The sequence below is a fragment of the Bradyrhizobium sp. Pha-3 genome, from assembly GCF_042258615.1.
Classification (GTDB): domain Bacteria; phylum Pseudomonadota; class Alphaproteobacteria; order Rhizobiales; family Xanthobacteraceae; genus Bradyrhizobium.
On record NZ_CP170152.1, the window covers coordinates 4261230 to 4372468 of the forward strand.

The following is a 111239-nucleotide window of genomic DNA, read 5'->3' on the forward strand; positions in this document are numbered from 1 at the left end:
CACGTTGCGCGCCAAGGGCGTAATCCCGGAAGACCATCGCCTGTCGCTGGGCGTGTTTGGCTATGGCGGGACTCGCCATTCGACACTGGCTTTGACGCCGGACGACGACACCGGCCCCAACCCGCCGCCGGCGGCCGACGTGAAGGCCGACGTGCTGTTGATCCTGGGCTCGGGCCTGAGCCAGCGCGACACCATGTCGTGGAGTCCGAACCTGCCGGCGGTCACCGTGCAGGTCGACATCGACGCTTGCGAGTTCGGTCGCGACTATGCGGTGACCGGGTCCGTGGTGGGCGACGCGCGCGAGTTTGTGCGCTGGATGTTGGACGACGAGCCCGTGCGCAGCGCTCTCGCCGGCACCCGGGCGGCGCGCGACGCGTGGACCGCGCGCATACGCGCCATGCCGCGCCTGTACGATGTGGCCAACACCCGCAGCAATGCGGTGCCCATACACCCGGCGCGCGCCGTTGCCGACCTGCGTCAGGTGGCCCCGCGCGACTGCGTGCTGCTGGTCGACTCCGGCGCGCATCGGGTCTTTGGCGGGCATTACTGGCAAAGCCATGGGCCCAGCGCCTATCTCACCGCCACCGCGATGGCGCCGATGGGCTGGGCCATTCCCGCGGCAATCGGCGCCAAGCTGGCACGGCCGGAACTGCCGTGTGCGGTTATCACCGGCGATGGCTGCATGCTGATGCACGGCATCGAGATCCAGACCGCGGCGCGTCACGGTCTCGCGATCGTTTACGTCGTCATCAACAACGGCGCCTTGGGGAATGTCTACCTGCGCGCCAAGCAGATGAGCCCGGCCGCAGCCGAGCTGTCCCTGCTTCGCACCCACGACTGGGTGCAATTTGCGCGCTCGCTCGGTGCCGACGGCGTGATGGTGGAGCAGCCCGGCGACCTGGTCGGCGCCTTCGAGCACGCCTTTCGTTCGGGCGGCACGTTCATCGTCGATGTGCGCTGCGACCGTGACGCCACCACGCCCGTGGGCCCCTGGAACCGCGCCAAAGGCGCGTCGCTGGACTGAAGCCATGGCACAATTGCCCGACCCGACGCCGTATCTGGACGATGAGGGCCGCGCCATCTACCGGCGCCTGGCCGGCCCGCGCGGCGGGCTTCATGGGATGTATTTGGCGCTGATGAATAATCCCGTGCTGGCTGAGCATATCGGCAATCTCGGGAGCTATCTGCGCTTTCATGGCCTGCTCAGCGCCGACGTGCGCGAACTCGCCATCCTGGCGACGGCGCGCGGCCTCGGCGTGGCCTATGAATGGGAGCAGCATGCGCCGATCGCTCTCGCTGCGGGCGTGCCCCAGGCGGTGGTGGACGCCTTGCAGGCAGGTGACTTCGCGGCTCCCCCCATGAGCGGTCTCTACGTCGACATTTGCAGCGCGGCCCGCCATGTCGTGGCGCAAGAGTCTCTGCCCGACCTCCTGCAGCAGCGCTTGCAGCAGGCGTTGGGCTTGAAGGGCGTGGTCGAACTGGTGGCGCTGTGCGGCTTCTACCGCTGCATCGCCACCGTCGTCACTGCCTTCGACGTAGCCCTGCCCAATCCCGGACCGCCGCCGTTCTGAGACGGTCCCGTAGAGCCGTAAATGTCGAACCTTGCGAGCTCTTGATGGACTCCCTGTAGCGCGATGACGACCTCATTGCGCTCTAGCAGCCGCGGCAGATGCTCTTCAGCTTGCTGTTGAGCAGGCGGTCCTCTTCGTCGGAGGCCGCCTTGGTGTAGGGGTCGTCGGCGTGGCGCTTGTCGGCGGCAAATCCGCCGCCGCGACTGGTGCCGCCGGCATGCATGCCGTGCAAGCCGCCGCCATGGCCGTGGCCGCCGCGCGCATCCGCCGGCGGCATTGCGGCCGCAAGCAGGGTGAGCAGCAGTCCGGCCATCGTGAATGTCCGCATGGTGTCCTCCTCGTCGCGGCAAGATACCGCTGACGCTGAGGCAAATCGGTGTCGGCCAACTTCACAATTTCGCGTGGCGGCAATCAGCCCGATACGCGGCCGGTTCCCGAAGGACCGCCGCCGCTGCGCCACACAGGGATGGCTTCATGCCGACAATGCAGTGCTCGCGGCAGCAAAATGGTGTATCGGCAAGCTCTGGCGCGCCCAGGAGACGGGCAGGACACGGGCAAGATACGGTCCGGCGCCGGATAATCAAGATTTAGCAAGATTTCGGAGGAACGTTCATGTCGGCTCTGCCACTTTCGGGCATCAAGATTCTCGACCTGACGCGGGTGCTCGCGGGCCCGCTGTCGGCCCAGATGCTGGCGGATCTCGGCGCGGAGGTGATCAAGATCGAGCGGCCCGGCGGCGGCGACGACGCCCGCGCCTTTGGCCCGCCCTATCTCAAGGATCCCGAAGGCAAGGCGAACAACAACAACTCGTTCTACCTCTGCGCCAACCGCAACAAGAAGTCCGTCACCGTCAACATCGCCAAGCCCGAAGGGCAGGCGATCATCCGCGAGCTCGCCAAGTCGGTCGACGTGATGATGGAGAACTACAAGGTCGGCGATCTCAAGCGCTACGGCCTCGATTACGACACCATCAAGCAGCTCAACCCCGGCATCATCTATTGCTCGGTGACCGGCTTCGGCCAGACCGGCCCGTACGCCACGCGCGCCGGCTATGACGCGATCCTGCAGGCGATGGGCGGCCTGATGAGCGTCACCGGCCATATCGACGGCGAGCCCGGCGCGGGCCCGATGAAGGTCGGCCCCTCGATCGTCGACTACATGACCGGCATGAACACCTCGATCGGAATTCTGTCGGCGCTGTACCATCGCGACGCCAACAATGGCGAAGGGCAGCATGTCGACGTCTGCCTGTTCGACACGGTGATCGCCTCGCTGTCGCACTGGCTGCAAATCTACCTCGTCAACGGCAACATGCCGCCGCGCCGCGGCACCTGGGGCAATGGCGGCATGCCGGCCGGCGTGTTCCGCTGCACCGACGGCGAGCTGATGCTGGTGGTCGGCAATGACGGCCAGTTCCAGCGCACCTGCGCCGTGCTCGGCGAACCCGAGCTCGCCAACGACAAGCGCTTCGTCAAGAACAACGACCGCGTCGTGCACGGCAAGGAGATCATGGCGATCTTCGCCGGCCTGTTCCTGAAGCACCCGGTGGCCTACTGGCTGGAGAAGCTCGAGGAGGCCGGCGTGCCGTCCGGCCCGATCAACAATTTCGAGCAGGTGTTCAGCGATCCGCATGTGCAGTCGCGCGGCATGCGGGTCAAGGTCGATCACCCCTTCGAGCCCAACCTGTCGCTGATCCGCAACGCGCTGACCTTCTCGGGCACGCCGATCACCGACTACCGCGCCCCGCCGCTGCTCGGTGCCGACACCAAGGACGTGCTGGCGACCATCGGCTATGACGACGCCAAGGTCGAAGGGCTGAAGGCACAGGGGATTCTGTAGGCCTGCACGGCTTCGGTCCACCGTTCCGTCATCCTGAGGAGCGGCCACTTGGCCGCGTCTCGAAGGATGTACGGCCCGGCCGGTGGCCGTTGATCCTTCGAGACGGCCGCTGCGCGGCCTCCTCAGGATGACGGTTCGACAGTGGCGTCGCGCCTGCAACACTTCGACCTGTATCGAAGCATCATTGACGCGGCCCTGCTAGATTGGCGGTCATCGATCCCTTATCGAAGGTGCCAATCATGAAACGGGAAGTGGTCCGCGTCGAACCGATCTCGAGCTGGCTGGAGCGCTGGAAGGCGCCGGCGTCGGCGGTCACGCGCGCCGGCAACATGGTCTTCGTGTCTGGCCTGCCGCCGTTCGATCCAGCAACCGGCGAGATCGCCGCCGGCGCCTCGATCGAGCGGCAGAGCGAGCTGGTGATGGAGCAGCTCAAGCAATGTCTCGCGGCCGCCGGCGCGTCCTTCGACAACGTGATGAAGTGCAACATCTTCTGCACCTCGGCAAAACACTTCGCGACCTTCAACGCGATCTACCGGCGATATTTTGCGGACGATCTGCCGGCGCGGATCTTCGTCTGCATCCCGGAATGGACCGGTCCGTTCGACGTCGAGATCGACTGCGTCGCGATGGTGTAGGGCAGGGCCCCTTACAGATCCTGGCGCGTCAGCCGGCCGTGCACCACGACCGGCCGCAGCGCCGGCTTGCTCGGCACGTCGGCCATCGTGAGCGCCATCACCGAGACGGTGACCACGCGATCGATGATGGCGCGGACGTCGTCGAGGTCGCATTTGCCTTCCGACAGCCGCAGCAGGCGTTCCTTCTCGCGGATGGTGTGATGCGCCATCGCGAGCGCGAAGTGCAGGCCCCAGTACAGTTCGGTGTCGTCGCGGCCCGGCATCGCGCGGCGCATCGCTGCGGCGAATTTGCGCAAATGATCGACTTCGCGATTCTTGATGCGGCGGATCGGCGGCACGGATTCGATCGAGGCGCGGATCATGAAACGCGCTGCGGTCGAGCCCTCGCGATCGGGCCCGAGGCAGCCGCGCAAAGTGGGGCCGACGAGGGCGCGCATGATGTCCTCGATCGAGGCGCGGCCGCCGCCATTTTCCTCGGCCGCCTTCAATTCATTGAGACGTTCGCGGTTGGTCTGGATGCTGCGGGTGACGAACAGCTCCGCGATCAATTCGTCCTTGGAGCCGAAATGATAGTTCACCGCCGCGAGGTTGACATTCGCTTCCGCGACGATGTCGCGCAGCGTGACGTCGCCGAAGCCGCGGTCGGCATAGAGCCGCTCGGCGGCGGCGAGAATGGCGGATCGGGTTTGGTCGCTGGCCATGGCTGAGAGCCTTTCCGTTATTCCGCGGTGTGCCGGGGAATGACGAAGACGACAGGGAGTTGCATTTCAAACATTTGTATGAAACTATCGTTTGAAGAGCCGGAAATGTCAATCCGCTGATCGCGGGGCGACTTTCTGGCACACCACCGCCGCCGTTTTCGCGAACGCCCTTGCGGGCCGCGGAGGCGGGGTCAACAATGTTGCCCAAAAGGCCAAGACCCAAGTCAAGGCCCGAGTTCACGGCCCAAGTCCGCCGCCCAAGTCCGCGGCCCAAGTCTAGGAAACGAGGAGCGTCCCATGGATTTCACGATGTCGGCCAGGCAGAAGGAATGGCTTGAGCGCGTTCAGGCCTTCATGAAAACGCATGTCCGTCCCGCCGTGCCGATCTACGACCAGCAGGACGCCGAAGGCCCGCGCTGGAAGGTGATCCCGATCCTCGAGGATCTGAAGAAGAAGGCGAAGGCCGAAGGCCTCTGGAACATGTTCATGCCGCCGTCCTCGCACGAGGATGACGAATTCCACGGCGCGGGATTGAGCAACCTCGAATACGCGCTGCTGTCGGAAGAGATGGGCCACATCTCCTGGGCGTCCGAGGTCTTCAATTGCTCCGCTCCCGATACCGGTAACATGGAAGTGTTCATCCGCTACGGCACCAAGGAGCAGAAGCGCAAATGGCTGCGCCCGCTGATGGACGGCGAGATCCGCTCCGCCTTCCTGATGACCGAGCCGGCGGTTGCGTCCTCCGACGCCACCAACATCGAGACCCGGATCGAGAAGGACGGCGATCACTACGTCATCAACGGCCGCAAATGGTGGTCGTCGGGCGTCGGCGATCCCCGTTGCAAGGTCGCGATCCTGATGGGCAAGACCGATTTCAACGCCGCCAAGCATCAGCAGCAGTCGCAGATCCTGGTGCCGCTCGACACTCCCGGCATCAAGGTCGAGAAGATGCTGCCGGTGTTCGGCTTCGACGATGCGCCGCACGGCCACGCCCAGGTGCTGCTCGAAAACGTCCGCGTGCCGAAGGAAAACATCCTGCTCGGCGAAGGCCGCGGCTTCGAGATCGCGCAGGGCCGTCTCGGTCCGGGCCGCATCCATCACTGCATGCGCACCATCGGCAAGGCCGAGGAGGCGCTGGAGAAGATGGTGAAGCGGCTCGCCTCGCGCACTGCGTTCGGCAAGAAGATCATCGAGCATTCGGTCTGGGAGCAGCGCATCGGCGAGGCCCGCACCGATATCGAGATGAACCGCTTGCTGTGCCTCAAGGCCGCCGACATGATGGACAAGGTCGGCAACAAGACCGCGCAGGCCGAGATCGCGATGATCAAGGTCGCAGCGCCGAACATGGCGCTGAAGATCATCGACCAGGCGATCCAGGCCTATGGCGGCGGCGGCGTCTCCGACGAGGCCGGGCTTGCCAAGGACTACGCCCACATCCGTACGCTGCGACTGGCGGACGGTCCGGACGAGGTGCACAATCGCGCCATTGCCAGACTTGAACTTCGGAAGTATGCAAACACGTCGCACTGAGCATGACGCGGAACGCATGGCGTTCGTGCTGACATCGTGCTCAGAATGAAAAAGAGAAATCAGGCTGGCGTGCCAGCCTGATTGAAGGAGCGTCCGACGGCGCTCCCCAAAAACTGAATTGAGGGAGCGTCATCGTGGCGGACGGCGTCAGGAAAGACGAAGAATTTTCCGGCACAAGGGAAGTCGAGGAACGCCATCGTATCAACGAGGCGAACCTCGCGGCCTGGATGCAGGAACACGTCGAGGGCTATCAGGGCCCGCTCAAGGTCCTGCAGTTCAAGGGTGGCCAGTCCAACCCGACCTACAAGCTCGAGACCCCCGGCCGCAATTACGTGATGCGCCGCCGTCCGTTCGGTAAATTGTTGCCGTCGGCCCATGCGGTGGATCGCGAGTTCCGCGTCATCGCGGCGCTCGGCAAGCAGAATTTCCCGGTCGCGAAAGCCTACGCGCTGTGCACCGACGATGCGGTGATCGGCTCGGCCTTCTACATCATGTCGATGGAGGAGGGCCGGGTGTTCTGGGATCCGACGCTGCCGAGCCAAGAGCCCGACGCGCGCCGCAAGATCTTCACCAGCAAGATCGAAACGCTGGCGAAGCTGCACATGCTCGATCCCGAAAAGATCGGCCTCGGCGATTTCGGCAAGCCCGGCAATTATTTTGCGCGCCAGGTCGACCGCTGGACCAAGCAATACCGTGCATCCGAGACGCAGCATATTCCCGAATTCGAGAAGCTCGCGGAGTGGCTGCCGAAGACGGTGCCGGAGCAGAAGCGCGTCTCGGTCGTGCATGGCGACTATCGCCTCGACAACATGATCTTCCACGCCACCGAGCCGCGGGTGCAGGCGGTGCTTGACTGGGAATTGTCGACGCTCGGCGATCCCATGGCCGACTTCACCTATCTGTTGATGCAGTGGACCATGCCGGGCCTCGCCAACGCCGACCTCAAGGCGTTGAACATTCCGAGCCAGGACGAGGCTGCGCAGATCTACTGCGACGTCACCGGCATGGCTGTGCCGGATCTGAACTGGTACTTCTCCTACAACCTGTTCCGCCTCGCCGGCATCACGCAGGGCATTGCGGGCCGGGTCCGCGACGGCACCGCCGCGAATGCCAAGGCCCTCGAGTCGGCCAAGCGCACCGTGCCGCTGTCACAGGCGTCATGGGAATACGCGCAGAAGGCCGGCGCCACCTGATCGAAAACGCGGCGCGATCCCCCCGGGTTCGCGCCGCTTCCGCGAGCTGCGGCATGTTTCCGCATTGTAGCCATCTGTGACTTGAGTTCGCTGCGTCGCTTTGGCAAGTCAGTCCGGTCAACGCCCGCCCTGGTCCTGATCGGACATTTTCACTTTGCCTCTTTCCCCGAATCTTCGCGGCAGCCTGTTCATGGCGGCGGCCATGGCCAGCTTCACGGCCAACGACACCATCACCAAGGCGGTGTCGGCGGAGCTCAACATCGGGGAGATCCTGCTGGTCCGCGGCCTGGTCGCGATGGTGCTGGTCGCAGCCCTCGCCTGGTACCGCGACGCACTGCGCAGTTTTGGTGCGCTGCTGATCTGGCCGGTCGGACTGCGCGTCATGGGCGAGATCGGCGGCACGCTGACCTATCTCTCGGCGATCGCACAGATCCCGCTCGCCAACGCGTCGGCGATCTTCCAGGCGTTGCCGCTGGTCATCACACTCGGCGCGGCGCTGGTGTTCGGCGAACCGGTCGGCTGGCGGCGCTGGCTTGCGATCGCCGCCGGCTTCATCGGCGTGCTGGTCATCGTGCGGCCGGGGGCGCAGGGCTTTAGCCAGGCTTCGCTTCTGGCGCTGGCGTCGGTCGGCTTCTGCGCGGTGCGCGATCTCGCCACCCGCCGCATCCCGAAGCAGCTGCCGACCGTGTTCATCACGCTGCTCACCACCGTGACGGTGACGACCGCCGGCGCTGCCGTTCTTGTCCCGTTGGGCGGCTGGCGGCCGCCGTCGGGCCACGCGCTGGGCTTGCTCGTGCTGGCCGCGGTGCTGATCCTGATCGGCTATCAATGCATCATCGTGTCGCTGCGCATCGGCGACATCTCGGCGGTGGCGCCGTTCCGCTACTCGGCGTTGCTGTGGGCGATGCTGCTTGGCTATCTCGCCTTCGGCCACCAGCCCGATGTTCAGATGCTCGCGGGCGCCGCGATCATCGTCGCCTCCGGCCTCTATGCCTTCTACCGCGAGCGCAAGCGCGACAAGCTCCGTCCCGCCGCGACGGGGCCGGGCCTGCCGCCGGACGGGTTATAATCCATCCTACGAATCTCAACGACCGGTACGATAAGCCATAGGCGGACTCCGAAGGGCGCGGTGTCCCACGCGTTCGAGGACCGAATGACGAGATCGCCGATTGTCGATTCTCGCTACAACTGCACATCGGGGAGAGGTGCAATGGTTGATGAGAGGCGCACGCTACAGGAACTTGATGGGCAGGATTGGGGGGAACCGGAGACCGCTCCAACAGGCATGGTGGCACGCTGCCTGCGCTTGAGGCGTACACCTTTGAAGAACCTGAGCGCTGGCGACGTACGTCTGCTGATCGGCCAAAAGATTGGCCTCCCGGTGCTGATTCCAATGGCGTTTCGGTACCTGCGTGCCGATCCGCTTGTTGAATCCGAGTATTTTCCCGGCGATCTGCTGAGGTCGCTCCTGTCCGTCGAGCGGGCTTACTGGTCCGATAACCCTGTCGAATTTGAGCAACTGATAGCCATAGCTAGGTCGGTCGCAGCCGCAGACGGAAAGGTTGCCAATGAGTGCCGAACATTCTTGGCTGCGAGTGATTGTCCGTAGTTCATTGCCTGGGGCGAACGACGTAGCCCGGGGAACCGTCTCCGCATATCGCTTCCGCCGTCGTTCTTCGAGCTATGGCGGACAAGTCGCTCATGCGGGCTACGCAATCGGCAAAACGGGTAGGGCGGATGCGCGCAGCGCCATCCGCCCTACGGCTATCGCAGGTTCAAGACCCGATACCCGGGCATGAAGAACAATCGCCTCAGCGAAGACCGCCCGTCACGTGCAACGTTTCGCCGGTGACATAGGAGGCATCGTTCGAGGCGAAGAAGGCCACGGCGGCCGCGATCTCCTCGACCTTGCCGATCCGCGCCAGCGGCGTGACGGACTCGATCCAATTGCGCATGTCACCCTCGGAAAGGCCGGCGGAAACGACACCTTCGGTCGCGATCATGCCGGGGTTGACGGTGTTGACGCGGATCTTGCGCGGCGCCAGTTCCTTTGAGAGCACCGAGGAGATCGCGTCCACCGAGGCTTTGGTCGCGGTATAGACGGCGGTGTTCGGCGGCGCGATCGTCGATACGCCGGAGCTGATATTGATGATGCTGCCGCCTGCCGTATTGAAGTGCCGCGCGGCTTCCTGCGAAACCAGCAGCAGGCCCAGCACATTGAGATCGAAATGCTTATGGAAGTGCTCGGCAGTGATGCCATCCAGCGGCGCGAACTCGTAGATGCCGGCATTGTTGACCAGGATATCGATCGGACCAAACGCCTTGACGGTCTCGGCCACCACCGACTTCACCTGGCCGGCGTCGGTGAGATTGCCATGCACAGCGACGGCTTTGCCGCCCTTGCTGGTGATCGCGTCCACAACACGCTCGGCTGCCTGTTTGCTGGCGCTGTAGTTGACAGCAACCGCGGCACCCTCCGCGGCGAGGCGGAGCGCGATCTCGGCGCCGATGCCCTTTGACGCGCCGGTTACCAGCGCCACTTTGCCCTCGAGTCTTTTGCTCATCTTGTTCTCCATTGCCCGCGCGGATGCGCAATTTGTTCAGTAGTTCAGTAATAATGAACTATTGAAGCTGTTCAAGGGCAGCGCTATATATTTCGTGATGGTGCAGTTCGTTCACCCGTCGCGTGAGGACATCACATTGGCCGGAGTGCTGGCAGCACTCGCGGATCCGATGCGGTTGAAGATTGTCAGGGGCCTGCTCGAGCAGGGCGATTGCATGTCATGCACGGCAGCGGCGCCGTGCCCTGGCATGGCCAAATCGACGCTGTCGAACCACTTCCGCGTCCTGCGAGAAGCCGGCTTGATTCAAACCTGGAAAAAGGGCGTCGAGCATCGCAATGTAGTGCGCGAAGCCGATATCAATGCGCGCTTTCCCAAATTGCTCAAGACGATCCTGGGGTATCCGGAATAGCGCACAGGGCGGATCAACGACGCCCGCCGTTGGTTCAGCGCAGTTGCAATGGCGGATTGCCTTTCTCGCATATCGCTTCGATCATGCGCGCTCCGTCTTGATCCGCGTCGCACTTACCATGTTCGATCCGTCGGTGGCCGACTCGCTCATCAGTGAATGCCGGTGAACAGCCGGCTCCAGCGCACCGAGGACGGCCAGCGCCACACTTGCCATGCGGGCGCTTCATTGCCGATCGAGAAGAAGATCATCTTGGCTTGCCCGATCAGGTTCTCGAACGGCACGTAGCCGACGCCGCCTCGCGCCGGCGGCACGCGGCTGTCGGCCGAGTTGTCGCGGTTGTCGCCCATCGCGAAGAAATGCCCGGGCGGCACGACATAAACCTGTGTGTTGTCGTATTCGGAACGCTCGATGCGATCGAGCGTGTCATAACTGACCCCGTTCGGCAGGGTCTCGCGCCAGCGCTTGACGCGGACCGGGCGCGGTCCATCGTCGCGATCGACATAGTCGTCGACGCGCTCGCGTTTGACCGCGGTGCCGTTGATGTACAGCTGCCCGTCGATCATTTGAATGCGGTCGCCCGGCAGGCCGATCACCCGCTTGATGAAGTCGACGGAGTCGTCGCTCGGCAGCCGGAACACCACGACGTCACCGGGCCTGGGTTCGGAGCCGAAGATACGGCCAGAGAACAGCGGCGGCGAGAAGGGCAGGGAGTAGTGCGTGTATCCATAGCTGTATTTCGAGAGAAACAGGTAGTCGCCGACCAGCAGCGTCGTTTCCATCGACTCGGACGGAATGTTGAAGGACTGGAACAGGAAGGTCCGGATCACCAGCGCGATGATCAACGCCTGTACGGCCACGCGGAAGGTTTCCGCCACTCCACCTTGCTGACGTTCTTTCTCGGTCGACATGGTCCCGGGTTCCTGTTTCACCGGCTGGTTTGCACGCCCAACGGGGTCAACATCAATTCGCGCAATGCGCAATCAGCCGAGCGACGAATTCTCCGCAAGCCTCGAGCTGCGACATCTCGACGAACTCATCCGGCGTGTGCGCCTGCGCGATTCCGCCGGGGCCGACCACCACCGACGGCACATCGGCCATGCTGACGAACAGGCCGGCCTCGGTGCCGAATGCGACCTTGGCGTGGTCGTTGCGGCCGGCGAGCTGCTTGGCGAGCGTGACGATGGGCGCGTCCGCCTGGGTGTCGAGCGCGGGGTAGTCGAGGATCTCCTCGAAATCGATGCCGCACTCCGGGTGCCGCTTGCGCATGTCAGGCTCGATCTCGGCCTTGGCCCAGGCGATGATCGCGTCCGTCACCTGCCGGGACTCGGTGATGCCGATGCCGCGGCATTCGAATTCCACCACGCAATGGTCGGGCACGATGTTCAGCGCGGCGCCGCCATGCACGATGCTGGTGAGCAGGGTCGAATGCGGGACGTCGTAGAGGCTGTTCTGTTCGGCATCCGCGGCCAGCAGCGCGGCGCGGCGGCGGATTTCGGTGATCAGGTCGGCCGCATATTCGATGGCGTTGACGCCATCAGGCGCGATCGAGGAGTGGCGGGCGAGCCCGCGGAACGTGGCGCGCACGCCGTGCTTGCCCTTGTGGCCGATGATCACCTGCATCCGGGTCGGCTCGCCGACGAAGCAGCCGAGCGGCTTGACCGGCTTGCGAGCGACCTCGCGCAGCATCGGGCGCACGCCGACGCAGCCGATCTCCTCGTCATAGGAGATCGCAAGATTGATCGGCGTCTTCAGACCGGCCGCGAGCATTTCCGGAACCATCGCGAGACAGACCGCGACAAAGCCCTTCATGTCGGTGGTGCCGCGGCCGTACAGCCGCCCGTCACGCTCGACGAGCTCGAACGGATTGTGGCTCCAGTCCTGTCCGGCGACCGGCACGACATCGGTATGCCCCGACAGCACCAGCCCGGGTTTGTCTTCCGGGCCGACCGTGACCCACAGCGAGGACTTCTTTCCGGTGTCATCGACGATGCGCTGCCCGCTGACGCCAAGCGAGCCGAGATAGCGCTCGATGTAGTCGATCAGCGGCAGGTTGCTGCGGTCGCTGACGGTGTCGAACGCGACGAGGTCGGCCAACAGCTTGCGGATACGGTCGGGGCGTTGATTTTGCATTGCCTGTTCGTGTGCGAGGAATTGCTGATGTGCCGGCGATCCTGCCAGCAAAGTATAACAGCTGGTTTGCCTGCCGGGGCCAAGCAATATTCGGACCGTTGCCTGCCGATCAAAAATGCATCCGCGCCGTGAGATGATGGGTTTAGCTTCGCTCTACCCATCCTGCGGCTCTCGATGCGCAGCACATTCGATGTCGTCCTGGCGTAAGCCAGGACCCATTACCCCAAATGAGAATTGTTGCGTGATGCTGGGGCCGCGTTCCCGTTCACAATCAAGTTTGGTGGTTGGGTCCTGGCGTAAGCCAGGACGACGGTGGTGGATGTGGCGCCGCTATCGCGCCATTCGGGCTTGCGCCGCGAACGGAGAATGCCGTGCTAAATCGGCTTGCCCGTATACGGCATCGACGCGGTAAGGCCGCCGTCGACCGGGATGGCCTGGCCGTTGACATAGGACGCCTCGTCGCTTGCCAGGAACAATCCCATCGCGGCGAGCTCGTGCGGCTGGCCGGGACGCTTCAGCGGATTGAGCTGGCCGATCTTGTCCTGGGTGCCGCGCTCCTTGGCGCGATCGAATACCGGCTTGGTCATGCCGGTCTCGATCAGGCCGGGGCAGACCGCGTTGATGCGCACGCCGGTGCCGGAGAGCGAGTAGGCGGTGGTCTGCACCAGGCTGATCACGCCGGCCTTGCTCGCGCCATAGGGATGTCCGCTGGCGCCGGCCTTCAGGCCTGCGACCGAGGCGGTGCAGATGATCGAGCCGGAACCCTGCTTGGTCATGTGCGGGATCGAATGCTTGATCGCGAGGAAGGGCCCGATCAGATTGATGCGCAACACTTCCTGCCAGTGCTCCACGGTCTGGTCGGCGAGCGGCACGAGGCCGCCGCTGACGCCGGCATTGGCCCAGATCGCATCGAGCTTGCCGTACTTGGACAGCGCCTTGTCGATGAAGGCTTTCACGTCGCTCTCCGAGCCGGCATCGGCGGTGACGGCTTCGACGGTGCCGCCGGCATCGCGCACCAGCTTGGCGGTCTCGTTGACGCCATCGCTGCGATCGACCGCGATCAGCTTGGCGCCTTCTTTGGTGAACAGCAGCGAGGCGGCGCGGCCGATGCCGCTTCCAGCGCCGGTGATGATGACGGATTTGCCTTCGAGGCGGCCCATGGCTTTTCTCCCTGTTCACATGGTCCGTGGCGCGTCTGCCGCGCGACGGAATTCAAACAAAATTTCAAACGTCCGAAGCACTTGAGACGATGTGCGGCGTGACGTACAGCGACGGGGGACAGTATTGAAGGGCTCATCCGATGTCCAATCCAGACAAGCCTAACGTGACGGTGACGCGGTGGTGGTGGGTTCGTCACGCGCCGGTGCGCAGCGATGGCGGCAACATCTACGGGCAAGAGGATATCGACTGCGACACCAGCGATGTCGAGGTGTTCGAGGCGGTCGCCAAGATGCTGCCGCGTGACGCGGTGTGGTATTCGAGCAATCTCAAACGAACGCACAAGACCGCGGAGGCGATCTGGGCCGCCGGGTTTCCGAAGCCGGCCAACATGACGCAGGAACGCGACTTCGCCGAGCTGCATCTCGGCCAGTGGCAGGGCATGAACCGTGCCGCATTTCTTGCCAGCCGTCCGCCGGGCAATCTCTGGTTCGCCGACGTCAACGAGCCTGCACCCGGCGGCGAGAGTTTCATGGATCTCTACACCCGCGTCTGCCGCACCATCGTGCGGATCACCGCCGAAGAAGCGGGCAAGAACATCATCGCGGTCGGCCACGGCGGCGTGATCAGGGCCGCGGTCGGTCTTGCACTCGGCGGCCAGCCGGACCGGGGGCTGTCGTTTGATATCGACAATGTCTCGGTGACGCGGCTCGATCACATTGCTGCGCCCAACGTGTCGATGTGGCGGTTGCCGATGGTGAACCAGCAGCCCTGGATCGCCGATCCGCGCCACGCCGCGATGCATCAGCCGTCCGGACCTGAAGTCCGGCCGGCGAGCAAGCTTGCGTGATTGCCGCTATCGCAACTCCGGAACGCTGCCTAAGCTCAACCGCAGAATTCAAACGCCTTACATCAGGGAGAGAAACATGACCTTGTTCGACATGAAGGGAAAAGTCGCCGTCATCACCGGCTCGACGCGCGGCATCGGGCTCGCCATTGCCGAGCGCATGGCCGAGCACGGCGCCAAGGTCGTGATCTCCTCGCGCAAGGCCGACGTCTGCGAGCAGGTCGCGGGCGATATCAACGGCAAGTTCGGCAAGGACACCGCGGTCGCGATCGCCGCCAACATCTCGTCGAAGGAAAACCTGCAAAATCTGGTCGACGAGAGCAACCGCGCCTTCGGCAGGATCGACGTGCTGGTCTGCAACGCGGCGTCGAACCCGTATTACGGTCCGCTTGCCGGCATCTCCGACGATCAGTTCCGCAAGATCCTCGACAACAACATCGTTGCCAACAACTGGCTGATCTCGATGGTGGTGCCGCAGATGATCGAGCGCAAGGACGGCTCGATCATCATCGTGTCCTCGATCGGCGGCCTCAAGGGCTCGACCGTGCTCGGCGCCTACGCGATCTCCAAGGCCGCCGACATGCAGCTCGCGCGCAACCTCGCCTGCGAATATGGCAAGCACAACATCCGCGTGAACTGCATCGCGCCGGGCCTGATCAAGACTGACTTCGCCAAGGCGCTGTGGGACAATCCGGACACGCTAAAGGCCTCGACCGCGCGCTCGCCGCTGCTGCGGATCGGCGTGCCCGACGAGATCGCCGGCGCTGCCGTGTTCATGGGCTCGCGCGCCGGCGACTTCATGACCGGCCAGACCATCGTGATCGACGGCGGCGCGACGATCAGCTGACGCCGATCTCGCCTCCCGGACGCGGTGCGGCGCGAAGTGCCGCTCCGCAGCCCCGGGACCCATGAAGACGTGCACGATTGGATCGAGGTAGGCCCCGGCTTAGCAACGCACCGCTCGCGCGCTGCGTTGCATCCGGGGCACGAGACTTATTCAACCGCCGCATACACGCCGTTGCGCACCAGCGAGCGGGTATATTCGCGCTGGCCCGGGCCCTGCATCATGAAGACCGCGATCAGGTCTTCGCGCGGATCGATCCAGAAGAACGTGCCGGCCATGCCGCTCCAGAAGTACTGGCCGACCGAGCCGGAGAACGGCGCGATACCCTGCTGCATGCGCACGGCGAAGCCGAGGCCGAAGCTGTGGCCGGGCGACACCAGCGTGCCCTGGACCTTGACGCCGGCGCCGAGGTGATCGGACGCCATGAACTCCAGCGTCTTGCGGCCGATGATCCTGGTGCCGTCGAGCGAGCCGCCGCCCAGCAGCATCTGCGCGAAGCGCGCATAGTCCATCGTGGTCGAGACCAGTCCGCCGCCGCCGGATTCCATCGCCGGCTTCTCCAGCATGTTGAACAGCTGCACCTTCTCGTTGGTCCAGGGATCGTTGGCAAACGCCTCGGCGAGCCGGCCGGCATTGGCTTCCGGAGTGTGGAAGGCGGTCTCGTTCATTTGCAGCGGCGAGAGGATGCGGTCAGCGAGGAATTCGCCGAGCGGCTTGCCGCTGACGACTTCGATGATGCGGCCGAGGATATCGGTGGAGCGGCTGTAGTTCCACTCGGCGCCGGGCTGGCAGATCAGCGGCATGCCGGCGAGCATGGTGGCGTGCTCGGCATTGGTGATCTTGCGGCTGCGCAGCCGCGACTGCTGGTAGAGCTGCTGTACCGGGCCGTTGCCGGTGTGGTCGTAGGTCAAGCCCGAGGTGTGGCGCAGCAGGTCCTGGATCGTCATCTGCCGCTGCATGGGGACCAGCTCGAGCTTGCCGTTGTGCTCGACGCCGACCTTGGTCTCGGCGAATTCGGGGATGAATTTCGCGACGGGGTCGCTGAGCAGGAAGTGGCCGTCCTCCAGCAGCATCATGATGCCGACCGAGACGATCGGCTTGGTCATCGAGAAGATGCGGAAGATCGTGTCATGCGTCATCGGCGCAGACGCGGTCGGGCTTTGCCGCCCGATCGCGTCGAACCAGCCGATCTGGCCGCGCCGCGCCACCAGCACCGTAAAGCCGGGCGCGGTTCCCTTGTCGACCTCACGCTTGAAGGTGTCGGACAGGGCCTGCAGCCGCGCGCTCGACAGCCCGATCGATTCGGGTTTGGCGAGCGGGAGGGGCGGGGTGTTTGGGCCGGCGGCGTGCTTGGTGGCGGTCTGGGCGTTCATGGTCTCTCCCGGGTTCTTGATTCTTGCGGCGGAGCGCCGACGTGGAGTGATGGCCGAACTCTGACGCAGAAGTTTTGCAATGAACAGAAGCTTCACCGCTTCGCCCTTGCAAACCGGCCATGCCCTGTGCTTGAAACGGCGCGAACCGGCGGCGACGCGGGTTCCCTGAAGGAGTGTAGCTCAATTGGTAGAGCACCGGTCTCCAAAACCGGGGGTCGCAGGTTCGAGCCCTGCCACTCCTGCCAGCTTTTACCCAACAATTTGAAGGTGTTGGCCGAGGTCCTGGACCCCGGCCATGATTCTATTCACTCACTTGATGAGCGGGCAGCCGCCGTCCTTCAGCGGCCGGAACGCCTGGTCGCCGGGCACCTCGGCGAGCACCTTGTAGTAATCCCACGGCGCCTTCGATTCCTCGGGCTTCTTGACCTCGAACAGGAACATCGAGTGCACCATGCGGCCGTCCTCGCGCACCACGCCGTTGTCGGTGAAGGCGTCGCGCACCGGGGTCGCGCGCATTTTCGCCAGCACCGGCTTGGTCTCCTTGGTGCCGGCGGCCTTCACCGCGTTGAGGTAGTGCAGGGTGGCGCTGTAGGTCGCGGCCTGGTTCATGGTCGGCATCCGCTTCATGCGCTCGAAGAAGCGCTTGCCGAAGGCGCGGGTGCGGTCGTTGAGATCCCAATAGTAGGCCTCGGTGATGATCAGGCCCTGCGCGAGCTTCAGCCCGAGGCTGTGGATGTCCGAGATGAACATCACGATACCAGCCAGATTCTGCCCGCCCGCGACGATGCCGAATTCGGCGGCCTGCTTGATTGCGTTGATGGTGTCACCGCCGCCATTGGCGAGGCCGACGATCTTCGCCTTCGACGATTGCGCCTGCAGCAGGAAGGACGAGAAGTCCGGCGTGTTGAGCGGATGCCGCGCGCTGCCGAGCACCTTGCCGCCGGCGGCGCGGACGACGTCGCCGGTGTCGCGCTCGATCGAATGGCCGAACACGTAATCGGCGGTGATGAAGAACCAGCTGTCGCCGCCGTTCTTGACGATCGCGCTGCCGACGGTGTGGGCGTTGGCGTAGGTGTCGTAGGTCCAGTGCAGCGTGTAGGGCGAGCAGGACTTGCCCGTGATGTCGGAGCTCGCCGCGTCCGTCACGATCATGATCTTCTCGAACTGCTTCGACATCTCCATGCCGGCGAGTGCGGTCGCCGAGGTCGGCATGTCGATGATCATGTCGACATTCTCGGCCTCGTACCATTTGCGGGTGATGGTGGCGGCGACGTCGGCCTTGTTGAGGGGATCGGCGGTGACGAGCTCGATCGGCTTGCCGAACATCGAGCCGCCGAACTCCTCGATCGCCATCTTGGTGGCCTCGACATTCCCGGCGCCGCCGATGTCGGAATAGACCGACTGGAAATCGGTCAGCACGCCGATCTTGAGCGGCGTCTGTTGTGCGAGCGCGGGCCCCGCCAGCGCGGCTGCGAGCAGGCCGGCGGCGGACAGACTCGTGACGATGGGTTTCATGGTGATGCGCCTCCCAGGGTGTTCTTATCGGTTTGTCCGACAAAGCTAGATTTGCTCGGTTCCAGTGTCAATTCCGACCGGCCGGGTGCGACAATCCGGCCGAGGATTGCTTATTTGACGCTCCAGAGGCCTTCGCCTATTATTTGTCCGACAAAGAACAATGGGAGCCCAGGGTGCCCGCCACGCCGCTGTTCCGGCGCATCGACGTCGCGCCGGCCTATCAGAAGGTCGCGGACGCGATCGAACGCGAGATCATCAACGGCCGGATCAAACCGGGCGAGCCGATCGGCACCGAGCAGCAGCTCGTCGCGCAGTTCGGCGTCAACCGCTCGACGGTGCGCGAAGGCATTCGCGTGCTCGAGGAGGGCGGGCTGATCCGCCGCGATTCCAGCCGCCGCCTGCAGGCCTGCCTGCCGCGCTACAACAAGCTCGCCACGCGGCTGTCGCGTGCGCTGATCCTGCACGAGGTGACGTTCCGAGAATTGTTCGAGGCCTCGATGACACTGGAGGTCGCGAGTGTCGAGGGCGCGGTCGAACGCGCGACCGATGACAACATCGGAGAGCTTGCCGGCAATCTCGAGCGCAGCGCGGCGGTGGTCGGCAATCCCGCCGATCTCGCCGAGCTCGATGCGGAATTCCACGTCCTGATGGCCAAGGCCTCGCAGAACCGCGTGCTGCAGCTCGCCCGCGAGCCCGCCGCGCAGCTGTTCTTTCCGACCACCGAGATGATCGTCGGCCGCGTGGCGGAGGGCGGCGCCCGCCTTGTCGAGGCGCATCGCCACATCCTCGATGCGATCAAGCGGCGCGACAAGGAGGCCGGCGTGCTGTGGACGCGGCGGCATTTGCAGGACTGGCGGCGCGGCTTCGAGAAGATCGCCTCGCTCGATCGTTCGGTCGAGCACACCTACATGGAACACGCCTACGCCGCCCGGCAATAGGGACGGCAAGGCCAAGAGCGACAAAGACAAGACAACGACAAAAAGCACATTCGGGAGGGACAAATGAACGGAGACATCGCAGCAACCATCCAGCGCGCCCGCGAGCACAGCATCGGCGACCTGTTGCGCCGGTCCGCCAAGCGCTACCCCAACAAGACTGCGCTGATCTGCGGCGAGGTGAGCTGGACCTTCGCGGAGATGGACGCGATCTGCAATCGGCTCGGGCGCGGCTTGCTCGCGCTTGGCATTGCGAAGGGCGATCGTGTTGCGGTGCTGTCGCGCAACTCGCATGGCTTTGCCGCGCTGCGCTTCGCAGTGGCGCGGATCGGCGCGATCCTGGTGCCGATCAACTTCATGCTCAATCCGGACGAGATCAATTTCATCCTCGCCAATTCCGGCGCGAAGCTGCTCGCGGTCGGCCCCGATTTCGTGGAGACCGGGCACGCCGCGGCCGCCAAGGGCTCGGCGGTCGAAACCCTGATCTGGCTGCCCGGCGAGGATCCGGCCGCCGCGCCTGACGGCATCACGACGTTCGACAGCCTGCTGCACAGCGACGCCTCGGCGCCGGATGCCTCGGTCGACAGCCGCGATCCCGCCCAGATCATCTACACCAGCGGTACGGAGTCGCTGCCGAAGGGCGCGATCCTCACCCATGAAGCCGTGATGTGGCAGTATGTCAGCTGCATCATCGACGGCGGCATGGCGACCGACGACACCGTGCTGCACGCGCTGCCGCTGTATCACTGCGCGCAGCTCGACGTCTTCCTGGGGCCCGCGATCTATCTCGGCGCGACCAGTCTGATTACCGGCAAGCCGGTGCCCGACAATGTCCTGGCGCTGATCGCGGCCCACAAGATCAACGCGTTCTTCGCGCCGCCGACGATCTGGATCGCGATGCTGCGCTCGGGCGCGTTCGATCGCACCGATCTCTCGACCCTGCGCAAGGGCTATTACGGCGCCTCGATCATGCCGGTCGAAGTGCTGCTCGAATTGCAGCGGCGTCTGCCCGACGTAAAATTCTGGAATTTCTACGGCCAGACCGAGATCGCGCCGCTCGCGACCGTACTGGCGCCGGCGGACCAGCTGCCGAAGGCGGGGTCGGCCGGCAAGCCCGCGATCAATGTCGAGACGCGGGTGGTCAAGCCGGACATGACTGACGTCGGGGTCGGGGAGGTCGGCGAGATCGTGCATCGCTCGCCGCACCTGCTGTCCGGTTATTACAACGATCCGGTCAAGACCGCGGCGGCGTTCGCCGGCGGCTGGTTTCATTCCGGCGATCTCGCGACCGTCGATGCCGACGGCTACATCACCGTCGTCGATCGCGTGAAGGACATGATCAAGAGCGGCGGCGAGAATGTCGCAAGCCGCGAGGTCGAGGAGATGATCTACCGGCTGCCTGCGGTGTCGGAGGTTGCGGTGGTCGGGCTGCCCGATCCGCGCTGGATCGAGGCGGTGACGGCCATCGTCGTCGTCAAGGTCGGTGAGAGCCTCGATGCCGACGCCGTCATCAAGCACTGCGCGGCGTCGATGGCCCATTTCAAGGTGCCGAAGCAGGTCATCTTCGTCGACAGCCTGCCGAAGAACCCGAGCGGCAAGCTGCTGAAGCGCGAGTTGCGACAGCGCTATGTCGGCGGCGCCACGCTGGATCAGGCGGTCCAGAAGAGCTTTGCCGGGTGATCCACCCGGCCTCCGCGGTGGACGCCCGGGGCTATGGACCTCGTATCATCAGCCTAAGTGCTTGATTCGAGAGGCCCCGTTCCGGCCTGCCGCGGCCCCGGGCGCGGCGGGGCGCGACCCCGCCGACCTTGACCTTTGGCCGGTCTCGCAGTAGATACCCGACACTCGCAGCCGGCCCGCTTTGATCGCGGATATCCGGCGCGGCCTAATTCCCCGAACATTCGAGCTCGTTTATCGGCTCAACCTTCCAAACGAGGGCTGGGTCCGCAAGGTCGGCTGTTCGGATTCCTTGAAACGTTGCAAATCGTCCGGAGACGGACGCGGATCTCACGATGGCTTTCAGCCCGTTCAAATTCCTGCAGGAAGTGCGCTCGGAGACCGCCAAGGTCACCTGGCCGACGCGCCGCGAGACGACCATCACCACCATCATGGTGTTCGTGATGGTGGCGCTGGCCTCGATCTTCTTCTTCGCCGCAGATCAGATCATCCGCTATCTGATTACCCTGATACTGGGCATCCACTGATGAGCATGGGAACTCAATTGATGGACAAGCGCTGGTACATCGTTCACGCCTATTCGAACTTCGAGAAGAAGGTTCAGGAATCGATCCGCGAGCAGGCCAAACAGCGCGGGCTGGAAGAGCTGTTCGAACAGATCCTGGTGCCGACCGAGAAGGTCACCGAGGTGCGCCGCGGCCGCAAGATCGACGCCGAGCGCAAGTTCTTCCCGGGCTATGTGCTGGTGAAGATGAAGCTGACCGACGAGGCGTTCCATCTGATCAAGAACACCCCGAAGGTGACCGGCTTCCTCGGCGCGGAAAACAAGCCGATGCCGATCTCCGAGGCCGAGGCGATGCGCATCCTGCACCAGGTGCAGGAGGGCGTGGAGCGTCCGAAGGCGTCGGTGTCGTTCGAAATCGGCGAGAACGTGCGCGTGGCCGACGGCCCGTTCGCCTCGTTCTCCGGCGTGGTGGAAGAAATCGACGAGGCGCGCTCGCGCGTGAAGGTCGCGGTGTCGATCTTCGGCCGCGCGACCCCCGTGGAACTGGAATTCGGTCAGGTCGAAAAGGTGGTCTGACCGGACGGCGTGGGGTATATGCGCCCCGCGTCAAGTGAGAGGCCGTGGGAGGGAGGAGGCGGTCGCCAGCCCCTTCAACCGAACCACGGAACCTGAAACCGCCGGCACCGTCCGGCACAACAGGAGTGATAAATGGCAAAGAAAGTGACCGGATACCTGAAGCTTCAGGTCCCGGCCGGTGCGGCGAATCCTTCGCCCCCGATCGGTCCCGCGCTTGGTCAGCGCGGTCTCAACATCATGGAGTTCTGCAAGGCGTTCAACGCGCAGACCCAGAAGGAAGAGAAGAATACCCCAATCCCGGTGGTGATCACGATCTACGCCGATCGTTCGTTCACCTTCGAGATGAAGACGCCCCCGATGTCGTTCTTCCTCAAGCAGGCTGCCAAGATCCAGTCCGGCTCGAAGGCGCCGGGCCGTGACAAGGCCGGCAAGGTGACCAAGGCGCAGGTGCGCGAGATCGCCGAGAAAAAGATGAAGGACTTGAATTGCGACACCATCGAATCGGCCATGAAGATGGTCGAGGGCTCTGCCCGTTCGATGGGTCTGGAAGTTGCGGGGTAACGGGCCATGACAATCGGAAAGCGTTTGAAGAAGGCCCGCGAGGGTGTCGATCGCGAGAAGCTCTACCCGCTCGCGGACGCCATCAAGATGGTCAAGGAGCGCGCCAAGTCGAAGTTCGACGAGACGATCGAGATCGCGATCAATCTCGGCGTCGACCCGCGCCACGCCGACCAGATGGTCCGCGGCGTCGTCAACCTGCCGAACGGTACCGGCCGTACGCTGCGCGTCGGCGTGTTCGCGCGCGGCGCCAAGGCTGAGGAAGCCAAGGCCGCCGGTGCCGACGTCGTCGGTGCCGAAGACCTGGTCGAGAAGGTGCAGGGCGGCGCGATCGACTTCGATCGTTGTATCGCCACGCCCGACATGATGCCGCTGGTCGGCCGCCTCGGTAAGGTGCTCGGTCCGCGCGGCATGATGCCGAACCCGAAGATCGGCACCGTGACCATGGACGTCACCAACGCCGTGAAGGGCGCCAAGGGCGGCTCGGTCGAGTTCCGCGTCGAGAAGGCCGGCATCGTGCAGGCCGGCATCGGCAAGGCCTCGTTCTCCGAGGACAAGCTGGTCGAGAACGTCAAGGCGCTTGCCGACGCGGTCTCCAAGGCGAAGCCGGCGGGTTCCAAGGGCACCTACATCCAGCGCGTGGCGGTTTCCTCCACCATGGGCCCGGGCGTGAAGGTCGAGCCGGGCACGATCCTCGGCTGAGGTTTTTCGTCGTGACGAGATAAAGAGGGGCGGGATCGGGCAACCGGTTCCGCCCTTTGTTTTGCCGGAGCGTTTCGCGCGAAGCGGCTGCCGGCTCGCATGAAGAAAACAAGAATCCAAAGCCTCGTTCCGGTTCAACCGGAATGGAAAAGGCTCCAGGCGAAGCCGCTCGCAGGAAACAACAACAATGCCCGATAAGGTGCTGGTCTATTCGCGCTTTCCGAGAAACGAGCTGGTGCGCTTCGGCGAGCGCTACGAGCTGCTGAATGCCGCGGGCAAGCCGCCGACCGAGCTGTTTCCGGCGGCGGAGCTCGGCGCGATCCGGGCGATGATCACATCGGGTGGGACGACACTTGGCGGCGAGGCGATGGACATGCTGCCGAAGCTTGGCGCGATCATCTGCTACGGCACCGGCTATGAGGGGATCGATCTTGCCGCCGCGGCGAAGCGCGGCATTGCGGTCGGCCACAGCCCCGGCGCCAACGCCGCATCGGTTGCCGACATCGCGGTGACGCTGATGCTGGCGGCCACCCGCCGCCTGCCGGTCGCCGATAATTACGTCCGCAGCGGCGACTGGATCGCCGCCAAGCCGTCGCCGATGATGCGGCCGCAGGCTGGCATGCGCGGCCGCAGGGTTGGCGTGTACGGTCTCGGCGAGATCGGCCGCAAGATCGCGGCGCGGGTCGCCGCGTTCGAAACCGAGGTCGGCTATTTCAGCCGGTCACGGCAGGACGTGCCGTATCAGCACTTTCCGAGCCTCGAGGCGCTCGCCGACTGGTGCAGCGTGCTGATGATCGCGGTGCGCGCCGGTGCGGACACGGTTCACGCCGTCAATGCCGATATCCTGCGCCGGCTCGGCAGCAACGGCATCGTCGTGAATATCTCGCGCGGCTCCGTCCTCGACCAGAAGGCGCTGGTTGCGGCACTGACCGATGGCGCAATCGCCGGCGCCGGCCTCGACGTGTTCGCCAGGGAGCCGCACGCGCCGGACGAGCTGACGGCGCTGCCGAACGTCGTGCTGTCGCCGCATATCGGCGGCCACACCCTGGAATCGCATGTGGCCATGCAGGACTGCGTGCTCGCCAATCTCGACGCATTCTTCGCCGGCAAGCCACTGCCATATGAGGTGAGGGGCGCCTGAGCGGCTGCCGGTTCCTGTCTCGGAACCGGTTCCCCGATCGCAATATGAAACTGGTCTGAAATTTGCTCTTGGCAAGCAGGGCGGGACCGGTTACATAGCGGCTTCCGGGCGTGCTGGCACTTGCTGGCATGTCCGTGCTCGCATTCCGAAAACCTGAGACGATAGGAGATCATTCCTTTCCGCGTGCCCGCAAGGATGCTCGAAAGGAAGGAAACCCGTCGCCTCCAACGGAATGAGGGCAGGGCGTTCGGCTTCGGCCGATAGCCCGATCCTGTCCGAGACTGCAGGCGCCCGCGAGAACTTCGTGTTTTCAACGGCTTAATCGCATGGCCTGCATAGACGGGTGAAGACCGGATTTTGTGCTCCATGTCGCGGCTTGTTCGCGGCTCGGAGGCTGGTTTGGTTCGAACCTCGACAGCCCATGGCCGCAAGGCTCTGGGAGGGCAGGCTTCTAGATGTCGTCTTGCCCGGCATGTCCGAAGGGTCTTTGCGCCCAGCGGATCAGGTTTAGGGCGGGACGATGGGTGCAACCCGGCGGTCCTGCCTTCGCGGAAAGGCCGCCAACCGGAAAGAGCTTGCTGTGGAACGAGCGGCAAAAAAAGAGGCGGTCGGACAGCTCAACGAGGCCTTCAAGGCCACGAGCGTTGCGATCGTCGCTCACTATTCCGGCCTCACCGTGGCCCAGATGCAGAAGCTGCGCATGCAGATGAAGCAGGCGGGTGCGTCGGTGAAGGTCTCGAAGAACCGTCTCGCCAAAATTGCTCTTGAAGGCACTGACGTCGCTGCCATCGGCTCCCTGCTGAAGGGGCCGACTGTGATCGCTACTTCGAACGATCCGGTTGCGGCGCCAAAGGTTGCCGTCGAATTCGCCAAGGCGAACGAAAAGTTCGTCATCCTTGGCGGCTCGATGGGTAAAACCGTCCTGAATGTCGACAGCGTGAAGGCGCTTGCCTCACTGCCGTCGCTCGACGAACTGCGCGGCAAGATCGTGGGCCTCATCGTGGCACCGGCGACCAAGCTCGCTCAGCTGTCGAACGCGCCTGCGGCCAAGCTCGCACGCGTCATTCAGGCTCATGCCTCAAAGAGCGAAGCGGCCTGACCCTTCGCTAATCTCAAAACCTGGTTCGAACCAAACGTTTAAGGAAACAGATCAATGGCTGACTTGCAGAAAATCGTCGACGACCTCTCGAGCCTCACCGTGCTCGAAGCGGCTGAACTGGCCAAGCTCCTGGAAGAAAAGTGGGGCGTCTCCGCCGCTGCCGCCGTTGCGGTTGCCGGCCCGGCTGGTGGCGGCGCTGCCGCTGCTCCGGCTGAAGAGAAGACCGACTTCACCGTGGTGCTGGCTGCCGCCGGCGACAAGAAGATCGAAGTCATCAAGGAAGTCCGCGCCATCACCGGCCTGGGCCTGAAGGAAGCCAAGGACCTCGTCGAAGGCGCTCCGAAGCCCGTCAAGGAAGGCGTCAACAAGGACGAAGCCGAGAAGATCAAGGCCCAGCTCGAGAAGGCTGGCGCCAAGGTCGAGCTCAAGTAATGCGCGATCCGGGAGCGCCGCAGGGCGCTCCCGGGCCTGCAAACGGCGTGCGGCAGGGTGTCGCGTGGCGCGCCGGACACAAAAAAGTGTGGGGATCCGTGGACTTAACCCTCGAATCTCCTTTATTGCCATCCCATATCGGGTTGGCAGCAGAAAAACACGGTAGGCGGCGGGGGCGGCAGGGCACCCGGCGGAAGCCGTTGGGAGACAGTCAGATTTCGGGCTTTTTCAGTCCGTAAAGCGGAGCGTTTGGACGAGCGGGTGCAGTGATGTGCCTCGCGCGTCGTTTTGCGTTTTGGAGGCGATGGGGCCTGGGCCGGGGATTTAATTCCTGACTTCGCGCTTCGTTCCTTCGGGACGATTCGAAATTCAACCCGGGGTCGATGGCAGTCGCTCCCGGAAGGTTCGCCCCACAAAGGCGACGAAAATGAGAGGCCACGATGGCGCAGCAGACATTCACCGGTCGCAAACGCGTACGCAAGTTTTTCGGTCACATCAAGGAAGTCGCCGAGATGCCGAACCTCATCGAGGTTCAGAAGGCGTCCTATGACCAGTTCCTTATGGTTGACGAGCCGGCCGGCGGTCGCCTCGACGAGGGCCTGCAGGCGGTGTTCCGCTCGGTATTCCCGATCTCGGACTTCTCGGGCACATCGATGCTCGAATTCGTCCGTTACGAGTTCGAACAGCCGAAATATGACGTCGACGAGTGCCGCCAGCGCGGCATGACCTTCGCTGCGCCGCTCAAGGTGACGCTGCGCCTCATCGTGTTCGATATCGACGAGGAAACCGGCGCCAAGTCGGTGAAGGACATCAAGGAGCAGGACGTCTACATGGGCGACATCCCGCTCATGACGATGAACGGCACCTTCGTCGTCAACGGCACCGAGCGCGTCATCGTCTCGCAGATGCACCGTTCGCCCGGCGTGTTCTTCGACCACGACAAGGGCAAGACCCATTCGTCCGGCAAGCTGCTGTTTGCCGCGCGTGTGATTCCGTATCGCGGTTCCTGGCTCGACATCGAGTTCGACGCCAAGGACATCGTGTTCGCGCGCATCGACCGCCGCCGCAAGCTGCCCGTGACCTCGCTGATGTACGCGCTCGGTCTCGACGGCGAGCAGATCCTGTCGACCTTCTACAAGAAGATCACCTACAAGCGGACCAAGGACGGATGGCGCGTGCCGTTCGATGCCAACCGCTTCCGCGGCTACAGCACCATCAACGACCTGATCGACGCCGACACCGGCAAGGTGGTGCTCGAGGCCGGCAAGAAGCTGACCGTGCGCAGCGCGCGCCAGATGCAGGAAAAGGGCCTCAAGGCGCTGCGGATGTCGGACGAGGAACTCGTCGGCAACTATCTCGCCGAGGATCTCGTCAACCCGAAGACCGGTGAAATCTACGCCGAAGCCGGCGAGGAGATCACCGAGAAGTCGCTCAAGGTGCTGAACGAGCAGGGCTACAAGGACCTGCCGCTGCTCGACATCGACCACGTCAATGTCGGCGCCTACATCCGCAACACGCTGTCGGCCGACAAGAACATGACGCGTGAGGACGCGCTGTTCGACATCTACCGCGTGATGCGTCCGGGCGAGCCGCCGACGCTGGATTCGGCGCAGGCGATGTTCCAGTCGCTGTTCTTCGATGCCGAGCGCTACGACCTCTCCGCGGTCGGCCGCGTCAAGATGAACATGCGCCTCGAGCTCGATGCGCCCGACACCCATCGCACGCTGCGCAAGGAAGACATCCTGGCGGTCATCAAGACGCTGGTCGACCTGCGTGACGGCAAGGGCGAGATCGACGACATCGACCACCTCGGCAATCGCCGGGTGCGCTCGGTCGGCGAGCTCATGGAGAACCAGTACCGGATCGGCCTGCTCCGCATGGAGCGCGCCATCAAGGAGCGCATGTCGAGCGTCGATATCGACACCGTGATGCCGCAGGACCTGATCAACGCCAAGCCCGCGGCCGCCGCGGTGCGCGAGTTCTTCGGTTCCTCGCAGCTGTCGCAGTTCATGGACCAGACCAACCCGCTGTCGGAGATCACCCACAAGCGGCGCCTGTCGGCGCTTGGCCCGGGCGGTCTGACCCGCGAGCGTGCCGGCTTCGAAGTCCGCGACGTGCATCCGACGCATTACGGCCGTATCTGCCCGATCGAAACGCCGGAAGGTCCGAACATCGGTCTGATCAACTCGCTGGCGACGTTCGCGCGCGTCAACAAGTACGGCTTCGTCGAGACGCCCTATCGCAAGATCAAGGACGGCCGGGTCACCGACGAGGTGGTCTATCTGTCGGCGATGGAAGAGGGTCGCTACCGCGTCGCGCAGGCCAACGTGCCGCTCGATGCCAAGGGCCGCTTCACCGACGACCTGGTGGTCTGCCGTCATGCCGGCGAAGTGCTGCCGGTGACGCCGGACAAGGTCGACTACATGGACGTGTCGCCGAAGCAGCTGGTTTCGGTGGCCGCGGCGCTGATCCCGTTCCTCGAGAACGACGACGCCAACCGCGCGCTGATGGGCTCGAACATGCAGCGCCAGGCGGTGCCGCTGGTTCGCGCCGAGGCGCCGTTCGTCGGCACCGGCATGGAAGGCGTGGTCGCCCGTGACTCGGGCGCGGCGATTGCCGCGCGCCGTTCGGGCGTGATCGACCAGATCGACGCCACCCGCGTCGTGATCCGCGCCACCGAAGATCTCGATCCGACCAAGTCGGGCGTCGATATCTACCGGCTGATGAAGTACCAGCGCTCCAACCAGTCGACCTGCATCAACCAGCGTCCGCTGGTGAAGGTCGGCGACATCGTCAAGAAGGGCGACATCATCGCTGACGGTCCGTCGACCGATCTCGGCGAGCTCGCGCTCGGCCGCAACGTGCTGGTCGCGTTCATGCCGTGGAACGGCTACAACTTCGAAGACTCGATCCTGCTCTCCGAGCGGATCGTGAAGGACGACGTCTTCACTTCGATCCATATCGAAGAATTCGAAGTGATGGCCCGCGACACCAAGCTCGGGCCTGAGGAAATCACCCGCGACATTCCGAACGTTTCGGAAGAAGCGCTGAAGAACCTCGACGAAGCCGGTATCGTCTACATCGGTGCGGAAGTTCGCGCCGGCGACATCCTGGTCGGCAAGATCACGCCGAAGGGCGAGAGCCCGATGACGCCGGAAGAGAAGCTGCTCCGCGCCATCTTCGGCGAGAAGGCCTCCGACGTCCGCGATACCTCGCTGCGCGTGCCTCCGGGCGTGCAGGGCACCATCGTGGAAGTCCGCGTGTTCAACCGCCACGGCGTCGACAAGGACGAGCGTGCGCTGGCGATCGAGCGGGAAGAGATCGAGCGTCTGGCCAAGGACCGCGACGACGAGCAGGCGATTCTGGACCGCAACGTCTACAACCGCCTCGCCGAGCTGCTGGAGAACCGCCAGGGCATCGCCGGTCCGAAGGGCTTCAAGAAGGATACCAAGATCACCCGTGCGGTGCTCGACGAGTATCCGAAGTCGCAGTGGTGGCTGTTCGCCTCGCCGAACGACAAGCTGATGGCCGAGATCGAGGCCATGCGGAAGCAGTACGACGAGTCGAAGAAGGGCCTCGAACAGCGCTTCCTCGACAAGGTCGAGAAGCTGCAGCGTGGCGACGAACTGCCGCCCGGCGTGATGAAGATGGTCAAGGTCTTCGTCGCGGTGAAGCGCAAGATCCAGCCCGGCGACAAGATGGCCGGCCGTCACGGCAACAAGGGCGTGGTGTCCAAGATCGTGCCGATCGAGGACATGCCGTTCCTCGAGGACGGTACCCACGCCGACATCGTGCTCAATCCGCTCGGCGTGCCTTCGCGCATGAACGTCGGTCAGATCCTTGAGACCCATCTCGGTTGGGCCTGCGCCGGCCTCGGCAAGCGCATCGGCCAGACCATCGACGCCTACTATCAGAAGCAGGATCTCAAGCCGCTGCGCGAGACCCTGAAGAAGATCTATGGCGAGGATGAAACCATCAAGTCGCTGAACGACAACGAGCTGGTCGAACTCGGCCGCAATCTGAGCCACGGCGTGCCGATCGCAACGCCGGTGTTCGACGGCGCCAAGGAAGCCGACATCGAGGAGATGCTGAAGCTCGCGGGCTTCGACGCCTCCGGCCAGTCGACCGTCTATGACGGCCGCACCGGCGACCAGTTCGATCGCAAGGTGACGATGGGCTACATCTACATGCTCAAGCTGCACCATCTCGTGGACGACAAGATCCACGCGCGTTCGATCGGTCCGTACTCGCTCGTCACCCAGCAGCCGTTGGGCGGCAAGGCGCAGTTCGGCGGCCAGCGCTTCGGCGAAATGGAGGTCTGGGCGCTGGAAGCCTACGGCGCCGCCTACACGCTGCAGGAAATGCTGACCGTGAAGTCGGACGACGTCGCCGGCCGTACCAAGGTGTACGAGGCGATCGTGCGCGGCGACGACACCTTCGAGGCCGGTATTCCGGAATCGTTCAACGTGCTGGTCAAGGAAATGCGCTCGCTCGGCCTCAACGTCGACCTGCACAATTCCAAGGTGGGACCGGCGTCGACGTCGGAAGCGGCCGAGTAACGCTGAGATTTACGCCCGGCGCGAAAGCGCCGGGCCTTCGCGCTCTGCTCGGACGTTGAGTGGGGCGCGCGTTGAATAAAACTTTCGAATTTGCTGCCGGTGACGATCGGCACGCGAGGAGAAGACCATGAATCAAGAGATTATGAATCTTTTCAATCCGACGACGCCGGCCCAGGTCTTCGACCAGATCCGGATTTCGATCGCGTCTCCGGAGAAGATTCTGTCCTGGTCCTACGGCGAGATCAAGAAGCCGGAGACCATCAACTACCGTACCTTCAAGCCGGAGCGTGACGGCCTGTTCTGCGCGCGCATCTTCGGGCCGATCAAGGACTACGAGTGCCTGTGCGGCAAGTACAAGCGGATGAAGTACAAGGGCATCATCTGCGAGAAGTGCTCGGTCGAGGTGACGCTGTCGCGCGTCCGGCGCGAGCGCATGGGCCATATCGAGCTGGCGGCGCCGGTCGCCCACATCTGGTTCCTGAAGTCGCTGCCGTCGCGCATCGGCCTTCTGCTCGACATGACGCTGAAGGATCTCGAGCGGATCCTGTACTTCGAATACTACGTCGTTCTCGAGCCCGGCCTGACCGCGCTGAAGGACCGTCAGCTGCTGTCGGAAGACGAGTATCTGAAGGCGCAGGACGAATACGGCCAGGATTCCTTCACCGCCATGATCGGCGCGGAAGCGATCCGCGAGTTGCTGAAGGGGCTCGAGCTCGAAAAGCTCGAGGCGACGCTGCGTGCCGACATGGCGGAGACCGACTCCGACATCAAGCACAAGAAGCTCGCCAAGCGTCTGAAGATCGTCGAGGCCTTCCGCGTCTCCGGCAACAAGCCGGAATGGATGATCATGACGGTCGTGCCGGTGATCCCGCCGGACCTGCGTCCGCTGGTGCCGCTCGACGGCGGCCGGTTCGCGACCTCGGACCTCAACGACCTGTATCGCCGCGTCATCAACCGCAACAACCGCTTGAAGCGGCTGATGGAGCTGCGTGCGCCCGACATCATCATCCGCAACGAAAAGCGCATGCTGCAGGAGGCCGTCGACGCGCTGTTCGACAACGGCCGCCGCGGCCGCGTCATCACCGGCGCCAACAAGCGTCCGTTGAAGTCGCTCGCCGACATGCTGAAGGGCAAGCAGGGCCGGTTCCGTCAGAACCTGCTCGGCAAGCGCGTCGACTATTCGGGCCGTTCGGTGATCGTGGTCGGTCCCGAGCTGCGCCTGCATCAGTGCGGCCTGCCGAAGAAGATGGCGCTCGAACTGTTCAAGCCGTTCATCTACTCGCGGCTCGACGCCAAGGGCCTGTCCACCACGGTGAAGCAGGCCAAGAAGCTGGTCGAGAAGGAGCGTCCGGAGGTCTGGGATATCCTCGATGAGGTGATCCGCGAGCATCCGGTGCTGCTCAACCGCGCGCCGACGCTGCATCGCCTGGGCATCCAGGCGTTCGAGCCGGTGCTGATCGAAGGCAAGGCGATCCAGCTGCATCCGCTGGTTTGCGCCGCCTTCAACGCCGACTTCGACGGCGACCAGATGGCCGTGCACGTCCCGCTGTCGCTGGAAGCGCAGCTGGAAGCGCGCGTCCTGATGATGTCGACCAACAACATCCTGCATCCCGCGAACGGCCAGCCGATCATCGTGCCGTCGCAGGACATCGTGCTCGGCCTCTACTACGTCTCGATCATGCGCGAAGGCCTGCCCGGCGAGGGCAAGATCTTCGGCGACATGGCCGAGCTCGAGCACGCGCTGCATTCGAAGGTCATCCACCTCCACACCAAGATCAAGTACCGGTGGGAAGGCCTCGACGAGGAAGGCAAGATGTCCAAGCGGTGGATCGAAACCACCGCGGGCCGCGTCATGCTCGGCAACCTGCTGCCGAAGAGCACCAAGATTTCGTACGACATCATCAACAAGCTGATGACCAAGCGCGAGATCTCCGGCGTGATCGACCAGGTCTACCGTCACTGCGGTCAGAAGGAGACGGTGATCTTCTGCGACCGCATCATGGCGCTCGGCTTCTACAACGCCTTCAAGGCGGGCATCTCGTTCGGCAAGGACGACATGGTCGTGCCGGCGTCGAAGTGGAAGATCGTGGACCAGACCCGTACGCTGGCGAAGGATTTCGAGCAGCAGTACAATGACGGCCTGATCACCCATGGCGAGAAGTACAACAAGGTCGTCGACGCCTGGTCGAAGGCTGGTGAAGAAGTCGCCAAGGCGATGATGAAGGAGATCTCGTCCACCAAGAAGACGGCGGCGGGCGCGGATGCCGACATCAACTCGATCTACATGATGGCGCACTCCGGTGCGCGTGGTTCGCCGGCCCAGATGCGCCAGCTCGCCGGCATGCGCGGCCTGATGGCCAAGCCGTCGGGCGAGATCATCGAGACGCCGATCATTTCCAACTTCAAGGAAGGTCTGTCGGTGCTCGAATACTTCAACTCGACCCACGGCGCCCGCAAGGGCCTCGCGGACACCGCGTTGAAGACCGCGAACTCCGGTTACCTGACCCGCCGTCTGGTCGACGTCGCGCAGGACTGCATCATCACGCAGACCGATTGCGGCACCAAGCTCGGCATCAAGATGCGCGCCATCGTCGATGCCGGCACGGTCGTTGCCTCGCTTGGCTCGCGCATCCTGGGCCGTACGGCCTGCGATGACGTGCGCGATCCCGCCACCAACGAGATTGTCGTCAAGCGCGACACGTTGATGGAGGAGACCCATGTCGACGCGATCCAGCAGGCCGGCATCCAGGAAGTGAAGATCCGCTCGGCGCTGACCTGCGAGCTGATCAACGGCATCTGCGCCAAGTGCTACGGCCGCGATCTGGCCCGTGGCACCCCGGTCAACCACGGTGAGGCCGTCGGCGTCATCGCGGCGCAGTCGATCGGTGAGCCCGGCACGCAGCTGACGATGCGCACGTTCCACATCGGCGGCGCCGCCCAGCTCAACGAGCAGTCGTTCGTCGAATCGAACTTCGACGGCAAGATCGTGATCCGGAACAAGGCCATCGCCCGCAACAGCGAAGGCAATCTGGTCGCGATGGTGCGCAACATGGTCGTTGCGATCGTCGATGCCGACGGTACCGAGCGTGCAACCCACCGTATTCAGTACGGTTCGAAGATGCACGTCGACGAAGGCGACATGGTCAAGCGCGGCCAGCGCATCGCGGAGTGGGATCCCTACACCCGCCCGGTGCTCACCGAAGTCGAGGGCACGATCGGTTTCGAGGATCTGGTCGAAGGCCAGTCGATCTCGGAAACGCTCGACGAGTCGACCGGTATCGCCAAGCGCGTGGTCATCGACTGGCGCACGACGCGCGGCGGTTCGGACCTGCGTCCGGCCATCGTGGTCAAGGGCAAGGACGGCAAGGTGATGAAGCTCGCGCGTGGCGGCGATGCCCGCTACATGCTGTCGGTCGACGCCATTCTGTCGGTCGACATCGGCGCGAAGGTGATGCCCGGCGACATCCTGGCGCGTATCTCGACCGAGAGCGCCAAGACGCGTGACATCACCGGCGGTTTGCCGCGGGTGGCGGAACTGTTCGAGGCTCGCAAGCCGAAGGATGCGGCGATCATCGCGGAGACCGCGGGAACGATCCGCTTCGGCCGCGACTACAAGAACAAGCGCCGCATCTCGATCGAGCCGATGGACAAGACCGAGGAGCCGCGCGAGTACCTGATCCCGAAGGGCAAGCACATCCACCTTCAGGACGGCGACATCGTCGAAAAGGGCGATTTCATCGTCGAAGGCAACCCGGCGCCGCACGACATCCTGGCGATCAAGGGCATCGAGGAACTCGCTGCCTATCTGGTCAACGAAATCCAGGAGGTCTACCGGTTGCAGGGCGTGCTCATCAACGACAAGCACATCGAGGTGATTGTCCGTCAGATGCTGCAGAAGGTCGAAGTCACCGACCAGGGCGACACCGACATGATCTCGGGCGAGCAGGTCGACAAGATCGAGTTCGACGCGCTCAACACCAAGGCCAAGGAGGAGGGCAAGAAGCCCGCCACGGGGACGCCGGTTCTGCTCGGCATCACCAAGGCGAGCTTGCAGACCCGCTCCTTCTTCTCGGCGGCGTCGTTCCAGGAGACCACGCGCGTGCTCACCGAAGCTGCCGTCAACGGCAAGGTGGACCCGCTCGAAGGCCTCAAGGAGAACGTCATTGTCGGCCGCCTGATCCCGGCCGGCACCGGCGCCTCGATGGCGCGGATTCGTGAAGTCGCGGTCAAGCGCGACAAGCTGATCCTCGACGAGCGCGAGAAGCAGCAGGCGGCGATCGTGCCGACGGCTCCGGAAGCGGAGCCGCTGGCGCTACCGCCCGCGGAATAGGCATCCGCAAGACTACGGGTGCGACGAGAAGGCCGGCGTTCTGCCGGCCTTTTTGCTGCTTTCTTGCCTTGCTGCGGTGCGGGGACGCAGTTTGTTCATCTTCCCTTCAGGCAAAAAAGTGCCTTTGCTAGGGTGACTTAGACCGGCTGTTTGGCTCGTGCCGGAGACGACGGAATCGATATGCTCGACTTGGCGATTGTAGGCGGCGGCCCCGGGGGGCTGATGAGCGCCTGGTACCTGAAGCGCAAACTCGGCGACCTCTGCCGCATCACCATCTTCGAGGCGTCGAACCGCCTCGGGGGCAAGATCGTCACGCGCAAATTCGACAGCGCGCCTGCGATGTACGAGGCCGGCGTCGCCGAGATCTACGATTACTCGATGACGGGACCCGACCCGCTGCGCGAGCTGATCCAGCATTTCGGCCTGCAGACGATCCCGATGGATGCCGAGCAGGTGCAGCTCGACGGCGAACTGCTGGCCGACGTTCCCGGCATGCGCCGCAAATACGGCGCCAAGACCGCGGCCGCGATCGAGGCGTTCCGCAAGCGCTGCAGCGAGCTGGTGTCGCCGATCGAGTATTACGAGGGCGTCGGCGCCCACGACAACGAGCATCCGTGGGCCTACAAGACCGCCGAGCAGATCCTCGACGAAGAGGTCGAGGACGTGACCGCCAAGCGGTTCTTCAAGGTGATGGCGCGCTCCGACCTCGCGACCGAGAGCCACAACACCAACGGCCTCAACGCGCTGAAGAACTACGTGATGGATGTCGACGGCTATATCGGCCTGTATTCGATCCAGAACGGCAACGAGCAGCTGATCGATTGCCTGCGCTCGGAAGTCAGCGCCGACATCCAGCTCAACCATCGCGTGCTCAAGGTCGGCAAGACCGCTGCCGGCCGCTACCAGCTCAACATGATGAACGGCAAGGGGCCGGAGACGCGCGACTTCGACCTCGTGCTGGTCTGCCTGCCGCACTCCTGGCTCGCGACCATGCGCTGGGACGGCGAACAGCTGCGCAAGTCGATGGTCAAGCACGTCGCCTATTTCGATCGTCCGGCGCACTATCTGCGCGTCTCGATCCTGTTCGACGAGCCGTTCTGGGGCGAGAAGATCCCGGGCGCCTGGTTCATGTCGGAAGCGTTCGGCGGCTGCTGCGTCTACAATGAGGGCGCACGCCACGACGTCGGCAAGCACGGCGTGCTGAACTGGCTGATCGCCGGCTCCGACGCGCTCGCCTTCGCCAATCTCAGCGACGAGGAACTGATCGACGCCGCGCTGAAGTCGCTGCCGGCCTCGCTCGGCGATGCGCGTGCGCATTTCCTCGAGGGCAAGACCCATCGCTGGCTGTCGTCGGTCAACGCGTTGCCGGGCGGCCTGCCGGTGCGCGACGTCATGACCAACCATCGTCCCGATCCGAAGGAGCACCCCGGCATCGTGGTGGTCGGCGACTATCTGTTCGATTCGACCCTGAACGGGCTGCTCGATTCCTCCGATGCCGCGACCGACATCATCGTCACCGAGATGATGCGGCTGCGCCGCGCCCGCGCGCAGGACGAAGGCGCGCTGTCCGACAAGATCGACCGCAACTATTTCGAGAACTATCGCGGCGCCGGTCCCTACAGCGAAGCCTGGCGGAACTTCACCGACCCGGCCTATCTGACCGACCTGATCAAGACGGTGTGGGGCAGGGCGAAGGGCTACAAGCTCCTGATCGCCGGCTCCGCCAGCGGCGAGCTGGTCGGCGCGCTGCGCGAACGCGGCATCGATGCCTGGGGCATCGAGAACAACCGCTACATCCACGGCAAGACGCCGAAGGCGCTCAAGAAGTACAACAAGCTCGGCTCGATCGCCGACATGCCGTTCAAGGACAATGAGTTCGACTTCGTGTTCGAGACCTCGCTGTGCCATCTCGGCGAGAAGCAGGTGGTGCGCGGGGTGCGCGAGCTCAACCGCGTGGTCAAGACCGGCGTCGTGTTCGCGTCGGTGACCTCGGACATGGCGCCGGCGGTGATCGATCGGTACGACCTGCTGCGCGGCGTGAAGAAGCTCGGCACCTGGTGGGAATGGTCGGAATTGTTCTTCGGCAACGGCTTCGACCTGTCGATGCACCGCCGCGACTGTACCGATGCGCTGTGGACGTTGACGCTTGCCGCCAACAAGGGGCCGGGGCACTGGTACGCCGACTCCGACAGCCTGCGCTATTCCTTCTTCGACAAGGTCGAGGCGGATCACGACGACTAGCGGCACCGGCGCGAGGTTTTTCTTGCGCAAGGCGAGCGGCCCCGCGCCAACCAACGTCAAATGGCGACCGTGCCGTGATCCCGAATCCACGGGGCCGCGCACCGCGCCGTTGCAAACGCTTTGCCGAATTCATTGTGATCGCATAGGATTGTACCAGCAGCATTCGCCGCTGCGGTTTCGATTTGCGGTCATGCCGGCCGTGGAGCATCGGTTGGTTTCATGGCGCCAAGACCTCCTGCATCAGACGATCCGAAACGATCGGCAGCCGACGATCCCGAGCTGAAGAAAAAGTCTGCGGCCGCGGCCGGTCCGCCTGCGGCAACCGCCCCCGCCAAGCCGGCCTCCGCCAAGCCGGCCGCTGCGCCGGCCGACGACGAAGATGATGAGGACGAGGACGACGAGTTCGAGCTCGACGACGATGATGACGAGGACCTCGTCGTCTTCACCGCCAAGGAAGCCGCCGGCGCGCTCTCGACGATCTTCGGCTTCGTCAAACCGATCCTGACCAACTACAAGAAGCCGCTCGCTTTCGTCGCCGTCGGCGTGCTGGTCGAGACGTTGTTCAACGTCATCATGCCGCTCAGCCTGAAATTCCTGATCGACGACGCGCTCGGCGAGGAGGATTTCCAGGCCCTTTACAAGATCCTTGGCGTGCTCGCGGTTGCCGGCATCGTCACCTCGATCATCGCGGTCTGGTACGAGCGCTGGGATGCGCGGCTTGGCGCGGGCATCATCGCCGACGTCCGGACCCGCATCTTCGACCACGTCCAGAACCTGCCGTCGGCCTATTTCGCGCGCACCAAGCGCGGCGAGATCCTGTCGCGCTTCTCGATCGATCTGTCGGCCTTCGAGGGCTCGATCAAGACCTTCGCCAACAGTGCGGCGCTGCCTGGCTTCGAGCTGATCGCCGGCATCATCCTGATGCTGTTCCTGAACTGGCAGCTGGCCGTGGTCGCCCTGCTGGTGTTTCCGATCACCCTGATCGGGCCGCGCATCCTGACGCCGAAGGCGGTGCAGGCCAATTACGAGCAGAAGCAGAACGAGGCGGCGCTGCTCGGAATGGTGCAGGAGAACGTCGCCGCCCAGGCGGTGGTGAAGGCGTTCAACCTGCAGCGCCGCGCGCTCGGCTGGTTCACGATGCGCAACCGCGACGTCCGGGCCAGGGCCGCGTCAGCGATGTTCCTGTCGACCATGGTGGAGCGCACCGTCACCATCTCGGTGCTGCTGCTCCACCTCGTGGTGCTGGCGATCGGCGCCTATCTCGCCACCAAGGGGCAGATCACGGTCGGCACCTTCGTGACCTTCGAGAGCGCATTCTGGGAGGTGTCGTACAACATCGCCCATCTCATGCATTTCATTCCGGTGTCGATCCAGTCGGCGGCGGCGGTGCGGCACATCCAGGAACTGCTCGACGAGCCGACCCGCGGCGCCGACCGTCCCGGTGCGCCGGATCTGCCGCGCATCACCAACGACATCTCGTTCGACCGCGTCACCTTCCAGTATGAGGGGGCGCAGACGCCGGTGCTCGACAATCTCAGCCTCAAGCTCAATGCCGGCAAGAGCATTGCGATCGTCGGTCCCAGCGGCTCCGGCAAGAGCACGTTGATCAACCTGATCCTGCGGCTCTACGTGCCTGACGAGGGCCGCGTCGCCATCGACGGCGTCGACATCCGCCGGGTGACGCGCGAGTCGCTGCGGGCCAACATGGCGGTCGTGTTCCAGGAGAACATGCTGTTCAACATGTCGATCCGGGAGAACATCCGGCTCGGCAAGGAAGGGGCCAGCGACGCCGAGGTCGAGGACGCCGCGAAGAAGGCCGAGATCCATCGCTACATCATGAGCCTGCCGCAGCGCTACGACACGCCGGTCGGCGAGCGCGGCGACACCCTGTCGGGCGGCCAGCGCCAGCGCATCGCGATCGCGCGCGCGATCATCCGCAACCCGTCGGTGCTGCTGCTCGACGAGGCGACCTCGGCGCTCGACCAGACCACGGAAGCGGCGATCAACCGTACGCTGCTCAAGGTCGCCGAGGGCCGCACCATGATCTGGTCGACCCACCGCCTGACCTCGGTGGTCGAGATGGACGAGATCATCGTGATCGCCGGCGGCAGGGCGATCGAACGCGGCTCGCACGAGGAGCTGCTGGCCAAGAACGGCGTCTACCGCAAGCTGTGGGACGACCAGGGGCATGTCCATCACGACGCGGACGATGATGAAGATGACGAGGATGAAGACGACGAGGATGAGGACGAAGACGATGAAGACGAGGCGTGAGTCCCGCGCCGCGTCGCGGGCGATGGCCGGGCGCTAGATTCTTTCTTGGCGCGTCTTCTTCACGCGACCCGGTATTCACTTCGCTCGAAAACGTTGCTGCTGATCACGCCTTCACGCCCTGTCGGCTGCGTGCGGACGTTGCCGGAAGCGATTGGCCGGCCGTGCCGCTGAGGCCGCCTGCGGGCGATGCAGCCGGCGCAGCGAGCCCCGGCCGAGATGGCCGAGGAAGCGCGCCCAGCGCTGGGCCTGCCAGTAGGGCCCGCTGCCGATCGACACCTCGCGGAAGTTGAATGCCTTGGCGTTCGACCAGGCGTCGCATTCCGTCTTGACCGGATCGTCGTAGAACGCCGCGATCTTTTCCTCGCCCATGCCGTCGGTCGCAAGCCAGGCCGGGATGTGGACATTGCAGAGCTGGGACACGTCGGTGAACACCTTGTCGGTGCCGGTGCCGGTGACGGGGCAGGTGCTGGCGAAGGCGTCGCCGACCAGCACGACGCCGGCCTGCCGATAGCCGGTGCTGACATAGATGTCGGCGGGCCTGATCTTGATGTCACCGGCGACGTCGAATTCGCCGGTGAGCCGGCGCAGCCGCGGCAGCGCGGCATTCAGCGTCTCGACCGGATTGCGCCGCATCGCGCGCAGCCACGGATCGTCGGCCTGGCGGTAGGTGAAGAGGTTGGCGCGCATCCGGTTTCCGATCGGAAACAGCGTGATGTAGGGGATGCGGTCGCTCGGCCGCTCCGAGAAATAGGTCATGGCCGCGAACGGGAAGGCGGGGCGGCCAACGGGGACGAAATCGAAGCCGATCGAGATCGAATGGCAGAAGCTGGTCACCAGCCGCTCGATGCCGAGCATCCGGCGCAGCCCCACATTCAGGCCATTGGCGAGCACCACGAGGCGCGCCGAGATCTCCTCGCCGCCCGAGAGCACCAGCCGCTGCCGCTCGGAGCTGGTCGCGACATTGACGACCTTGTCGCGGATGAATTCCGCCGGCCCGGCGATCTCGGCCCGAATCGCGGTGATCAGCGCGTCGTACATGATGCCGTATTGCCGGCTTGGCTGCCGGTCGAGCAGGTGGCCGAATCGCGCGATCCAGTTCTCGCCGTCCAGCGTCGCCGAGCGCAGCACGGATTCGGCAAGGCCGGTCTTGGCGAATCGCGCGAGCTGGAGGTCGCCGCCGATCTTTTCGACGCGGAAGTCGAACGGATAGACCTGATGGGGGTCGATCAGGACGGTCGGTATCCCGGTACGGCCGAGCATGGCGGCCGCGGTCGAGCCCGCAAGACCTCCGCCGATGATCGCAATGTCGGTGTACCGCATGACGTTTTCCGTGGCCGTAGACCGCAATTTTTGCGCTGCGAATGGCAAATAAAGGCTTAGTTTCGAATTTCGACTTCAGGTCCAAGTTGGGGAGAATTGTTTCTAATCATATTTTACCCGGACATAATGTGATTCCGCTGGCGGGCCCGAGATTCGGATTGGGGGCGAGCGGAGGCGTGCAGGCTGTCACATTTCGTCGCCCGACCAGCGCCGCGAAATGCGAAATATGCAAGCGCCAGAGGCGTTTCTTTGCTTGTCGTTTTGCTTGACTTCACTATCTCTCGCTTATACAACGCGCTCACTTAACGACAGGCGGTGAGCTACGCCAGCGTCGGAACGGAACACCCGAAGGCCCTTTTTCAGGCGCCGGACGGGCACCAACCTCGACGAATGCCGCTCAAACGCTGTCGATGATAGCTAGGCAATGCCAGGACGATTTTGGTTCTCTTGAGCACGTCCTCTTGAGAGTGAATTCGGATGCATGACCTCGGTGGCGGACCGAACAGCGAACGCTGAACGGTTCGGGATCGCGGTCCTCTGTGGCGTCGATGCGCTTTCCGCTCAGTGATGAGTGGTTGGCGCGATTTCGCTTTGCGCGGTTGTTTGTTCCGTGTCGAGCGGGCCGTACGGGACGGCTAGTCCTGAGAAGAAATTTGCGGAGCCATTCAAGGCTTTCGCGCGAACTAAAGGGTGAAGGCTGCATGCCGACGATCAACCAGCTGATCGCAAAACCACGTGAAGTGCAGAAGTCGCGCAAGAAGGTGCCGGCGCTGCAGCAGTCGCCGCAGAAGCGCGGCGTGTGCACGCGCGTCTACACCACGACCCCGAAGAAGCCGAACTCGGCGCTTCGTAAGGTCGCCAAGGTGCGCCTGACCAATGGCTTCGAGGTGATCGGCTACATCCCGGGTGAAGGCCATAACCTGCAGGAGCACTCGGTGGTCATGATCCGCGGCGGCCGCGTCAAGGACTTGCCCGGCGTGCGCTACCACATCCTCCGTGGCGTGCTGGATACCCAGGGCGTCAAGAACCGTAAGCAGCGTCGTTCGAAGTACGGCGCGAAGCGTCCGAAGTAAGCGGGAAACGATCAGATGTCGCGTCGCCATTCTGCTGAGAAGCGTGAAGTTCTTCCGGATCCGAAGTTCGGGAACATCATCATTACGAAGTTCATGAACTCGGTGATGTACGCCGGGAAGAAGTCGGTCGCCGAAAACATCGTCTACGGTGCGCTCGGCATGATCGAGGCCAAGACCAAGCAGCCCCCGCTCGGCGTGTTCGAGCAGGCGCTTGAGAACGTGATGCCGACCATCGAGGTTCGCTCCCGCCGCGTCGGCGGTGCGACCTACCAGGTGCCGGTGGAGGTCCGCTCGGTGCGCCGTCAGGCGCTCGGTATCCGCTGGCTGATCTCGGCCGCCCGTGAGCGCAACGAGAAGACCATGACCGAGCGTCTCTCGGCCGAGCTGCTCGACGCCTCGAACAATCGCGGCAACGCCGTCAAGAAGCGTGAAGACGTGCATCGGATGGCGGAAGCCAACCGTGCCTTCTCGCACTATCGCTGGTAACGGCGAAACACGGAATTTAAGGAACAGCCTATGCCTCGCGTTCATGCCATAGAGAACTACCGCAACTTCGGTATCATGGCGCATATCGATGCCGGCAAGACCACGACCACCGAGCGCATCCTCTATTACACCGGCAAGAGCCACAAGATCGGCGAAGTGCACGAAGGTGCCGCGACGATGGACTGGATGGAGCAGGAGCAGGAGCGTGGCATCACGATCACCTCGGCTGCGACCACCGCGTTCTGGAACGGCAAGCGCCTGAACATCATCGACACCCCCGGCCACGTCGACTTCACCATTGAAGTCGAGCGTTCGCTGCGCGTGCTCGACGGCGCCGTTTGCGTTCTCGACTCCAACCAGGGCGTCGAGCCGCAGACCGAGACCGTCTGGCGCCAGGGCGACAAGTACAAGGTTCCGCGCATCGTCTTCGCCAACAAGATGGACAAGACCGGCGCCGACTTCTTCAAGTGCCTGTCCGACATCGTCGACCGCCTCGGCGCCAAGCCGATCGCGATCCAGCTTCCGATCGGTGCCGAGAACAACTTCAAGGGTCTCGTCGACCTGGTTGTCATGAAGGGCATCGTCTGGAACGACGAATCGCTCGGCGCCAAGTTCGACTATGTCGACATCCCGGAAGACATGGTCGAGCAGGCCAAGGAATATCGCGAGAAGATGGTGGAAGCCGCCGTCGAACTCGATGACGATGCCCTGGCTGCCTTCCTCGATGGCAAGGAGCCGGACGAGGCGACCCTGAAGCGTCTGATCCGCAAGGCCGTGCTGACCGGTGCGTTCTATCCGGTGCTGTGTGGCTCGGCGTTCAAGAACAAGGGTGTGCAGCCGCTGCTCGACGCCGTCGTCGACTACCTGCCGTCGCCGATCGACGTGCCCGCGATCAAGGGCGTCGATGATGACGGCAACGAAGTCGTGCGCAAGGCGGACGACAAGGAGCCGCTGGCGCTGCTCGCGTTCAAGATCATGGACGATCCTTTCGTCGGCACCATCACGTTCTGCCGCATCTATTCCGGCGTCCTGCAGTCGGGCACCGGCGTGGTGAACTCGACCCGCGAGAAGAAAGAGCGTATCGGCCGCATGCTGCTGATGCATGCGAACAACCGCGAAGACATCAAGGAAGCCTATGCCGGCGACATCGTCGCGCTGGCTGGCCTGAAGGAAGCGCGCACCGGTGACACGCTGTGCGATCCCGACAAGCCGGTGATCCTCGAGAAGATGGAATTCCCGGAGCCGGTGATCGAGATCGCGATCGAGCCGAAGTCGAAGGCCGACCAGGAAAAGCTCGGCGTGGCGCTTGCCAAGCTCGCCGCGGAAGATCCGTCGTTCCGCGTGTCGACCGACCAGGAGTCCGGCCAGACCATTCTGAAGGGCATGGGCGAACTCCATCTCGACATCAAGGTCGACATTCTCAAGCGCACCTACAAGGTCGATGCCAACATCGGCGCGCCGCAGGTGGCGTTCCGCGAGCGTGTCACCAAGAAGGCCGAAGTCAAGTACACGCACAAGAAGCAGACCGGCGGTACCGGTCAGTTCGCCGAAGTGTCGATCGTCGTCGAGCCGAACGAGCCCGGCAAGGGCTACGAGTTCGAATCGAAGATCGTCGGCGGCGCGGTGCCGAAGGAATACATCCCCGGCGTCGAAAAGGGCCTCAACAGCGTGATGGGCTCCGGCGTCGTCGCCGGCTTCCCGGTGGTGGACGTCAAGGTGCAGCTGGTCGACGGCAAGTATCACGACGTCGACTCGTCGGCACTGGCGTTCGAAATTGCGTCGCGGGCCGCGTTCCGCGAGGCGCTGACGAAGGGCAAGTCCGTTCTGCTCGAGCCGATCATGAAGGTCGAGGTGGTGACCCCGGAAGACTACACCGGTTCGGTCATCGGCGACCTGAATTCCCGGCGCGGCCAGATCCAGGGCCAAGACATGCGCGGCAACGCCAACGTCATCAACGCGATGGTGCCGCTCATGAACATGTTCGGTTACGTGAACAACCTGCGCTCGATGAGCCAGGGGCGCGCGACCTTCACAATGCAGTTCGATCACTACGCCGAAGCTCCGGCGAACGTGTCGGCTGAAGTCCAGAAAAAGTTTGCTTGATTGTCGTTGGTTAGCAACTGACGACTGAACGGAGAGTCAAATGGCCAAAGCAAAATTCGAGCGTAACAAGCCCCACTGCAACATCGGCACCATCGGTCACGTCGACCATGGCAAGACCTCGCTGACCGCAGCGATCACCAAGGTGCTTGCAGAGACCGGCGGCGCGACGTTCACCGCCTACGACCAGATCGACAAGGCGCCGGAAGAGAAGGCGCGCGGCATCACGATCTCGACCGCTCACGTCGAGTACGAGACGAAGAACCGTCACTATGCCCACGTCGATTGTCCCGGCCACGCCGACTACGTCAAGAACATGATCACCGGTGCCGCCCAGATGGACGGCGCGATCCTGGTCGTGTCGGCTGCTGACGGCCCGATGCCGCAGACCCGCGAGCACATCCTGCTCGCCCGCCAGGTCGGCGTGCCCGCGCTCGTCGTGTTCCTCAACAAGTGCGACATGGTCGACGATCCGGAGCTGCTCGAGCTCGTCGAACTCGAGGTCCGCGAGCTGCTCTCGAAGTACGAATTCCCGGGCGACAAGATCCCGATCATCAAGGGCTCGGCGCTCGCCGCCCTCGAAGACAAGGACAAGACGCTCGGCCACGATGCCATCCTCGAGCTGATGCGCAATGTCGACGAGTACATCCCGCAGCCGGAGCGCCCGATCGACCAGCCGTTCCTGATGCCGGTTGAAGACGTGTTCTCGATCTCGGGCCGTGGCACCGTCGTCACCGGCCGTGTCGAGCGCGGCATCATCAAGGTCGGCGAGGAAATCGAGATCGTCGGTATCCGCGACACCCAGAAGACCATCGTCACCGGCGTCGAAATGTTCCGCAAGCTGCTCGATCAGGGCCAGGCCGGCGACAACATCGGTGCGCTGCTCCGCGGCACCAAGCGCGAGGAAGTCGAGCGTGGCCAGGTGCTGTGCAAGCCCGGTTCGGTCAAGCCGCACACCAAGTTCAAGGCTGAGGCGTACATCCTCACCAAGGAAGAGGGCGGTCGTCACACCCCGTTCTTCACCAACTACCGTCCGCAGTTCTACTTCCGCACCACCGACGTGACCGGCGTTGTGCACCTGCCCGAAGGCACCGAGATGGTGATGCCGGGCGACAACATCGCGATGGAAGTGCACCTGATCGTGCCGATCGCGATGGAAGAGAAGCTGCGCTTCGCGATCCGCGAAGGTGGCCGCACCGTCGGCGCCGGCGTCGTCGCCGCCATCATCGAGTAAGGGTGGATCAGTCAGTTTGCAGCGGGTGGGTTCGCCCACCCGCCGCTCACCACTCGTTATTCGCTAATTGAGCGACGAAGAAAGAGATACGGCAATGAACGGCCAAAACATTCGCATCCGTCTCAAGGCGTTCGACCATCGAATCCTCGATACGTCGACCCGTGAGATCGTGAACACGGCGAAGCGCACCGGTGCGCAGGTTCGCGGACCGATTCCGCTGCCGACCCGCATCGAGAAGTTCACCGTCAACCGTTCGCCGCACGTTGACAAGAAGAGCCGCGAGCAATTCGAGATGCGCACTCACAAGCGCCTCCTCGACATTGTCGACCCGACCCCGCAAACCGTCGATGCGCTGATGAAGCTCGACCTGGCCGCCGGTGTCGACGTCGAGATCAAGCTCTAAGGTTTTGGATTTTTACGTCCGCCGCTTGCGGACAGAAAGACAGGAAGCACGCCGATGCGCTCCGGAGTGATCGCACAGAAGGTCGGGATGACGCGGGTCTTTACGGAGACCGGCGAGCACATCCCTGTGACCGTGCTGAAGTTGGGCAACTGCCAGGTGCTGGGCCACCGCACGACCGAGAAGAACGGCTATGTCGCTCTTCAGCTCGGCTCGGGCGCCCGCAAGACGGTGTACATGCCGAAGGCCGAACGCGGCCAGTTCGCGGTCGCCAAGGTCGAGCCGAAGCGCAAGGTTGCTGAGTTCCGCGTGTCCGAGGACGCGCTGATCCCGGTCGGCGCGGAAATCCAGGCGGACCATTTCGTGGTCGGCCAGTTTGTCGACGTGACCGGCACCTCGATCGGTAAGGGTTTCGCCGGCGGCATGAAGCGCTGGAATTTCGGCGGTCTGCGCGCCACCCACGGCGTGTCGGTCTCGCACCGTTCGATCGGTTCGACCGGTGGCCGTCAGGACCCCGGCAAGACCTTCAAGAACAAGAAGATGCCCGGTCACATGGGCGTCGACCGCATCACCACGCTCAACCTGCGCGTGGTTTCGACCGACGTCGAGCGCGGCCTGATCCTCGTCGAAGGCGCCGTTCCCGGCTCCAAGGGCGGCTGGATCTCGGTGCGCGACGCGGTCAAGAAGCCGCTGCCGAAGGAAGCCCCGAAGCCCGGCAAGTTCAAGGTCGCCGGCGGTGAAGCAGCCGAGGCTGTGGCCGAGAAGGAGGGTGTGTGAGATGGAACTGAAAGTCACCACCCTTGAAGGCAAGGAAGCTGGTTCGGTCCAGCTGTCGGACGAGATCTTCGGTCTCGAGCCGCGCAAGGATATCATCCAGCGCTGCGTGCAGTGGCAGCTCAACAAGCGCCAGGCCGGCACCCACAAGGCGAAAGGTCGCGCCGAGATCTGGCGCACCGGCAAGAAGATGTACAAGCAGAAGGGCACCGGCGGCGCCCGTCACGGCTCGGCTCGCGTGCCGCAGTTCCGCGGCGGTGGCCGTGCCTTCGGTCCGGTGGTTCGCTCCCATGCGACCGACCTGCCGAAGAAGGTGCGCGCGCTCGCGCTGAAGCATGCGCTGTCGGCCAAGGCCAAGGACGGCGGGCTGATCGTGATCGACAATGCGCAGCTCGAGGCTGCCAAGACCAAGGCGCTGCTCGGTCACTTCTCGGGCCTCGGCCTGACCAACGCGCTGATCATCGACGGCGCCGAGCTGAACAACGGTTTCGCGACCGCGGCCCGCAACATCCCGAACATCGACGTGCTGCCGATCCAGGGCATCAACGTCTACGACATTCTCCGCCGCCACAAGCTGGTGCTGACCAAGGCTGCGGTTGATGCGCTGGAGGCGCGCTTCAAATGAAGAACATCGATCCGCGCCACTACGACGTCATCATCTCGCCGGTCGTGACGGAAAAGGCGACGCTCGCCTCCGAGCACAACAAGGTGCTGTTCAAGGTCGCCGGCAAGGCGACCAAGCCGCAGATCAAGGAAGCGGTCGAGAAGCTGTTCGACGTCAAGGTGAAGAGCGTCAACACCCTCGTCCGCAAGGGCAAGACCAAGGTGTTCCGCGGCAATCTCGGCTCGCAGTCGGACACCAAGCGCGCGATCGTGACCCTTGAAGAGGGCCACCGCATCGACGTGACTACCGGACTATAAGGCGCAACGACGATGGCATTGAAAACCTACAATCCCACGACGCCGGGCCAGCGCCAGCTGGTCATGGTCGATCGTTCGGCGCTCTACAAGGGCAAGCCGGTGAAGACCCTGACCGAGGGCAAGCTCGGCAATGGCGGTCGCAACAACACCGGTCGCATCACCGTGCGCTTCCGCGGCGGCGGCCACAAGAAGGCCTACCGCACCGTCGACTTCCGCCGCGACAAGGTGGACATGCCGGCGGTCGTGGAGCGGCTGGAGTACGATCCGAACCGCACCGCGTTCATCGCGCTGATCAAGTATCAGGACGGCGAGCTGGCCTACATCCTGGCGCCGCAGCGCCTGGCGGCGGGCGACACCGTCGTCGCCGGCAACTATGTCGACGTGAAGCCGGGCAACGTCATGCCGCTCGGCAACATGCCGGTCGGCACGATCGTGCACAACATCGAGCTGAAGATCGGCAAGGGCGGCCAGCTGGCGCGCTCGGCCGGTACCTATGCCCAGATCGTCGGCCGCGACCAGGACTACGTGATCGTCCGCCTGAACTCGGGCGAGCAGCGTCTCGTGCACGGCCGTTGCCGCGGCACGATCGGCGCGGTCTCGAACCCGGATCACATGAACATCTCGATCGGCAAGGCCGGTCGTACCCGCTGGCTCGGCTGGCGTCCGCATAACCGCGGCGTCGTCATGAACCCGATCGACCATCCGCACGGCGGTGGTGAAGGTCGTACCTCGGGCGGTCGTCACCCGGTTACTCCGTGGGGCAAGCCGACCAAGGGCAAGAAGACCCGCACCAACAAGTCGACCAACAAATTCATTCTCCTCAGCCGCCACAAGCGGAAGAAGTAAGGAACGCCGGACATGGTTCGTTCAGTCTGGAAAGGCCCGTTCGTCGAGGGTTCTCTGCTCAAGAAGGCAGATGCCGCGCGCGCGTCCGGCCGTCACGACGTCATCAAGATCTGGAGCCGTCGCTCCACCATCCTGCCGCAGTTCGTCGGCCTGACCTTCGGTGTCTACAACGGCCAGAAGCATGTGCCGGTGGCGATCAACGAGGAAATGGTGGGTCACAAGTTCGGCGAGTTCTCGCCGACCCGGACCTTCCACGGCCACTCGGGCGACAAGAAAGCCAAGAAGGCTTGAGGAATAGACGATGAGCAAACCAAAGCGCGAACGTAGCCTCGCGGACAATGAGGCCAAGGCCGTCGCTCGCATGCTGCGCGTCAGCCCGCAGAAGCTCAACCTGGTGGCGCAGCTGATCCGCGGCCGCAAGGCTTCGGCTGCGCTCGCCGACCTGCAGTTCTCGCGCAAGCGGATCGCGGTCGACGTCAAGAAGTGCCTGGAATCGGCGATCGCGAACGCCGAGAACAACCATGACCTCGATGTCGACGATCTCGTCGTTGCCGAGGCGCATGTCGGCAACGGTATCGTGATGAAGCGTTTTGCTCCGCGCGGCCGTGGCCGTTCGGGCCGTGTGTTCAAACCGTTCTCGCACCTGACCATCGTGGTTCGTCAGGTCGAGGCCGAGGCAAGCGCCTAAGAAGGGCGCAGGAGAAGACGATGGGTCAAAAGATCAATCCAATCGGGCTGCGTCTCGGCATCAACCGGACCTGGGACTCCCGTTGGTTCGCCGGCAAGCAGGAATACGGCAAGCTGCTGCACGAGGACGTCAAGATCCGCGAGATCCTGCACAAGGAGCTCAAGCAGGCGGCCGTCGCCCGCATCGTGATCGAGCGCCCGCACAAGAAGTGCCGCGTGACGATCCACTCGGCCCGTCCGGGCGTCGTGATCGGGAAGAAGGGCGCCGACATCGACAAGCTGCGCAAGAAGGTTGCCGACATCACCTCGTCGGACGTCGTGATCAACATCGTCGAAATCCGCAAGCCGGAGCTCGACGCGACCCTGGTCGCTGAATCGATCGCCCAGCAGCTCGAGCGCCGCGTGGCGTTCCGCCGCGCCATGAAGCGCGCCGTGCAGTCGGCGATGCGTCTCGGTGCCGAGGGCATCCGCATCAACTGCTCGGGCCGTCTCGGCGGCGCCGAAATCGCGCGCATGGAGTGGTATCGCGAAGGTCGCGTGCCGCTGCACACGCTGCGCGCCGACGTCGACTACGGCGTTGCCACCGCGTTCACGACCTTCGGCACCTGCGGCGTCAAGGTCTGGATCTTCAAGGGCGAGATCCTCGAGCACGATCCGATGGCCCAGGACAAGAAGATGGCCGAGGGCGACAACACGCCGCGTTCGCGCCGCGACGCCGCTTGAGGCAAAGCAGGAATTTGAGGGCTTAAAGCCATGATGCAACCTAAGAAGACGAAGTTCCGGAAGGCGCATAAGGGCCGTATCCACGGCGTTGCGACCTCTGGCGCGACGTTGGCGTTCGGCCAGTTCGGCCTGAAGGCGATGGAGCCTGAGCGCGTCACCGCCCGTCAGATCGAAGCCGCCCGCCGCGCGCTGACCCGTCACATGAAGCGCGCCGGCCGCGTCTGGATCCGGGTGTTCCCGGACGTGCCGGTGTCGAAGAAGCCCGCCGAAGTCCGCATGGGCTCCGGCAAGGGTGCGCCGGAATTGTGGGTGGTCCGGATCAAGCCGGGCCGTGTGATGTTCGAGATCGACGGCGTGCCGGTGCAGACCGCCAAGGAGGCGCTGTCGCTCGCCGCCGCCAAGCTGCCGATCAAGACGCGCTTCGTTGCGCGCATTGCGGAGTAATCGCCATGGCCGAGATGAAAGTTGAAGACATTCGCGCGATGAGCGACGACCAGCGGGAAGACGCGGTCCTTAACCTGAAGAAGGAACGCTTCAACCTGCGTTTCCAGCGCGCCACCGGGCAGCTGGAGAACACGTCGCGGATGCGGGAAGCCCGCCGCGATATCGCTCGTATCAAGACCATCGCCGCGCAGCTGCGCGCGAAGAAGAAGTAAGGGGCCAGCTATGCCGAAACGTACTCTGCAGGGCGTGGTCGTGAGCGACAAGCAAGCCAAGACCGTGGTGGTGCGCGTCGATCGCCGCTTCACCCACCCGATCTACAAGAAGACGATCCGCCGTTCCAAGAACTACCACGCGCACGACGAGGACAATCAGTTCAAGCCGGGCGACATGGTCTGGATCGAGGAATCGAAGCCGATCTCGAAGCTGAAGCGCTGGACCGTGGTCCGGGGCGAACACAAGAAAACGGCCTGATTACTTCGGCCTGGCCGAAGACATTCAGGGAAATTTTGGGCGCGCTAAAGCGCAGAAAGAGGACGAGGTGCATCAATGATTCAGATGCAGACCAACCTCGACGTGGCCGATAATTCAGGCGCACGCCGTGTCATGTGCATCAAGGTTCTTGGAGGTTCCAAGCGCCGCTATGCCACCGTGGGCGACGTTATCGTTGTGTCGATCAAGGAAGCCATTCCGCGTGGCAAGGTGAAGAAGGGCGACGTGATGAAGGCCGTCGTGGTCCGGGTCCGCAAGGACATCCGCCGCGCCGACGGTTCGGTCATCCGTTTCGACCGCAACGCCGCCGTGCTGATCAACAATCAGTCCGAGCCGGTCGGCACCCGTATCTTCGGGCCGGTGCCGCGCGAGCTGCGCGCCAAGAACCACATGAAGATCATTTCGCTCGCGCCGGAGGTGCTGTGATGGCTGCCAAGATCCGCAAGGGCGACAAGGTGATGGTGCTCACCGGGCGCGACAAGGGTCGCACCGGTGAGGTGTTCGAGGTGCGTCCGGACGAGCACAAGGCTCTCGTTCGCGGCATCAACATGGTGAAGCGTCACCAGAAGCAGAGCCAGACCCAGGAAGGCGGCATCATCTCCAAGGAGATGCCGATCGACCTGTCCAACATTGCGTATGTCGGCAAGGACGGAAAGCCGACCCGCATTGGGTTCAAGATTCAGGCCGATGGCAAGAAGGTTCGTGTTGCCAAGAGCTCGGGAGCAGAGATCGATGGCTGAGACAGCTTACACGCCGCGCCTGCGCGCGGAGTATGACAAGAAGATCCGCGGCATGATGACCGAGAAGTTCGGTTATGCCAACGTGATGCAGGTGCCGCGTCTCGACAAGGTCGTGCTCAACATGGGCGTCGGCGATTCCGTCAACGACCGCAAGAAGGCCGAGACCGCCGCTGCCGAGCTGAGCCAGATCGCCGGCCAGAAGGCGATCGTGACCTATTCGCGAATCGCGATCGCGACCTTCAAGCTGCGTGAGAACCAGCCGATCGGCTGCAAGGTCACGCTGCGCAAGACCCATATGTACGAGTTCATCGACCGCCTGGTGAACGTGGCGCTGCCCCGCGTCCGCGACTTCCGCGGCCTGAACCCGAAGAGCTTCGACGGCCGCGGCAACTATTCGCTCGGCATCAAGGAGCACATCATTTTCCCCGAGATCGACTTCGACAAGGTCTCGGAAGCGCGTGGCATGGACATCACGGTGTGCACCACCGCGAAGACCGACGACGAGGCGCGTGCCTTGTTGGCCGCTTTCAATTTCCCGTTCCGGCAGTGAGTAGCTGAGGCAAAGCCACTCAAACGCGGATACCCAGGAGCCAAGCATGGCAAAGAAGAGTTCGATCGAGAAGAATAACCGGCGCAAGCGGATGGCGAAGAACGCCGCCCCTCAGCGTGAGAAGCTGAAGGCGATCATCGCCGACAAGACCAAGCCGATGGAAGAGCGCTTCGCGGCGACGCTGAAGCTCGCCGAGATGCCGCGCAACTCGTCGCCGACGCGCATCCGCAACCGTTGCGAGCTGACCGGGCGTCCGCGCTCGAACTATCGCAAGAACAAGCTCTCGCGCATCGCGCTGCGTGAACTCGGCTCCAAGGGCCTGGTTCCCGGCCTCGTGAAGTCGAGCTGGTAAGGGAGGGTCGGAACAATGTCTACGCACGATCCGATCAGCGATCTCATCACCCGCATCCGCAACGCGCAGATGCGTTCGAAGTCCAAGGTTTCGACCCCGGGCTCGAAGATGCGCGCCAACGTGCTCGAGGTGCTGAAGTCCGAGGGCTACATCCGCGGCTACGCCAGCGTCGAGCATGCGTCGGGCCGCAGCGAGCTCGAGATCGAGCTGAAGTATTTCGACGGCGAGCCCGTCATCCGCGAGATCGAGCGGGTGTCGAAGCCGGGCCGCCGCGTTTACGCCTCGGTGAAGAATCTGCCGCGCGTGAACAACGGTCTCGGCATTTCGGTGTTGTCGACGCCGAAGGGAATCATGGCTGACCACGAGGCGCGCGACGCCAACGTGGGCGGCGAAGTTCTCTTCACGGTGTTCTGAGGAAGGATTTTACGATGTCACGTATCGGCAAAAGGCCGGTGGCGATCCCGTCGGGTGTGACGGCAAGCGTCGAGGGCCAGACGGTGAAGGTGAAGGGGCCGAAGGGCCAGCTTCAGTTCGTCGTGCATGACGACGTCGAGGTGAAGTTCGAGAACGGCCAGGTCAAGGTCGCTCCGCGCGTCAAGACCAACCGCGCGCAGGCGATGTACGGCACCGCGCGCGCGCAGGTCGCCAACCTCGTCGAGGGCGTCACCAAGGGCTTCGAGAAGAAGCTCGAGATCACCGGCGTCGGCTACCGCGCCGCGATGCAGGGCAAGAACCTGCAGCTCGCGCTCGGCTACAGCCACGACGTGGTCTACGCGATCCCGGAAGGCATCACCATCGCGGTGCCGAAGCCGACCGAGATCACGATCACCGGCAACGATCCGCAGCGCGTCGGCCAGGTCGCCGCCGAGATCCGCGCCTACCGTCCGCCGGAGCCCTACAAGGGCAAGGGCGTGAAGTACGCCAACGAATTCATCTTCCGCAAGGAAGGCAAGAAGAAGTAACGGAGCCGGTCATGTCACTCAAGGTTACGAATGCCCGGCGCAAGCAGCGCGTCCGCCTTGCGCTTCGCCGCTCGGCAGGCGGCCGTCCGCGGCTGTCGGTGTTCCGCTCGTCCAAGCACATCTACGCCCAGGTCATCGACGACCAGAAGGGCGAGACGCTCGCGTCCGCCTCGTCGCTGGAGAAGAACCTGCGCGACGCCGGCAAGACCGGCGCCGACATCGATGCGGCGAAGGCCGTCGGCAAGCTGCTGGCGGAACGCGCGGCGCAGAAGGGTGTCAAGGAAGTTGTGTTCGATCGCGGCGCCTACATCTATCACGGGCGCGTCAAGGCGCTCGCGGATGCGGCGCGCGAAGGCGGATTGAGCTTCTAAACTTTACGATTACCAGGATAGAGGCGTAAGGCCTCCTAGAGATTGGAAAACACCATGGCAGGTGAACGCGAACGCGGCGGACGCGAACGGAGCAGGGATCGCGAGGAGCGCGACAGCGAGTTCGTCGACAAGCTCGTCCACATCAATCGCGTGGCGAAGGTCGTCAAGGGCGGCAAGCGCTTCGGCTTTGCGGCGCTGGTCGTGATCGGCGATCAGAAGGGCCGGGTCGGTTTCGGCCACGGCAAGGCGCGCGAAGTTCCGGAAGCGATCCGCAAGGCGACCGAATCGGCGAAGCGCAACCTGACGCGGGTCGCGCTGCGCGAAGGCCGCACGCTGCATCACGACATCGCCGGCCGTCACGGCGCCGGCCGCGTCTATCTGCGCGCCGCTCCGGCCGGTACCGGCATCATCGCCGGCGGCCCGATGCGCGCGGTGTTCGAGACGCTCGGCATCCAGGACGTGGTGGCGAAGTCGATCGGCTCGTCGAATCCCTACAACATGGTTCGCGCAACCTTCGACGCGCTGAAGCATCAGGATTCGCCGCGCTCGGTGGCTGCGCGCCGCAACATCAAGGTCTCCACCCTGCAGTCGCGCCGCGTCGGCGGCGACGCCGAAGTGGTGGCGGAATAACCCGCGCGACCAGCGCTTTCTGGAGTTCAAGACGATGGCCAAGGCCAGCAAGACGATCAAGGTCGAGCAGACCGGCAGCGCAATCCGCCGCCATCACTCGCAGCGTTCGACGCTGATCGGCCTCAAGCTCAACAAGATCGGCCGGGTTGCCGAGCTGCAGGACACCCCTGAAGTTCGCGGCATGATCAGCAAGGTTCAGCATCTCGTCCGCGTCGTCGGCGAGTAAGCAGAGATAAGGAGAAGGGCGATGAAGCTCAGCGATATCGCCGACAACGCCGGCTCGCGCAAGAAGCGCATGCGTGTCGGCCGTGGCATCGGTTCCGGCAAGGGCAAGACCTCGGGCCGCGGCGGCAAGGGCCAGACCGCGCGTTCGGGCGTCCGCATCAAGGGTTTCGAAGGCGGCCAGATGCCGATGCATCGCCGTCTGCCGAAGCGCGGCTTCAACAACATCTTCCGGCTCGACTTCGCCGAGATCAATCTCGACCGTCTGCAGGAAGCGATCGACAACAAGCTGGTCGATGCGAGCGCGACGGTGAACGTCGAGTCGCTGGTGAAAGCCGGCGTGCTGCGCCGCGCCAAGGACGGCCTGCGGCTGCTCGGCCGCGGCGAGATCAAGACCAAGCTGACCATCGAGGCGCACGGCGCCTCCAAGTCGGCCATTGCCGCGGTCGAGAAGGCCGGCGGCTCGGTCAAGATCCTGGCCCCCGCCAAGGACGAAGGCGAGGCGGCGTAACATCTGCGTCATTGCCCGCGGCCTGCGCGGGCAATCCGCAGATCGAATGATGGACTTATCGAGGCCGAGCACCAGATAATGTCCGGTGTCTGCCGACGGCCCCGGGGGAACGAGTTTCTTGGGGGGCGTCGGCGAAGCGGGCTCCGGGAGAAAGCCGAACATGGTCTCAGCAGCCGAACAACTTGCCGCAAACCTCAATTTCGGACAGCTGGCGAAAGCCGACGAGCTGAAGAAGCGCATCTGGTTCACCCTGGGTGCGCTGCTTGTTTATCGGCTGGGCACCTACATCCCGCTGCCGGGCATCGATCCCAACATCTGGGAGCAGGTGTTCCGCAGCCAGTCCGGCGGCATCCTCGGCATGTTCAACATGTTCGCCGGCGGCGGCATCCACCGCATGGCGATCTTCGCGCTGAACATCATGCCGTACATTTCGGCATCGATCATCGTCCAGCTGCTGACCACCGTGTCGCCGCAGCTCGAGGCGCTCAAGAAGGAAGGCGAGGCGGGCCGCAAGACGCTAAACCAGTACACCCGCTATCTGACGGTGATCCTGGCGTTGTTCCAGTCCTACGGTATCGCGATCGGCCTCGAAGGCGCCGGCAATGTCGTCAGCGACCCCGGCATGTTCTTCCGGATCTCGACCGCGATCACGCTGACCGGCGGCACCATGTTCCTGATGTGGCTCGGCGAGCAGATCACCTCGCGCGGCATCGGCAACGGTATCTCGCTGATCATCCTGTCCGGCATCGTCGCCGAGCTGCCGTCGGCGCTCGCCAACATGCTGGAACTCGGCCGCCAGGGCGCGATGTCGACCGGCCTGATCCTGATCGTCATCGTGATGGCGGTCGCCGTGATCGCCTTCATCGTGTTCATGGAGCGTGCGCAGCGCCGGCTGCTGATCCAGTATCCGAAGCGCCAGGTCGGCAACAAGATGTTCGAGGGCCAGTCCTCGCATCTGCCGCTCAAGCTCAACACCTCGGGCGTGATTCCGCCGATCTTTGCCTCGTCGCTGCTGCTGCTGCCGACCACGGTTGCGAACTTCAACGCCGGCAAGGGGCCGGAGTGGTTCCAGTGGCTCACCACCCAGCTCAGCCACGGCCGTCCGCTGTTCCTGCTGATGTATCTCGCGCTGATCGTGTTCTTCGCCTTCTTCTACACCGCGATCGTGTTCAACCCGACCGAGACCGCGGACAATCTGAAGAAGCATGGCGGCTTCATCCCGGGCATCCGGCCCGGTGAGCGCACCGCCGAGTACATCGACTACGTGCTGTCGCGTATCACGGTGCTCGGCGCGATCTATCTCGCGATCGTCTGCCTGATTCCTGAAATTCTGATTTCCTACGCCTCGGTCCCGTTCTACTTTGGTGGCACTTCACTCCTGATCGTCGTCAGTGTGACGATGGATACGGTGTCGCAGGTGCAGGGCTATCTGCTCGCGCATCAGTATGAAGGGCTGATCAGGAAGTCGAAGCTCAGGGGAGGCCGCCGCCGCTGATCGCGGCGCGGCTTCAAACTCAAAACACAGGTGTGCGGACGTCGCCACCTAGCCGGGGGGCGAAACAGATATGAGATTGATCCTTTTGGGGCCGCCGGGCTCGGGCAAGGGAACCCAGGCGCAGCGGCTGGTGCACCGGCATGGCATCGTTCAGCTCTCGACTGGCGAGATGTTGCGCGCTGCCGCTGCCGCGGGCACTCCGGTCGGCTTGCAGGCCAAGGAGATCATGTCCAATGGCGGGCTGGTTCCCGACGAGGTCGTGGTGGGAATCATCGCCGACCGGATCGAGGAGCCCGACGCCAAGAAGGGCTTCATTCTCGACGGCTTCCCGCGCACCGTGCCGCAGGCGGAGGCCCTCGATGAGCTGCTCCGGAAAAAGCATCTCAAGCTCGACGCCGTCGTCGAACTGCGCGTCAACGAGAGCGCGCTGCTTGCCCGCGTCGAGAAGCGTGCCGAGGAAACCCGCGCGCGCGGCGAGGAAGTTCGCCTCGACGATACGCCGGAAGTGCTGACCAAGCGCCTGGCGCAGTACCGGTCGCTGACGGAACCGCTGATTCACTATTATTCGGAGCGGCGGAAGCTTCTGACGGTCGATGGCATGATGACCATCGAGCACGTCACCCGCGAGATCAACCGGATCCTGACCGCGCTCGGCGCGCTGGAACCGAAGGAGCACGAGGAGCCCAAGAGCGCCTCGAAGGCCTCCAGGACGGCCAAGAAGACCGCGAAAACGGCGACCAAGAAGGCTGCCGAATCGGTCAAAAAGGGCGCCAAACCGGCCCGGAAGGCCACCAAGACAGCATCAAAGCCGGTCTCCAAGGCCAAAGCTGCCAAGAGGGCAGCCAAGAAAACTGCAAAGCAGCCGGCCAAGAAGACCGTAAAGAAGGCCGCAAAGCAGGCCGCCCGTGCCGCGAATGCCCGGAAGGGGGCAAAAGCCGGCAAAAAGGCAACAAAAAAGCTCACGAAAAAGCGAGCTAAACGCTAGGAGCGGTTGACGAAACCGACATGAATCCTTTAATAAGCCCCGCATCCAAGTTGGATAGTTTTATGACGATGCCGGGCCCCGAAGGACATGAGGGGAAGGGCGTCGTGTTCGCGTTTGTGGACACAAGCCCGCAGAGAGCAAGAACTTGAGAAGCCCGTATCCGTGATGGATCGGCGACAGGAGAGAAGTCCGTGGCCCGTATTGCCGGCGTCAACATTCCTACCAACAAGCGCGTGCTGATCGCGCTTCAGTACATCCATGGTATCGGCCAGAAGAACGCGGCCGACATCGTCGAGAAGGTCAAGATCCCGCTGGACCGTCGCGTCAATCAGTTGACCGACCAGGAAGTCCTGCAGATCCGCGAAGTCATCGACCGCGACTATCTGGTCGAGGGCGACCTCCGTCGTGAGGTCGGCATCAACATCAAGCGGCTGATGGACCTCGGCTGCTATCGCGGCCTGCGTCATCGCCGTGGTCTGCCGGTGCGCGGCCAGCGCACCCACACCAATGCGCGCACGCGCAAGGGTCCGGCCAAGGCGATCGCCGGCAAGAAGAAGTAAGTTTTACGAATTGCAGGTGGGGGGTAGCGAATCGAAATTCGCTACTCGCCATTTGCGTTTTGAGGTGTAGCCGCTGGCACTACGGCGGCGCTTGAGATCACAGGAAAGGTTTGAAATGGGCAAGGAAGCCACCCGCGTACGTCGCCGCGAACGCAAGAACATCGCCTCCGGCATCGCGCACGTGAATTCGTCGTTCAACAACACGACCATCACCATCACCGACGCGCAGGGCAACACCATCGCCTGGTCGTCGGCTGGCACGATGGGCTTCAAGGGCTCGCGCAAGTCGACCCCCTATGCCGCGCAGGTCGCGGCCGAAGACGTCTCCAAGAAGGCGCAGGAACACGGCATGCGCACGCTGGAGGTTGAAGTGGCCGGCCCGGGTTCGGGCCGTGAGTCGGCGCTCCGTGCGCTGCAGGCTGCGGGCTTCACCGTCACCTCGATCCGCGACGTGACCACGATCCCGCACAATGGCTGCCGTCCGCGCAAGCGTCGGCGCGTTTGATCTGTAAATCGCGGGCGGCTTCGAGCCGCCCTGCGATCGTTTTTGGAATTGACCGCGCGGACTGTTCCGCGATCTCCAACGCCAGGTTCGGCCATTCGACGGGCCCGACGACTGGCACATGGGTGAACAAGTGACGATCCAGAAAAATTGGCAAGAACTCATTCGACCGAACAAGCTGCAGGTGACGCCGGGCTCGGACGCGAGCCGGTTCGCCACCGTGGTCGCCGAGCCGCTCGAGCGCGGCTTCGGCCAGACGCTCGGCAACGCGCTGCGCCGCATCCTGCTGTCCTCGCTGCAGGGCGCGGCGGTGCAGTCGGTGCATATCGACGGCGTGCTGCACGAGTTCTCCTCGATCGCCGGTGTCCGTGAAGACGTCACCGACATCGTCCTCAACATCAAGGACATCTCGATCAAGATGCAGGGCGAAGGCCCGAAGCGCATGGTCGTGAAGAAGCAGGGGCCGGGCGCCGTCACCGCGGGCGACATCCAGACCGTCGGCGACGTCACCGTGCTCAATCCCGACCTGCAGCTCTGCACGCTGGACGATGGCGCCGAGATCCGCATGGAATTCACGGTCACGACCGGCAAGGGCTATGTCGCCGCCGAGCGCAACCGGCCTGAGGATGCGCCGATCGGCCTGATCCCGGTCGACAGCCTGTTCTCGCCGGTCCGCAAGGTCTCCTACAAGGTCGAGAACACCCGTGAGGGCCAGATCCTCGACTACGACAAGCTGACCATGACGATCGAGACCAACGGCGCGATCACGCCGGAGGACGCGGTGGCCTATGCCGCGCGCATCCTGCAGGACCAGCTCAACGTGTTCGTCAACTTCGAAGAGCCGCGCAAGGAAGTCACGCAGGAGATCATCCCCGATCTCGCGTTCAACCCGGCGTTCCTCAAGAAGGTCGACGAGCTCGAGCTGTCGGTGCGTTCGGCAAACTGCCTGAAGAACGACAACATCGTCTACATCGGCGACCTCGTGCAGAAGTCGGAAGCGGAAATGCTCCGCACCCCGAACTTCGGCCGCAAGTCGCTGAACGAGATCAAGGAAGTGCTGGCCCAGATGGGTCTGCACCTCGGCATGGAAGTGCCGGGCTGGCCGCCGGAGAACATCGACGAGCTCGCCAAGCGCTTCGAGGATCACTACTGATCCGAATTCACCGTCGTGGCCGGAGAATCTCCGGCCACGATTTTTTGCGGCGCGATCCCGGAAAAGTGCGCAGCGGTTTTCCGACAGGGATCACGCCCAAACTGAATAGCAAAAGCGCGACGTTGCGCTTTTGCGGGCGAACGCAGGATGCCCACCTGCAAAACTTGTCGCTGAACCACCGCGGCAGAATTGAAGAAGGAAGAAGCCAATGCGTCACGGCAAGGTTCATCGGAAGCTCAACCGCACCGCCGAGCACCGGCGTGCGATGTTCGCCAACATGGCGGCCGCGCTGATCAAGCACGAGCAGATCGTCACCACGCTGCCGAAGGCCAAGGAGCTGCGGCCGATCGTCGAGAAGCTCGTCACCCTCGGCAAGAAGGGCGGTCTGGCCCTGCGCCGCCAGGCGATCTCGGAGCTGCGTGACCTCGACCAGGTCAAGAAGCTGTTCGACACGCTGGCGACCCGCTACAAGGACCGTCAGGGCGGCTACACCCGCATCATCAAGGCCGGCTTCCGCTACGGCGACAACGCGGCGATGGCCGTGATCGAGTTCGTCGATCGCGACGTCGATGCCAAGGGCCAGGACTCCGGTCCGACCCAGGACGAGGATGCCGAGGCGGCGTAAGCCCGGTTACCGAGCCAGATTTCGAGAACGGCGCCTTCGGGCGCCGTTTTTTTGTTTTGCGCGACGCTCGATCCGAGTCGTCGTCCTGGCGAAAGCCAGGACCCATAATCCGAGGCGGACATTGTTGCGACGGCTGGGGCCACGGCATCGTGCAATAGCGCAGGCTGGTGGTAATGGGTCCTGGCTTTCGCCAGGACGACGTCGTTCTGTGTACTGTCTTCGTCACGCATCGGTGAGACACAATTGCGGTGCATCGTGCCGCGCCCGATATCTCGGTCGGCATCAATGGAGATGAAGCCATGAAAATCGACCTTTCCGGAAAGACTGCACTGGTGACCGGCTCGACCGCGGGCATCGGCAACGCCATCGCAAAGGGGCTGGCCGAGACCGGCGCCGAAATCGTCATCAACGGCCGCGGCCAGGCCAAGGTCGATGCGGCGGTTGCCGCGATCACCAACGCGGTGCCGGGCGCCAGGGTCCGCGGCATCGCCGCCGACGTCTCGACATCGGCCGGGTGCAAGGCGCTGCTCGCAGCGCTGCCGGACGTCGACATCCTCGTCAACAATGCCGGCATCTTCGAGCCGAAGCCGTTCTTCGACATTCCGGACGAGGACTGGAGTCGCTTCTACGAGGTCAACGTGATGTCGGGCGTGCGGCTGTCGCGCGGCTACATGCAGGGCATGCTGAAGCGCAACTGGGGCCGCATCGTCTTCATCTCATCGGAATCCGGTCTCAACATCCCGACCGAGATGATCCACTACGGCATGACCAAGACCGCGCAGCTTGCGATCGCGCGCGGGCTCGCGGAGCTGACCAAGGGCACCGCCGTGACCGTCAACTCCGTTCTGCCCGGACCGACCATGTCCGAGGGCGTCGAGACCTTCGTCAAGGAAGTCGCCAGGCAGAACGGCCAGTCGGTCGAGGAGGCGGCCGCCAACTTCGTCAAGCAGCACCGGCCGACCTCGCTGTTGCAGCGCTTTGCCAGCACCGAGGAGATCGCCAACCTCGTCGTCTATGTCTGCTCGAAGCAGGCCTCCGCGACCAATGGCGCCGCGCTGCGCGCCGAGGGCGGCATCGTCAACACCATTGCCTGAGGTGCCGCCATGTCAGCCTATGTGATTTCCGAGGTCGACGTGAGGGATGCCGCGGGCTTCGAGGCCTATCGCACGATCGCCGCCAAGGCGATCGCGCAGTATGGCGGGCGCTATCTCGTGCGCGGCGGCGCCGCTGAAGCGGTCGAAGGCGGACCACCGCCAAAGAACATCATCGTCGTCGAATTTCCGTCGATGGCGCGGCTGCGCGAGTGGTACGCCTCGCCGGAATACGCCGAAGCGCTCAGGCATCGGCGGACCGCGCTGGACCGCCGGCTGCTCTTCGTCGAGGGCGTTCTGCCGAACTAACCCTTGGCGCCGTCAAGGAACTCGCTGAAGCCTGACGGGTGATAGGGGCCGAAGCACAATTGCTCCAGCACGCCGATTCCCGTCCGGTCGCCCTGGCGGGCGCGCACCACCTGTTGTACGTGCACGTTCTCGCGGGCCAGCGGATCGAGCGTTGCAGGATCGAACGACTCGCCGCCGATCTCGAGCTCGCCCTTCCACATGCCCTGGCCCCATTGCGGATGACCGTAGCCGAGGCCCTTCATCTGGAATTTGAGGATCGGGTCGAGCGCGATGGTCGAGGTGTGGCCGTCGATGTCGACCAGGTCGATTTCAGCCGACTGCGCCAGCCGCGTGTTCGGCACGTATTTGACGCGGTGCCGCGCGGTCGCCATGCGGCGGTCGAGCCCATCGACGACGCCGGGGATCTCGGTCTCGCTCCGGTAGAGCGGCGCGGTAATGCCCTCGCGGACCAACGCCTCGCCATGCGTCCCGTCGAAAAAGATCGCGTGCGAGATGTGGTCGTCCCAGACCAGCGGGGCCCAGAGGAAGAACACGCTTGGCGGCGGCACCGGTGCGCCCCCGATGTCGCGTTCGCCGACATTGCGAACGCCCCAGGAGCGATCCTTGGTGCCGTAGCACGTCTGATCGTCGACCTTGATCTCACCGTCGGGGTGACGAACGACGCCGCTCCAGCGGCCGAACTGGTCGAACCGGGTCGAATCCATGGCGCGGCGGTCGCCCGACCAAAGCGTCTGCCGCGCTTCCTGGATCGCAGCGGTGCGCGCGGAGAAGGTCAGGTCGCAGGAAAGGCCCGTCGCATTGTCGTCGAGCACGATTCGGGTCCGCAACATGGGTTCGATGACCTGGAGCCTGAAGGGACCGACCTGCATTTCGGTGCGCTCGAGCGGCGCCCGCCGCGAACCGTAGAAGCAGTGCTGCCGTCCGCCGCGCTCGACGACGCTGAAGGCGCAATCGAGAATCTTGCGGTGCGGATAGATCGCGATACCGATGCCGAAATAATGCGCGCCGTCGGCGGTGTAGCCGTTGAACCAGGTCCGGTCATAGACATTGCGGTCGCTGGTCGAGGGAACCGCGATCGGCTCCGGCGTCTGGTGAATGGGGAAGTCGTCCAGTTTGTTGAGCACGCCGATCCCTTTCGATGTCTTGACGCGTTGACTTCACGCGGACGATTTCGCCCGATGGCGCTTCAGTCCTGCCAGTATGAGAAACTGTCGTGGTCCAGCGCTTGCGCGCAGGCGCCGCGGGTCATTTTCAGGAACAGCGCGTCTCCGCGCTCGGAGCGCTGGACGCTGAGCGCGGAGACGACGCCCATCATGATGCCGTGCAGCGTGTAGCGCCGGTAATCCCGCCAGCAATCATCCCAGCCATAGTCCCGCACGCCGCGCCGAATCAGCTCCGAATGATAGAACCGCACCAGATCGGCTTCATGAAGCCGCCGTTCGGACGGATCGATGCCGGCCGACAGGAAATAGGCGACGTCGACGATGCCTGGCCCCACCGTCAGCGTCTGCCAATCCAGCGTCGCCATCGGACGGGTGTTGCCGCGGACCTCGAACAGCATGTTGTCGAGCCGGAAGTCCGCGTGCTGCAGCGTTCGCGGCACCGATCGATCGGACTGGTAGCGCAGTATCGCGTCCGGAAGCCGGTCGACCAGATCGAGGAATTCCGGCTCGATCACGCCGTGATAGCGTTCCTTGTAGTGATTGATGATGCCGGGCAGCACCGCGCGAAGATCCCTGCGCCGGCTTGCGGCGACCACGAAGCATTGCACCGCATCGAGCGTCGGATCGTTCCATCGCGGCGCATGCAGTGCGGCGGCCTCGCGCATCGCCGTCAGGCTGTCGGCGATCGAGCATCCCGTCAGTTGGTCGCCCGGGCGCGCGGGCGCCAGATCTTCCAGGATCAGCGTGAAGTCGTCGGTCGCCGGATCGATTTCGGCGAGGATCGGCCGCGGGGTGTGAATGTCGACGGTGGCCGCCAGCTCGCGATAGAACGCGACCTCGCGGACATAGAGCGTGTGCGCGGAACCGGAGCGGCGGCTGTCGGGATCTGCTGCGGGGAATTTGCCGACGACGCTCGCGGGCGCGTTCGGTTCATCGCCGTCATAGGTCAGATGAAATCGATAGCTGTCGCCGACAAGGCCATTGCCGACCGGCTTGCAGACGAGATCGACGACCTTCACATGGTCGATCACACCGGCTTCGCGCAGCGCCCGCGTCATCCACTCCGGATCGATCCGCGACGGATCGGCCGTGAGTAAATTCATCGGTTTCCTCCCATCCCCGTGGGCGTCACCACCGTTCCGGCCGCGTCTCGCGCGGCCGAATTGAGGACGGGGTGATCGTTGCGCAAATCATACAGGCGATGTCATGGCTTTGGCAAAAGCCACGCAGCGCCCATGGGGATATCTCGCGAGTTGCGTAGGTGCGTAGGGCGGGTTAGCGTCAGCGTAACCCGCCGCTCTTGCGCGTGGCGTGGTGGATTGCGCCTTCCGCCTTCGAGCTACGGTGGACGTAGTCGGCTGATCCACCCTACGCAGCGATTCCTACCAGCCTTCGAGCACGATCTTGCCGCGCGATTTGCCGCTTTCCAGCAGCGCATGGGCGCGCTTGAGGTTGGCGGCGTTGATGGTGCCGAAGGTCTGGTCGAGCGTGGTGCGCAGCACGCCCTTGTCGATCAGGTCGGCAACGTCGTTGAGCAGATGATGCTGCGCGATCATGTCGGGCGTCTGGAACGAGGAGCGCGTGAACATCGATTCCCAGTGCACCGACACCGCCTTGCCCTTGAACGCGGCGACGTTGAATTCGGCGGGATCGTCGATCAGGCCGAACTTGCCCTGCGGCGCGATGAAGTCGGCGATCGACTTGTAGTGCTGGTCGGTGAAAGTGAGGCTGGCGACGAGGCCGACCGGCGGCAGCTTCAAGCTCTCGATCTGCTCCTTCATCGGCTGCGAGTGGTCGATCACCGCATGCGCGCCGAGATCGCGGCACCACTTCTGCGACTCCGGCCGCGTTGCGGTCGCAACCACCGTCAGCCCGGTGAGGCGGCGCGCCAGCTGGATCAGGATCGAGCCGACGCCACCGGCGCCGCCGGTGATCAGCAGCGTGCGTGGATCGAGGCTCTTGCCCGGCACCGCGCCGAGGCGATCGAACAGCAGCTCCCAGGCGGTGATCGAGGTCAGGGGCAGGGCGGCGGCCTGCGCGAATGACAGCGAGGTGGGCTTGTTGCCGACGATGCGCTCGTCGACCAGATGAAATTCCGAATTGGTGCCCTGGCGCTGGATCGAGCCCGCGTAGAACACCTCATCGCCGGGCTTGAAGAGCGACACATCGGGCCCGACGGCGTCGACCACGCCGGCCGCATCGAAGCCGAGGATCTTGTAGCTGCCGTCGGTCGGCGCCGCGCGTTTGCGCACCTTGTAGTCGACCGGGTTGGCCGAGATGGCCTTCACCGCGACCCTGACGTCGCGTCCCTTCGGTTCGGGCTTGGCGATCTCGAAATCGACGAGCGAATCCGCCGCCTCGATCGGCAGCGATTTTTGGTATCCGACGGCCTTCATGCCTGGTCTCCGTGATGGGCGGTTGCCTGCAATGTTACCTGTCGCGCTGGCGTCCTTTTGGCAAGTACTGTAAATTCAGGGAACTAGTCCCTGTTTGTATACTATTGGGAAATATCCGATGAAACGGAAGAATTTTGCGCGCCGGCCGGGCTGCGCGGTCGAGGCGGCGCTCGACCTGATCGACGGCAAATGGAAGGGCGTGATCCTGTATCATTTGCAGGCCGGCACCCAGCGCTTCGGTGAGTTGCGGCGGCGGATGCCCGGCATCACCCAGCGCATGCTGACCAAGCAGCTGCGGGCGCTCGAGGACGACGGCCTCGTGACCCGCAAGGTCTACGCCGAGGTGCCGCCGCGGGTCGAATACACGCTCTCCGAACTCGGCGAGAGCCTGCGCCCGGTGATCGATATCTTGAAAGCCTGGGGCGAGGGCCATCAGGAGCGGCTGTCCTGCGCGCCGGCGCCGGAAGTCGTGGTGAAGAAAGCGAAGCGCGCGGCCTGAAGGGAATCGAGCGGCGGGCTCCGCTTCACCTCGCCCCGCGTGCGGGGAGAGGCATAGGCCGCCTTTGGCGGCCGTTCCCAAGAACGCCGAAGCAGAGCTTCGGCTATAACGCATCGTTAGATGCGTTCCGGGTGAGGGGGAGTCTCCGCGAGCGCAGCTATCTCCGAATACGCGGAGAGGGCCCCTCACCCCAACCCTCTCCCCGTAAGAACGGGGAGAGGGAGCGCAGTGCGGTCGTGGTCGCTATTCGGCCGATCTCATCACGCGCAGAGGCGTCTCGAGCGAAGTGGGTGCCGGTTCGCGTGAAGACGCCGCGTCAAGCAAACGCTCAATAATAACGGCCGGAGCGATGCCCCGGCCGTCTGTGAGTTGGTCTCAGTTCAGGTCGCGTCAGAACGCAACCTGCGTGCGCAGCGCGACCGCGTCGAACTTCGAGCCCGCATCCACAGGCGAGGTCGCCGAGGCCTGCTTGGCGATGTCGCCGTGCAGGTAGTTCAGCATGAAGCGGACGTTGTTGTTGACGTACCAGTTCAGCGCGGCGGTGTAGACGGTCTGCCGTCCGCCCGCGACGCCGACGGCCTGGCCGACCTGGTCGTTGAGGTTCATCGTGCTGACGCGGCCGGCGATTTCCCACGCGCCCAGGCCGCCGCCGGCGAGCGAGAACGGATCGTGCGGCTTGATCCCGCCGTAGGAGGCCGTTGACGCGTTGTAGGCGTGGTTCTCGCCGGTCAGCACGTAGCCGACCTGCGCGTAACCGCCGTCGAATTTCAGGCTCGGCGCGCCGAACGGCGGCAGCCCGGTATTCGCAGAGCGATCGACATTGAACCAATAGTACTCGCCCTGCGCGATGAACGGGCCGTAGGTCGCTGCCGCCTCGACGCCGTAGACCTGCGCGCCCGAGACGTTGGCGATCGCACCGGTCGAGATCAGCGTCGTCGGGTCGATGCGCAGCTCGGGCCGGTCGTTCAGCGTGAGCGTCTGCGCCTGCGTCAGCTGGTTGCGCGGCGGCTGGACCAGCCATTCCGCATCGGCGCCGATATGCACCGAGTAGTTCTTGCCGCTGATCGGATTGCCGGCGACGCGGATGACGCCGCCATACTGCTCGGAGGTGCCGGCCGGCGTGACTGAGGACGCGGAGTGAATCGCGCCCGTGGTCGGTCCGGTGACATAGCCGCCGATCCAGAGCTGGTCGTTCCACCAGCGGGTGCCGGCGCCCGAACGGAAGTCACCGGCCGCGATGTTCTGGGCGATGATGCCGACCGAGGCGCGCTCCATGAACAGGATGTCGTTGGAGCTGGTCGATTCGTCCAGCGTCCACGGGATGTCCATGATGCCGCCTTCGATGGCCATCTTGCCGCCGAACGGCCTGAAGCCGGTGTAGCTCAGATAGGCATTCTCGACACCGGAGGTGCCGCCGCCGGGGAGCGATCCCGCTGCTGCGCCGCCGAAGCCGTCGGCCGAGCCGCCGAAGTCGTAGATCAGCGCGTAATTCCAGTCGCCGAAGAATTTGCCGACGATGCCGATGCGGGCGCGGCGCAGGTTCTCGCCGCTGTCGAGCTTCTGCGGCGAGGTGCTCGCGGTGTTCGGACGATAGTCGTAACCGCCGACATCCCAGTGCACGCGGCTCGTGATCGCAACGCAGTTCTGTTCATCCGCAGTGCAGATCGTCGGCCGGTTGTTCGGCAACGTCACCACGACGCCCGACGGCGCGACCGGGCCCTTGACCGGGATCGCGGCGTTGGCGCTTGCGACCCGCGCGGCCTTGGCATCCGCCGCCTTCGCGTTGGCGTTTGCGCTGGCTGCGGTCGCGGTGTTGGCATTTGTCTGCTTCTGCAGCTTGTCGAGCTTCTGCTCGAGCATCTTCAACTGCTGCTTCAGCAGCGCGATCTCCGCGTCGCTGCCGCCTCCGGCCGATTGCGAATAGGCCGGCGAGGCGGCGAGCGCCCCCGCAAGTCCTATCGCGATTGCACCAACTCTTGTCGCACCCATCGTGCACCCCTGTTGTGTTTGAATTCCCCACTCACTCACTGAAACGTCCTAGGAGTTGATCGTGACTGACGCACGACAGCGCTTCGAGGCATCGCAGTTCCGCTTGTTGTCCGCAGGCAACAGGCGGAGCGGCGCAGTGAGATGACAGGCATCATAGAAGTTTGGCGGCGCGCTTCAACGCGGCTGCCGCCGGTTTTGCACCGGTCCGGTGGGGCCAGTTATCCGGCCGGGCGCCCTTCAATTGCCCGGCGAACACGCCTATATTCCGGCGTTTCCACGAGAGGTGAGAATGCTCCGACCCGTCCGCTTCGCTGCCATATCCGCTCTGTGCACATTGGCCTTGATGGGGAATCTGTCCCCGGCCGCGGCCCAGGATCGTCGCGTGCCGTCCTCGCAGGCCGAGCTCCAATTGTCCTATGCGCCGATCGTGCAGCGGGTGCAGCCGGCGGTGGTCAACGTCTACGCCGCCAAGACGGTGCAGACCCGCAATCCGTTCCTGGACGACCCGATCTTCCGCCGCTTCTTCGGCGTCCCGGGGCAGCAGCCCGAGCAGATGCAGCGCTCGCTCGGCTCCGGCGTGATGGTCGATGCTTCCGGCCTCGTGGTCACAAACAATCACGTGATCGAGGGCGCCGACCAGGTGAAGGTCTCGCTCGCCGACAAGCGCGAATACGAGGCCGAGATCGTGCTGAAGGACAGCCGCACCGACCTTGCCGTGCTGCGGCTGAAGGAGACCAACAGGGAGAAATTCGCGACCCTCGACTTCGCCAATTCCGACCAGCTGCAGGTCGGTGACGTCGTGCTGGCGATCGGCAACCCGTTCGGCGTCGGCCAGACCGTGACGCACGGCATCATCTCGGCGCTGGCGCGCACTCAAGTCGGGATCACGGATTATCAATTCTTCATTCAGACCGACGCCGCGATCAATCCCGGCAATTCGGGCGGCGCGCTGGTCGACATGACCGGCCGGCTCGCCGGCATCAACACCGCGATCTTCTCGCGCTCCGGTGGCTCGCAGGGCATCGGCTTCGCGATCCCCGCCAACATGGTGCGCGTGGTGGTGGCTTCCGCCAAGAGCGGCGGCAAGGCGGTGAAGCGGCCATGGCTCGGCGCGCGGCTGCAGGCGGTCACGCCGGAGATCGCCGAGACGCTCGGGCTGAAGCTGCCGACCGGCGCGCTGGTCGCCAATGTCGCGCCCAACAGCCCGGCGGCGAAGGCCGGGCTCAAGCTGTCCGATCTGATCGTCGGGATCGACGGCACGCCGATCGACGATCCCAACGCGTTCGACTACCGCTTCGCGACCCGTCCGCTCGGTGGCAGCGCGGAGATCGAGGTGCAGCGCGCCGGCAAGCCGGTGAAGCTCACCGTGACGCTGGAGACCGCGCCCGATACCAACCGCGACGAGATCGTGCTGACCGCGCGTTCGCCATTCCAGGGCGCCAGGGTCGCCAACATCTCGCCGGCGCTGGCCGATGAGCTGCATCTCGACGCCGGCGCCGAGGGCGTCGTCGTCACCGAGCTCGCCGACGACGGCACGGCGGCCAATGTCGGCTTCCAGAAGGGCGATATCATCCTGGCGGTCAACAATGAGAAGATCGTGCGGACCAGCGACCTCGACAAAGTATCGAAGGCGGGGTCGCGGGTCTGGCGCATCACGCTGGTGCGCGGTGGCCAGCAGATCAACGTGACGCTCGGCGGATGAGCCCCAAGGTGAACCGCAAGTGAGCCCGAAGCAACCGCGTGAGGTCGGCAACCTGTTCGCAGCGGCGGGGATGGAGCAGGACGCGCCACACCCGCTGCCGGACCGGCTGCGCCCGCGCACGCTGGCCGACGTCGTCGGCCAGGACCACATCCTCGGCCCCGACGGCGCGCTGACCCGCATGCTGGAGACGCGCACGCTGGGCTCGCTGGTGTTCTGGGGACCGCCCGGCACCGGCAAGACCACCGTGGCGCGGCTTTTGGCCGACGCCACCGAGCTGCATTTCGAGCAGATCTCCGCGGTGTTCTCCGGCGTCGCTGACCTGAAGAAGGCGTTCGATGCCGCGCGTGCCCGCCGCGAGACCGGCAAGGGCACGCTGTTGTTCGTCGACGAGGTGCACAGGTTCAACCGCGCGCAGCAGGATTCCTTCCTGCCGGTGATGGAGGACGGCACCGTGGTGCTGGTCGGCGCCACCACCGAGAACCCGTCGTTCGAGCTCAACGCGGCGCTGCTGTCGCGGGCCCGCGTGCTGGTGTTTCACTCGCTCGATACCGCTGCGATCGAACAGCTGTTTGCCAATGCCGAGAGGATCGAGGGCAAGAGCCTGCCGCTCGATGCGGAAGCGCGCGCCGTGCTGGTGCGGATGGCCGACGGTGACGGCCGCGCCTCGCTGACATTAGCCGAAGAGGTCTGGCGCGCCGCGCGCAAGGGCGAGGTGTTCAACGCCGAGCAGTTGCAGGCCATCCTGCAACGCCGCGCGCCGATCTACGACAAATCGGCCGATGGTCACTACAATCTGATCTCGGCGCTGCACAAGTCGGTGCGCGGCTCCGATCCGGACGCGGCCTTGTATTATCTCGCGCGTATGCTCGATGCCGGCGAGGATCCGCTGTTCCTGGCGCGACGCGTGGTACGCATGGCCGTCGAGGACATTGGTCTCGCCGATCCGCAGGCGCTGGCGGTCTGTAACGCCGCCAAGGATGCCTATGACTTTCTGGGCTCGCCGGAGGGCGAGCTCGCGATCGCGCAGGCCGTGGTCTATCTCGCCACCGCGCCGAAATCGAACGCGGTGTACACGGCGTTCGGCGCCGCGATGCAGACCGCCAAGCAGGGCGGCTCGCTGCTGCCGCCGAAGCACATCCTGAATTCGCCGACCAAGCTGATGAAGTCGGAGGGCTACGGCTCCGGCTATCAATATGATCACGACGCGCCCGACGCGTTCTCCGGCCAGGATTATTTCCCGGAAGCACTCGGCCGCCAGACCTTCTACGATCCGCCCGATCGCGGCTTCGAGCGCGAGATCCGCAAGCGGCTGGACTATTGGGCGCGGCTGCGCAAGGAGCGCGGCGGGAGCTAGCGCAAGACGAGATTGGGCTGCGGCCGCGAATAACGCGCGCGTTCTCGTTCCCGCCTGCGGCGTGGGAGCGTCAGTTGCAGAAGCCCGCAAATGGCATATGCAACTTGCGCGACTTCGGAATACTAGAAATATATCTCTGAGTTGCCCGACGTGTCAAGTTGCTTGGTCGCACGCCGGCCGCCGCCGGCTACTTTGCATGGGGTTGTTTTCGATATTTTGACAGCGCCCGCTGCGACGGCTCATAACTTCATATTGCTCCAGCGCGTCACTTGACGCTCTTCACGAACTCCAAGATCTCGTCGGTCAGCCGCGTGTCCGGTGTGTTGATCGAATAGACCTCCGACATGTGGCTGTGCTGCGGCAGCATGAAGCTGCGGACGCACCCGCTCGGCCGCTTGCAGCTGGCCTGCTTCAACAGCTCGAACTGCTCGACGAAGCGCGGCGGATCGAGCTCGGCGGCGGTGATCAGGAACGGGATCGGGCTTGCGACCAGCCCTTGCAGCGAGGAGCGTTCGGCGTAGCGCGAGGGGTCGGAGCCGTAATAGGCGAGCTCGGCGTCGCCGGCGGGCGAGGCCGTCAGATCGTAGATGCCCGACACCATGATCGCGCCGGCGAGACCGCCGCCCTTCACCTTGTGGAATTCGTCATGCGAGACATAGCTCGCGACATGGACCGCGCCGGCCGACTGGCCCATCAGGAAGATGCGTCCGGGGTCGCCGCCGCGGGAGCCGATGTTCTCCGTGACCCATTGCACGATCGCGCCCATGTCTTCGGCGCCTGCCGGCCAGGGAAAGGCCGGCGCCAGGCGGTAGGTGGCATTGACGCCGACAAAGCCGCTCCTGGCGGCCCACAGCATGACGTTGTCGTAGAATGGGCTGCCGGGGTTGCGCTTGCTGCCGGCAATGAAGCCGCCGCCATGGATGTAGATCAGCACCGGCCGTGGCGCCGCCGCCGGGTCGGGCGTGAAGACGTCGAGCAAATGGCGGTCGGCAGGGCCGTAGTGGAGGTCGCGCTCGACCTTGACGGCCTGGTACGGCTCCTTCTGCTGCAGCGGTGCGTAGAGCGCGGCCGTCTTGGGCGGGTCGATGACACGGCCGAGTTCCAGCAGCTTCCAGGCCAGATCTTCCGGCATAGCGGCTTGCGGCATCGGGCTTTGCTGGGCCAGCGCCGGGCCTGACATCATCAGGGCCGCCGCCAAAACCGATACCACCAGTCTCATTCCAAAGCCCCCTTGCTTGCCGCGTGCGGCCGAACATGGCCGATGTTGCGCCGGATTTGTACCGATTTCGCCGTGACGATTCGCGGCATTTGCGCTACCCACGGGCTTAACTTCGGAGTTGCAACCCCATGAGCCGCCGCGTCAAGAGACCTCTCCGCCCAGCGGGCGACCGCGCCAAAGGCGCGCGTCCCCATCGCGGCCCGGCCGCCGAGCGGGGGCCGGCGCATCGCTCAGGCGGTAAGTCAGCAGCGGTGCGCCTTGGCGACAAGCAGCGGGCGCCCAAGCCATTCGTGCCCGAGCCGGAGAAGAGCGTCGCCGAGCCGCCGCCGCTGCCGACCAAGGTGCAGACCGTGGTCGTGACGGCGGACGAGGACAACATGCGCGTCGACCGCTTTCTCGAGGCGCGTTTCCCCGGCCTGTCGTTTTCTCACATCCAGCGCATCGTTCGGAAGGGCGAGTTGCGCGTCAACGGCAAGCGTGCGGACAGCAAGGACCGGTTGGAAGAAGGGCAGAGCGTCCGCATTCCGCCGCTGCGGCTCGATACGCCGAAGGCGGCCGCGAGCCTGTCTGAAGCGGCCAGGAAGACCCTCCAGGACCTCAAGGACATGACCTTGTTCGAGGACGCCGACGTGATGGTGCTGAACAAGCCCGCGGGTCTGGCGGTTCAGGGCGGTTCCGGCATCACGCGCAATGTCGACGACATGCTGGAGGTGATGCGCGACGCCAAGGGCCAGAAGCCGCGGCTGGTGCATCGGCTCGACCGCGAGACCTCGGGCTGCCTGCTGATCGCCAAGACGCGTTTCGCCGCGACCGCTCTGACCGGCTCGTTCCGGCATCGTTCCGCGCGCAAGATCTACTGGGCGCTGGTCGCCGGCGTGCCGAAGCCGAAGCAGGGCCGGATCTCGACCTATCTCGCCAAGGAGGAGAGCGAGGAGGACAGCATCATGCGGATTGCCGCGCATGGCGACGAGGGCGCCAGCCACGCCGTGACCTATTACGCCGTGGTCGAGACCTCGGCGACGAAGCTTGCCTGGGTGTCGCTCAAGCCGGTGACCGGCCGTACCCATCAATTGCGCGCCCACATGGCGCATATCGATCACGCGATCGTGGGCGACCCAAAATACTTCAACAAGGAAAACTGGCAGCTGCCGGGCGGCCTGCAGAACCGGCTGCATCTGCTCGCCCGCCGCATCGTGATTCCGCATCCGCGCGGCGGTGTGATCGATGCGACGGCGCCGCTGCCGCCACACATGCTGCAATCCTGGAATCTGCTGGGGCTCGAGGCCGATCGCTTCGACCCGATCGAGAACGCGCCCGAGGAGTGACGGCGGACGCCGCCTCCCGATATCCGTCGCGGACAGCAAGAACGATCAAAGCGGCCCAGAGCGCCGCGGCTATGTTGCCGCGCGCCGGGCATCGCCGGCATGCAACCATCAAAGAGGCTGTCCGTGACCGGGACCTGGTTACGCATCGCGCTCTTACTCATCGGCTCGGCTGTCGGCTGTGTGGCGGCACATGCCGAGACCGTGGTGCTCCGCGGCGGCACGCTCTACGCATCGGCCGATGCGGCTGCGCTGCCGGATGCGGCGATCGTGATTACTGACGGCGTGATCAGCGCGGTCGGCAAGTCCGGCGACGTCAAGCTGCCCTCGGATGCGCGCCTGATCGACTGCAGCGGCAAGACTGTCGTTGCCGGGTTCTGGAACAGCCACGTGCATTTCACGGAACGTGTCTGGCACAACGCCGGCGAGGCGTCGGCCGCAGCGCTGACGCAGCACATGCAGGAGATGCTGACGCGATGGGGTTTTACCACGGTCTGGGATCTCGGCTCCGATCCACGCAACACGCTGCCGCTGCGCAAGCGCATCGCAGCAGGCGAGGTCGCCGGCCCCACCATCCTGCTCGCCGGCAATGTGTTTCCCAAAGGCGGGCATCCCGTCTACCTGCCGCCCGAGATTCAGCTTCCCGAAGCCGCGACGCCTGAGGAGGCGGCGAAGTGGGCGCGCGACTGGCTCGCGATGGGCGAGGACGGCATCAAGCTGTTCACCGGCGCATTCATGGGCGACAAGCCCGTCATCAACATGGACCCGGCGATCGCCAAGGCGGCCGTTGATGTCGCGCATGCGCAGGGCAGGCCGGTGTTCGCGCACCCGCAGAACAAGATCGGCGTCGAGACGGTGATCGCAGCAGACGTCGACGTGCTCGCGCACACGACGCCCAGCGAGCGGGGCTACACGGATGACGAGCTGGCGCGGTTCAAGGCACAGGGCACTGCGCTGATTCCGACGCTGGCGCTGTTCACGACGGTGGTGCTCGACCCCAACGTCACCAACCGTCTGGTGGCCGCGACCGTCAACCAGCTCAAGCAGTTCTCGGAGAACGGCGGCACGGTGCTGTTCGGCACCGATGTCGGTTTCACCACGCTCTACGACACCACGCAGGAAGTCCAGCTGATGCACCGCGCGCTGTCGGAGCGCCAGGTGCTGGCCTCGCTGACCACCAATCCAGCGCGGTTCTTCAAGGCCGCGAAGAAGGGCAAGGTCGAGCAGGGTTTTGACGCCGATCTCGTGGTGCTCGACGGCGATCCGCTCAGCGACGTCGCCAATCTTGCGAAAGTGAGCACCACCATCCGTGCGGGTCGCGTGATCTTTCAGAGGCCGTGATAGCCGGCCAGGAATTTCAAGAGCGGCGTTGACGCGTTCAACGCACGACAGATCTTTAACCGGCCGATCGCGCTACCTACTCGCGATCCTGCACCAATCGGCCAGGGCTGATGAACGTCAAAGCATCAGCTTGTAGCCGATGTGGCTGGCGACGAATCCCAATCGCTCATAGAAGCGGTGCGCGTCGGGGCGCGCCTTGTCGGTGGTCAGCTGCACGAGATCGCAGCCTCTCGCTCTGCATTGCTCGATCGCCCATTCGAACATCTGTTGCCCGACGCCGGAGCTGCGGTGCGCCTCGGCAATTCGGACCGCCTCGATCTGCCCGCGCCATGCTCCGAGCCGCGCCAGTCCCGGCATGAAGGTGAGTTGCAGCGTGCCGATCACCTCGTTGTCCAGGGTCGCCACGACCAGCAATTGGTTGCGATCGGCGAGGATGGCATCGAATGCGTCGACGTATCGTGGGTTCGGCGGCGAGCTCGCATCCTCGCGCTGCTGCCCCAGCACGTCGTTGGCGAGCAGCGCGATGATCGCCAGAAGGTCGGCCGCTTGGGCCTGGCGGAAAACGATTGACGTCATCGAACAGGATTTCCATGGAGGCGGGGTCTGTCACAAGACACGTTACAGGCTCGCGCTGGCCATGGACATCCGCTGGGCGCAAATGAAATCCGCCGGCCTTTCAGGCCGGCGGATCGTTGTGCCGCGAGGTGCGGCGATCAGTGGTTCCAGTTGCCGCCTTGATCGTTGCCATCACCATGGTGATGGCCGCCGCCGTCGAAGTCGAAGAAGTCGAACAGATCGCTGAGCGCCGGGCTGTTGACAGGAACATAGGGATTGCCGGGCGCCGCAACCGGGTTCGGGAAGTTATCGCGGCTGCGGTTCGTGATCGGCTCCAGGCGCCAATTCCGCTCGATGAACTTGATGATCGAGACGTGATCGGCATATTCATGCGAGATGTGGCCTTGCCGCGCGAACGGCGACACCACGATCAGCGGAATACGGGTGCCGTCACCGAAATAGTCGAGCGGCTGCACATAGCCGGAGTCGAAGTAGCCGCCGCCTTCGTCGAAGGTGATGAAGATCGCGGTGTCCTTGGCATAGTCCGAGGCCTGGACCTGGTCGACGATCTTCTTGGCGAAGCCTTCGAACAGGTTCAGCTTGGAGGACGACGGGTGACCGTCGGTAAAGCCGCTCGGCTTGACGATGGAGACCGCCGGCAGCGAATGCTTGGAGAGGTCGGAGTAGAGATCAACCGAGTCCTTGATATGGGCTGCGACCTGGTCCGGGTGCGACATGATCGAGGTGTCGTACTGGAACGGATTGCAGATGTTGCAGTATTCGTCGGCGTTCGGACCGGCCACGCCCCAGTTGAGCTGGTAGGGATCGTTGACGTAGTTATTCCACTGGTCGCCGTAGTACTTCCAGGAGATGTTCCGCTCGTTCAGGCTGTCGCCGATGCTCTTGCGGGTCGACGGCGGGATCGTGAACGGGGTGTTGGACGGGTTGGTGTCGGTGTAGGCGTTCTTGCCGTTGCCGAAGTAGCCGGGATTGTAGTTGTTCAAGAGATAGTAATGGCCCGGCTCGCAGTTCGCGTTGATGTGGATCCCCTTCAGATAGTCCAGGATCGGCTTGACGCCGGGCTGGCCCGGATCCGAGCAGTCGCTGTAAGAGCCGCCGCCCGACACCGGGCTGGTCTGGAAGGGCGGCGGGAAGCCGCCATTGCCGCCGGCGCCGTAGCCGTCCTCGGTGTACCAGTTGTTGGTGCCGGAAGCCGGGTTCGGATTCTCGATTTCATGCACGATGCCGGCGTCGGGCGTGCCGCCGAACACCTGCGTGCCGTTCGGCGGCACCGCGGCGTTGCCGTAGGTGTCGCTGAAGTAGAGCATGTCGGCATGACCGAACATGATGTGGTTGGCGCCGGTGCCGCCATTGACGGACTGGTGGAAGTTGTCGCTCATCGCATATTTCTGCGCGAGCGAGGTGAAGTAGGGCACGTCACCCTTCTGCACGTTGTAGAAGCCGAGCGCCGTCGAGCCTTCGCCCGTGGTGGTCGCCGTCGGCGAATAGTCCGTGGAGAAGTTGGTGGGCTGTGCCGCACCGTTGGCGCCGGCGCCGACGGTGACTTCGACCCAGGCGAACAGATTGGCGCCGCAGCCCGACGGATTGTCGCGGCTGGCGGCCGAGTGGTTGCAGTTCAGCTGCTGCCACATCTGATAGAAGCGATGCACCGGGCTTGCCGAATAGGAATCGTAGGGCATCGCATCGGTGTTGGTGAGCTGGAACGGTCCGGCCGGCAGCGCGCTGACATTGGTGATGCGCTGGTCGGGGGTCTGCGAGGTCTGACCGGTGCCGCCGCTCAGGAGGAACTGGTAGTACTCGGACGGCAGGCCGGATTCCGACTGCTGCGCCAGCGCGAGCGAGGCCTCGCAGGTGGTGATCGGCGAGCTACCGCATTTGTTCGGGATGTAGGAGACCTTGGGGCCGCCGACCAGCGGTGCCGGCAACTGATCCTTGGGGAAGTTCTGCTTCGGCGGGCTCAGCAGGAACGCATCGTTCAGGCCGGTATCGGTCGCTGCCTGCTGATGCGCCTTTTCGAAGTTGGGCCCGGGGATCGCATTCTTGTTTTGATCGAGCTTGACGATGCCCTGCGAGAGCAGGTTGAACACGCTCTCCTCGCGCCGCTCAGGCACGTAGGTCGCGAACACGTGGTCGAAGCTGCGGTTCTCGCCGATGATGACGATCACGTGCTTGATCGGCGACCGGGTCTCGTGTCCACCGTGATGATTCCAGTCCTCCGCAAGCACCGGGCCGGCGGTGAACTGACCGAGCGCAAGTGCGCTGAGGGTAAGGCGGCAACCTTGCAGCCAACGGGACCTGTGCTTGTCGCGCATTAAAGCTCTCCTTTTTGCTGGTTGAGCGGCTTGGTGGAACTTGCGGTGTCGCGCGGCACGACCCTGATCCGTCCCATCATGCCGCCGTCCTCATGCTCGAGGACGTGGCAGTGGTAGACGAAGGTGCCGACGATGTTGGGATCGCGAAAATCCATGCGCAGGCGCACGCTCGGATATTTCAGCATCCGGCTGTTGTAGTAGGGGACGTTGACGGTATCGCGCAGGAACGGCTCGTTGACTGCGACGCCGGACCAGTCGAGCAGCTGAAAGTGCAGCTGATGGATGTGGAAATCATGCAGCTCCATCGAGCGGTTCTCGATGATCCAGTCCTCGACGTCGCCCTGCCTCACGGTGATGTCGGGAACGTCCGATTGCGGATCGAATGGTTTCGGCGTCTCTCCGTCGAGCGTCATGAAGAACTTGGTCGGGCTGTTCGGATCGTTCGGGTTCTCCGGTTGCTCGGAGAAGAACAGCTTCCTGACGCGCACCGGCGCGACGGTCCCGACCCACGGCCGCTCCGGGCGCGGCAGCGGCTCGGCGTGAGCGGGCAGCGCGGCCTGCGGTGCGTTCGCATCGACTGAAGACGTAATCGCCGCCAGCGCGCGGTTGGGATCGTTCTCGCCGGCGGGCCCGGTGTCGACCGCGCGCGTCACCAGCAACGCCGAGCTGCCGGCCGGCGGTCCCTCGACGATGAATTCGGCGCGCGAGCCCGGCGGCAGGCCGATATGGTTGACCCATTGCACCGACGGCGAGGGGCTGCCCTGAAATTGCAGCGGTACCCCATCGAGCCCGACGATCCCGATCTGCTGCGGCGTGCGGCCGACCAGCAGCGTGAGGTTGAGATAGGTGATCGCAGACGCGTTCAGCACCCGCCAGAGCTGCCGCTCGCCGGGTTTCATCGTCAGCCGGGCCGGCGGATAGTTCGGATAGGGCACCGGCACGAAGTTGACGGAGAGATCCTTCGACGGCTTGCCGAAGCCTGTGCCGGAGTTGGCGACGTCGCCGTCATTGTCGAGCTGGCTCTTGGTCATGACCGGCTCGAACTTCGACGGCTGCGCGTCGGGATTGACGAGGTCCTGGTCGCGGATCACGAGCACGCGCTCGGGGAGGCCAGCGAGCTGTGGATCGGCGCGCTCGATGCCTTCGATGATGATGGCGCCTGAGGCGCCGCCGAGCACCTGCGTCTTGCTGAAGCCGTGCAGATGCGGGTGATACCAATAGAGGCCGGGTGGCGCGTCATCCGGAATGCGCAGCCGGTATTCGAACGGCGCGTCGTCGGGCTGGATCGAGGTTTTCAGCACGTCATCCTGATGGCAGACCGGCGGCACCGTCAGCCCGTGGAAGTGCAGATTGGTCGAGATCGGTGTCATCGCGCCGCTCTGGCAAACATCGGCTTGTTTCCGCGTCGTGCAGATCGGCGCGCCGGCGAGCGGGCGGTCGATCGCAGGCGTTGCCGTATCGAGGTCGACGAGGTCGTTCTTGAAATGGATGACCAGCTGATCGCCCGGCTTCAGCCGCAAGGTCGGCGACGGCTTGCCCTCCGGCGTCAGATAGCAATAGCGGCTGGTGCCATCCGGCAGCTTCTGATCGTGGATACTGAGGTCGGTTTCGAGCACACCGTCGCGGCTGCGCAACTCGGCGGGTTCCTCGATCGCGCTTCCGGGCTCGGGCCGGGCACAAACATCCTGTTGCGTGCGCGGCGTAGCCTGCAGGCCCGTTGCGCCGAGCCACGCCATTGCGCCGCTCGCAGCAAGCCCGAGGCAAGCTGCGGCGATAGCACAACAAACGGTCGAAAGTCGTCGTGCCACGCCGCCCCGCCCATGCGCCGCCACGGGCACACAAGCGCGCACAGACGCCACGCGTGACGTCAGTCCACGACTTGCGACCGCAATGGTCGACAAATGCTTCTGTTTGGTGTCGGGACGCTAGCCGCGCGTTGTTGCCGAAATCTGGCAGCTTCTTAACACGCAGATGACAGCTTCTTGCGGCACTTCGACGCAGAAATGCGCGCGCCGTTCAAACCTGCTGTGCGATCAATCGGATGCACCATTCGCGGACCGAATTGCGGAGAAAGCAGGACGCGCAGCCAACCGTCAGATATTTTTTTCCGGTCTCGCCGATCCTGTCGCCTGTTCGCGATCTTGCACCAACGGCCGGGACGAGGGCAGGGCGTGGACTGATGGACCCGCGTTACCGATGCGCGAGACGTGCCGGCCATGGCAACTTGTAGAGCCCATATCGTCGTTCACGACGGTGGGGCCTCGCGTCGTGACGGTCACGCCATTCACCTCATGATGGCGAACAGTTCGCCGAACAGGCAAGCGGCAGCGACCGGAGGCGGTGCGATCCGGTTCAAAGCGGTCGAACGGGCGCTTCTGTTTGGCTATCCAAACGGACCGCTTTGATTTCGTCGCATAATCTTGAGCGCGAGCAGGACCGCCCCGAGCACAAGAAACAGGACGCCAACAACAGTTGTGCTGGTGGATTCGAACGTCAAACCCACTGCCGTCAACAAGCAGCCGAGAACGATAGCGAGAAGCCCACCAAGCTTCTTTACCAGCAGAAGCTGTCCGTCGCTTGCGCGCGCCACCATGATCAACCTCACTCTTCAAGTGATGCGGTCATTGCCGCCATCGCCACGGGTCGGTGTTGCTTGGACAAGCGGCGGGCTCACATCCGCACACGACGACTGTACTCTCGAGCGCCAACGATGGAAATCTCTCGCTGGTGGTCTGATGACTTCTGTTTTGATTCAATTGAGCATCTGGCGATTGGGAAAGCCTGCTGACCTATCCGCGCTGGAACATCGCGGGGGTCGATGAAGTGGTGCATCGCATCTCGCAACGCGCCTTAATTCCGCGACATGCAATGCGTCCCGCCCATTTGTCACAAAGTGTTCTGGACCGGCGCAAACATTGCAAACGCTTTGAGAGCGGATCGTTGACTCGATGTTTTTTTCGGCGCTACTTTCGGTTGCCGACTAGACGACCTGAAACAGTAAGGTCAAATCGGGAGGGAGCGCCAATGTGGCCACCTTCGATCGCGGAACAAGCGGAGCGGCCTTTCATCTCGACCGGGCGCCTGCCCGAACCCGAGATGGTGCAGGAGCTCGTGTCTCAAGCTCACCTGCGCTTCAAGTCGAACAGCGAAGGGAATAATTCGCAGGTCTATCCGGCGCTAGCCAGGGTGCCGAGTGAGCTGTTCGGCGTCTGCGTGGCCGGTACCAGCGGACGCGTGTACGGCGCCGGCGATATCGACTACGGATTCTCGATCATGAGTGTATCGAAGCCATTCGTGTTCGCGCTGGTGTGCGAGGCGATCGGCCCTGAAGCGGCCCGGGCGAAACTGGGTGCCAATGCGACCGGGCTGCCGTTCAATTCGCTGGCGGCGATCGAGCGGGGAGCCGGGCCTACCAACCCGATGGTGAATGCGGGTGCGATCGCGACCACAAGCCTCGTGCCGGGCTCGAGCACGGAGGAGCAGTGGCGGTTCATTCATGACGGCCTTTCGCGCTTCGCGGGCCGCAAGCTCTCGCTCAACGAGGAAGTCTATGCGTCGGCCTCGAAGACCAATTTTCGCAATCGAAGCATCGCGCGGTTATTGGAGAGCTATGGCCGGATCTACTGCGACGCCGAGCAGGCGACCGATCTTTACACCCGGCAGTGTTCCCTGAATGTGAGCGCCAGGGATCTGGCGGTGATGGGCGCGACGCTGGCCGATGGTGGGGTCAATCCAGTCACCAGGCAGCGGGTGGTCGATGCGGCGGTCTGCCATTATGCGCTGGCCGTCATGGTGACTGCCGGATTGTACGAGACGTCGGGCGACTGGCTGTACGACATCGGTCTGCCCGGCAAGAGCGGCATCGGCGGCGGCATCGTCGCAGTGGCTCCGGGAAAAGGTGGTTTCGGAGCCTTCGGGCCGCCACTGGATGCGGCCGGCAACAGCGTGCGAGGGCAGCTCGCCGCGAAGTTCCTGTCGCAGAGACTGGGCATGGATCTGTTCGTGTCCCAACCGGACGAGAGGCACCAAGGATCGGTTGAGCTGTAGCTCGGTCGATCGCAACGCCGGGCAGGTTGGAGGACGCGATGGCAACGCAAGCAATCTCGATCGGCGACATTCAGCAGGAGGAGCGTGCATCATGGGTACCCATGATTGCGATTGCGTTCGGTCAGATGATCATGTCGTTCAACGTCGCGTCGCTGCCGGTTGCCATGGGGGGAATGGTGGCGAGCTTCGGAGTGCCACCGACCACGGTCGCGACAGGAATTGTGGCCTACTCGATGCTGGTGGCCGGGTTCGTGATGCTTGGCGCGAAGCTCGCCCAAAGGTTCGGGGCGGTGCAAGTCTTTCGTGCTGCCGTCGTGCTTTTCCTGATATCGCAGATCGCGATGACGTTCAGCCCCACGGCCTCCGTCATGATTTCCGCTCAGGCACTTTGCGGCGCTGCGGGCGCGGTGATCGTGCCCTCGCTCGTCGCGCTGATTGCCGAGAATTATGCCGGACGCCAGCAGGCGACGGCCCTTGGTGCGCTTGGCTCGGCGCGGGCTGCCGCCGGCGTGCTGGCATTTGTCATCGGTGGGCTGCTCGGCACTTATATCGGCTGGCGCCCCGCGTTTGCAATTCTCATCGCTGCCTCGGCGATCGCTTTCGCGCTGAGTTTTCGCCTGCGGCCCGACCGCGGGCGCCCGGATGTTCAGATCGATCTGGTCGGCGTCGCCCTTGCCGCGAGCGCGATCATTTTCATCAGCTTCGGATTCAACAATCTGAACGGCTGGGGCGTGATCCTGGCGACCGCCAACGCGCCGTTCGATTTGCTGGGCGTCTCGCCGGCACCGATCCTGATCGTGCTCGGCATTGTGCTCGGGCAGGCATTCCTGATGTGGACGCATCGGCAACAAGCGGCGGGGAAGACGCCGCTGCTGGCGTTGGAGGTGATCGACTCGCCGGAGGAGAGATGTGCCGTCTATGCGCTATTCGCGGTCGTGGCGCTCGAGGCCGCCTTGAACTTTACGGTCCCGCTCTACATCCAGATCGTGCAGGGACGTTCGCCGATCGCGACCGCAATCGCGATGATGCCCTTCAATCTGACCGTTTTTGTATCGGCGATGCTGATCGTCAATCTCTACGACAAACTGACGCCGCGTCAGATCGGACGCTTCGGCTTCGGCCTGTGCACCGTCGCGTTGCTATGGCTCGCGTTCGTCGTGCGCAACGACTGGAGTGAGATTCCCGTTCTGTTTGGGCTGGTGCTGTTCGGCATTGGCCAGGGCTCGCTGGTGACGCTGCTGTTCAACGTTCTGGTCACGGCCTCGCCCAAGCAATTGGCGGGGGATGTCGGGTCTTTGCGCGGAACCACGCAGAATCTGGCGGCCGCGGTTGGCACCGCGGTGGCCGGAGCTCTTCTCGTCGGTCTCTTGAGCACGATCGCGCTCGGCAGGATCGCGGCCAGTCCGATGGTGACCAAGGAGCTTCAGAGCCAGGTCGATCTGGGCAACATCACCTTCGTCAGCAATGACCGGTTGCGCAGCGTGCTCGAGGGCACCAGCGGTACGCCGCAGCAGGTAGAGGAAGCGGTCCGCGTCAACACCGAAGCGCGCCTGCGGGCGTTGAAGATCGGATTGCTGATCATGGCCGGCCTCGCGCTGCTTGCCGTCATTCCCGCGGGGCGGCTGCCGAATTACCGGCCGGGAGAAATACCAGACGACGGAACGACTGGCGAGGGCGCGCGATCGGCCTGATTGGATGTTGGCCCCGCCGGCCTTTGGATCAAGGAGGATGACATGGCCACCTATGAGAACAGCTCCACAATGCTCCGCGGCTTGCCTGGTCCGCCATTATGGGTGTGCGTTCTGCTTGGTTTCGTCATGATCGCCGCGGGCCTCCTGGTCCTGGGGGATGTCGTGCTTTTCACCGTGATCAGCGCCATCTTCATCGGCTGGACGGCCGTCGTCGCCGGCGCGTTCGAAATCCTGCACGCCTTCTGGACCAAGGGCTGGGGCGGATTCGTATGGCAGCTTCTGCTTGGGGCACTCTACCTCGCATGCGGTATCGTCCTTCTCAGCCAGCCGGTGACGAGTGCGCTGGTCCTGACCTATGCTCTCGGTCTTCTGCTTTTGGTCTCCGGGATTGTGCGCGTGCTGGTCGGCATCGGCCATTGGCAGCAGTCCGGCTGGATCATGCTGGCCTCCGGATTGTTTGGCGTCCTGGCAGGCCTCGTCATTCTGACCGGGTTTCCGGCAACCGGGCTGTGGGTGCTCGGGCTGCTGCTGGGGATCGATCTGCTGTCGCATGGCGTGGGATGGCTGACCTATGCTTTGCAGCCTGCCGCCGGAGCGGCTCAATAGGCCGTCAAGGAGCTGCAATCAGCCTTCATCGGGTCCCGCGCACAGCCAGATCAATCACGATCTCGAACGATGCCTTATCGGCGGAGAGTGGACATGTCAGGTTTGAGCAAAAGCCTCTGCGTTTCGGCACTGATCGCGTTGATTGGGACGGGCCTCGTTGGCTCGCCGCCGGCGCGAGCGCAGCAGGATGCCGGCGTGCTGTTCCAGAATGTCCGCATTTTTGATGGCAGGAATGGCGCACTCTCGGCACCCTCCAATGTGCTGATCCGGAACAACAAGATCGAGACGATTTCGACTGCGGCGATCACAGCCGACGCCCAGGCGATCGCCGGCGACGGACGAGTGCTGATGCCCGGCCTGATCGACGCGCATTGGCATGCGATGCTGGTACGCCCGACGCCGGCGGCCGTGTTGGCCAGCGACGTCGGCTACACCAATCTTCTTGCGGCCGCGGAGGCGACGGCCACGCTCATGCGAGGCTTTACCACCGTTCGCGACATGGGCGGACCGGCCTTTTCCCTCAAGCGGACGATCGACGAGGGCCTCGTTGCCGGTCCTCGCATCTATCCATCTGGTGCCATGATCACCATCACCGGCGGCCATGGCGACTTTCGGCAGCTGTCCGATCTGCCCAGAACGATCGGCGGCATGCTCAGCCGCATAGAGCGGATAGGCGGCGCCATGGTTGCGGACAGCCCGGATGAAGTCCGCGTCCGCGCGCGCGAGCAGCTCATGCAAGGCGCCACGCAGGTCAAGCTCACGGCGGGCGGCGGGGTGGCGTCACCGTTCAGTCCGATCGATGTGTCAACGTTCACTGAACCGGAGCTGCGTGCCGCGGTCGAAGCCGCCGAGAACTGGGGCACTTACGTCGCCGTACACGCCTATACGCCGGTCGCGATCCAGCGATCGATCGCGGCGGGCGTCAAGTGTATCGAGCACGGTCACCTGATGGACGACGCGTCGGCCCGTCTGATGGCCGAAAAGGGAATTTGGCTGAGCACTCAGCCCTTCCTCGATCTGTCGGGTGCCAGTGCCCTCGGCCCCGCGGAGCAAGACAAGATGCGGCAGGTCGTTGCCGGCACCGACAGGGTCTACGGCTTCGCGAAGAAGTACAAGTTGAAGACGGCATTCGGTACCGACGTCTTGTTCTCGAAGGCACTTGCTGACCGGCAAGGTGCCATGCTGACGACCCTCACGCGATGGTACACGCCGGCTGAAGCGCTCATCATGGCGACATCGACGAATGCCGAATTGCTCAGTCTGTCCGGGCCTCGAAATCCTTATCCAGGCAAGCTAGGCGTGGTGGAGGAAGGCGCGCTGGCCGACCTTCTGCTGGTCGATGGCAATCCGATCGACAACATCAAACTAATCGAAGATCCGGCGAAGAACTTCCTGGTCATCATGAAAGATGGAAAGGTCTACAAGAATCTTCTTGGTGGTGACCGCAACAAATAGATGCACGTGATGACAGGACGGGCCGGGGCGCCTGAGCCCCGGTGCGTCTCGCCGATTTTGACCGCCTTGATCTGTTCGCGCCAGGCGCGCAAGTGCAATCTGCTAGCGCCTGAACTGCGCGAGAAACATCCGCAACGAATCGTGCGGGCTCTCGACGTCCGCGATCACCCAGCCGTCGGGACCGTTGACGACGATGAAGTTGAGCGTGACCGCGCGGCCCTCATTGTCGAACGTGACGGTCATGTCGGTCCTGTCGAACTGCCGGCGCGGAATGGCGATCGAGATCGGGCCGAGCCGCCAGGTCGGGCTCTGCACCAGGAAATCGTACGGTGCGTCGTGCAGGGCGGTCCAGGCGCCGCGCAGGCTGGGATCGAAGAATTGCCGGGCTGTTTCGTCGTCGCGCGGCAGGCCATTCGAAAACGCGGCGGTGCCTTGGCCGTAATGAGCATAGACGTTGCGGATCAGCGATTCCGGTGTGCGGAACCCGGCGTCGGCGGCTCCGAAAACCGTCGCTACCAGCGAAAAACCTGCGAGGATTTGGACGCGTCCCATCAGCTTTATTTGCCGTTGCCGTTGCCGCTGACGTATCTTGCAGGGAAATCCTCCCGAACGAAAGCCGGCCGGCGCGATGCGCGAACTCTTTGACGACGTCCCAGAACAATCCCCGCTCGATCCGCAGGAGGCGGTGCGGCGCCACATCCGCACGCCGCAGCGCAAGCGGTTCTACACCAGCGCCGGCGTGGCCGAGGCCGATGGCGGATTTTCGATCACGCTCGACGGCAAGCAGATCCGCTCGCCGTCCGGCAAGCCGATCGTGGTGCCGACCCGCGCCATTGCGGATGCGGTCGCAGCCGAATGGAATGCGCAGGGCGAGACCATCGACCCCATGACCATGCCGCTGACGCGCCTGGCCAACAGCGTGATCGAAGGGGTGATCGATCGCGTCGACGAGGTCGCCGACGATGCGGCCAAATTCCTCGGCAGCGACCTGCTGTTCTATCGCGCCGGCCATCCCGAGACGCTGGTGGCGCGCGAGGCCCAGCATTGGGACCCGATCCTGTTCTGGGCCGCCGATGCGCTCGGCGCCCATTTCGTGATGGCCGAGGGGGTCATGCATGTCGGCCAGCCCGAGCCCGCGATCAAAGCGGCGCGCGCGGCGTTCCCGACCGATCCCTGGCCGGTCGCGGCGCTCCATGTGGTGACGACGCTGACCGGCTCGGCGCTGCTGGCGCTGGCGCTGGCCCATGGCGTCCGCGACGAGGACCAGGTCTGGGCCGCGGCCCATGTCGACGAGGACTGGAACATTGAGAAATGGGGCGTTGACGAGGAGGTCGCGGCGCGCCGGGCCGCCCGGCAGGTCGATTTCAAGGCCGCCGCCGGCGTCCTGAGGGAGTTCAGGCCGACTGCCGGTTAACGAGACCTTTACGGCGCCGGGCTAGCCTGCGGCACGTCCCTCGCGTCTGGCTGAGACCTCCGACATGGCACTCGCCGTCAATCCCGTGCTGCCGGTGCTTGCCTCGAACGAGGCGGGCAGTGTTGCGCCGGACCTCACGCTGGAGGCCGGCAGCGTCGTCACTGCGCAAGTCCTGAAGGTGCTGTCCGCCGATCTGGTGCGGATCGCGATCGCGAGCCTGTCGATCGACGTCCAGACCGAGGTGCCGCTGCAGCAGGGCCAGAACCTGCAGCTTGCGGTCTCGCAGACCAGCGACGGCATCCGCCTGCAACTGGTCGGGCCGGGGGCCGACACGGGCGATGCCGTGCAATTGTCGCCGGCGGCGGCCAACGTCACCGCCGCTCCGCAACCCGTCGCCACGGCGCCGAAGGCGGTGTTGACGCCGCTGGAGCGCATCACCATCACCGCGACGGCGCAGCATGCAGCGGCCGTGCAGGGCAGCCAGGCGCCGCTGTTTGCCAATCTTGCGGCGGTCGCCGCGGCCAATCTGCCGCCGAAGCTGCAGGCTGCGATCGCGCAGGTGCTGGCGCAGCAGACCGGCCTCAACGAGAATTTGAGCGGCGATGCCGTCAAGGCCGGTTTCCAGAAATCCGGCCTGCTGCTGGAGGCGACGCTGGCCTCGGGCGTTGCACCTACGAGCGGCAGCGTGCCCGACCTGAAGGCCGCGCTGATCGTGCTGCGCCAGGCGCTGACCTCGCTCGGCGCCGGCGATGCCGCAAAGCCTGCCTCCACACCGCTGCAGCAACCGGCGCTCACCAGCACCGGCACGGCGCCGAGCATTGTGCCGCCGGCGATGCCCGAGCTCGAGGTTCAGGAGATCCTGCTGCCGCAGGCGCGCGTGCCGGTCGCCGAGGACCTTACCCGCGGCGCTACCCACCTCGCAGGCGCGCTCGCGGATGCGCTCGATGCCGGCCCGTCATCCGGCGGCGCGCTCAATCTCATTCAGGAAGCGCTGCATGAGCTCGGCAACCCGGCACGGCAGGGCGCCGCGCCGCGGGAGATGCTGCCCGGCGATGTGCCCGCACGCGGCAGCACGCCGCCACCGCCGTTTCACGGCGCGCTGCCTGCGGCGCAGGCTGTTGCCGAGCCATCGATTGCGTCAGGCACGCCGCTTTCGACCGCCGCGCATCGCCTCTTGGAAAACACCGACGCGGCGCTGGCGCGGCAGACGCTGCTGCAGATCGCCTCGCTGCCGGACCGTGGCGACGGCACGCGCCCACAGCTCGACGCCATGGTGCCGCGCTGGAATTTCGAGATTCCGTTCCTGACCCAGCAGGGCACGGCGATGGCGCAGTTCGAGATTTCCCGCGACGGCGGCGGTAATGAGGTTGAAGCCGCCAAGCGGGTGTGGCGGGCGCGCTTCACGCTCGACGTCGAGCCGGCCGGTCCGGTGCACGCGCTGGTCTCGCTGAACGGCGAGCGCACCTCGGTGCGGATGTGGGCCGAGCGTCCCTCGACCGCCGCGCAGTTGCGCGCCGGCGCTTCCGAACTGAGCCAGGCGCTGACCAGGGCTGAGCTTACGCCCGGCGATATCGAGATTCGCGACGGCAGTCCGCCGCAACCTGCGCCCGCGCGCGCCGGCCACTTCCTGGACCGCGCATCATGAGCGAGGCGCCGAACCAGCTCGCGGTCGCACTGCACTACGACCATGCCGGCGCGCCGCGCGTGGTGGCGAAAGGCAAGGGCGCGATCGGCGCCAAGATCATCGAGGTCGCCAGGGCCAACGACATCCCGATCGAGGAGAACGAGGTGCTGGCCGGCGCGCTCTCCAATGTCGAGCTCGGCGACGAGATCCCTGCCGAGCTCTACAAGGCCGTCGCCGAGGTGCTGGTGTTCGTGTTGCGGCTGTCGGGCCGCGTGCGCTAGCGATGGCGTTTTCAAGCGAAGTGGGCACCGCTTCGCGTGAAGAAAACGCGTCGAACAAGTGAGTCCCATTGCCATCCTTTCACCACGATGGCATCAGCATCGTCGTCAACCCGAACCAGATCAGGTCTCGTCGTGATCCATCGCCGCCATGTGCTCGGTCTGCTTGCCGCCGCGGGCATCCTGCCGTCGCGCAGCTTTGCCAATGTGTCCTACCAGCGCAGTGAGTTTCGCGACGATCTGCAAAAGCGGTTCTTCGATCTCGGCACCGAGGGCACTTTCGTCGGCTACAAGGTCGACGACTATCTGATCATCGCGAGCGACAAGGTTCGCTCGGGCGAGGGCAGGCTGCCGGCCTCGACCTTCAAGATTCCGAACGCGCTGATCGCGCTCGAGACCGGCGTGGTGCAGGATCCCGACAAGGACGTCTTCAAGTGGGACGGCACAACGCGCAGCATCGAGGCCTGGAACAAGGATCACACGCTGCGCTCGGCGATCGCGGTGTCGGCCTTCCCGGTGTTCCAGGAGATCGCCCGCCGGATCGGCGAGGAGCGGATGAAGAAGTATGTCGACGTCATCGACTACGGCAACCGTGACATCGGCGGCGGCATCGACCAGTTCTGGGTGACGGGCAATTTGCGGATCGATCCGGTGCAGCAGATCGACTTCCTCGACCGGCTGCGCCGCGGCGTGCTGCCGGTCGGCAAGCGCAGCCAGCAGCTGGTGTGCGACATCCTCCCTGTGACGAAAGTCGGCGACGCCTTCATTCACGCCAAGACCGGATTGACCGACAAGGAGCACGGCTCGCTCGGCTGGCTGGTCGGCTGGGCCGAGAAGGGCAGCGAGATCACCGTGTTCGCGATGAACATGGACTGCAAGACGCAGGCGCAGATCGATGCGCGGATGAGCGTCACGCAGCAATGCCTCACCGATATCGTCGCGCTGTGACGATCTGATCTGCGTGCGCCGCGGCTGGTGAGTGCCGCTCGGCTCGACTAGCATCCTCCGATAAAAGCAGAACCGGAGGAAATCATGCAATCAGCTTCGATCTGGCTGTCGTCGGTCACGCTGGCCGCGGCCGGCGGCTGGCTCGCGGCCACAGTGTTTTCGGCGCCGGCCACCGGCAAGGAGCCGCGCTTCCCGCAGCTCACGATGGATCAGCTCAACGACCAGCAGCGACCGCTCGGCGAGGCGATCATGAAGGTGTCGAGCGTCGGCATCGGCGGCCCGTACAATCCGATGATCCGGAGCCCGGTGCTCGGCCAGCGGCTCTACGATCTGTTCTATTATCTGCGCTGGCAGACCTCGGTGCCGACGAGGCTCAACGAGTTCGCGATCCTGATCATCGGCCGGCAGTGGCGCTCGCAGGTCGAGTGGTTCGCGCATGCACCGCTCGCGGCCAAGGCCGGCTTGTCGGCCGATGTCATCGCCGAGCTGAAGGCCGGCAACCGGCCGTCGAAAATGGCCGAGGATGAGGCGGTGGTGTACGATTTCGTCACCGAGCTGACCACGACCAAGAAGGTCTCCGACGAGACCTATGCGCGGGCCAAGACAGTCTTCAACGATCAGCAGATCGTCGACCTTACCGCCGTTGCGGGCAACTACGTGATGGTCGCAATGCTGCTGGCGATGGCGGAAGAGACGGTGCCGCCGGGCAAGGAAGAGCCGTTCAAGGTCGGCGAGAAGTAAGGCGCTGCGCCTGCTTCACCTCGCCCCGCTTGCGGGGAGAGGCATAGGCCGCCTTCGGCGGCCGTTCTCAAGAACGCCGAAGCATAGCTTCGGCCATGACGCATCGCCAGATGCGATCCGGGTGAGGGGGAGCCTCCGCAAACACAGCTATCACCGTTCACGCGGAGATAGCCCCTCACCCCAACCCTCTCCCCGTAAGAACGGGGCGAGGGGGTGCAGCGCCGTCGCGGTCGCTATTCAACCTCATCTCCGCGGGTCTCAGCGCCCGATCGCGCGCTGCAGCGCCGGCATCAGTTTCGGGTCGCGGCATTGCGCGACGTTGAAGCGCATGAAGCCGGTGGCCGATTGCGTGGTGCTGAACACGTTGCCCGGCGCCAGCACGATGTTGTCGGCGAGCGCAGCGCGCGCAACGTCGGCGGAGTCGCAGCCGTCGGGCAGGCGGCACCAGAGCTGGAAGCCGCCGCGCGGCATCAGCCACGGCTCGATGCCGATGCGCTGCAGCTTCTCGCCGACGTCGCGGCGGGCGCGCGCCAGCCGCCGGCGCAGCTCCTCGACATGCTTGCGGTAGAAGCCGGTCGCCAAAACGCTCGCGATGATTTCGGTCGCGACCGCGCAGGGGCCGCCGAACCCGGTCGCGACCTGCAGATCGACCAACTGCTCGATCCAGTCGGCGCGCGCCGCGATGAAGCCGCAGCGGAGCGACGCGGACAGCGTCTTGGAGAAGCTGCCGATCCGGATCACGCGGTTCAGCCCGTCGAGCGCCGCGAGCCGCGCCGACGGCTCCGGCTCGAAATCGGCGAAGATGTCGTCCTCGACGATGGTGAGATCGCAGGCGGTGGCCGCATTCAGCACGCGGTGCGCGGTCTGCGGCGACATCGTCGCGCCCGTCGGATTGTGCAGCCCCGACACGGTGATGTAGAGCCGCGGCCGCTCGGCATCGAGCACCGCCTCGAAGCTTGCGATATCGGGCCCCGATGGGGTGTAGGGCACGCTGACGAGCTTGACCTGATGGGCGCGCAGCAGCGCCCGGAAATTGAAATAACAGGGATCGTCGACCAGTACCGTGTCGCCGGGCCGCAGCAGGAAGCGGCAGATCAGGTCGATCGCCTGGGTGCCGGACATCGTGAGCAGCACCTGCTCGGGCGACACGTCGAGGCCCTCGTCGGCGAACCGCGCCATCAGCATGCGGCGCAGGGCCAGCGAGCCGCGCGTCGCACCGTAGTCGGCGAGCACGGCGTCCTCGGCCCGCGCCAGGCCGCGGAACGCGCGCCGCAGCGCCTCGGTCGGCATCCAGTCGGCGGGCAGCCAGCCGCAGCCCGGCTTCAGCGCGCCACTCGCGGCGTCGAGCGATTGCCGCGACACCCAGAACGGATCGACGGCGCGGTCGTGCTGCGGCTGGTCGTTGGCCAGCGCCAGCGGCGGCAGCGCCGCGGACGAGACATAGAAGCCCGAGCCCGGCCGCGCCCGGATCAGGCCCTCGGCGGCGAGCCGGTCATAGGCCTCGACCACGGTCGAGGGCGAGACGCCCATGGTCGCGGCAAAGCTGCGGATCGAGGGCAGGCGATCGTCGGCGGCGAGTGCGCGGCTCGCGATCCTGGCGCGGATCGCGTTCATCACGTCGGTAGTCCTGGTCGCCTTCGCTGGTTGCTGCAAGTGTATGCCTACCTTTACCCACACAGTTTGGCGATATTGTACTGATCCGTAGCTGCCTTGGCCAGCCCGTCGCCGCTATCTTCGCCCGCGAAAGACGAGGTGTGCGATGAGCGATTCCAAGACATGGGCGGGCGAGGGGCGCAGCGGCGCTTCGCTGGAGGGCTGGGGCAGCGGCCTGCTCGGCGTGATCATCTTCAGCGGCTCGCTGCCGGCCACCCGCGTCGCGGTCGCCGGGTTCTCGCCGTTGTTCCTGACCTCGGCACGCGCCGCGATCGCGGCGCTGCTCGGCGCGGCACTGCTCGCGGTGCTGCGGCAGCCCTGGCCGCAGCGCAGGGACCTGGTGTCGCTGACCATCGTCGCCCTCGGTGTCGTGATCGGCTTTCCGCTGCTGACCGCGCTGGCGCTCCAGCACATCACCTCGGCGCATTCGATCGTGTTCATCGGGCTGCTGCCGCTGTCGACCGCTGTGTTCGGCGTGTTGCGCGGCGGCGAGCGGCCGAAGCCGCTGTTCTGGCTGTTCTCCTGCATCGGCAGCGCGACGGTCGGCGGCTTCGCCCTGTCGGGCGATGGATCGGCATCGCTGACCGGCGACCTCTTGATGGTCGCCGCCATCATCGTCTGCGGCCTCGGCTATGCCGAAGGCGCGGCGCTGTCGCGCAGGCTCGGCGGCTGGCAGGTGATCTCCTGGGCGCTGGTGCTCTCCGCGCCGGTGGTGCTCCTGATGACCATCATGACGCTGCCGCCGAGTTGGCGGGGCATCGGCGCACCGGCCTGGCTCGGGCTCGCCTACGTTTCGATCTTCAGCATGCTGGTCGGCTTCGTGTTCTGGTATCGCGGGCTTGCGCTCGGCGGCATCGCCAGCGTCGGCCAGTTGCAGCTGTTGCAGCCGTTCTTCGGCCTCGCGCTGGCCGGGCTGTTGCTGCACGAGCCGGTCGCCTGGTCGATGATCGCAGCAACCATGCTGGTCGTCGTCTGCGTCGTGTTCGCGCGCAGGTTCGCGTGACTATCGCTGAGAAGCGATAGATGCGGCACGCATTGATCTATCCACGTCATTGCGAGCGAAGCGAAGCAATCCATCGCTCCGCAAGCGGAGAAATGGATTGCTTCGTCGCTTCAGCGCAAAATTGCTTTGCAATTTTGTCGCCGAGCTCCTCGCAATGACGGTCGTGTAAACCATCACGAGAACACTGCCGTCTGTCAGCCCAGCTTGAACAGCCCTTGCAGGAATTCGCTGACCGCCTTGCGCGCCTCGAGCGCGGTGGCCGGGTTGCAGCCGACATGCGGGCTGAGCTCGACGCAGGCATCCTTGTAGCTGAACGGCGCCTGCGTCGCCGCATTCATCAGCACGCCGCCTTCGCCTTCCTTGATAGTGCAATGGCGCACGGTCTGTGATCCCGTTGCCTCAACCACCGTGTGGTTGCCGATCAGGCCGGCATCGAAGCCATGCGCGGAATCCGGATATTCGGTCAGCACCACGTCGCGCTTGGCGGCCTCGAGGCGCGCGACATAGGCCTTGCAGCTCGCGACCGGATTGTAGTCGTCGGGCGTGCCGTGAAAGATCCGGATCGGCCGCGCCGCGACCTCGGTGTCGGTCAGATAGCTGGTCGAGCAGTCCGGATAGAACGGGATGTAGGCCGCGAACTGCACGCCGGACTTGTTCCAGAGCTTGTTGAAGCGGTCGAGGCTGGCGTATCTTCTCGATTGCAGCAAAGAGGTGGATGCCCGGCTCAAGGCCGGGCATGACGAGCCTAAAAAAGCGGGGGGCGCTAAGCCGGCTCCTGCGCTTTGCCGATCCGCCCGAGATGGGTGTAGCCAAACCCTCTTGAGTATTTCAGCCCGTAGCCGAGCGCGCGGTCGATCCCGATATGGGCAAGCCAGATCATCGCGATCGAGAGCACCAGCGGCCCTTCGCCGGCAAAACCCAGCGTCATCAGCGCCACCGGCGCCAGATAGGTGTGGGCAGCGTTGTAGGCGATGGCGCCGACCCGCGGGCTGATCAGGTAAGCGGCAAAGCTGATGTCCGGCACCAGGAATAGCAGGACGTAGACCAGCCAGGAACCCTCCCACTTGTAGTAGAGCACGGTCATCCCGACGAACAGCACCAGTCCCTCCAGCCGGAGCAGGGTGCGGACCCCGCCGCTGGCGGCGCCGGTCTCGGCCGTGGTCGTATCAGTCATCGCTGTCTCCCCAGATGTCGGAAAATCCTACCGTTTTTGCGCCCGAACCCGGTCACAAGCGCCTTTCCGGTTCCGAAATGGCCGTGCTAAAGCCATTCCGAACGAAGCGGACCCGGCTCGTGCCGGGATGCGGACTGTAGCTAACACGGGCGGAAACAAATGAAAGACATCCTCGACACCCTCGAAGAGCGGCGCGCCGGCGCCAAGCTGGGCGGCGGCGAAAAGCGCATCGAGGCGCAGCACGCCCGCGGCAAGCTCACCGCCCGCGAGCGCATCGAGCTCCTGCTGGACAAGGGCTCGTTCGAGGAATTTGACATGTTCGTCGAGCACCGCTCGATCGAGTTCGGCATGGAGAAGACCAAGATCCCCGGCGACGGCGTCGTCACCGGCTGGGGCACGGTCAACGGCCGCAAGACCTTCGTGTTCGCCAAGGACTTCACCGTGTTCGGCGGCTCGCTGTCGGAAACCCACGCGCTGAAGATCACCAAGCTGCAGGACATGGCGATGAAGGCGAGGGCGCCGATCATCGGCCTCTATGACGCCGGCGGCGCGCGCATCCAGGAAGGCGTCGCCGCGCTCGCGGGCTATTCCTACGTGTTCCGCCGCAACGTGCAGGCCTCGGGTGTGATCCCGCAGATCTCGGTCATCATGGGCCCCTGCGCCGGCGGCGACGTCTATTCGCCCGCCATGACCGACTTCATTTTCATGGTGAAGAACACCAGCTACATGTTCGTCACCGGCCCCGACGTGGTGAAGACCGTCACCAACGAGGTGGTGACGGCGGAGGAACTCGGCGGCGCCTCGGTGCACGCGACGCGCTCCTCGATCGCCGACGGCGCCTTCGAGAACGATGTCGATGCGCTGTTGCAGATGCGCCGCCTGATCGACTTCCTGCCGTCCAACAACACCGACGGCGTGCCGGAATGGCCGAGCTTCGACGATATCGGCCGGGTCGACATGTCCCTGGACACGCTGATCCCCGACAATCCGAACAAGCCCTACGACATGAAGGAACTGATCCTCAAGGTCGTCGACGAGGGCGACTTCTTCGAGATCTCGGAAACCTTCGCCAGGAACATTGTCACCGGCTTCGGCCGCATCGCCGGCCGCACCGTCGGCTTCGTCGCCAACCAGCCGATGGTGCTGGCGGGCGTGCTCGACAGCGACGCCTCCCGCAAGGCGGCACGCTTCGTGCGGTTCTGTGATGCCTTCAACATCCCGATCGTCACCTTCGTCGACGTGCCGGGCTTCCTGCCGGGCACCGCGCAGGAATATGGCGGCCTGATCAAGCACGGCGCAAAGCTGCTGTTCGCCTATTCGCAGTGCACGGTGCCGCTCGTCACCATCATCACCCGCAAGGCCTATGGCGGCGCCTTCGACGTGATGGCGTCCAAGGAGATCGGCGCCGACATGAACTACGCCTGGCCGACCGCGCAGATCGCCGTCATGGGCGCGAAGGGCGCGGTCGAGATCATCTTCCGCTCTGACATCGGCGACCCCGACAAGATCGCGGCGCGCACCAAGGAATACGAAGACCGCTTCCTGTCCCCCTTCATCGCCGCCGAGCGCGGCTACATCGACGACGTCATCATGCCGCATTCCACGCGGCGACGGATCGCGCGGGCGCTCGCGATGCTCAGGGACAAGAAGGTCGAGATTCCCGCGAAGAAGCACGACAATCTGCCGTTGTGATGGATGGAGACGACCGTGGCAATGTGGCGTCGACGATCGAGGCTGTGGCAGAGCGCTAATCGATCGTGCGACCTGACACTGGGTGTGGTGTCCGCAATACTTGCGATGGACATAGCGTGCTTCGCGCAAGATACCGAGATGATGGTTACCGCCCGGACGTCAGAAGAGGCCGTTATCAATGGCTACGCATTTGCCGACAAAACGTGCGCGCCGGTCGAGCTCCCGCAGCTCTTGCTCATAAAGTCGCCCAAATATGGGGTTGTTTGTTACCGTATCGAGGATTTCGAGGTGGCGGGCGACTCGGGACTGGATCGAGCTTGTATCGGGCGCTGGGTCCGCGGCATAAGCGTTTTTTACCTGGCTCGATCCGGTTACAGCGGGCCGGATAGTCTCCGATACGAAGCGATCGACCATCGAGGACGGGAGCGAGTGTCTGTTCGTGTCAGGGTCTTGCCCGGCCATTCAAACGCATCGGCCAACGTAGACGGTTCTTCGCGCGAGTCGGCAATGTCGGCTGGGCCTATCCCCGCGTGCGGTGTGCCGGTATCCTAAGAGCGCGTAGGGCGGGTTGGCGAAGCGTAGCCGCCGCCTTCGCTCCGCGCGATCCGCGGCGGGTTACGGCTTCGCCTAACCCGCCCTACAGGTCCGAACCTGATGACTGATGACGAGCCGACCGACGAGATTTCCGAGATCGAGGCGCGGATCGAGGAGCTTGCTGAGAGCGCCGAACGGTCTCGTAGGATTATTCTTGGTTCGAAGGTGGCAATCGCCGGCGGGTTCATCTTGTTGTTCGCTGCGCTGCTTGGCCTGTTCAGTTCCGGTGAGACCGCAGCGCTCGGATCGATCGCGCTGGTGCTCGGCGGCATCGTGTCGCTTGGATCGAATGTGAGCACGCTGCGGCAGACCGAGGCCGCCATCAGCACCGCCGAGGCGCGTCGTGCGCGGTTGATCGGCAACATCGATCTTCGGCTGGTTCACGACGCGCCGCTGAAGCGGATGTGATGGCTGGGGCGGGCGAGGGCACGCGCATGATCGAAACGCCGCGCCTTCGACTTCACCAGTGGGACGATCGTCATTGCGATGCGTTCGCAGCGATGCATGCCGATCCCGACGTCATGGCCGACTATGGCGGGGCCATCGGCCGGGCGGAGAGCGACCGGAAGTTCGAGCGATACGTTGCCGCGCAGCGCGACCGCGGCATCTCCCGATGGGCCGTTGAGGATGTCGACGGCGCATTGCTGGGCTATGCGGGCGTGATGCCGCGATTGTCGGGGGATCATCCGCTCGGCGCGCATTTCGAAATCGGCTGGCGCTTTGCGCGCAAGGCCTTGGGGGCACGGCTACGCGACCGAGAGCGCCGGTGCGGCGTTGCGGCACGCAATCGATAACGCCGGGCTACGCGAGATCGTGTCATATACCAGCCTGGACAACGTGCGCTCGCAGGCTGTGATGGCGCGGCTCAATCTGCGGCGCGATCGCGCGCGTGACTTCACGACACTGACATCGCGCGGTGAGCCGTGGCGCGGGCTGGTCTGGGTCGTGCCAGCGGGATGGCCGCGTGGCTGATTTGGCTGTCGCGCAATGCGAATGCTTGGTCTACCGCTCGCGCCACAACTTCGGTGTCGTCCCTGCGAAAGCAGTGACCCATAGCCACAGGCGGTCATCATTGAAAGACAGCGGAACGACGAGTCCCGTTCACCACACCAGCCGCGGAGTATGGGTCCCTGCTTTCGCAGGGACGACGAGCGGAGAGTGTCATGCCCAATGATACTAGCTGGATGCCAGCGGTACGTAGTCGTATTCGCCGACGCCCTGCAGAACCAGGAACGTCAGCGACGTCGTGCCGGCGTTGGTGACGAGGTGGGGGCGGGTCGGCCGGACGGCGTAGACCTCGCCGGGCTTCAGGCTCACTTCCTCCTTCGGCTCCTGCAGGAACAGCCGCATCTGTCCCTCCAGCACATAGAACGTGTCGGAGATGTTGCTGTGGGTGTGCCACGGCACTTGCTGGGTCGGCGAGAGCTGCAACTCCATGATGCGGAAGCCGGGGCGGGCGGCGTGCAGGGCGCGGCGCTCGACTTCGTAGAGGTGGCTGGCATCCTTGATCGGTTGTCCTGACTTCATGGCGGCCTCCCGGAGATGTTCTTGTAATGCGTGATGCTAGTTCCGATCGACGGTTCAACCGGTGGAATGGGCATGACGGGCAAGACGCAGCAGCGGGCGTGATGCGTGGGGCGGGTTAGCGCCAGCGTAACCCGCCGTCCTTGTTCCGCGCGACGGGCAGCGGGTTACGGCTTCGCCTAATCCGCCCTACAGAACGTTGGAGGAGGAGGCATTGTCGTGATGGCTGTGTGACGTCACGCGAACGCGAATGGGGCCGCGCGGCGTCGAACTCCATGAAACGTGAATGCGCGGTTCAGCGAGCGTTCAGGTCGCAGCGAAAAGACTGGCTGACGCAGTTGATCCCGCTCAGCAACAAAGGGAAACGCTCATGGAACGCCGGAATCTTCTAAAGATGGCCTTTGCCGTCGCTACCTGTGCGGCCGCCTTCGCAGCAACCGTGCAGGCAGCGCCGCTCGCACCGCTTCCCTTCAGCCGCGAGGCACATTCGCCCGTCGATCGCGATGCGCAACCGGCTGTCACCACGGGCGACGAGGTTGGTCGCTTGAAGCCCGAACAGGTGCACTGGCATCACCGCCACTGGGGCTGGCATCATCGGCACTGGCACCACCGCCATTGGGGTTGGCACCACCGGCATTGGCACCACAGGCATTGGGGCTGGCGCCATCATCATTGGCATCATCATCACTGGCGCCGCTGGTGATGTCGACGTGACGACGAAAAAGAAAAACCCCGCGCGAGGCGGGGTTTTGTTTATGCGGGTGCGCCGCGATCAGATCGGGCGGCAACGGCCGTAGCGCCACATGAATCCGTAGGGGCAGGCGCGGACGCGCGGCGCCACCACGACGGGGCGCTCGACCACGACCGGCGGGCGAACGACAACGGCGCCCGGAGCGACGACGACGGGGCCGCGGTTCCTGACGCAGCCGCCATACGGACCGCGGTGCCAGCCGGGGCCGCAGCCACCGGCAGCGTCAGCTGCGCTGATGCCGGCGAAAGCGGTCGTCACCAAAACTGCTGCTGCAAAAAGATACTTCATGACTTCTCCTTCTTAATGGGCCGCGCGCTGCGGCGCCGCAACAAACTTGAGATTACCGATTCGCCCGGCCGGATCATTGCAGAAGCCGTGCCCGATGTCGTCGACCATAATGTTGCGGACTGAATGCGACATGAATGTTGCGCATCACGCCTGCGTCAGTGCGTCGCAATCACGCTCAGCATCGTTTCAAAATATTTCGCGAGGCGCGCATCAGACGAAGCGCAGAGCGGCGAGGGCACCAAATGTATCGGAGAGCGAGACAAGCGAGACCGGAGCTCGCGAATGACGCGCCAGCGCTGACCTGAACGCGCGATCCTACTCGCCCGCGCCGAACAGCGCCGCGAACCGCTTCTCGCCGTTCCGCGAAAAATTGACCACGCGGCTGCCTGGCGCCGCATCGCGCGCCGCCCATTTCAATTCGGTGAAGCGGTCCATCATCGCAGCGCCCAGCGTGCCGGCGAGATGGTGGCGCCGCTCGCTCCAGTCGAGGCAGGCCTTGCACACCGGACGGCGCGGATGCGTCAGCGCATCGGCGTCGATCTGCAGCTCCTCGGCCATGAAGCGCTTGCCTTCGCCGGTCAGCTCGATCGCCTGCTTGCTCTGGCGCACCAGCTTCTGCCGCCTCATGCTGTCGAGCATCTGCACGCCGAGATCGCCGGCGAGATGGTCGTAGCAGATGCGGGCGCGGCGCAGCGCCGGATCTTTCGGCCCGGTGCGCACCCGCATATGACCGGCGCGGGCGGCAATGCCTTGCAGCCCCTCGAGCACGTCGGCGACGTCGGGGTCGGAGAGCCGATAGTAGCGGTGGCGGCCCTGCTTCTCGGGCTCGATCAGCCCGCCGGCCTCGAGCTTGGCGAGATGCGAGCTCGCCGTCTGCGGCGTGATGCCGGCCTCCTGCGCCAGTTCGCTCGCGGTCAGCGCGCGGCCGGTCATCAGTGCGGTCAGCATGTTGCAGCGTGCGGGATCGCCGACCAGAGCGGCGATCCGGGAGATGTCGGGTCCTGCTTTCATAGTTCGATGATAGCCGAAGCATCGAAGTCGGGCAAGCGGGTAGTGTGCATCGTGCCCGTCACCCGCAAAGACGAAAACATCTGGAGGCCATCAATGACCGTCACCGTCTTCATCCGCTACCAGCTCGATCCGTTCAAGCGTGCGATGTTCGAGGAGTATTCACGGAACTGGCTCTCGATCATCCCGCGCTGCGGCGGCGATCTGCTCGGTTACTGGATGCCGCACGAGGGCACCAACAACGTCGCCTTTGCGCTGATCTCGTTCGAAAGCCTTGCCGCCTACGAGGCCTATCGCGCGCGGCTGCGCCAGGACAGCGAGGGTATGGCGAACTTCAATTTCGCGGAACAAAACCGCTTCATCCTCGCCGAGGAGCGGACATTTCTGCGCAAGGTCGAGCTATAGTCGTTCCACAACAACAATGCGCGGAGGCGCCCATGATTGCCGTGATCTTCGAAGTCTGGCCGAAAGCCGAGCACCGGGAGCTCTATTTTGACCTGGCCGCCGAGTTGAAGCCGATCCTGCAGGAGATCGACGGCTTCATCTCGGTCGAGCGGTTCGAGAGCCTCACCGAGAAGGGCAAGTTCGTGTCGCTGTCATTCTTCCGCGACGAGGCTGCGGTCGAAGCCTGGCGCAACACGGTCGAGCACCGCCGCACCCAGGCCAAGGGCCGCGCGCGGATCTTCGAGAATTATCGGCTGCGGGTCGCGAGCGTGATGCGTGACTACGGCTTGAACGAGCGCGAGCAGGCACCGAAGGACAGCCGCGCGGTGCACGAAGGCAAGCTCTAGCGTTCACATATGCGCGTGCCTATCTCTGCGCGGCCAACGACTCCAGGGAGCGACCAATGCCACTGCCAACTGCTGACAAACGAGCCGCCTTCAAGAAGCTGCACGACAGCGGGTGTTTCATCATTCCGAACCCGTTCGATGTCGGCAGCGCCCGTGCCTTGCAACATCTCGGCTTCAAGGCGCTGGCCTCGACCAGCGCGGGCTTTGCCTGGACCATCGCCAAGGCCGACAACCGCGTCACCGTCGACGACGTCTGCGATCACCTGACCGCGGTGTGTGCGGCGGTCGATATCCCCGTCAACGCCGATTTCGAGGGCGGCTTCGCGGTCGCGCCGGACAAGGTTGCGATCAATGTAGCACGCGGCGTCAAGACTGGTGTCGCCGGGCTCTCGATCGAGGACTCGACGGGAGACGCGGCCAATCCGCTGTTCGAGCACAAGCTTGCGGTGGAGCGCATCAGGGCAGCGCGCAAAGCCATCGATGCCGACAACAGCGGCGTGCTGCTCACCGGCCGCTGCGAGGCGTTCCTGTGGGGCAAGAAGGACCTCAATCTGGTGATCGAGCGATTGCAGGCCTATTCGGAAGCCGGAGCGGATGTGTTGTATTCGCCGGGCATCTCGACCAAAGAGGAAATCACCGCGGTCGTGAAGGCGGTGGCGCCGAAGCCGGTCAATCTGTTGATCGGCGGCGCGTCCGACCTGACACTGCAAGCCGTCGCCGACCTCGGCGTGCGTCGGATCAGCGTCGGCGGGGCGCTGGCGCGGATGGCCTGGACCGGCGTCATGAAGGCGGCCAAGGAGATGGCCGAGAAGGGCACCTTCACCGAATTCGCCAACGGCTATCCCGGCGGCGAGCTCAACAAGATGTTCAAATAGACCTCGCGCAAAAAAAAAGCGGCGGGCCGTTTGGGCCCGCCGCTCGCGTCTGGTCAGTGTCATCACGCGTTACTTTGCATTCTCCGCCGGCGGAGCGGCCGGCTTGTTCATGTCCGACTTGTTCATGTCGGACGGCGGGGTCGACGGGTTGGCCGGCGCCGCGCCCGTGGTCACGCCGGGCTGGCTGTTCGGCTTCGGCGTCACGTCGCGCATACCCGGTGGCGGCGCGGCCGGGTTGACCGGCTGGGTCTGCGCGGTCTGTGTCGAGGGCGTCGTGCCGGCCTCGTGCACCGACGTATTGTTCAACCCGTAGAACAGCGCGCCGAGCACCACGGCCACCGCAACTGCGAACATCGTGACCTTGGTGCTGCTGGCCCGTCCCTCCTGGAGTTCCGGATCGGGCTGCAGCTCGTTGTCCAAGCTGTTGAAGCGCGCCTGACGGCGGATTTCGTCATCGGTCAGGTTGGCGCGATACGGATCGTCAGGGTTGTAAGCCATTTCAAAGTTCCTCCGTTAGCCCCCCAAGGCTAAGCGCAAAGGCTAAACGCAGGAGACAATGGCTGGCGCGTGAGGATGTTCCGCGCCAATGTTGCAACCTGTTCATGCTGGAACCGCGGTTCCCTGGAGCGTTTTCGAGCGAAGTGGATACCGGTTCGCGTGAAGAAAACGCGTCAAAACAAGAATCTAGAGCCCCGTTCCGATTCAATCGGAACGGGATAGGCTCTAGGTTCCGATTGTTCCATGAGGCCCGTTCAATGTGGACCATGCCGCCCACCGATTCAGTGCTGCACGTGCTCTCGTTCATCGCCGTTGCGGCGCAGTCGATGACGGCGGCGCTGGCGGCCGGCAGGCGCAGCATGGATTGGGCCGGGGTCTGCATGCTCGGGGCGATCACCGCGCTCGGCGGCGGCACCATCCGCGACGTGCTGCTCGGGCATTATCCGCTGCTCTGGGTCGCGCAGCCGATCTACCTGGCGATCGCGGCGGCCGGCGCCTTCGCCACCATCCTGCTGGCGCGGCTGGTGCACCGGCTTAATCTCGCCTTCCTGGTGCTCGATGCGATCGGGCTTGTGGTGTTCACCATGGCCGGCTGCGACGTAGCCTGGCAGGTCGACGCCTCGCTTCCGATCGTGATCGTGTCCGGCATGATCACCGGCTGCGCCGGCGGCGTGCTGCGCGACATCCTCTGCAACGAGGTCCCGCTGCTGTTTCGCAGCGAGCTCTACGCCAGCGTCTCGGTGGTGACAGGGCTGTTCTATGCGACCGCGTTCGGCTTGAACCTCAACCCGCAGGCCTGGACCGCGCTGACCTTCGTGCTCGGCCTGACGTTCCGGATGCTCGCCATCCGCTACAAATGGGAGATGCCGAAATTTGTGTTCGGCAGCGAGGACCGCTGATCAGCTATTTCGCCATCCGCGCTCTTATTTCGCTGTCCGCGCCTTGGCGACCTCGTCAGCCGTCACGGCCGGCGCCGCATTGCCCCAGGCATTGCGGATATAGGTCGCGACGTCGGCGACCTCCTGGTCGGAGAGTTTCGGATAGGCCGGCATCGAGCCTGCATTCGGCGCGCGCGGCGTGGTGACGCTCTGCGCGCCGTCGAGGATGATGCGCAGCGTGCTCGCAGGATTCGCCGATTGCAAATTGGCGTTGCCGGGCAGCGGCGGATAGATCCGCGGCGCGCCCGAGCCATCGAGCTCGTGGCAGGCGATGCAGGCCCCGCGATAGATCCGCTCGCCGTTGCTCATCTGCGCCGGCGAGGGCGGAGTGACCTGCGGCTCCGGCGCGCCGGCCGGCAGGCTCTTCAGATAGACCGCGATCGCGCGCACATCGGCATCGCTCATCTTCGAGGTCGAGTTGACCACGACCTCGGACATCAAGGGACCGGCATGGCTGTGCCCGTTGCGGCCGCTTTGCAGATATTCGGCGATGTCACTGGCGCTCCAGGATTTCAGCCCGCTGCGCTCCGCGCCATCGAGCCTTGGCGCGAACATGCCCTGGACCATGCTGCCACTGAGCGCCTGGTCGCGCCTGTCGGCGCCGAACGCGTTCTTCGGCGTATGGCAGGCGCCGCAATGGGCGATGGCCTCGACGAGGTAGCGGCCGCGATTCCATTCCGCAGCCTTGCTCTGGTCGGGCTGAATGATGCCCGGCGTGAAGAACAGGGCGTTCCAGGCCCGCATCAGCACGCGGTAATTCAGCGGCCAGCGCAGCTCCGGCGGCGGAGCCTTGTTGCTGACCGGCGCAAGCGTCGCGAGATAGGCGCGGATCGCCAGGATGTCGTCGCGGATCAGCTTCGTGAAAGACGGATAGGGGAAGGCGGGATAATAGTGCGCTCCGTTTGGCGAGACGCCTATCCGCAGCGCGCGGAGGAAATCGTCGTCGTTCCAGCCGCCGATGCCGGTATCGCGATCAGGGGTCAGGTTCGGCGAAAACACCGCACCGAATGGCGTGTCGATCCGCTTGCCGCCGGCGAACGGCTTTGCCGGGTCGGCTGTGTGGCAGCTCGCGCAGTCGCCGGCGATCGTGAGCGCCTTGCCGCGGGCGACGATGTCGTCGGTTGGCGTAGCGGTGCATTCGCGGGCCGCGAACGCACTGCACAACAGCACACTGGCCAGAATCGCACCGGTCGCTCGATGTCGCCGCCGCATCCATTCACCTTCCGGTCCACAAGACGCGTTACGCCATTTCGCCGCAGGCCCGTCCAGCGACAGAAACCGAAACGGCCCTGCAATATTCCCGGCACGATATTGCGATTTTTGAGCGACGGGCTTGGTCGCCCAGAATTGTGCTGCGCGGGCCGGAAAATCCGACATAGACTGGTTCTAACAAGTTCGGATGACTAGCTAAAAAGCAGGCGTCGCGACCAGCGCAAAGAGGGCTAAATGGGAATCAACCAAGGGCCTATCAGCCTCGACCAGAAATACACCCAAGGCACCGGCCACGTCTTCATGACCGGGATCCAGGCGCTGGTCCGCCTGCCCATGGCGCAGATCAGACGAGACCGCGCCGCAGGGCTCAACACGGCAGGTTTCATCTCCGGCTATCGCGGTTCCCCCCTCGGCGGCTATGACCAGCAGCTGTTCGCCGCCCGCAAGCATCTCGAGCAGTACAACATCAAATTCCAGCCCGGCGTGAACGAGGACCTCGCGGCCACCGCGATCTGGGGCTCGCAGCAGCTCGCTTTGTCGCCCGGCGCCAAATATGATGGCGCGGTCGGCATCTGGTACGGCAAGGGCCCCGGCGTCGACCGCTGCGGCGACGTCTTCCGCCACGGCAATGCGGCGGGCTCCGCCAAGCATGGCGGCGTGCTCTGCCTTGCCGGTGACGACCACGGCGCAAAGTCCTCCACCGTCCCGCATCAGTCCGACCACGCCTTCATCTCCGCGCTGATGCCCTACCTCTATCCTTCCAGCATCCACGAAATGATCGAGATGGGCCTGCTGGGCATCGCGATGTCGCGCTATTCCGGCTGCTGGGTCGGCATGAAGGTGATCACCGAGACCGTCGAGACCACGGCCGAGATCGACCTCACCGATGAGATGACGCCGTTCATCATTCCGGCCGATTTTGAGCTGCCGCCGGGCGGCCTCAACATCCGCTGGCCCGACGACCGCTTCGAGCAGGACCGCCGGCTGCAGGACTACAAGGGCTTTGCCGCGATCGCCTTTGCCCGCGCCAACAAGGTCAACCGCATCACCATGGATTCGCCGAACGCGCGTTACGGCATCATGGCCTCCGGCAAGAGCTACGAAGATATCCGCCAGGCGCTGCGCGAGCTCGGCATCACGCCCGAGATCGCCGCCAAGATCGGCATTCGTCTCTACAAGATCGGCATGCCCTGGCCGCTGGAGCCGGAAGGCGTACGCAGTTTCGCCGTCGGACTCGAGGAGATCTTCATTGTCGAGGAGCGCCGCGAGATCGTCGAGAACCAGGTCAAGCAGGAGTTGTTCAACTGGCGCGACGATGTACGCCCGCGCATCGTCGGCAAGATGGACGATCACGACAAGCGCTTCCTGACCTTCGCCGCCGAGCTCAGCGTGGCCTCGCTTGCGAGCTCGCTCACCGAACGGCTGCTTCGACTTAATCTCAACCCTGAAATCACCGAGATGCTGCGCGCCAAGGCCGACTGGTTCAACGGCCGCCAGTCGACGCAGATGCAGGCGACGGCACCGGTCAGCCGCACGCCGTATTTCTGCTCGGGCTGCCCGCACAACACCTCGACCAAGGTGCCGGAAGGCAGCCGCGCGCTCGGCGGCATCGGCTGCCACTTTATGGCGCTGTGGATGAACCGCTCGACCGAGACCTTTACCCATATGGGCGGCGAGGGCGTGCCGTGGGTCGGCATCGCGCCGTTCACCAACGAGAACCACATCTTCGCCAATCTCGGCGACGGCACCTATTTCCATTCCGGCATTCTGGCGATCCGCCAGTCGATCGCCTCCAAGGCCAACATCACCTACAAGATCCTCTACAACGACGCCGTCGCCATGACCGGCGGCCAGCGCCACGACGGCGATCTGTCGCCGCAGCAGATCACCTTCCAACTCCACGCCGAAGGCATCCGCGAAATCTACCTGGTCTCGGAAAATCCCGACGCCTATCCCGCCGATACCATTGCGCCCGGCGTCAAGCTGTTCCATCGCGATGAGCTCGAGAACGTCCAGAAGATGTGCCGCGACACCAAGGGCACGTCGGCGATCGTGTTCGTGCAGACCTGCGCCGCGGAAAAGCGCCGTCGCCGCAAGCGCGGCCTGATGGAAGATCCGGCGCGCCGCGTGCTGATCAACCCTGCCGTCTGCGAAGGCTGCGGCGACTGTTCGGTGCAGTCGAACTGCATCTCGGTCGAGCCGCTGGAGACCGAGTTGGGCCGCAAGCGCACCATCAACCAGTCGACCTGCAACAAGGACTATTCCTGCGTGAAGGGTTTTTGTCCGTCCTTCGTCACGGTCGACGGCGGCACCCTGAAGCGGCGCGCGCCGACCGAGCTTGGCGATATCGGCGCCTTGCCGGAGCCGGCCTCGAAGCTCGCGCTCGACCGGCCCTACAACATCGCGGTCGGCGGCGTCGGCGGCACCGGCGTCTTGACGATCGGCGCGCTGCTCGGCATGGCCGCGCACATCGAGGGCAAGGCCTCGATGATCCTCGACATGTCCGGCCTTGCGCAGAAGGGCGGCGCGGTGCTCAGCCACGTGCGGCTCTCCGAGCACACCGCTGACGTGACCTGCTCGCGCATCGTGACCGGCACGGCCGATCTCGTCCTTGCGGCCGATGAAGTCGTGGCGGTGTCGAAGGACACCATCACGCTGTGCGATGCGAGCCGTACCGTCGGCGTCATCAACAGCCACATCATCCCGACCGCGGATTTCATCCTGAACCGCGACTTCAATTTCCAGAGCCGCAAGGTCAACAGCGTGCTGGAGACCGAGCTGCGCAAGGACTCCGCCTTCTTCGACTTCACCAAGCCGGCCGAAACGCTGCTCGGAGACTCCATCGCCACCAACATCATGATGATGGGCTTTGCCTATCAGCGCGGGCTGCTGCCGCTGTCGGCGGAATCGATCCAGCAGGCGATCGAGGTCAATGGAGTCTCGATCAAGATGAACAGGCAGGCGTTCCAGCTCGGGCGCCTGGCCGCGGCCGATCCGGCGCGGCTCGCCGCGATGATGAAGGGGCAGGATGACGACGCAGCCCCGGTCAAGTCGCTGGATGCGATGTCGCTCGACGAGATCATCGCCCATCGCATGGACCTTCTGACCGGCTATCAGAACGCGCGTCTGGCAAAGCGCTACCGCAAGCTGGTCGATCAGGTGCGCGACGCCGCCACCAAGGGCGGCTACGGCGAGGCGCTGCCGCGTGCGGTCGCGATCAACTACGCCAAGCTGCTCGCCTACAAGGACGAGTATGAGGTGGCGCGGCTGTTCACCGACGGCCGCTTCGAGAAGCAGCTGCGCGGCCAGTTCGAAGGCGACTTCAAGTTCAACTTCAATCTCGCGCCGCCGATCCTCGGTGGCGGGCTCGACGCCCAGGGCCGTCCGAAGAAGCGCGCCTTCGGTTCTTGGATGATGTCGGCGTTCAAGGTGCTGGCGCGATTCCGCTTCCTGCGCGGCACGCCGCTCGACATCTTCGGCTACAACGCCGACCGCAAGCTCGAGCGCGATCTGATCGCGGGCTACGAGAAGGATGTCGCGACCGTGTTGAGCCTGTTGTCGCCGCTCAATCACGACATCGCGGTCGAACTGCTGTCGCTGCCCGACCGCATCCGCGGCTATGGTCCGGTGAAGGAGAAGGCGATCAAGGACGCAAAGGTTCGCTACGCGCAACTCGCCGCCGACCTCGCCAACCCGCCGCCCGCACCGCGGCAGATGGCGGCGGAGTAGGGAGGCTCTTGCTAAAGCCATGCTCACAGCGCTCGATGCATCTCCGGAGCGGCTAGACAAGCACGAGCAGAACTTCGTTGAGCAAATCCGAAGACACGGTTGGTTCGGCACGCATGTCGGATCGGATGACATCGGTCCGGGATTCTCGTACACGACCGGGTTTGGCTGAAGTTCAAATTCCCGGAATTGATCTTGTTCTCGATGTCGAGAGAGAGCGCTCACAATACGTTCTGGCACATCTATCGCGAACTCGACGCTGGACGACGTTTTCCCGTTGGCGAGCCAACTGGAGAGATATTTGAGAATGTGCCGGCCGTGCTGCTTCAGGTGGCTGTCGAACAATACAGAGCCCATCTCGGGTGGAGCAGATGGTTCTACGGGAATGGCGAGTTTGAATGCCTCCAGCTGATATATCCTGATCGAAGCGGGGCGTTTCCCTGGGCGCCAGGATCGTTGGTGGATTTTCGGGCCGCTCAGCCCGACTTGACCGCCGGCAATTGGGCCGGGCTGCGCGATCGATAGCGCGCGTTGTGGCGAGCAGAGAAGGAGTCTGTAGGATGGGTGGAGCGAAGCGATACCCATCATCGGCACCGCGGATTTGGGTTGATCGGTTTCGCTTCGCTCTACCCATCCTGAGCACTGCCATCTTGGCGACGCCGACCCAATACGATTGCCGTCTATAATCGTATCGGGTTGCGTCCATCTCGGCGGTCTCGCCTGACGGAATATTTCCGCGCTTGCCAAGGTCGCGCCGCCGGTTCAGAAAAACGCTGGAGCGAGAAACGCCAGCGGAGAGCGATTTGACCATCAAGGGCAAGGCCTACATTGCCGGGATCTACGAGCATCCCACCCGGCATGCACCCGATAAATCAACAGCACAGCTGCACGCCGAGGTCGCCAAGGGTGCGATCGAGGATGCCGGGCTCACCAAGGACGATATCGACGGCTATTTCTGCGCCGGCGATGCGCCGGGCGGGCTGTGGCCGATGGTCGATTATCTCGGCCTCAACACCAAGAAGCTGCGCCACGTCGACTCCACCGAGACCGGTGGCTGTTCCTATCTGATCCATCTCGGCCACGCCGCCGAGGCGATTGCCGCCGGCAAGTGCTCGGTCGCGCTGGTCACGCTGGCGGGCAAGCCGCGCACCGGCCCGATGCCGCCGCGCGCCTCGGGCGCCGAGGCCGATTTCGAATTGGCTTACGGGGCTACCACGCACAATGCCTATGGCATGTGTGCCATGCGCCATATGCACGACTACGGCACCACCTCCGAGCAGCTCGCCTGGATCAAGGTCGCGGCCTCGCATCACGCGCAATACAATCCGCATGCGATGCTGAAGGAGGTCGTCACCGTCGAGGACGTCCTCAACTCGCCGATGATCTCCGATCCGCTGCACCGGATGGACTGCTGCGTCGTCACCGACGGCGGCGGCGCGATGATCGTCACCACCCCGGAGATCGCCAAGAGCCTGAAGAGGCCGCTGGTTCGCCTGATCGGCCACGGCGAGGCGATGAAGGGCCCGCGTGGCGGCAAGGATCTCGATCTGACCTATTCCGCCGGCGTGTGGTCCGGCCCGCGTGCTTTCGAAGAGGCAGGAGTGACGCCGAAGGACATCAAATACGCCTCGATCTATGACAGCTTCACCATCACGGTGCTGATGCAGCTCGAGGATCTCGGCTTCTGCAAGAAGGGCGAGGGCGGCAAGTTCGTCGCCGACGGCAATCTGATCTCGGGGGTCGGCAAGCTGCCGTTCAACACCGATGGCGGCGGCCTGTGCAGCAACCATCCCGTCAATCGCGGCGGCATGACGAAAATCCTCGAGGCGGTACGCCAGTTGCGCGGCGAGGCGCATCCGAAGGTGCAGGTGCAGAACTGCGACCTCGCGATCGCCCACGGCACCGGCGGTCTGCTCGGCGTTCGCCACGCCGCCTCAACCTGCATTCTGGAGCGTGCGTGATGTCTGAAGCGAAGAAGTACATTGCCCCAGTGACCAACCCCGAGACCGCGCCGTTCTGGGAAGCGGCGAAAGCGGGCAAGTTCATGATCAAGCGCTGCACCACCTGCGGCGAAGCGCATTACTTCCCGCGCGCGATCTGCCCGTTCTGCTTCTCCGACAAGACGGTGTGGGAAGAGTCGAGCGGCGAGGCCACGGTCTACACCTACAGCCTGATGCGGAAGTCGCCGACCGGTCCCTATGCGATCGCCTATGTGACGCTGAAGGAAGGTCCCTCGCTGCAGACCAACATCGTCGATTGCGATCTGGAGAAGGTGAAGATCGGCCAGAAGGTGAAGGTGGTGTGGAAGCCGACCGACGGCGCCCCGCTGCCGTTCTTCACGCCGGCGTAAGTACCTTCTCCCCTTGTGGGAGAAGGTGGCGGCCGAAGGCCGCCGGATGAGGGGTTCTTTCCGCGAACGATAGTCTCTCTGCGGCGCGAACCCCTCACCGAAGCGAGTTTGTGACGACTGCCGGTGCAGCCCTTTCCCCCAAGGGAAGAGGGCACATCAATTGGCAGCGCAAAGCGAGAAAGAGTTCGGGGAGAAAACAACAATGCCAATCGTGTACGAACAGCTGATGGCCCTGAAAAATCTCGGCCAGAAATACAGCTACAGCGATCGCGACGTGATGCTCTATGCCTATGGCATCGGCCTCGGTGCCGATCCGATGGACGAGAAGGAACTTGCCTTCGTCAATGAGGGCGTGCTGACGCCGCGGCCCCTCAGGGTGGTGCCGACCTTCGCGTCGGTCGCAGCCTGGGGCGCCGGCCCCGGCGAGATGAACCTCAACCGCGTGATGGTGGTCGACGGCGAGCGCGACATCACCTTCCACAAGCCGTTCGCGACCGCGGCCCACATCACGGCCGATTCGACCGTGCTCGACGTGTTCGACAAGGGCAAGGACAAGGGCGCGGTGATCCGCCATCAGACCGTGCTCAGGTGC

Annotated in this window: 113 protein-coding genes, 1 tRNA gene and 1 pseudogene (2 of these 115 cut by a window edge); 86 read left to right on the forward strand and 29 right to left on the reverse strand. The window is 64.2% G+C overall.

What is annotated here, in order from left to right:
• Both ACE10Z_RS20110 and ACE10Z_RS20115 read left to right on the forward strand, forming a co-directional pair.
• Positions 1-1024: the 3' portion of a thiamine pyrophosphate-binding protein gene (locus ACE10Z_RS20110; RefSeq protein WP_375789458.1), read on the forward strand. 725 nt of this gene lie to the left of the window's left edge; only the last 1024 of its 1749 coding nucleotides appear in the window; its start codon lies beyond the left edge, outside the window; it ends in the stop codon at positions 1022-1024.
• Between the two features lie 4 nt (positions 1025-1028).
• Positions 1029-1571, forward strand: coding sequence for a carboxymuconolactone decarboxylase family protein (locus ACE10Z_RS20115; RefSeq protein ID WP_375789459.1), 543 nt, complete (start codon positions 1029-1031; stop codon positions 1569-1571).
• An 82-nt stretch (positions 1572-1653) separates the two neighbouring features.
• Here ACE10Z_RS20115 and ACE10Z_RS20120 read toward each other — a convergent pair whose 3' ends face one another.
• Complete coding sequence (locus ACE10Z_RS20120) at positions 1654-1899, reverse strand: hypothetical protein (protein ID WP_375789460.1); 246 nt, start codon at positions 1897-1899, stop codon at positions 1654-1656.
• Between the two features lie 284 nt (positions 1900-2183).
• Between ACE10Z_RS20120 and ACE10Z_RS20125 the strand changes: the two genes are divergently transcribed.
• Both ACE10Z_RS20125 and ACE10Z_RS20130 read left to right on the forward strand, forming a co-directional pair.
• On the forward strand, positions 2184-3410 hold the full coding sequence (locus ACE10Z_RS20125) for a CaiB/BaiF CoA transferase family protein (RefSeq protein ID WP_375789461.1): 1227 nt from the start codon (positions 2184-2186) through the stop codon (positions 3408-3410).
• A gap of 239 nt (positions 3411-3649) precedes the next feature.
• Positions 3650-4045, forward strand: a complete 396-nt coding sequence (locus tag ACE10Z_RS20130) for a Rid family hydrolase (protein ID WP_375789462.1) — start codon at positions 3650-3652, stop codon at positions 4043-4045.
• Between the two features lie 11 nt (positions 4046-4056).
• Here the strand turns inward: ACE10Z_RS20130 and ACE10Z_RS20135 are convergent, their stop codons facing one another.
• Positions 4057-4746, reverse strand: a complete 690-nt coding sequence (locus ACE10Z_RS20135) for a TetR/AcrR family transcriptional regulator (RefSeq protein ID WP_375789463.1) — start codon at positions 4744-4746, stop codon at positions 4057-4059.
• 297 nt (positions 4747-5043) lie between these two features.
• On the opposite strand from ACE10Z_RS20135, the gene ACE10Z_RS20140 reads away from it, so the two are divergent.
• The 4 genes from ACE10Z_RS20140 to ACE10Z_RS20155 all read left to right on the forward strand — a co-directional run bounded on the left by ACE10Z_RS20140 (position 5044) and on the right by ACE10Z_RS20155 (position 9078).
• A complete protein-coding gene (locus ACE10Z_RS20140; RefSeq protein WP_375789464.1) occupies positions 5044-6276 on the forward strand; it encodes an acyl-CoA dehydrogenase family protein in 1233 nt (410 codons plus the stop codon).
• A 134-nt stretch (positions 6277-6410) separates the two neighbouring features.
• Entirely contained in the window at positions 6411-7469 is a 1059-nt protein-coding gene (locus tag ACE10Z_RS20145) for a phosphotransferase family protein (RefSeq protein ID WP_375789465.1), read from the forward strand.
• A 154-nt stretch (positions 7470-7623) separates the two neighbouring features.
• Positions 7624-8538: a DMT family transporter gene (locus ACE10Z_RS20150; protein ID WP_375789466.1), complete on the forward strand. Its 915-nt coding sequence runs from the start codon at positions 7624-7626 to the stop codon at positions 8536-8538.
• A 141-nt stretch (positions 8539-8679) separates the two neighbouring features.
• A complete protein-coding gene (locus tag ACE10Z_RS20155) occupies positions 8680-9078 on the forward strand; it encodes a contact-dependent growth inhibition system immunity protein (protein ID WP_375789467.1) in 399 nt (132 codons plus the stop codon).
• Between the two features lie 202 nt (positions 9079-9280).
• Here the strand turns inward: ACE10Z_RS20155 and ACE10Z_RS20160 are convergent, their stop codons facing one another.
• The gene (locus tag ACE10Z_RS20160) at positions 9281-10033 is read right to left on the reverse strand and encodes an SDR family NAD(P)-dependent oxidoreductase (RefSeq protein ID WP_375789468.1); all 753 of its coding nucleotides are present in this window, start codon (positions 10031-10033) and stop codon (positions 9281-9283) included.
• A 97-nt stretch (positions 10034-10130) separates the two neighbouring features.
• Between ACE10Z_RS20160 and ACE10Z_RS20165 the strand changes: the two genes are divergently transcribed.
• The gene (locus ACE10Z_RS20165; RefSeq protein WP_375789884.1) at positions 10131-10442 is read left to right on the forward strand and encodes an ArsR/SmtB family transcription factor; all 312 of its coding nucleotides are present in this window, start codon (positions 10131-10133) and stop codon (positions 10440-10442) included.
• A 149-nt stretch (positions 10443-10591) separates the two neighbouring features.
• On the opposite strand, the gene lepB is transcribed toward ACE10Z_RS20165, so the two are convergent.
• The 3 genes from lepB to ACE10Z_RS20180 all read right to left on the reverse strand — a co-directional run bounded on the left by lepB (position 10592) and on the right by ACE10Z_RS20180 (position 13732).
• Positions 10592-11350: a signal peptidase I gene (lepB, locus tag ACE10Z_RS20170; RefSeq protein ID WP_375789469.1), complete on the reverse strand. Its 759-nt coding sequence runs from the start codon at positions 11348-11350 to the stop codon at positions 10592-10594.
• 52 nt (positions 11351-11402) lie between these two features.
• Positions 11403-12572 (reverse strand): acetylornithine deacetylase, encoded by a 1170-nt coding sequence (argE, locus tag ACE10Z_RS20175; protein ID WP_375789470.1) that lies wholly within the window; start codon positions 12570-12572, stop codon positions 11403-11405.
• A 374-nt stretch (positions 12573-12946) separates the two neighbouring features.
• Positions 12947-13732: an SDR family NAD(P)-dependent oxidoreductase gene (locus ACE10Z_RS20180; RefSeq protein ID WP_375789471.1), complete on the reverse strand. Its 786-nt coding sequence runs from the start codon at positions 13730-13732 to the stop codon at positions 12947-12949.
• A 140-nt stretch (positions 13733-13872) separates the two neighbouring features.
• On the opposite strand from ACE10Z_RS20180, the gene ACE10Z_RS20185 reads away from it, so the two are divergent.
• Both ACE10Z_RS20185 and ACE10Z_RS20190 read left to right on the forward strand, forming a co-directional pair.
• Positions 13873-14580, forward strand: a complete 708-nt coding sequence (locus ACE10Z_RS20185; protein WP_375789472.1) for a histidine phosphatase family protein — start codon at positions 13873-13875, stop codon at positions 14578-14580.
• 76 nt (positions 14581-14656) lie between these two features.
• Positions 14657-15424 (forward strand): SDR family NAD(P)-dependent oxidoreductase, encoded by a 768-nt coding sequence (locus ACE10Z_RS20190; protein ID WP_375789473.1) that lies wholly within the window; start codon positions 14657-14659, stop codon positions 15422-15424.
• A 146-nt stretch (positions 15425-15570) separates the two neighbouring features.
• On the opposite strand, the gene ACE10Z_RS20195 is transcribed toward ACE10Z_RS20190, so the two are convergent.
• A complete protein-coding gene (locus tag ACE10Z_RS20195; protein ID WP_375789474.1) occupies positions 15571-16794 on the reverse strand; it encodes a serine hydrolase domain-containing protein in 1224 nt (407 codons plus the stop codon).
• Positions 16795-16963: 169 nt separating this feature from the next.
• Between ACE10Z_RS20195 and ACE10Z_RS20200 the strand changes: the two genes are divergently transcribed.
• Positions 16964-17039 (forward strand) — tRNA-Trp (locus ACE10Z_RS20200).
• A 64-nt stretch (positions 17040-17103) separates the two neighbouring features.
• Here the strand turns inward: ACE10Z_RS20200 and ACE10Z_RS20205 are convergent.
• Positions 17104-18309 (reverse strand): ABC transporter substrate-binding protein, encoded by a 1206-nt coding sequence (locus tag ACE10Z_RS20205; RefSeq protein WP_375789475.1) that lies wholly within the window; start codon positions 18307-18309, stop codon positions 17104-17106.
• Between the two features lie 173 nt (positions 18310-18482).
• On the opposite strand from ACE10Z_RS20205, the gene ACE10Z_RS20210 reads away from it, so the two are divergent.
• The 7 genes from ACE10Z_RS20210 (at position 18483) to ACE10Z_RS20240 (ending at position 24403) form a co-directional block, all read left to right on the forward strand.
• Positions 18483-19247, forward strand: coding sequence for a FadR/GntR family transcriptional regulator (locus ACE10Z_RS20210; protein ID WP_375789476.1), 765 nt, complete (start codon positions 18483-18485; stop codon positions 19245-19247).
• Positions 19248-19310: 63 nt separating this feature from the next.
• Positions 19311-20924, forward strand: a complete 1614-nt coding sequence (locus ACE10Z_RS20215; RefSeq protein WP_375789477.1) for an acyl-CoA synthetase — start codon at positions 19311-19313, stop codon at positions 20922-20924.
• Positions 20925-21256: 332 nt separating this feature from the next.
• Positions 21257-21448, forward strand: coding sequence for a preprotein translocase subunit SecE (gene secE / locus ACE10Z_RS20220; protein ID WP_016840554.1), 192 nt, complete (start codon positions 21257-21259; stop codon positions 21446-21448).
• A gap of 20 nt (positions 21449-21468) precedes the next feature.
• On the forward strand, positions 21469-22002 hold the full coding sequence (gene nusG / locus ACE10Z_RS20225) for a transcription termination/antitermination protein NusG (RefSeq protein ID WP_021081670.1): 534 nt from the start codon (positions 21469-21471) through the stop codon (positions 22000-22002).
• A 132-nt stretch (positions 22003-22134) separates the two neighbouring features.
• On the forward strand, positions 22135-22563 hold the full coding sequence (gene rplK / locus ACE10Z_RS20230) for a 50S ribosomal protein L11 (RefSeq protein ID WP_008136439.1): 429 nt from the start codon (positions 22135-22137) through the stop codon (positions 22561-22563).
• Positions 22564-22569: 6 nt separating this feature from the next.
• Positions 22570-23262, forward strand: coding sequence for a 50S ribosomal protein L1 (gene rplA / locus ACE10Z_RS20235; RefSeq protein WP_021081669.1), 693 nt, complete (start codon positions 22570-22572; stop codon positions 23260-23262).
• Positions 23263-23449: 187 nt separating this feature from the next.
• Positions 23450-24403, forward strand: coding sequence for a 2-hydroxyacid dehydrogenase (locus ACE10Z_RS20240; protein WP_375789478.1), 954 nt, complete (start codon positions 23450-23452; stop codon positions 24401-24403).
• Between the two features lie 451 nt (positions 24404-24854).
• On the opposite strand, the gene ACE10Z_RS20245 is transcribed toward ACE10Z_RS20240, so the two are convergent.
• On the reverse strand, positions 24855-25064 hold the full coding sequence (locus ACE10Z_RS20245; RefSeq protein WP_375790133.1) for a hypothetical protein: 210 nt from the start codon (positions 25062-25064) through the stop codon (positions 24855-24857).
• On the opposite strand from ACE10Z_RS20245, the gene rplJ reads away from it, so the two are divergent.
• The 6 genes from rplJ to ACE10Z_RS20275 all read left to right on the forward strand — a co-directional run bounded on the left by rplJ (position 24984) and on the right by ACE10Z_RS20275 (position 39338).
• The gene (gene rplJ / locus ACE10Z_RS20250) at positions 24984-25502 is read left to right on the forward strand and encodes a 50S ribosomal protein L10 (RefSeq protein WP_092115003.1); all 519 of its coding nucleotides are present in this window, start codon (positions 24984-24986) and stop codon (positions 25500-25502) included. The two genes, ACE10Z_RS20245 and rplJ, sit on opposite strands and share 81 nt — an antisense overlap.
• A 54-nt stretch (positions 25503-25556) precedes the next feature.
• Positions 25557-25934: a 50S ribosomal protein L7/L12 gene (rplL, locus tag ACE10Z_RS20255; RefSeq protein WP_092115002.1), complete on the forward strand. Its 378-nt coding sequence runs from the start codon at positions 25557-25559 to the stop codon at positions 25932-25934.
• Positions 25935-26374: 440 nt separating this feature from the next.
• Entirely contained in the window at positions 26375-30493 is a 4119-nt protein-coding gene (gene rpoB, locus ACE10Z_RS20260; RefSeq protein WP_097675067.1) for a DNA-directed RNA polymerase subunit beta, read from the forward strand.
• A 127-nt stretch (positions 30494-30620) separates the two neighbouring features.
• Entirely contained in the window at positions 30621-34823 is a 4203-nt protein-coding gene (rpoC, locus tag ACE10Z_RS20265) for a DNA-directed RNA polymerase subunit beta' (RefSeq protein ID WP_176530640.1), read from the forward strand.
• 180 nt (positions 34824-35003) lie between these two features.
• A complete protein-coding gene (locus ACE10Z_RS20270) occupies positions 35004-37064 on the forward strand; it encodes an FAD-dependent oxidoreductase (protein WP_375789479.1) in 2061 nt (686 codons plus the stop codon).
• 219 nt (positions 37065-37283) lie between these two features.
• Positions 37284-39338 carry an ABC transporter ATP-binding protein gene (locus tag ACE10Z_RS20275; protein WP_375789480.1) on the forward strand — a complete coding sequence of 685 codons (2055 nt, stop codon included), beginning with the start codon at positions 37284-37286 and terminating at the stop codon, positions 39336-39338.
• Between the two features lie 111 nt (positions 39339-39449).
• Here the strand turns inward: ACE10Z_RS20275 and ACE10Z_RS20280 are convergent, their stop codons facing one another.
• Positions 39450-40658: an FAD-dependent oxidoreductase gene (locus ACE10Z_RS20280; RefSeq protein ID WP_375789481.1), complete on the reverse strand. Its 1209-nt coding sequence runs from the start codon at positions 40656-40658 to the stop codon at positions 39450-39452.
• Positions 40659-41359: 701 nt separating this feature from the next.
• Here ACE10Z_RS20280 and rpsL point away from each other — a divergent pair.
• The 33 genes from rpsL to ACE10Z_RS20445 all read left to right on the forward strand — a co-directional run bounded on the left by rpsL (position 41360) and on the right by ACE10Z_RS20445 (position 61893).
• On the forward strand, positions 41360-41731 hold the full coding sequence (gene rpsL / locus ACE10Z_RS20285; RefSeq protein ID WP_028168167.1) for a 30S ribosomal protein S12: 372 nt from the start codon (positions 41360-41362) through the stop codon (positions 41729-41731).
• 15 nt (positions 41732-41746) lie between these two features.
• Positions 41747-42217 (forward strand): 30S ribosomal protein S7, encoded by a 471-nt coding sequence (rpsG, locus tag ACE10Z_RS20290; RefSeq protein ID WP_021081660.1) that lies wholly within the window; start codon positions 41747-41749, stop codon positions 42215-42217.
• Positions 42218-42247: 30 nt separating this feature from the next.
• Entirely contained in the window at positions 42248-44320 is a 2073-nt protein-coding gene (gene fusA / locus ACE10Z_RS20295; RefSeq protein WP_375789482.1) for an elongation factor G, read from the forward strand.
• A 40-nt stretch (positions 44321-44360) separates the two neighbouring features.
• On the forward strand, positions 44361-45551 hold the full coding sequence (tuf, locus tag ACE10Z_RS20300; protein ID WP_212309666.1) for an elongation factor Tu: 1191 nt from the start codon (positions 44361-44363) through the stop codon (positions 45549-45551).
• A 94-nt stretch (positions 45552-45645) separates the two neighbouring features.
• Positions 45646-45954, forward strand: coding sequence for a 30S ribosomal protein S10 (gene rpsJ, locus ACE10Z_RS20305; RefSeq protein WP_002712302.1), 309 nt, complete (start codon positions 45646-45648; stop codon positions 45952-45954).
• A 54-nt stretch (positions 45955-46008) separates the two neighbouring features.
• A complete protein-coding gene (gene rplC / locus ACE10Z_RS20310) occupies positions 46009-46728 on the forward strand; it encodes a 50S ribosomal protein L3 (protein WP_029081772.1) in 720 nt (239 codons plus the stop codon).
• A gap of 1 nt (position 46729) precedes the next feature.
• Positions 46730-47350 carry a 50S ribosomal protein L4 gene (rplD, locus tag ACE10Z_RS20315; protein WP_375789483.1) on the forward strand — a complete coding sequence of 207 codons (621 nt, stop codon included), beginning with the start codon at positions 46730-46732 and terminating at the stop codon, positions 47348-47350.
• The gene (locus ACE10Z_RS20320; protein ID WP_016843746.1) at positions 47347-47646 is read left to right on the forward strand and encodes a 50S ribosomal protein L23; all 300 of its coding nucleotides are present in this window, start codon (positions 47347-47349) and stop codon (positions 47644-47646) included. Before rplD ends, ACE10Z_RS20320 begins: the two co-directional genes overlap by 4 nt.
• Positions 47647-47658: 12 nt before the next feature.
• Positions 47659-48492: a 50S ribosomal protein L2 gene (rplB, locus tag ACE10Z_RS20325; protein WP_021081655.1), complete on the forward strand. Its 834-nt coding sequence runs from the start codon at positions 47659-47661 to the stop codon at positions 48490-48492.
• A 12-nt stretch (positions 48493-48504) separates the two neighbouring features.
• On the forward strand, positions 48505-48783 hold the full coding sequence (rpsS, locus tag ACE10Z_RS20330; protein WP_018272137.1) for a 30S ribosomal protein S19: 279 nt from the start codon (positions 48505-48507) through the stop codon (positions 48781-48783).
• A gap of 10 nt (positions 48784-48793) precedes the next feature.
• Positions 48794-49180, forward strand: coding sequence for a 50S ribosomal protein L22 (rplV, locus tag ACE10Z_RS20335; RefSeq protein WP_018272136.1), 387 nt, complete (start codon positions 48794-48796; stop codon positions 49178-49180).
• Between the two features lie 20 nt (positions 49181-49200).
• On the forward strand, positions 49201-49902 hold the full coding sequence (gene rpsC / locus ACE10Z_RS20340; protein ID WP_018272135.1) for a 30S ribosomal protein S3: 702 nt from the start codon (positions 49201-49203) through the stop codon (positions 49900-49902).
• A gap of 30 nt (positions 49903-49932) precedes the next feature.
• Entirely contained in the window at positions 49933-50346 is a 414-nt protein-coding gene (rplP, locus tag ACE10Z_RS20345) for a 50S ribosomal protein L16 (protein ID WP_016843752.1), read from the forward strand.
• 5 nt (positions 50347-50351) lie between these two features.
• Entirely contained in the window at positions 50352-50558 is a 207-nt protein-coding gene (gene rpmC, locus ACE10Z_RS20350) for a 50S ribosomal protein L29 (protein ID WP_021081654.1), read from the forward strand.
• A gap of 10 nt (positions 50559-50568) precedes the next feature.
• A complete protein-coding gene (rpsQ, locus tag ACE10Z_RS20355) occupies positions 50569-50817 on the forward strand; it encodes a 30S ribosomal protein S17 (protein ID WP_092114991.1) in 249 nt (82 codons plus the stop codon).
• Between the two features lie 75 nt (positions 50818-50892).
• Entirely contained in the window at positions 50893-51261 is a 369-nt protein-coding gene (gene rplN / locus ACE10Z_RS20360; protein WP_011473865.1) for a 50S ribosomal protein L14, read from the forward strand.
• Entirely contained in the window at positions 51261-51575 is a 315-nt protein-coding gene (gene rplX, locus ACE10Z_RS20365; RefSeq protein WP_375789484.1) for a 50S ribosomal protein L24, read from the forward strand. The genes rplN and rplX overlap by 1 nt, the downstream gene beginning before the upstream one ends.
• Complete coding sequence (gene rplE, locus ACE10Z_RS20370; RefSeq protein ID WP_173637156.1) at positions 51568-52125, forward strand: 50S ribosomal protein L5; 558 nt, start codon at positions 51568-51570, stop codon at positions 52123-52125. The genes rplX and rplE overlap by 8 nt, the downstream gene beginning before the upstream one ends.
• A gap of 46 nt (positions 52126-52171) precedes the next feature.
• Positions 52172-52477: a 30S ribosomal protein S14 gene (gene rpsN / locus ACE10Z_RS20375; protein WP_029081762.1), complete on the forward strand. Its 306-nt coding sequence runs from the start codon at positions 52172-52174 to the stop codon at positions 52475-52477.
• 15 nt (positions 52478-52492) lie between these two features.
• Positions 52493-52891, forward strand: a complete 399-nt coding sequence (rpsH, locus tag ACE10Z_RS20380) for a 30S ribosomal protein S8 (protein ID WP_029081761.1) — start codon at positions 52493-52495, stop codon at positions 52889-52891.
• A gap of 14 nt (positions 52892-52905) precedes the next feature.
• The gene (gene rplF, locus ACE10Z_RS20385) at positions 52906-53439 is read left to right on the forward strand and encodes a 50S ribosomal protein L6 (RefSeq protein ID WP_092114986.1); all 534 of its coding nucleotides are present in this window, start codon (positions 52906-52908) and stop codon (positions 53437-53439) included.
• Positions 53440-53450: 11 nt separating this feature from the next.
• Positions 53451-53810: a 50S ribosomal protein L18 gene (gene rplR / locus ACE10Z_RS20390; RefSeq protein ID WP_029081760.1), complete on the forward strand. Its 360-nt coding sequence runs from the start codon at positions 53451-53453 to the stop codon at positions 53808-53810.
• Between the two features lie 54 nt (positions 53811-53864).
• A complete protein-coding gene (gene rpsE / locus ACE10Z_RS20395; protein ID WP_028349043.1) occupies positions 53865-54440 on the forward strand; it encodes a 30S ribosomal protein S5 in 576 nt (191 codons plus the stop codon).
• Positions 54441-54474: 34 nt separating this feature from the next.
• Complete coding sequence (gene rpmD / locus ACE10Z_RS20400; RefSeq protein ID WP_024578582.1) at positions 54475-54666, forward strand: 50S ribosomal protein L30; 192 nt, start codon at positions 54475-54477, stop codon at positions 54664-54666.
• Positions 54667-54687: 21 nt separating this feature from the next.
• A complete protein-coding gene (gene rplO, locus ACE10Z_RS20405; protein ID WP_176530648.1) occupies positions 54688-55173 on the forward strand; it encodes a 50S ribosomal protein L15 in 486 nt (161 codons plus the stop codon).
• A 160-nt stretch (positions 55174-55333) separates the two neighbouring features.
• The gene (gene secY, locus ACE10Z_RS20410) at positions 55334-56668 is read left to right on the forward strand and encodes a preprotein translocase subunit SecY (RefSeq protein WP_021081647.1); all 1335 of its coding nucleotides are present in this window, start codon (positions 55334-55336) and stop codon (positions 56666-56668) included.
• 70 nt (positions 56669-56738) lie between these two features.
• On the forward strand, positions 56739-57653 hold the full coding sequence (locus tag ACE10Z_RS20415) for an adenylate kinase (protein ID WP_375789485.1): 915 nt from the start codon (positions 56739-56741) through the stop codon (positions 57651-57653).
• A 191-nt stretch (positions 57654-57844) separates the two neighbouring features.
• Entirely contained in the window at positions 57845-58213 is a 369-nt protein-coding gene (gene rpsM, locus ACE10Z_RS20420) for a 30S ribosomal protein S13 (RefSeq protein WP_092082432.1), read from the forward strand.
• 115 nt (positions 58214-58328) lie between these two features.
• Positions 58329-58718: a 30S ribosomal protein S11 gene (gene rpsK / locus ACE10Z_RS20425; protein WP_006021048.1), complete on the forward strand. Its 390-nt coding sequence runs from the start codon at positions 58329-58331 to the stop codon at positions 58716-58718.
• Positions 58719-58836: 118 nt separating this feature from the next.
• Positions 58837-59868 carry a DNA-directed RNA polymerase subunit alpha gene (locus ACE10Z_RS20430; protein ID WP_050402259.1) on the forward strand — a complete coding sequence of 344 codons (1032 nt, stop codon included), beginning with the start codon at positions 58837-58839 and terminating at the stop codon, positions 59866-59868.
• Between the two features lie 208 nt (positions 59869-60076).
• Entirely contained in the window at positions 60077-60493 is a 417-nt protein-coding gene (gene rplQ / locus ACE10Z_RS20435) for a 50S ribosomal protein L17 (RefSeq protein WP_375789486.1), read from the forward strand.
• Positions 60494-60792: 299 nt separating this feature from the next.
• Entirely contained in the window at positions 60793-61587 is a 795-nt protein-coding gene (locus tag ACE10Z_RS20440) for an SDR family NAD(P)-dependent oxidoreductase (RefSeq protein ID WP_375789487.1), read from the forward strand.
• 9 nt (positions 61588-61596) lie between these two features.
• Complete coding sequence (locus tag ACE10Z_RS20445) at positions 61597-61893, forward strand: DUF1330 domain-containing protein (RefSeq protein WP_375789488.1); 297 nt, start codon at positions 61597-61599, stop codon at positions 61891-61893.
• On the opposite strand, the gene ACE10Z_RS20450 is transcribed toward ACE10Z_RS20445, so the two are convergent.
• From ACE10Z_RS20450 to ACE10Z_RS20460, 3 genes are all read right to left on the reverse strand, one after another.
• Positions 61890-63017, reverse strand: coding sequence for a hypothetical protein (locus ACE10Z_RS20450; RefSeq protein WP_375789489.1), 1128 nt, complete (start codon positions 63015-63017; stop codon positions 61890-61892). The genes ACE10Z_RS20445 and ACE10Z_RS20450 overlap by 4 nt on opposite strands.
• A 62-nt stretch (positions 63018-63079) precedes the next feature.
• A complete protein-coding gene (locus tag ACE10Z_RS20455) occupies positions 63080-64159 on the reverse strand; it encodes a phosphotransferase (protein ID WP_375789490.1) in 1080 nt (359 codons plus the stop codon).
• Positions 64160-64438: 279 nt separating this feature from the next.
• A complete protein-coding gene (locus ACE10Z_RS20460) occupies positions 64439-65452 on the reverse strand; it encodes a zinc-binding alcohol dehydrogenase family protein (protein WP_375789491.1) in 1014 nt (337 codons plus the stop codon).
• Positions 65453-65570: 118 nt separating this feature from the next.
• Here ACE10Z_RS20460 and ACE10Z_RS20465 point away from each other — a divergent pair, with 118 nt between their 5' ends.
• A complete protein-coding gene (locus tag ACE10Z_RS20465) occupies positions 65571-65951 on the forward strand; it encodes a winged helix-turn-helix transcriptional regulator (RefSeq protein ID WP_375789492.1) in 381 nt (126 codons plus the stop codon).
• A gap of 390 nt (positions 65952-66341) precedes the next feature.
• Here the strand turns inward: ACE10Z_RS20465 and ACE10Z_RS20470 are convergent, their stop codons facing one another.
• A complete protein-coding gene (locus ACE10Z_RS20470; RefSeq protein ID WP_375789493.1) occupies positions 66342-67940 on the reverse strand; it encodes an OprO/OprP family phosphate-selective porin in 1599 nt (532 codons plus the stop codon).
• Positions 67941-68283: 343 nt separating this feature from the next.
• Here ACE10Z_RS20470 and ACE10Z_RS20475 point away from each other — a divergent pair, with 343 nt between their 5' ends.
• Entirely contained in the window at positions 68284-69642 is a 1359-nt protein-coding gene (locus ACE10Z_RS20475) for a DegQ family serine endoprotease (protein WP_375789494.1), read from the forward strand.
• Positions 69643-69661: 19 nt separating this feature from the next.
• Positions 69662-70996 (forward strand): replication-associated recombination protein A, encoded by a 1335-nt coding sequence (locus tag ACE10Z_RS20480; RefSeq protein ID WP_375789495.1) that lies wholly within the window; start codon positions 69662-69664, stop codon positions 70994-70996.
• Between the two features lie 265 nt (positions 70997-71261).
• On the opposite strand, the gene ACE10Z_RS20485 is transcribed toward ACE10Z_RS20480, so the two are convergent.
• Positions 71262-72215, reverse strand: a complete 954-nt coding sequence (locus ACE10Z_RS20485) for an alpha/beta hydrolase (protein WP_375789496.1) — start codon at positions 72213-72215, stop codon at positions 71262-71264.
• Positions 72216-72343: 128 nt separating this feature from the next.
• Between ACE10Z_RS20485 and ACE10Z_RS20490 the strand changes: the two genes are divergently transcribed.
• Positions 72344-73540 (forward strand): RluA family pseudouridine synthase, encoded by a 1197-nt coding sequence (locus tag ACE10Z_RS20490; RefSeq protein ID WP_375789497.1) that lies wholly within the window; start codon positions 72344-72346, stop codon positions 73538-73540.
• A gap of 123 nt (positions 73541-73663) precedes the next feature.
• On the forward strand, positions 73664-74878 hold the full coding sequence (locus tag ACE10Z_RS20495; protein ID WP_375789498.1) for an amidohydrolase family protein: 1215 nt from the start codon (positions 73664-73666) through the stop codon (positions 74876-74878).
• Positions 74879-74995: 117 nt separating this feature from the next.
• Here ACE10Z_RS20495 and ACE10Z_RS20500 read toward each other — a convergent pair whose 3' ends face one another.
• The 4 genes from ACE10Z_RS20500 to ACE10Z_RS20515 form a co-directional block, all read right to left on the reverse strand.
• Positions 74996-75454 (reverse strand): GNAT family N-acetyltransferase, encoded by a 459-nt coding sequence (locus tag ACE10Z_RS20500; protein WP_375789499.1) that lies wholly within the window; start codon positions 75452-75454, stop codon positions 74996-74998.
• A 137-nt stretch (positions 75455-75591) separates the two neighbouring features.
• A complete protein-coding gene (locus tag ACE10Z_RS20505; RefSeq protein WP_375789500.1) occupies positions 75592-77766 on the reverse strand; it encodes an alkaline phosphatase family protein in 2175 nt (724 codons plus the stop codon).
• Complete coding sequence (locus ACE10Z_RS20510; protein WP_375789501.1) at positions 77766-79502, reverse strand: multicopper oxidase family protein; 1737 nt, start codon at positions 79500-79502, stop codon at positions 77766-77768. Before ACE10Z_RS20510 ends, ACE10Z_RS20505 begins: the two co-directional genes overlap by 1 nt.
• A gap of 647 nt (positions 79503-80149) precedes the next feature.
• Positions 80150-80359: a hypothetical protein gene (locus tag ACE10Z_RS20515; RefSeq protein ID WP_375789502.1), complete on the reverse strand. Its 210-nt coding sequence runs from the start codon at positions 80357-80359 to the stop codon at positions 80150-80152.
• A gap of 431 nt (positions 80360-80790) precedes the next feature.
• Between ACE10Z_RS20515 and glsA the strand changes: the two genes are divergently transcribed.
• The 4 genes from glsA (at position 80791) to ACE10Z_RS20535 (ending at position 85565) form a co-directional block, all read left to right on the forward strand.
• Positions 80791-81813: a glutaminase A gene (gene glsA, locus ACE10Z_RS20520; RefSeq protein ID WP_375789503.1), complete on the forward strand. Its 1023-nt coding sequence runs from the start codon at positions 80791-80793 to the stop codon at positions 81811-81813.
• A gap of 38 nt (positions 81814-81851) precedes the next feature.
• On the forward strand, positions 81852-83504 hold the full coding sequence (locus ACE10Z_RS20525; RefSeq protein WP_375789504.1) for an MFS transporter: 1653 nt from the start codon (positions 81852-81854) through the stop codon (positions 83502-83504).
• A gap of 42 nt (positions 83505-83546) precedes the next feature.
• Positions 83547-84110, forward strand: coding sequence for an HdeD family acid-resistance protein (locus tag ACE10Z_RS20530; protein ID WP_375789505.1), 564 nt, complete (start codon positions 83547-83549; stop codon positions 84108-84110).
• Positions 84111-84203: 93 nt separating this feature from the next.
• A complete protein-coding gene (locus ACE10Z_RS20535) occupies positions 84204-85565 on the forward strand; it encodes an amidohydrolase family protein (protein ID WP_375789506.1) in 1362 nt (453 codons plus the stop codon).
• A 102-nt stretch (positions 85566-85667) separates the two neighbouring features.
• Here the strand turns inward: ACE10Z_RS20535 and ACE10Z_RS20540 are convergent, their stop codons facing one another.
• Positions 85668-86117: a hypothetical protein gene (locus ACE10Z_RS20540; RefSeq protein ID WP_375789507.1), complete on the reverse strand. Its 450-nt coding sequence runs from the start codon at positions 86115-86117 to the stop codon at positions 85668-85670.
• A 76-nt stretch (positions 86118-86193) separates the two neighbouring features.
• On the opposite strand from ACE10Z_RS20540, the gene ACE10Z_RS20545 reads away from it, so the two are divergent.
• The 5 genes from ACE10Z_RS20545 to ACE10Z_RS20565 all read left to right on the forward strand — a co-directional run bounded on the left by ACE10Z_RS20545 (position 86194) and on the right by ACE10Z_RS20565 (position 90570).
• Positions 86194-86979 carry an ATP12 family chaperone protein gene (locus tag ACE10Z_RS20545; RefSeq protein WP_375789508.1) on the forward strand — a complete coding sequence of 262 codons (786 nt, stop codon included), beginning with the start codon at positions 86194-86196 and terminating at the stop codon, positions 86977-86979.
• 64 nt (positions 86980-87043) lie between these two features.
• Positions 87044-88624, forward strand: coding sequence for a flagellar hook-length control protein FliK (locus ACE10Z_RS20550; protein ID WP_375789509.1), 1581 nt, complete (start codon positions 87044-87046; stop codon positions 88622-88624).
• Positions 88621-88884: an EscU/YscU/HrcU family type III secretion system export apparatus switch protein gene (locus tag ACE10Z_RS20555; RefSeq protein WP_375789510.1), complete on the forward strand. Its 264-nt coding sequence runs from the start codon at positions 88621-88623 to the stop codon at positions 88882-88884. Before ACE10Z_RS20550 ends, ACE10Z_RS20555 begins: the two co-directional genes overlap by 4 nt.
• A gap of 132 nt (positions 88885-89016) precedes the next feature.
• Positions 89017-89829 (forward strand): class D beta-lactamase, encoded by an 813-nt coding sequence (gene blaOXA / locus ACE10Z_RS20560; RefSeq protein WP_375789511.1) that lies wholly within the window; start codon positions 89017-89019, stop codon positions 89827-89829.
• 84 nt (positions 89830-89913) lie between these two features.
• Positions 89914-90570: a carboxymuconolactone decarboxylase family protein gene (locus ACE10Z_RS20565; protein WP_375789512.1), complete on the forward strand. Its 657-nt coding sequence runs from the start codon at positions 89914-89916 to the stop codon at positions 90568-90570.
• A gap of 258 nt (positions 90571-90828) precedes the next feature.
• Here the strand turns inward: ACE10Z_RS20565 and ACE10Z_RS20570 are convergent, their stop codons facing one another.
• On the reverse strand, positions 90829-92184 hold the full coding sequence (locus ACE10Z_RS20570) for a PLP-dependent aminotransferase family protein (RefSeq protein WP_375789885.1): 1356 nt from the start codon (positions 92182-92184) through the stop codon (positions 90829-90831).
• A 145-nt stretch (positions 92185-92329) separates the two neighbouring features.
• Between ACE10Z_RS20570 and ACE10Z_RS20575 the strand changes: the two genes are divergently transcribed.
• Positions 92330-93226, forward strand: a complete 897-nt coding sequence (locus tag ACE10Z_RS20575) for a DMT family transporter (protein WP_375789513.1) — start codon at positions 92330-92332, stop codon at positions 93224-93226.
• 194 nt (positions 93227-93420) lie between these two features.
• On the opposite strand, the pseudogene ACE10Z_RS20580 reads toward ACE10Z_RS20575, so the two are convergent.
• Both ACE10Z_RS20580 and ACE10Z_RS20585 read right to left on the reverse strand, forming a co-directional pair.
• A pseudogene (locus tag ACE10Z_RS20580) lies at positions 93421-93927 on the reverse strand (dienelactone hydrolase family protein); the annotation flags it as partial.
• Positions 93928-93989: 62 nt separating this feature from the next.
• Complete coding sequence (locus ACE10Z_RS20585; RefSeq protein WP_375789514.1) at positions 93990-94400, reverse strand: DUF4260 domain-containing protein; 411 nt, start codon at positions 94398-94400, stop codon at positions 93990-93992.
• Between the two features lie 159 nt (positions 94401-94559).
• Between ACE10Z_RS20585 and ACE10Z_RS20590 the strand changes: the two genes are divergently transcribed.
• The 4 genes from ACE10Z_RS20590 (at position 94560) to ACE10Z_RS20605 (ending at position 97658) form a co-directional block, all read left to right on the forward strand.
• Positions 94560-96092, forward strand: a complete 1533-nt coding sequence (locus tag ACE10Z_RS20590; RefSeq protein ID WP_095735072.1) for an acyl-CoA carboxylase subunit beta — start codon at positions 94560-94562, stop codon at positions 96090-96092.
• Between the two features lie 654 nt (positions 96093-96746).
• Positions 96747-97094, forward strand: a complete 348-nt coding sequence (locus ACE10Z_RS20595; protein ID WP_375789515.1) for a hypothetical protein — start codon at positions 96747-96749, stop codon at positions 97092-97094.
• 26 nt (positions 97095-97120) lie between these two features.
• Positions 97121-97480, forward strand: a complete 360-nt coding sequence (locus tag ACE10Z_RS20600; RefSeq protein WP_375789516.1) for a GNAT family N-acetyltransferase — start codon at positions 97121-97123, stop codon at positions 97478-97480.
• Positions 97461-97658: a hypothetical protein gene (locus ACE10Z_RS20605; protein WP_375789517.1), complete on the forward strand. Its 198-nt coding sequence runs from the start codon at positions 97461-97463 to the stop codon at positions 97656-97658. The genes ACE10Z_RS20600 and ACE10Z_RS20605 overlap by 20 nt, the downstream gene beginning before the upstream one ends.
• A gap of 204 nt (positions 97659-97862) precedes the next feature.
• Here ACE10Z_RS20605 and ACE10Z_RS20610 read toward each other — a convergent pair whose 3' ends face one another.
• The 4 genes from ACE10Z_RS20610 to ACE10Z_RS20625 all read right to left on the reverse strand — a co-directional run bounded on the left by ACE10Z_RS20610 (position 97863) and on the right by ACE10Z_RS20625 (position 100260).
• Entirely contained in the window at positions 97863-98213 is a 351-nt protein-coding gene (locus ACE10Z_RS20610; protein ID WP_375789518.1) for a cupin domain-containing protein, read from the reverse strand.
• A gap of 515 nt (positions 98214-98728) precedes the next feature.
• A complete protein-coding gene (locus ACE10Z_RS20615; protein ID WP_375790134.1) occupies positions 98729-98998 on the reverse strand; it encodes a hypothetical protein in 270 nt (89 codons plus the stop codon).
• Positions 98983-99249, reverse strand: a complete 267-nt coding sequence (locus ACE10Z_RS20620; protein ID WP_050402285.1) for a GCG_CRPN prefix-to-repeats domain-containing protein — start codon at positions 99247-99249, stop codon at positions 98983-98985. The genes ACE10Z_RS20615 and ACE10Z_RS20620 overlap by 16 nt, the downstream gene beginning before the upstream one ends.
• Positions 99250-99564: 315 nt before the next feature.
• Positions 99565-100260, reverse strand: coding sequence for a helix-turn-helix transcriptional regulator (locus tag ACE10Z_RS20625; RefSeq protein WP_050402286.1), 696 nt, complete (start codon positions 100258-100260; stop codon positions 99565-99567).
• A gap of 93 nt (positions 100261-100353) precedes the next feature.
• On the opposite strand from ACE10Z_RS20625, the gene ACE10Z_RS20630 reads away from it, so the two are divergent.
• Genes ACE10Z_RS20630 through ACE10Z_RS20640 form a run of 3 tightly spaced genes read left to right on the forward strand, consistent with a single transcriptional unit; the run spans position 100354 to position 101923 of the window.
• On the forward strand, positions 100354-100662 hold the full coding sequence (locus ACE10Z_RS20630; RefSeq protein WP_176530679.1) for an NIPSNAP family protein: 309 nt from the start codon (positions 100354-100356) through the stop codon (positions 100660-100662).
• A gap of 32 nt (positions 100663-100694) precedes the next feature.
• A complete protein-coding gene (locus ACE10Z_RS20635; RefSeq protein WP_342711736.1) occupies positions 100695-101048 on the forward strand; it encodes an antibiotic biosynthesis monooxygenase in 354 nt (117 codons plus the stop codon).
• Between the two features lie 56 nt (positions 101049-101104).
• Entirely contained in the window at positions 101105-101923 is an 819-nt protein-coding gene (locus ACE10Z_RS20640) for an oxaloacetate decarboxylase (protein WP_375789519.1), read from the forward strand.
• Between the two features lie 69 nt (positions 101924-101992).
• Here ACE10Z_RS20640 and ACE10Z_RS20645 read toward each other — a convergent pair whose 3' ends face one another.
• Positions 101993-102421 carry a hypothetical protein gene (locus tag ACE10Z_RS20645; protein ID WP_375789520.1) on the reverse strand — a complete coding sequence of 143 codons (429 nt, stop codon included), beginning with the start codon at positions 102419-102421 and terminating at the stop codon, positions 101993-101995.
• Between the two features lie 257 nt (positions 102422-102678).
• On the opposite strand from ACE10Z_RS20645, the gene ACE10Z_RS20650 reads away from it, so the two are divergent.
• Positions 102679-103320 carry a trimeric intracellular cation channel family protein gene (locus tag ACE10Z_RS20650; RefSeq protein ID WP_375789521.1) on the forward strand — a complete coding sequence of 214 codons (642 nt, stop codon included), beginning with the start codon at positions 102679-102681 and terminating at the stop codon, positions 103318-103320.
• Positions 103321-103344: 24 nt separating this feature from the next.
• On the opposite strand, the gene ACE10Z_RS20655 is transcribed toward ACE10Z_RS20650, so the two are convergent.
• Positions 103345-104571 (reverse strand): cytochrome c, encoded by a 1227-nt coding sequence (locus ACE10Z_RS20655; protein ID WP_375789522.1) that lies wholly within the window; start codon positions 104569-104571, stop codon positions 103345-103347.
• Between the two features lie 234 nt (positions 104572-104805).
• On the opposite strand from ACE10Z_RS20655, the gene ACE10Z_RS20660 reads away from it, so the two are divergent.
• The 5 genes from ACE10Z_RS20660 to ACE10Z_RS20680 form a co-directional block, all read left to right on the forward strand.
• Positions 104806-108300 (forward strand): indolepyruvate ferredoxin oxidoreductase family protein, encoded by a 3495-nt coding sequence (locus ACE10Z_RS20660; protein WP_375789523.1) that lies wholly within the window; start codon positions 104806-104808, stop codon positions 108298-108300.
• Between the two features lie 201 nt (positions 108301-108501).
• Positions 108502-108822 carry a DUF4262 domain-containing protein gene (locus ACE10Z_RS20665; RefSeq protein WP_375789886.1) on the forward strand — a complete coding sequence of 107 codons (321 nt, stop codon included), beginning with the start codon at positions 108502-108504 and terminating at the stop codon, positions 108820-108822.
• 278 nt (positions 108823-109100) lie between these two features.
• Positions 109101-110258, forward strand: coding sequence for a thiolase domain-containing protein (locus ACE10Z_RS20670; RefSeq protein WP_298377584.1), 1158 nt, complete (start codon positions 109101-109103; stop codon positions 110256-110258).
• Positions 110258-110647: a Zn-ribbon domain-containing OB-fold protein gene (locus ACE10Z_RS20675; RefSeq protein ID WP_375789524.1), complete on the forward strand. Its 390-nt coding sequence runs from the start codon at positions 110258-110260 to the stop codon at positions 110645-110647. Before ACE10Z_RS20670 ends, ACE10Z_RS20675 begins: the two co-directional genes overlap by 1 nt.
• 202 nt (positions 110648-110849) lie before the next feature.
• A protein-coding gene (locus ACE10Z_RS20680; RefSeq protein ID WP_375789525.1) for a MaoC/PaaZ C-terminal domain-containing protein crosses the window boundary here: on the forward strand, positions 110850-111239 show its 5' end (the start). It continues 471 nt past the right edge of the window; 390 of the gene's 861 nt are visible here — the first part of the coding sequence; the start codon lies at positions 110850-110852; its stop codon lies beyond the right edge, outside the window.

What these genes read in the sequence shown, in the direction of transcription:
- ACE10Z_RS20115 (WP_375789459.1), top strand. Translation starts at nt 1,029, where the DNA reads ATGGCACAATTGCCCGACCCGACGCCGTATCTGGACGATGAGGGCCGC.
- ACE10Z_RS20120 (WP_375789460.1), bottom strand. Translation starts at nt 1,899, where the DNA reads ATGCGGACATTCACGATGGCCGGACTGCTGCTCACCCTGCTTGCGGCC.
- ACE10Z_RS20125 (WP_375789461.1), top strand. Translation starts at nt 2,184, where the DNA reads ATGTCGGCTCTGCCACTTTCGGGCATCAAGATTCTCGACCTGACGCGG.
- ACE10Z_RS20130 (WP_375789462.1), top strand. Translation starts at nt 3,650, where the DNA reads ATGAAACGGGAAGTGGTCCGCGTCGAACCGATCTCGAGCTGGCTGGAG.
- ACE10Z_RS20135 (WP_375789463.1), bottom strand. Translation starts at nt 4,746, where the DNA reads ATGGCCAGCGACCAAACCCGATCCGCCATTCTCGCCGCCGCCGAGCGG.
- ACE10Z_RS20140 (WP_375789464.1), top strand. Translation starts at nt 5,044, where the DNA reads ATGGATTTCACGATGTCGGCCAGGCAGAAGGAATGGCTTGAGCGCGTT.
- ACE10Z_RS20155 (WP_375789467.1), top strand. Translation starts at nt 8,680, where the DNA reads ATGGTTGATGAGAGGCGCACGCTACAGGAACTTGATGGGCAGGATTGG.
- ACE10Z_RS20160 (WP_375789468.1), bottom strand. Translation starts at nt 10,033, where the DNA reads ATGAGCAAAAGACTCGAGGGCAAAGTGGCGCTGGTAACCGGCGCGTCA.
- ACE10Z_RS20165 (WP_375789884.1), top strand. Translation starts at nt 10,131, where the DNA reads ATGGTGCAGTTCGTTCACCCGTCGCGTGAGGACATCACATTGGCCGGA.
- lepB (WP_375789469.1), bottom strand. Translation starts at nt 11,350, where the DNA reads ATGTCGACCGAGAAAGAACGTCAGCAAGGTGGAGTGGCGGAAACCTTC.
- argE (WP_375789470.1), bottom strand. Translation starts at nt 12,572, where the DNA reads ATGCAAAATCAACGCCCCGACCGTATCCGCAAGCTGTTGGCCGACCTC.
- ACE10Z_RS20180 (WP_375789471.1), bottom strand. Translation starts at nt 13,732, where the DNA reads ATGGGCCGCCTCGAAGGCAAATCCGTCATCATCACCGGCGCTGGAAGC.
- ACE10Z_RS20185 (WP_375789472.1), top strand. Translation starts at nt 13,873, where the DNA reads ATGTCCAATCCAGACAAGCCTAACGTGACGGTGACGCGGTGGTGGTGG.
- ACE10Z_RS20190 (WP_375789473.1), top strand. Translation starts at nt 14,657, where the DNA reads ATGACCTTGTTCGACATGAAGGGAAAAGTCGCCGTCATCACCGGCTCG.
- ACE10Z_RS20195 (WP_375789474.1), bottom strand. Translation starts at nt 16,794, where the DNA reads ATGAACGCCCAGACCGCCACCAAGCACGCCGCCGGCCCAAACACCCCG.
- ACE10Z_RS20205 (WP_375789475.1), bottom strand. Translation starts at nt 18,309, where the DNA reads ATGAAACCCATCGTCACGAGTCTGTCCGCCGCCGGCCTGCTCGCAGCC.
- ACE10Z_RS20215 (WP_375789477.1), top strand. Translation starts at nt 19,311, where the DNA reads ATGAACGGAGACATCGCAGCAACCATCCAGCGCGCCCGCGAGCACAGC.
- secE (WP_016840554.1), top strand. Translation starts at nt 21,257, where the DNA reads ATGGCTTTCAGCCCGTTCAAATTCCTGCAGGAAGTGCGCTCGGAGACC.
- nusG (WP_021081670.1), top strand. Translation starts at nt 21,469, where the DNA reads ATGGACAAGCGCTGGTACATCGTTCACGCCTATTCGAACTTCGAGAAG.
- rplK (WP_008136439.1), top strand. Translation starts at nt 22,135, where the DNA reads ATGGCAAAGAAAGTGACCGGATACCTGAAGCTTCAGGTCCCGGCCGGT.
- rplA (WP_021081669.1), top strand. Translation starts at nt 22,570, where the DNA reads ATGACAATCGGAAAGCGTTTGAAGAAGGCCCGCGAGGGTGTCGATCGC.
- ACE10Z_RS20240 (WP_375789478.1), top strand. Translation starts at nt 23,450, where the DNA reads ATGCCCGATAAGGTGCTGGTCTATTCGCGCTTTCCGAGAAACGAGCTG.
- rplL (WP_092115002.1), top strand. Translation starts at nt 25,557, where the DNA reads ATGGCTGACTTGCAGAAAATCGTCGACGACCTCTCGAGCCTCACCGTG.
- rpoB (WP_097675067.1), top strand. Translation starts at nt 26,375, where the DNA reads ATGGCGCAGCAGACATTCACCGGTCGCAAACGCGTACGCAAGTTTTTC.
- rpoC (WP_176530640.1), top strand. Translation starts at nt 30,621, where the DNA reads ATGAATCAAGAGATTATGAATCTTTTCAATCCGACGACGCCGGCCCAG.
- ACE10Z_RS20270 (WP_375789479.1), top strand. Translation starts at nt 35,004, where the DNA reads ATGCTCGACTTGGCGATTGTAGGCGGCGGCCCCGGGGGGCTGATGAGC.
- ACE10Z_RS20275 (WP_375789480.1), top strand. Translation starts at nt 37,284, where the DNA reads ATGGCGCCAAGACCTCCTGCATCAGACGATCCGAAACGATCGGCAGCC.
- ACE10Z_RS20280 (WP_375789481.1), bottom strand. Translation starts at nt 40,658, where the DNA reads ATGCGGTACACCGACATTGCGATCATCGGCGGAGGTCTTGCGGGCTCG.
- rpsL (WP_028168167.1), top strand. Translation starts at nt 41,360, where the DNA reads ATGCCGACGATCAACCAGCTGATCGCAAAACCACGTGAAGTGCAGAAG.
- rpsG (WP_021081660.1), top strand. Translation starts at nt 41,747, where the DNA reads ATGTCGCGTCGCCATTCTGCTGAGAAGCGTGAAGTTCTTCCGGATCCG.
- fusA (WP_375789482.1), top strand. Translation starts at nt 42,248, where the DNA reads ATGCCTCGCGTTCATGCCATAGAGAACTACCGCAACTTCGGTATCATG.
- tuf (WP_212309666.1), top strand. Translation starts at nt 44,361, where the DNA reads ATGGCCAAAGCAAAATTCGAGCGTAACAAGCCCCACTGCAACATCGGC.
- rpsJ (WP_002712302.1), top strand. Translation starts at nt 45,646, where the DNA reads ATGAACGGCCAAAACATTCGCATCCGTCTCAAGGCGTTCGACCATCGA.
- rplC (WP_029081772.1), top strand. Translation starts at nt 46,009, where the DNA reads ATGCGCTCCGGAGTGATCGCACAGAAGGTCGGGATGACGCGGGTCTTT.
- rplD (WP_375789483.1), top strand. Translation starts at nt 46,730, where the DNA reads ATGGAACTGAAAGTCACCACCCTTGAAGGCAAGGAAGCTGGTTCGGTC.
- ACE10Z_RS20320 (WP_016843746.1), top strand. Translation starts at nt 47,347, where the DNA reads ATGAAGAACATCGATCCGCGCCACTACGACGTCATCATCTCGCCGGTC.
- rplB (WP_021081655.1), top strand. Translation starts at nt 47,659, where the DNA reads ATGGCATTGAAAACCTACAATCCCACGACGCCGGGCCAGCGCCAGCTG.
- rpsS (WP_018272137.1), top strand. Translation starts at nt 48,505, where the DNA reads ATGGTTCGTTCAGTCTGGAAAGGCCCGTTCGTCGAGGGTTCTCTGCTC.
- rplV (WP_018272136.1), top strand. Translation starts at nt 48,794, where the DNA reads ATGAGCAAACCAAAGCGCGAACGTAGCCTCGCGGACAATGAGGCCAAG.
- rpsC (WP_018272135.1), top strand. Translation starts at nt 49,201, where the DNA reads ATGGGTCAAAAGATCAATCCAATCGGGCTGCGTCTCGGCATCAACCGG.
- rplP (WP_016843752.1), top strand. Translation starts at nt 49,933, where the DNA reads ATGATGCAACCTAAGAAGACGAAGTTCCGGAAGGCGCATAAGGGCCGT.
- rpmC (WP_021081654.1), top strand. Translation starts at nt 50,352, where the DNA reads ATGGCCGAGATGAAAGTTGAAGACATTCGCGCGATGAGCGACGACCAG.
- rpsQ (WP_092114991.1), top strand. Translation starts at nt 50,569, where the DNA reads ATGCCGAAACGTACTCTGCAGGGCGTGGTCGTGAGCGACAAGCAAGCC.
- rplN (WP_011473865.1), top strand. Translation starts at nt 50,893, where the DNA reads ATGATTCAGATGCAGACCAACCTCGACGTGGCCGATAATTCAGGCGCA.
- rplX (WP_375789484.1), top strand. Translation starts at nt 51,261, where the DNA reads ATGGCTGCCAAGATCCGCAAGGGCGACAAGGTGATGGTGCTCACCGGG.
- rplE (WP_173637156.1), top strand. Translation starts at nt 51,568, where the DNA reads ATGGCTGAGACAGCTTACACGCCGCGCCTGCGCGCGGAGTATGACAAG.
- rpsN (WP_029081762.1), top strand. Translation starts at nt 52,172, where the DNA reads ATGGCAAAGAAGAGTTCGATCGAGAAGAATAACCGGCGCAAGCGGATG.
- rpsH (WP_029081761.1), top strand. Translation starts at nt 52,493, where the DNA reads ATGTCTACGCACGATCCGATCAGCGATCTCATCACCCGCATCCGCAAC.
- rplF (WP_092114986.1), top strand. Translation starts at nt 52,906, where the DNA reads ATGTCACGTATCGGCAAAAGGCCGGTGGCGATCCCGTCGGGTGTGACG.
- rplR (WP_029081760.1), top strand. Translation starts at nt 53,451, where the DNA reads ATGTCACTCAAGGTTACGAATGCCCGGCGCAAGCAGCGCGTCCGCCTT.
- rpsE (WP_028349043.1), top strand. Translation starts at nt 53,865, where the DNA reads ATGGCAGGTGAACGCGAACGCGGCGGACGCGAACGGAGCAGGGATCGC.
- rpmD (WP_024578582.1), top strand. Translation starts at nt 54,475, where the DNA reads ATGGCCAAGGCCAGCAAGACGATCAAGGTCGAGCAGACCGGCAGCGCA.
- rplO (WP_176530648.1), top strand. Translation starts at nt 54,688, where the DNA reads ATGAAGCTCAGCGATATCGCCGACAACGCCGGCTCGCGCAAGAAGCGC.
- secY (WP_021081647.1), top strand. Translation starts at nt 55,334, where the DNA reads ATGGTCTCAGCAGCCGAACAACTTGCCGCAAACCTCAATTTCGGACAG.
- ACE10Z_RS20415 (WP_375789485.1), top strand. Translation starts at nt 56,739, where the DNA reads ATGAGATTGATCCTTTTGGGGCCGCCGGGCTCGGGCAAGGGAACCCAG.
- rpsK (WP_006021048.1), top strand. Translation starts at nt 58,329, where the DNA reads ATGGGCAAGGAAGCCACCCGCGTACGTCGCCGCGAACGCAAGAACATC.
- ACE10Z_RS20430 (WP_050402259.1), top strand. Translation starts at nt 58,837, where the DNA reads ATGGGTGAACAAGTGACGATCCAGAAAAATTGGCAAGAACTCATTCGA.
- rplQ (WP_375789486.1), top strand. Translation starts at nt 60,077, where the DNA reads ATGCGTCACGGCAAGGTTCATCGGAAGCTCAACCGCACCGCCGAGCAC.
- ACE10Z_RS20440 (WP_375789487.1), top strand. Translation starts at nt 60,793, where the DNA reads ATGAAAATCGACCTTTCCGGAAAGACTGCACTGGTGACCGGCTCGACC.
- ACE10Z_RS20445 (WP_375789488.1), top strand. Translation starts at nt 61,597, where the DNA reads ATGTCAGCCTATGTGATTTCCGAGGTCGACGTGAGGGATGCCGCGGGC.
- ACE10Z_RS20455 (WP_375789490.1), bottom strand. Translation starts at nt 64,159, where the DNA reads ATGAATTTACTCACGGCCGATCCGTCGCGGATCGATCCGGAGTGGATG.
- ACE10Z_RS20460 (WP_375789491.1), bottom strand. Translation starts at nt 65,452, where the DNA reads ATGAAGGCCGTCGGATACCAAAAATCGCTGCCGATCGAGGCGGCGGAT.
- ACE10Z_RS20465 (WP_375789492.1), top strand. Translation starts at nt 65,571, where the DNA reads ATGAAACGGAAGAATTTTGCGCGCCGGCCGGGCTGCGCGGTCGAGGCG.
- ACE10Z_RS20470 (WP_375789493.1), bottom strand. Translation starts at nt 67,940, where the DNA reads ATGGGTGCGACAAGAGTTGGTGCAATCGCGATAGGACTTGCGGGGGCG.
- ACE10Z_RS20475 (WP_375789494.1), top strand. Translation starts at nt 68,284, where the DNA reads ATGGGGAATCTGTCCCCGGCCGCGGCCCAGGATCGTCGCGTGCCGTCC.
- ACE10Z_RS20485 (WP_375789496.1), bottom strand. Translation starts at nt 72,215, where the DNA reads ATGAGACTGGTGGTATCGGTTTTGGCGGCGGCCCTGATGATGTCAGGC.
- ACE10Z_RS20490 (WP_375789497.1), top strand. Translation starts at nt 72,344, where the DNA reads ATGAGCCGCCGCGTCAAGAGACCTCTCCGCCCAGCGGGCGACCGCGCC.
- ACE10Z_RS20500 (WP_375789499.1), bottom strand. Translation starts at nt 75,454, where the DNA reads ATGACGTCAATCGTTTTCCGCCAGGCCCAAGCGGCCGACCTTCTGGCG.
- ACE10Z_RS20505 (WP_375789500.1), bottom strand. Translation starts at nt 77,766, where the DNA reads ATGCGCGACAAGCACAGGTCCCGTTGGCTGCAAGGTTGCCGCCTTACC.
- ACE10Z_RS20510 (WP_375789501.1), bottom strand. Translation starts at nt 79,502, where the DNA reads ATGGCGTGGCTCGGCGCAACGGGCCTGCAGGCTACGCCGCGCACGCAA.
- ACE10Z_RS20515 (WP_375789502.1), bottom strand. Translation starts at nt 80,359, where the DNA reads ATGGTGGCGCGCGCAAGCGACGGACAGCTTCTGCTGGTAAAGAAGCTT.
- glsA (WP_375789503.1), top strand. Translation starts at nt 80,791, where the DNA reads ATGTGGCCACCTTCGATCGCGGAACAAGCGGAGCGGCCTTTCATCTCG.
- ACE10Z_RS20525 (WP_375789504.1), top strand. Translation starts at nt 81,852, where the DNA reads ATGGCAACGCAAGCAATCTCGATCGGCGACATTCAGCAGGAGGAGCGT.
- ACE10Z_RS20530 (WP_375789505.1), top strand. Translation starts at nt 83,547, where the DNA reads ATGGCCACCTATGAGAACAGCTCCACAATGCTCCGCGGCTTGCCTGGT.
- ACE10Z_RS20535 (WP_375789506.1), top strand. Translation starts at nt 84,204, where the DNA reads ATGTCAGGTTTGAGCAAAAGCCTCTGCGTTTCGGCACTGATCGCGTTG.
- ACE10Z_RS20540 (WP_375789507.1), bottom strand. Translation starts at nt 86,117, where the DNA reads ATGGGACGCGTCCAAATCCTCGCAGGTTTTTCGCTGGTAGCGACGGTT.
- ACE10Z_RS20545 (WP_375789508.1), top strand. Translation starts at nt 86,194, where the DNA reads ATGCGCGAACTCTTTGACGACGTCCCAGAACAATCCCCGCTCGATCCG.
- ACE10Z_RS20550 (WP_375789509.1), top strand. Translation starts at nt 87,044, where the DNA reads ATGGCACTCGCCGTCAATCCCGTGCTGCCGGTGCTTGCCTCGAACGAG.
- ACE10Z_RS20555 (WP_375789510.1), top strand. Translation starts at nt 88,621, where the DNA reads ATGAGCGAGGCGCCGAACCAGCTCGCGGTCGCACTGCACTACGACCAT.
- ACE10Z_RS20565 (WP_375789512.1), top strand. Translation starts at nt 89,914, where the DNA reads ATGCAATCAGCTTCGATCTGGCTGTCGTCGGTCACGCTGGCCGCGGCC.
- ACE10Z_RS20570 (WP_375789885.1), bottom strand. Translation starts at nt 92,184, where the DNA reads ATGAACGCGATCCGCGCCAGGATCGCGAGCCGCGCACTCGCCGCCGAC.
- ACE10Z_RS20575 (WP_375789513.1), top strand. Translation starts at nt 92,330, where the DNA reads ATGAGCGATTCCAAGACATGGGCGGGCGAGGGGCGCAGCGGCGCTTCG.
- ACE10Z_RS20585 (WP_375789514.1), bottom strand. Translation starts at nt 94,400, where the DNA reads ATGACTGATACGACCACGGCCGAGACCGGCGCCGCCAGCGGCGGGGTC.
- ACE10Z_RS20590 (WP_095735072.1), top strand. Translation starts at nt 94,560, where the DNA reads ATGAAAGACATCCTCGACACCCTCGAAGAGCGGCGCGCCGGCGCCAAG.
- ACE10Z_RS20595 (WP_375789515.1), top strand. Translation starts at nt 96,747, where the DNA reads ATGACTGATGACGAGCCGACCGACGAGATTTCCGAGATCGAGGCGCGG.
- ACE10Z_RS20600 (WP_375789516.1), top strand. Translation starts at nt 97,121, where the DNA reads ATGATCGAAACGCCGCGCCTTCGACTTCACCAGTGGGACGATCGTCAT.
- ACE10Z_RS20610 (WP_375789518.1), bottom strand. Translation starts at nt 98,213, where the DNA reads ATGAAGTCAGGACAACCGATCAAGGATGCCAGCCACCTCTACGAAGTC.
- ACE10Z_RS20620 (WP_050402285.1), bottom strand. Translation starts at nt 99,249, where the DNA reads ATGAAGTATCTTTTTGCAGCAGCAGTTTTGGTGACGACCGCTTTCGCC.
- ACE10Z_RS20625 (WP_050402286.1), bottom strand. Translation starts at nt 100,260, where the DNA reads ATGAAAGCAGGACCCGACATCTCCCGGATCGCCGCTCTGGTCGGCGAT.
- ACE10Z_RS20630 (WP_176530679.1), top strand. Translation starts at nt 100,354, where the DNA reads ATGACCGTCACCGTCTTCATCCGCTACCAGCTCGATCCGTTCAAGCGT.
- ACE10Z_RS20635 (WP_342711736.1), top strand. Translation starts at nt 100,695, where the DNA reads ATGATTGCCGTGATCTTCGAAGTCTGGCCGAAAGCCGAGCACCGGGAG.
- ACE10Z_RS20640 (WP_375789519.1), top strand. Translation starts at nt 101,105, where the DNA reads ATGCCACTGCCAACTGCTGACAAACGAGCCGCCTTCAAGAAGCTGCAC.
- ACE10Z_RS20645 (WP_375789520.1), bottom strand. Translation starts at nt 102,421, where the DNA reads ATGGCTTACAACCCTGACGATCCGTATCGCGCCAACCTGACCGATGAC.
- ACE10Z_RS20650 (WP_375789521.1), top strand. Translation starts at nt 102,679, where the DNA reads ATGTGGACCATGCCGCCCACCGATTCAGTGCTGCACGTGCTCTCGTTC.
- ACE10Z_RS20655 (WP_375789522.1), bottom strand. Translation starts at nt 104,571, where the DNA reads ATGCGGCGGCGACATCGAGCGACCGGTGCGATTCTGGCCAGTGTGCTG.
- ACE10Z_RS20660 (WP_375789523.1), top strand. Translation starts at nt 104,806, where the DNA reads ATGGGAATCAACCAAGGGCCTATCAGCCTCGACCAGAAATACACCCAA.
- ACE10Z_RS20665 (WP_375789886.1), top strand. Translation starts at nt 108,502, where the DNA reads ATGTCGAGAGAGAGCGCTCACAATACGTTCTGGCACATCTATCGCGAA.
- ACE10Z_RS20675 (WP_375789524.1), top strand. Translation starts at nt 110,258, where the DNA reads ATGTCTGAAGCGAAGAAGTACATTGCCCCAGTGACCAACCCCGAGACC.